This is a genomic window from Candidatus Spechtbacteria bacterium (assembly GCA_016188605.1).
Classification (GTDB): Bacteria; Patescibacteriota; Minisyncoccia; order Spechtbacterales; family JACPHP01; genus JACPHP01.
The window spans coordinates 1-83,630 of the sequence record JACPHP010000015.1; the positions used below are offsets into that span (position 1 = coordinate 1).

An 83,630-nucleotide genomic window follows, 5' to 3' on the forward strand; every position below is an offset into this window, starting at 1 on the left:
CTTGATTCTTCCAAGTGCGCAAACGCCAAGGTGACGGGGAATTTCTTAACGGTTTGCACGTTCCGATTGCTATCGTAACAGGCAAACCTAAAATTCCCGATTAAAGCAAAGCAGTTTGCTTTAATCCTATGCGACCTCTCCAGCTTTAATTTTCAATTATCAATTTACAATTTTCAAACAATGACCTAATGTCCTAATTCTCAAACACACTACTTGTATAAAGACGTTGCGTGCGGTTAAATTCTTTTGGTCAGTTCCTGAAAATATATATCTAATGGTTCTAAATGTTGTATTTCTTCACGAGTAAACCAACGAGCTTCAGTATTCTCCTTACCGTCCACTACAGGCTCGCCTTTTATTTCGCCAACATACGTTAAGCGCACAACATGTTTATCTTGAATACGCAATATATCCTGCGCACCTAACAGCCTTGGCTCGCCTTCATAATCAAGTCCTATTTCTTCCTTGATCTCTCTTTGCAAATTTTCTTTTAGCGTAAATCCTGGCACAATACGCCCACCCACAATATCCCATTTTGCGCCGACTTCAGGGTAAAGATCGGCAGATCTTTTGACTAAAAGATAATGACCAAGGGGATTGCGTAATAAAATTTTAACACCAACTTGTAATTCCATAAAAATTATTTACCGCACCCCACGCAACCGTTTTATACGCTCTTCCACTGGCGGATGGGTCATGAAAAGTTTCGCCATCCAGCTGACTTGCTGCGCGCCTACTTGTGGTGAGCCTGCCGAACCCATCGCATCGGCTTGCCGTGAGCTTGCTTGCCTTGATTTTATCGAAAGGGTCGAATCTGCCTTAAAAGGGTTTTCAAAATAAAGGTGCGCGGTGGCGTCGCTTGCGACCCTTAAACGCTCGGGGCTTGCCGCAATTTTTTCAAGCGCGCGGGCGAGCCCCTCGGGGTAACGCGTGAGAAGCGAACCAGAGGCATCGGCAAGAAATTCCCGCTCGCGCGAAACCGCGAGGCGCATGATCGTTGCCAAAATGGGTGCCAGTATCAAGACCACCACGCCTATAACCATCATAATCGCGCCGCTACTCCCACGCCGATCGTCGTTATGCCCGCCCATACCGCCACCCAACCACATAGAGCGAAAAATCATATCAACGACTATGGTGATAATGCCCGCGAGCACCACCATAACGGTAGATACAAGCATATCGCGGTTGCCTATGTGCGAAAGCTCATGCGCAAGCACGCCTTCCAGCTCCGCTCGTTCCATGCTTTCCAAAAGTCCGCGGGTAACGGCAACCACCGCGTGTTCTGGATCGCGGCCTGTGGCAAAGGCATTCAGCGCGCGTTCTTCCAAAATATAAATCTTTGGCGTGGGCAAACCAGCAGTAATGCAAAGATTCTCCACGATGCGATATGGTTCCGGCGCTTGTCCCTTTGCGATTGGTTTGGCGTGGGTCATGGCAAGCACGAGCTTATCCGACCACCAATAACTCCCGGTGCTTGTCACTATGCTCAATACAACCGCGATCAACAAAATGACGGGACTACCAAAGTACTGGCTCAAAAACCATCCGATCGCGATTATTAATACGAAAAATACCGTGATGAGCAACCACGTTTTATGAATATTAGAATCTTTTTGTGTATAAAGAGTCGCCATGCTAGAACTTCACCTGCGGCACCGCGCGCTCTGCCTCATCCGTAAGCTCAAATAGCTCCTCGTGCTTGAATCCAAGAAGACCTGCAATAATGTTTGTTGGAAACGATTCGGTTTGCGTGTTCATTTCACGAACATTGCCGTTATAGAATCTGCGTGCCGCTTGAATTTTGTCTTCAGTATCGCGAAGCTCGCGCTGAAGCTCGAGAAAATTCGCAGATGCTTGTAATTGCGGATAGTTTTCTGATACCGCGAATAAAGTTTTAAGAGTGCCTGAAAGCATATTTTCCGCTTCTTGTTTCGCATGCGGGTCGCCTGCCTGCATTGCTTTGGTACGCGCTTCTGTTACCGCTTCAAATACTCCTTTTTCATGCGCGGCGTATCCTTTCACTGTTTCCAAAAGATTTGGAATGAGGTCGTAGCGACGCTTGAGCTGAACATCAATGTCCGCCCAAGCTTCTTTCACGCGGTTTCGCAACGTAACCAACCCATTAAACATCATTATTACCCACACCACAGCCGCGACACCGATTGCCGGAATATTGTACTGCCAAGGAATAATATTAAAAAATCCGCTGGCAAGAAGCGCTACAAAAACTACTAAAAACAAAATTGTGTTCATAGAATGTGTCTAGGACTTACGCGCTTGGCGCATTTCGTTGTCGCGGAATGCGTTCCTCGACACCGTATTTCTATATACGGCTTACTCAGGTACGCGTCCGCTCCTAGAACTGCATCCAAGCGCGTAAGTCCTAACGTTAATTATTTACTTTAATCATAGCATATAATGAAATACCTTACCACAGATGCTCTATGCGAAAACCCCGCTTGGGCGGGGTTTTCGCATAGAGTGTTCACTGTTCGTTGCTTATTGCTCACTATTTAGTAATCCATATAGGAAAAGGTTCCGTCACGTCAGCAACAATATATTTCTCCCCGCTAAAGCGGGTTCGATCAAAAAACTGTTGCTGACGATGACTACCCTGGGCGCTTTTGCGCCCGTCAGAAAGCTACATATATTCGCTTTCCGACCCCATCCCCATTCCGCCTGGCATGCCGCCGCCCATGGCCGGCTTCTTTTCTTCCGGTTCTTCTGCTACCACGCACGAGGTTGTAAGCAGCATTCCCGCGGCGGAGGCCGCGTTCTGCAAGGCGCTGCGAGTAACTTTCGCCGGATCTATAACACCTGCCGCGCGCAAATCCTCATATTTCATATTCGCGGCATTAAAACCGTTTGTGCCTTTAGTCTTTTTCACCTCCGATACCACGACCGCGCCATCAACACCAGCGTTACTTGCGATGTTGCGCATCGGCGATTCAAGCGCGCGACGCAAGATATCAACACCCACCATTTCCTCTACGTCTTTCAATTTAAAAATTTCAAGGGCTGAAGAAATGCGCAAAAGCGCGACACCGCCTCCGGGCACGATACCCTCCTCAATTGCCGCGCGAGTTGCCGCTAGCGCGTCCTCTATTTTTTGCTGTTTTTGTTTTTGCTCCACTTCAGTTGCGGCGCCCACGCGAAGCACCGCGACACCGCCGGAAAGCTTTGCCGCGCGCTCCGACAATTTTTCTTTGTCAAATTCCGAAGTGCTTTTTTCAATCTGTGATTTTATCTGGCGCACGCGCTTGTTAATCGCCTCTGCCGTACCCTTGCCACCGACAATAACCGTATTCTCTTTGGTGGAAACAACGCGGCGCGCCTCGCCAAGCATTGTTAAGTCCGCGGCTTCCAACTTAAGGCCGCGCTCTTCGGAAATCACTTCACCGCCAACAACTGCCGCGATATCTTCGAGCATTTCTTTGCGGCGGTCGCCAAATCCAGGCGCTTTAATCGCCAAAGTATGAAATGTGCCGCGCAATTTGTTTACTACGAGTGTGGCAAGCGCTTCGCCATCAACATCTTCCGCGATAATCACGAGCTCCTTTTTGCCCGTTTGCACGAGTTTTTCCAAGAGCGGCAAAATATCGCTCATAGCGGAAATTTTACGGTCAGTGATAAGAATGTACGGATTGTTGAACGCCGACTCCATACGCTCGGTGTTTGTAATCATATATTGTGAAATATATCCGCGGTCAAACTGCATGCCTTCCACAATTTCCTGCGAGAAGCCGAATGTTTGTGACTCCTCTACAGTTACAACGCCGTCCTTACCTACTTTATCAATAGCACTAGCGATAAGCTCACCCATTTCACGGTCTTCCGCGGAAATTGTCGCGACATTCACAATTTCCTCGCGATGACCCGAAACTTTGTCCGCCATTTTGGCTAATTCCTTAACCGCAAACTCCACACCCGCGTCAATTCCCCGCTTTATTGCCAAGGGATTCGCGCCAGCCGCAACGTTTTTCATTCCCTCGTTGATAATTGCCTGAGTTAAAATAGTTGCTGTAGTGGTGCCGTCTCCTGCCACGTCATTTGTACGATTTGCTACCTGCTTTACTAATTCCGCGCCCATGTTTTCTACTTTATCTTTAAGCTCAATTTCTTTTGCGATAGAAACGCCATCGTTCGTTACGCTTGGCGCGCCAAAACCTTTATCCAAAAGCACATTGCGTCCTTTTGGACCAACAGTGATGCGCACCGCGTCCGCAAGCTTGTTTACTCCTCGCAAGAGCGCGCGACGCGCTTGCTCATCAAATAAAATTTGTTTTGACATAATAAATAAATCTTAAATCTTAAATGGCAAATCTCAAATCTGAATCTTAAATGTAAAATCTTTTAAAAGTTTTGCGAGATGATTTTCCGCCAGAGGCACCTGCCCGCCTTTGGCGGGGATCAGCCTTTGGCTGAGAGTTGTAGATTTACGATTTGAGATTTGCGTTTTGAGATAACGCGTTATAACTATTTATCCAATAATAGCTAATATATCTTCTTCTCGCGCCACCAAATATTCTTTTCCGTTGACCTTGATTTCGGTTGGGCCGTATTTTGAGAACAATACTTTGTCCCCTTTCTTTACCTCCATGGGAACGCGCTCGCCGTCATCAAAACGCCCGAGTCCGACTGCCACAACCCTGCCTTGCTCCGGACGCTCTTTTTCCGCTGTGGAGGGAATATAAAGCCCGGAAGCAGTTTTTTCCTCTTGCTTCAGTGGCTCGATAAGCACATGATCGCGCAAAGGCTGGACGCTAACCTTAACGTCGCCTTTTTCTGCCACGGGTTTGGAAACTTTCTTTGCCATAAAATAAAATTAATTACTAATAATAGATACATCTTAATTTTAGCACTCTAACAGTCGGAGTGCTAATTTTTCATACTAGAAAAATACGGGTACGTTGTCAACCCCGTTAGAGATAAAAGTGAAAAATTGGTTGAGGATAAAAATAATAATCAACCAGATTCAACGCTTCATACCATTTGATGCATGAATCTCTAACGGGGTCAACACCCCGTATATAAAAGGCCTGCCAACTTGCGTTGGCAGGCCTCGTTGTCTGCCGAGATACTCCACGTTCAGCGGAACGCTCGGCGGCGCCCCACGGATGAGCTCAACTTTTCTTCCCCCCAACAGAAAACATGCCTATTATAAACAGCAAATATCAGGACGAGCGCTTCCCGTTCGCCTGCGGGAAAATCTTCCCCGTAAAAATCTTGAGCAGGCTCGCGCTTCACATTAAGCGCGCCCACGACAAGCGCGAGAAACTGAATACAGTCATCACTCTCCTGTTGCAGGAACGGGCCGCTTCTATAATCCTCCTCCTTATCTTGGTAGTAGTCCGCGTGGAATACTCCCCCTGTCTGGTGGCTATCGTACCAAAAACGAATAATCACAATTCCTCCTTTTTGGAAGTAAAAATATTTACTTATAAACCAAAATAATAAATTAGTCAACACACCCAATGTGCGTAACTACTCACACCCTGCGTCATTGCTAGTAACAGCTGTGTTTTTTGCCCAAATTTTTGATTAAAAATTTCGTGTGGCATAAAATATTATCTAAAAACCAAGAACTAAAATTTTCATGGTAATCTTAAAAAGCAGTCCCGACACGACCGGGACTGCTGACACTTTATATTTCAATCCAAGAAAGCTATTTCAACTCTCTCATCAAACCAGTTACAAGCATATAAAGCGCCGAAAGTCCTATTAATCCGTACACAGCCTGCGCGAGTACTGACACGCCCAACAAAATTGCGACAAGATCCACGCCCATAAGTCCATAAAGAGCCCAATTAAGGCCTCCGACAACAACTAAAACAAACGCTGCCCAATCTAAAATTGACATTTTTTCCATAGTTTTTTACTAAAATAGAATATATAGGGATTTATTTGTAAATCGACCTATGTCTTTTTTCTACGCAAACATTAACCAACCTGCGAGAAAAAGATCTAAAAATATTATACCACATCACAAGATGCTAAATAAGAAAAGTTATCCACAGGGATATGGTATTTAATATACGATATCCCGTAAAGGTGATTTAATATCCCCGCTGGACTTTACGGGTTTAGTTTTGAAATTAAAAAAGTTGTCTTCATCAGACAACTTTTTACTAAAAATTACACGACTTTAGGGTTAATACCCTTTATTTTACCTCAGCATCGTCCTTTGGTTCCATACGAATATCACTGCTAAGATCGATTTGAACATCAGGCGGAAGTTTAGTGAAGGCAATAATTGCCATAGCATTGCCCCATGCAAGCGGCATGTGTTCATTGGGTACGCCGTTCTTATAGGCCTCGGGTACTTTGCCGTCAACAATATGCTTGCACCCCCCTTCAAACCAATGCCGCGCCTTTTCAGATTCGTGACGTTGAGAATATATAATCGACACTAAAAAGAAAAACATTGGCCACATCGCTGAAACTCCAATAAACTTCCCTTCGGTTGAACGATAATAATCGTCTCCCCAATATCTATTGAAGCCTTGTAGCTGAAGAAGGCGGTGTTTGTCGCCATTTTCCGACGTGTGGCCATTAATAACACGCTCAAGAAGTTCGTCCTGATCTTCTGGCCTTATAACGACGCGAAATGGCCAAATTAAAAATAATTGCGCGGCATCACAGTCGTGGTTGTGATGCGGTCTTCCGCATATATCTCGTGACTCAAAAGGAAAAATTTCGTGCATTGCATTGTACCCAAACTGAATAAGGGGATCTGCAATAATTGCAAGCCGCCGCCGCTGAATATAGCTTAGGCCATCTACAACGGAGCCAATAGATGAACAGTGGCGAATCTTGCATTCTTCCCACATACCAAAGTCTGGCTTTTGCCAATACTCAACGCTGCGAAGATAAAAAATTAAATCTTGAATTACTGCCAAATCGTCTGTATCTCTAATAATCCTAAGATTCTTAAAATCTAGATCAGCTACTATGTGCAAAAAAAGCCCATAAACATCCAGCTGATGATGCCCCCAGCCGTCGTCAGGCGTAATGCGTTCAAAAGTGTCTGGGTGGCGCTTCGCGTGAATAGCGGCCTCTAAAATATCTATTGGCGAGGTTGTTCTCAAAACCAATCTCTTCTTATCTTGCTTGAATATATCAAAAACAATCCATATTCCTTCGCGGCATTTTTCGTACTCTCCAAGATACCAGTATGCGTAAGCGCACCACATCATATCGCGTAGCCACATTGCGTAATAGTCGGTAGAGGGTGCCGCTATGAATGCTCCGTTTGGACGGCGGAGCTTTTCCATCTCCGCAAGCACGGCACTAGGATTAAACCTCGTCACGGCCGCATCTCCCTTCGCTGAGTTGTAAACGAACTGGCTATTTAATTTAGTTTATAGCTCTGCCAATAAATATTGGCAAATGAAAAGCCCCACCGTGGCGGGGCAATATGCTTAGTACAATTTAACGAAATGACGCTTTACTTAGTCTAACCCAGACAAACCATTGGTCATCCTTAATGCTGTATCCTTGTACAAACCAAGACATTAACTTAGTTTCTACTAGCTCTAAAATTAACGCTATATCTAACTTAATTCTCTGAGTCCGTTGGTCTAAATTAGCCGAACGTTTGCGATAAAGATTAGCATCTATAATAATCTCAAGAATATATTTTCCGTGCAAATCATCCGGCCCATATGCATGGAAATTCAATTCAATATCGTCAGGTGTTAACGCGCCATCGGTTTCTGGTATACAAAGATGCTCGGCAACTATATTGGGAAGTCTACTGCGCATCTCGTCTAGAACCGCACGATGAACCTTTTGACGATCATAGCGAATTGTCACATCAGGCATTATGCCACTCCTTCTGTGCCCACTCATTCCAACAAAAAACTCTTTTTCAAAAAAGAGTTTTTTGTTAATTCTACATTATTTATCACAAGTATATTCTATTGTCCAGCCGCGCCATCGCCCTCCTCAAACTTCCCTTCTTGGGTTTTTGGCTCGCCATCATGTATATTATCATCGGTAGGCGGCGTTCCACCGCCCGACTGGTCAGATGTCTGACCAGTCGCTTGCGCCTGCTTATACGCCATCTCGCCTATTTTTTGCGCGCTTTGCGACAATTGCTCCATTGCTTTTTTAATTGCTTCTGTGTCTTCGCCGTCTTTGACTTGTTTCAACGCATCTATTTTTTCCTGCACATTTTTTTTGGTTTCCTCGTCAACTTTCTCGCCAAGCTCGCGCATTGCTTTTTCCGTTGCGTAAATTAGCGTATCCGCCTGATTTTTCATTTCAATCTGCTCGCGCTTCTTTTTATCTTCTTGCGCGTGCACTTCCGCTTCTTTTGTCATGCGCTCAATCTCTTCCTTGGAAAGACCAGACGACGCTTCAATGCGAATTGTTTGCTGCTTTCCTGTTGCTTTATCTTTTGCAGACACATTCAAAATACCATTTGCGTCAATGTCAAACGTAACCTCAATTTGCGGCACGCCTCGCGGTGATGGCGGAATGCCATCAAGAATGAATCTACCGAGAGTCTTATTATCTGCCGCCATTTCGCGCTCGCCTTGTAAAATATGAATTTCTACTGATGGCTGATTATCAGACGCAGTAGAAAATACCTGGGTTTTCGCTGTTGGAATTGTGGTATTTTTTTCAATCAGCTTTGTCATCACAGCGCCCATCGTTTCAATGCCAAGCGACAATGGCGTTACATCAAGTAGAAGAACGTCTTTTACATCGCCTTGCATAATACCGCCCTGAATTGCCGCGCCCACCGCCACAACTTCGTCTGGATTAATGCCGAGATGAGGATCTTTGCCAAAAAGTTTTTTAACAGACTCCTGAATTGCCGGCATGCGTGTTTGCCCACCGACAAGCACTATTTCATCAATGTCCGACATTTGCACTCCTGCATCTTTTACCACTTGTTCGGTTTTGCGAGAGGCGCGCTCAATAAACTCGCTGACAAGATCTTCTAATATTGCTCGCGTCATTTTTAGCGCAAGGTGGCGTGGACCAGACGCGTCAGAAGTAATAAATGGGATATTAATTTCCGATTCCATGGTGCTTGAAAGCTCATGCTTCACGCGCTCTGCCGCTTCTTTTAATCGCTGAAGTGCCAGACGATCCCTAGACAAATCTATACCATCGGTTTTCTTAAACTCCGCGGCAATCCAGTCAATAATTTTTTGGTCAAAGTCATCGCCGCCAAGATGGGTGTCGCCTCCAGTTGATTTTACTTCAACTGTATCATGCGCCACTTCAAGCACGGACACGTCAAAAGTTCCGCCGCCAAAATCGTACACCACTATTTGCTCATCTTTTTTCTTTTCAAGGCCATAGGCAAGCGCCGCCGCTGTTGGCTCGTTAATAATGCGCTTTACGTTAAGCCCCGCGATTGTGCCAGCGTCCTTTGTGGCCTTGCGCTGCGCGTCATCAAAATAGGCGGGAACGGTAATGACAGCGTCGGTTATTGTTTCGCCCAGTCGCTCTTCCGCGTCTTGCTTCAGCTTCTGCAATACCATTGCGGAAATCTCCGCTGGCTTTAGCCATGAGTCGCCAAATTTTATTTCAACGCCGCCGCCCTGCCCTTCGCGTATGTCATAAGGCAAAAGTTTTTTGTCATACTGCACCTCGGGATCAGAAAAGTTGCGGCCGATAAGGCGCTTTGCGGAATAGATCGTGTTCGGCGCGTTAGTAACTGCCTGTCGTTTCGCGGTAACGCCCACGAGCCGCTCGCCTGTTTTTGCAAAAGCGACAACAGACGGCGTTGTGCGCGCGCCTTCTTTATTTTCAATAATTTTTGGCGCTCCACCTTCCACAACCGCCATTGCGGAATTAGTGGTGCCAAGATCAATACCGAGAATTTTTGACATATACGTAAAATTATTTATTACTTTGCAACTTTAACTTTGGATGGGCGAATTACACGCTCGCCAATACGATACCCCTTTTGTATTTCCTCTACAATCATACCGCCTTCTTTGCTTGATTCTTCTTCTGTTATTGCTTCGTGCAGAGATGGGTCAAAACTTTTTCCTTCTACGTCAATTTCCTCTACGTGATATTTATCAAGAATCTGCCGCAACTGTTTTTCAATCCCAACAATTCCTTGAAACCATTGCGATTTCCGTAAATCTTCCGATGCATGCTTTTCCGCAAGGACTATATTATCCAGCACCGCTAGTATCTCGTGAATAACATCCTCTACCGCCATCTCGCGGAACTCGCCCATTCTTTTATCTTGATCTTTGCGGAAATTTGAAAATGACGCGCGCTCTCTCTGCCAACCGTCTAGATATTCCTCTTTCTCTTGCCTCAACCGCTCAATAGTTTTTTTTAACTTTTCTCGCACCTCTCTCTCTCCAAGTCCGTCTTCTTCTAAAATATATGTCGCATCATCTGGCTCAGGAGGGTCGGTCCCTACGCGGAGGGACCGACCCTCCGAATCTTGCGCATTTTTATCTTCATTTTTGTTATTTTCTTCCATAATAAATTATATGAATAACTCTTTGGTATATTGTTGTAAATAGTCCAGTACCGCAATATTCTTACGGTACTGCATGCGCATGGGGCCGACAATTGCAATCGTCCCTTCTGCGTTATCGGGTAATGATACGGAGCACGCCAGCATGCTGAAGTCCTGCGCTTTTGAAATTGGATTTTCGTTACCTATAAATACCCGCACCTTCTCTGTTGGAGCAAGGCGCTGAGGGATTTCATCCTGCGCGTCTTCCATGAAAAGCACCATTTCGCAAAGCGTTTGATGATCGTTAAATTCAGGCTCGTTTAGCAAGTATTTAACGCCATCGCTATAAAAAGCGCGATCAGATGACCACCCCAAAACAAAGTTACGCGTCATGTCCGCTATATATTCGGTTATTTCTGGCATCACTTCACGCTCTGCCTCATCAATGAGCTGCTGAAGTTTTTTGGCTATTTTGTTTTCGTCTGATGCCTCATTGCGTGCTCGGATATCTTCCATGACCACATCGACAAAAAAATGATAGCCTTTGGCTGTGGGAATGCGCCCTGCAGACGTGTGCGGCTGTTCCAAATATCCTGCTTCAGTTAGATCCATCATTTCCTTGCGGATAGTTGCGGGGCTTATGCCAAGGCCGTATTTCTCCGCCAAAAACTGCGACCCAATTGGGATTGCGGAATTGATGTAATCTTCAATAACATAGCGAAGAATTGTTGTTTGCCTATCGTCCATTGTAATGCCAGTATATCAAAATTAGCACTCTAGTCAAGCGAGTGCTAATTTTACTTTTTATATACAAATCGATTATTTACCCGCCCACTTTTTCAGCTCCCCATACGATCCTTCTCCGCAAATATAATTTTTTGTTTCTGTATTGAAGAAAAAGGGCACACCGCCGCACAAACCCGTATCATACTGGCTCATTTTGTCAGCATTTTCCTCATTATGCCAAACTTCGTATTTTTCTAGCTTCACGCCAGTCTCATTTTCTAAACGCTCTACTAGTACGTCCATTACGTGGCAATGAGGGCATTCGCGCCCATAAAATTCTAGAAGCATATTAACTTATTTTATTTCTAATAGCTCCGCTAATTTTATCTTATTGAATCCAACAATAATTGTGCCATCAATATCAATCACGGGGACTCCAAGCTGGTTGGACTTTTGCACCATTGCACGGCGCGCCTCGTCGTCATCAGCTACGTTTCTTTCGCTATAGCTAATATTGTGCTCCTTAAAATAATCTTTTGCCATTTTGCAATATACGCACGATGGGGTTGAATATATTGTTACCTGATGCATGGGTAATAAATTAATTTTCAATAATCAATTTACAATTTTCAATGACGGGTTTGAAAATTTAGGTATTGAAAATTCATTGCGTAGAGCAACGTGGGGCGTAAAACCCTCCGTGGAGGGCCACGCCCTCTTTACGGAGTTGCCACGCAACTCTACGTTGTAAATTGAAAATTGGTGCTTGAAAATTGAGTTACTATATTTTCCAAAAAACCTTGCCTATAATGCTCGCTTTTGTTATTGCGCCGAATGTTCGACTATCCGTACTCGCTACTACATTATCTCCTTCAATAATGTACTCGCTATTATTAAAGGATGCAATTCTTTTGAGAATGAGGTTTCTACGATCTCGCGGATCCTGTGCTATTACTATATCACCTACACTATAATTCTCCCATGGAAATAACTCGCGCGCAAACACGAAATCTCCCTCGCGCGCGTATGGCTCCATGCTTTGGCCCTGAATTCTAAACCAATTTATAACCTTCATAATTCTAAAGCCATTCTTGTCTTTTCGTCACCGCTTTGTCGCCCTCTGCCTTTTTAAACATCTCTGCTATCTCATCCACAGCCGCTCGCAATTCTCGCGCCGCTTTTATATTAACTTCTCGCTTGTTCTGCGAGCAAAGCTTTGCCACTTTCCAAAACTTCTCATGCAGATCGGGAAACATCTCCAAATGCTCTTCCTTAAAATAATCAGTCCATAAAATCAGCAATTCTTGCTTGCAAATCTGCGCCCATTCTTCCTTTATTTGTGTCATGCGTCCATTCGCGTTTTCCCAAATAAGTTTTTCCTCGACAGAGGCATCAACGGAATGATGACCAAGATCAGTCAATTTTTGTACCATCTTCTCAATTGTTTCTGCGGCAATACCTGCTTGATGGGTTGTGTAGATGCCACACGGAATATCGCAATGAGCCCTAATCACAGGCGCTGGATAAATAACATCTATACTCTGTAATATTTTTTTAAAAAATAAATGCATAGAATCTATTAATTATTACTCGGTTACTATAACCGTTCCTAGGTTGCCCGGCTTACGATGGTCGTGATATCCCCATGTGCCTGCTTCATTAAATGTGAATAACCAATAACTTCCTGGAGCAATGAGTTCGCACGCGTCAAATATATTAATTGCATCTGGAGTACCGCACTTACCCGCATCTGTCCCAGGATAGCCAGTATGCGTAGGATGCGAATTTGATGATGGCCTGAAGGATACCGAGGAATTATTGGTAAATGCAACAGTCGTTCCCACATTTACTGTAAAAGATTCGGGTGAAAAGCCTGAATCAGTATAAACTATAGCGTTAATCTCTTCTTCTGATTCTGAAACAGGAGAGATGATTGACGGATTAGGTATTTGTATAGCCGGAGGCGGCGGAATTGTTGGCGGAGTAATGCTGGGAGCGGAAGTAGGCGCCTTATAGAGCGATGTGGGATCAATACGGCTGCCAAAGATACTCCAATATCCTATACCGACTGCGATTGTAACTATAACAACGGCGATTGCCAAAGAAGATTTGGACATAGAAATAAAAAATTCAAATCTCAAAAGTCAAAATTATGGTATCGCTACGAGCGACGTTTGCAGTGCGAATTTTCTAAAAGAAAATTCGCACTGCAATTTTGACTTTTAATTTTTAATTAGTTTTATTGTATCACAAAGTACCTCCACCTTCCAAACTGATCTGTGAAAAATTCGCAACTGCTGTATCCTGCTTGCTTTGCCATCCTTTCTACGCTTCCGCGCTGAGCTGGATCAAATTCGCAATATATTCTACCGCCGGGTTTTAGAAAATTTTTGGCTTGAGCGATAAATGGCCTTATGTATGCTAGTCCATCATCGCCGCCAAATACCGCGCTTTTTGGTTCGTATTGCAATACAGATTTTTGGACTCGTTTAATGCTTTTGATTGCGCAGTAGGGCGGGTTGGCAAAGATATAATCGTATTTACTAACAACTTCTGCAAATATATTGGACTTAATTACATTGTAACGACTCTCCGCTATATTGTTAATCTCGCAATTTTTCTTTATTTGGTCAATGAGTCGGCGATCAATTTCGGCAAAATCAACATGGGCATGCTCTACGTTCTTAAGTAACGCAACTCCAATGCAACCAGAGCCGGCAAAAATATCCAGACATTCCAATTGAAGCTTAACTTCAATTTTTTTGAAGTTAAGCTTCAATTTTCTCACTTCCATTTCCGTGATTGCTTTTTCCACCCAATACTCTGTTTCCGTACGAGGAATAAGCGGCTTTTTAGACAAATCGATTTTACAATCTAAAAACCTTGAAAAGCCGATAACATAATCTATCGGTTCGCCTGCTTTTATTAGCGCAATATCTTTTTCTATGGCCGCGAGCGTACGCCCTTTTGCTTCAGATAAGGATATACCGCCATATTTATCATTCAAAAGCCATGCTATTTCTTGTTCAAATTGATTCTTATTTCGTGACACCATTTGGATTAAAATTTTTACAAACTATATACTCCTCTCTACTATCCCTTTTAACCGCTTCCGGACGATAAGGCTTAACAAGAGAGAAATACTGCTTTGCTTGCTGTTGAAAATCACGAGTGTATTCTCCCTCAAATATCTTAGTGACGAAATGGCCACCCGGAATGAGCACGCCGGTTGCAATTTCAAGCGCCTTGGACGAAAGTTCGTAGGAGATCCCTGTATCGCGAGAATGAATACCAGATGTTAAAGGAGCCATATCAGAAACCACAACATTAAACTTCTCTTCACCAAAATGCTCGGCGCCCAATGTCAAAATATCTAATTTCTCAAATTTCATATTGGTGCCAACCTCCGCCTTCAAATCAGTAATATCAATTCCCCATACCAATCCCCTAGAACCAACCTTCTCTGAAATATACTGCATCCACGACCCGGGCGTTGCGCCAAAATCTATCACTCTATCGCCTTTATGGAAAATCTCGTACTTTTTATCAATCTCTTTCAGCTTATAGATCGATCGAGCAACAAAGCCCTCCTCCTGGGCTTTTGTTGTGTAAAATTCTTTTTTGTTGTCCTTTCTATACATATTCTTAAATCGTCGCGGAGGTCCCATTCTTTTTCCAGTATCTATGTGAAGCCCAGAACGCAATCCCTACCACGCCTATCGTTACGAGAGTAGGTATCCACTCCGCAATATGCACGCCAAATGCTCGCAAAAGCATAGTAATGCCCAGGAACCCTATTGATGTCATAGCACCGTTTTTCAACCATTTATAGCGCCCAACTTTTTCAATTCCGCGCAAGGTAAGATCTCGCACAACGAAAGCTCCGATTCCATTTCCGATGAGAATAAATAGTACGTTCGTCGTAAAGGCAAATGCTCCTATTACACCATCAATGCTAAATGACGCATCCAGCACTTCTAAAAACATAATTTTAGCAAAATCGCTACGTCCTGCTTTTTCCATTGTCGCTTCTTCGCGCTCCGCAACTTCGCGAAATCCATAAAGAATGAAGAATACGGCATTTCCGGTGGCGGCCGCGATCATGGCAAAAGGATTTTCGCGAGACATGTACAATATACCCACCAGCAAAAGCGCGGCAAAAGCAAAAAACCAAATTCCCATGTGCGGCTTAATGAGTTTGTCTGGCACAAAGTACGGATCTTTCTTTTCAAGAAATAGCCAGTGCAGATATAGTAGGAGCATAAACATTCCTCCGCCCATCAAGAGAATGTACGCGCTGGCATCAATTGCTTGACGCGCGGCTTCGTTACTGCCCATCATTGCCTGCAGCGCGCCCCAAAGAGTTGTGCCTGGAGCAGTAAGCCATACGATAACAAGAGGTAATAATCCTCGCACCACGACAACAGCAATGAAGATTCCCCATATCAAAAACCACTGTCGCGCGCGCTGGCTCATGGTTTTTAGCACATGCGCGTTGACAATCGCGTTATCAACACTATTTACGACCTCAAAAACTACGAGGCCGAGAATGACGAGGATGACGGTAAACATTGATTCTATAATAACTCAAATTATTTAATCGGGCGATGGCGCTAAATATTTCTTCCCTTTCAATTTATCCGGCAAGAAACTTTCCTTAGTATACTTCTCATATCCCTTACCGTAGTCCAATTCTTTCATCAGTTTAGTTGGGGCGTTGCGAATTTCAAGCGGAACGGGCAGATTGCCGTGCTTTTTCACGTCCTCTGTCGCCGCCATCAAGCCATTGTAAGAGCTACGATCTTTTTTGCACTCGCAAAGATATGTTACTCCATGAGCTAGGTTGATAGCGCATTCCGGCAGGCCGATTGTTTCAACGGCGCGAAAAACCGCGTTGGCAACCACGAGCGCTGTGGGATGCGCTAGACCAATATCCTCACTGGCAAAAATTACCATGCGCCGCGCGATAAATAGCGGATCTTCGCCCGCGTCAACCATGCGAGCTAAATAATACAACGCGGCGTCCGGCTGGCTCGCACGCATGCTTTTAATAAACGCGCTGATGGTGTTGTAATGCTCTTCGCCCTGTTTGTCGTAGCGCAAAAATTTTGATTGCAGTGTATTTTTTAACGTGTCTACGGTAATTTTTTTGTACAGACGATTGGTATTTTCCATCATGGTAATCGCCTGCCGAGCGTCACCGTTTGCCATGGCAATAAGCCAGTCTTTTGCTTCTGCGTCAATCTTAAAGCCAGTTCTGTCTACAATAATAGCCATCTCATCTGGCGTAAATTCATTCAATACAAACACGCGGCAACGCGACAGAAGCGCGGGGATAACTTCAAAGCTAGGATTCTCCGTAGTAGCGCCGATTAGTGTAATTTCGCCACGCTCAACGTATGGCAATAAAAAATCCTGCTGGGATTTACTAAAACGGTGAATTTCATCAAGAAACAAAACCTTCGGCTGGCCTTCGTTTGCTTCGTCCGCCAAAACTTTGCGGATGTCATCTTTTCCCGCCGACACAGCGGAGAGTTCATATATATGAGCATTTACGCTTTGCGCGTATATTTTTGCCAAAGTAGTTTTCCCTACCCCAGGCGGTCCCCAAAACACAAACGAAAACAAATGCTTTTTTTCAATAGCAACACGAAGCGGCTTATCTAATCCGACAAGATGATTTTGGCCGACAAATTCGTCCAGTGTTTTAGGACGTAATTGTGATGCGAGAGGTTCCATGACAACAACCAATGAGCAATGAACAATGAACAATACTGGAACATTGCGGATATGCTCTGAATTATACCGATATCATAAGATTATCACGACAGTGAAAAACTAAAAGCCCTAAACAAGATTGCTCTTGCTTGGGGCTTGAGCTTGGGGCAAACAGATCTACGCGACATTATGTTTCCTGAAAAGATATTTGTGTGAAAAATATATCATTGCGGATATCAATGCGATAATAATAATGATTCCGATAACTATTTCTTCCATCAAAGTAATCACGCCGCCAGTGCGCGGTAATTCTTGAACTGAAATAGTAATAGGAATTTTTACCCCCGTATTTGCCTGAAACTGAATTTCGGTAAGCGGCCTTGCAATAACTGAAAGGTTTGTCGTCATAACCTGCGGCGTATTTCGGCTTAACAATTGACTAACGCTAATTTGCACAGATTTATTCATACCCGCCTCTAGTGTAAAGCTCTTGGGGTTTATGGAAATAACGTCGGAAAAATTATCCGGATATACCTCAAAAACCTGCACATCTGCCGTAGGATTTGTAACTACAATATTTGCTTTTTCTATTTTTCCCCGCTCAATATCAAAAGTAAGTTTCGATGGGCTGACAGTAATACCTCCCGCCGAAGCGTAGGCAAATGGAATAGATACGAGGATAATAATTAATAACTTTTTCATATGTTCATAGGCGATGAGGATAGCCGGGATACCCTCAGGGTATCCCGGCTATCCTCGTATATCCTCGTATTACTGCGCTGTTGCCCAGAAGATTAGCTGCGCTGTTTTAGTGTTTCCATCTGCTTGATAGTTCTGCGGTACAGCAAGCTGAAGGACAATATCTTTTTTGTCTGCTTTTGCTACGGTTGCTTGAAAGTTATGCCAATAAACATTATTTACATTGAGATTATCTGTAAATAGAGCATCTCCCGATACTGATGTTGTAATTGCTATGGCGTCAGTTCCCCCATTGCTCATTGTAATGGTAGGGCTTGCGGCGATAGAGCCGGGAGCCAGTGTTCCAAAATTCACGCTTGATGGTGTAACTATGAATGATATAGAACTCTCCGGCGTAATTTTTGTCTTACTCACCGTAGCCGACAAACTAACCGATGCGTTGGCAGGCTGGCCAGCTTGAAGTGTCGCCAAATTACTGCGCACGTATCCCTGTTTTGAGGCATAAACTCTATATAAACCATCGCCTGGCGTAATCAGAGCATAACCATTTATATCTGTTAAGGAAGTGCCGTTTCCAAAAAATACCGTTGCGCCACTAAGCGGCGCCCATGCGTTATTAGAATAATATTTTACAATTGCGGTAGTTGACGCGCCGCTTGAGATCTGCGCGGATGACACTTCCAATTTAGTCGAAGGCCAAGTGTAATCGCCGTAATACCAAAGAACCGAATCGTCCTTCTTGAGCACATAATCCCCCGCGCCAACATCTGGCATAATGTTGTTTACCATATACATCCATCCGATCATGCCGGAAGCCGTATCGTTGTTGATTTTATCTAAGTAAGGGCCGTACGCGGTGTTTTGTATATTATATGTATAACCACAGATATCTTTGGCATTTTTCACAACATCGAGCGCGGTTTGCGCGGCAATATCGCCATTGCAGATCTGCGATCCAGATCCTTCAATGCGAAATGAGAACTTTTGACTTGAAGTCGCTGAAAATATATTTAGAGGCAATGTTTTTCCTTGAAGCGCAATAGTCGCGTATGCAGTAGTCGTAGCAGAAAATCCGTCTTCGCTTGAGCCTGGCTGATACTTGAAATATCCTTGACTTGCCTGATTTGCCTCAAGATATGAAATTGGCGTGTTGCTTGATTTAGACAATGTTACCGCGTCTATACGCAAGGCGTTGAAAACCCATACCGCCCATGCCGTTGAAGATGAATCCGAATCCGTGCCGGGCGTGTAAGGAAAACCGCCATCGTTATTTTGCGCGCTCTTAAGATAAGTTAAGGCGCTTTGTATACGAGAATCAGAGTTTGGCGTGCCTGCTGAAAGAAGCGCGAGTATTGCCGCGCTTGTCATATTCGTATCCGAATCAGATACTGTCGCAAACCCCCACCCGCCATCTGTATTCTGACGCGAGATTATGAAGTCTTTGGAATCTGCGATTGCGGAATCACTTACTGAAACGCCTGCGGAAATTAACGCGAGAATACCAAAATAGTCATCATTCAACATCGCGACGTCGCCGATCTGGCCGTTAATGTGATAGCTTTTCAGCCCAGCGACATAATCCGAGGAACCGAACGTGCGAGGATCTTTGCCCATTGCGGTAATAGCAAGAATAGGCGCCTCATAGCTAACAGCGCTTCCGCCGCTTACAGTGGTAAGCGATGGCGCGGAAGATGATGATGGCATTGAATCAAGGGCGACAAGCCCCATCACGCTCCACGGGCTATCGCCATGCGCGGCTAGATATGTTTGCGCGCCGCTAGTGCTGTAAGATGCGCTAACGTAATTAAAAGGAATTACTATAGAAATAACCAGTAAAACTGCGATGAACTTTGAAAAATTATTTTTCATATATTACGTTTAATTATCAAACGAAAACCACGCTCCGAGTGGAAGCGTGGTTTTATAAATAAAGTAAAAACGCGGCTTCCCTTTGGCTCGAAGAGAATGCAAATATTCTTAAGATAGCTAGTTAGCATTCTGACTACTTTGTCCGAGCGCTCGGACAAAGATTACAGTTGCGGCACAGCGCCGGAATTTTCCATTCGCGTAATTGCGAAGTGGAAGCACCGGACTTCCCTAACCGACTCTCGTGCATGGCACAAGAGAACTATCAAACATGTTGGTAAAGTAATTATAAGTTTATAACCTCATAATTTTTCTGTCAAATAGATGTATGCGTCCACAATAGAAAAGCCCCACGTTTGTGGGGCGATTAACAAAGAATACGCTATGCCTGTTTCTGTAGAGTAGCTTCATAGGCCGCTTTTCGGTCGGCGTGGATCTCGGCGCGCTGCTTCTTAATAGTCTCAACGATATCGGCGGTTTGGGCTGCATCTTTTCCGGCGCTAGCATACGCTTGCCTAATTGTCTTAGCCGCACCACCAAAAGTGGCATGGCTAGATATCATAATCTCCGGATCGTCTTCATACTTAACGACGACCCAAAAGAACAAATGCTTAGAAACTATATAAATCCCGTATCTATCGGATATATAGCGCAAAAAACGATCGTGACCCATTCCTCCCACCTTTTCTTTACAATCGTCCTACGCGGCAAAAGCACTATTAAATTGATTCCTGAATTCTACGCCTACCCATACTTTTGTCAAGGGCAATGCCAGTAACCGCTATGATAGATGTCACTCGCCCGTCTAACTATGCTACAATGAAATTAATTAACAAATGAAAAATGAAAAATACTATTGCTTTTATAGTTGTTGGCTTAGCTCTAATTGGCGCGCTGTTTGTTTTCTATTCCAAAGATGCAAGCGCGCCTACTGAAACTCCAAATAGCACTCCGCCACCAGCTCAAGAAGGTCTGCCTGGTATGCAAACGTCAGATGCACCATGGAAGGTAGAACTGGAACACTTGAGAGAACGTCTTGACGCAATTGGCCTGCCTGCTCTAGCCCAAGAAGGCATGGCGCTTCACACTCATCAGCACCTTGATATATATATTAACGGTAATACTTCGATGATAATCCCCGCCGGAATTGGCATGCATCAACTGGAGAACTTCATATCTCCTATTCACGCGCATGCACCAGACAATATTATTCATATTGAATCTCCCGAAATAAAAGATTTCACCTTGGGCCAATTCTTTGATATTTGGGGAGTGCGCTTTACTACTGATTGTATTGGCGGATATTGCGCGAGTGATGACAAGATTTTGCGAGTATTTGTAAATGGTTCTCAAATACAAGGAGATCCGAGGCAAATAAAGCTCGAGGAGCTACAAGAAATCGTTATAACTTACGGCACCGAACAAGAAATGCCAAACCCGATACCGCAAAACTATCCATCTATTCCTGGCGAATAATTCTAACTAAAAAAGCCCCGTGTGAACTGTACCCTCTACAGTAGACACTGAAAAAAAAGCTACTAGGCAGTTTCTAAAAGATGATTCCTGTATTCTACGGGGGTCATCTTTTTTCTTTGAAGCTTTGTTGAAGCCAGGCTTCAACGCGCGCGTGGAAGCCTGGCTTCAACAAACTGGTATAGAACAGAAAAAAGTGGACACTTTTAGTGTCCACTTTTGGGGGTACAGTTCATCGCGGGGCGTTTTTAGTTAGAATCTTACAAAAATGCAAAGAAACCAACGGCTACCGCTGTCATTAATGTAATAATAAAAATACCTAATACATTTGAAGTAGCGGAATTGGTAAACCGCCCCATTATATTTTTATTATTGGAAATAAGTAAAATGAGGACTAATATAGGGGGAGCAATAATAGCATTTAACGCCGCGGAATAAATAAGCATGCGAAAGGGGCTAATTGGCAAGAAGTTTACAAGCAACCCTATAAGCATAGCGGCTATTATAACTCCGTAGAATCCATGCGCCTGTTTAAAATTTCTATAAAGCCCTTCCTTCCAGCCCAAGCTTTCAGACAGCGCGTATGAAGCAGAGCCTGCAAGTACAGGCACGGCAAGCAGGCCAGAACCAATAATGCCTATTGCAAATAGCAAGGATGCAAAATTTCCCGCAATCGGCTTAAGCGCCAAAGCTGCCTGCGCGGGTGTTTCAATGCTCGCGATACTAGATTGCCCCAAGGTGGAAGCTGCCGCTATCATAATAAAGAATACAATAATATTGGAAAAAATCATGCCGATCTTAGTATCAGTATTCATAGCGTTAACATCTCCCATATTGATTTTAGGCGTTCCCCTGCCCATCATGCGCAATTTATTACTCGCGACCTCTTCTTCAACTTCCTCATTTGCCTGCCAAAAAAATAAATAGGGCGACATATTTGTTCCCAAAATAGCAAGTAGTCCCAGTAGAAAAGATTTATTTAATTCGATGTTAGGAATAATCGTTGCGAAAAAAATTTGCGTCCAGTCTTGTTTAACAGCAAATGCCACGCCCGCGTAAGACAATAACAAGATCGCTGAATATTTTAAGAATTGCGCATAAATTCGATAAGAAATAACAACTTCAAGAAATAGTATAAATGATGCTATGCCAAAGAGCAGAAAGGCAAAAGGGATTGGCACGAGCAACTGCATGGATGCCGCCATCACTCCTAAATCAGCTCCGATATTAATGGTATTGGAAACTAAAAGTAGCACTACGATAACGTACAATAAACTCTTAGAGTAGGTTTGCTTGATAACACCAGCTAGCCCCTTGCCAGTGACCAAACCGATACGGCCGCACATCTCCTGAATCGCCACCATAAATGGTAAGGTAAACAGCGCCGTCCACAACATACCATAGCCAAACTGCGCGCCGGACTGCATGTGCGCGGCTACGCCTGTAGGGTCGTCATCCGCGGCGCCGCTAATAAAGCCAGGACCCAATATATTAAATATGTTTTTCTTTTGTTTTTCCGGCATATGGCATTTTATGAAGTCTTTTTAACCACAATCATAACTTTTTCTACTGAAAAAATGATTTCGTGGTTGCCGGTGGGATAATCTTGAAGCGCGTTATATAACACATCTTCTGCGTAACGATATTTTTCGCCGCGTCTTGTTCCCGAGTCATTAGTGATAAATTCTTTAGTTGCCGAGTCGTACCCGCGAATAAGAATATTGTGCTGTATCGGACCGGGAGGCACATAAAAAGGATTGCGCAATTTCCTACCATTAACAGGCACAATTACCATGTTTCCCCTTTCAAGCTCCGCCTTAATATCCGTAGTAGTAATATTCTCCTTAAGTTCCACATTACTATAACCAAAATATCCTTTGAATATTCTATCAATAGTATCTTGCGCCTTCGTGTCGCGGTACTCACCGTACATTTTTTGCTCCCAATCAGAAATGGTGATAATCTGGCTCTCCGCGTCTAAAGGAGCAATTGATTTCTTGCCCCGTACCCACAACATCGCCATAAGGACAGAAGCTTCTTCGCATCCCGCTTCTTGCCGCTGGTCTGCCCAATTGCCTAACGGAGCTTGCGATATAAATGGCACGCTAAGAGAGGTTGCGCTACTTGATATGGCCGTTGGCGTAGATGCTGTTGGTGTTGGAGTTACTGGCGCAGCTACGGGAAGTTTGACCGGAGTATTAATTGGACGCAACGATTGTTTTATGGATGTTGTAGTAGTTGTTATCTGTTTATCAGTGTACATCCCAATAACTACGCCACCTAAAACCAAGGCAAGACAAATCAAAAATCCCCAAAGTATTATTGGGGCGTAACTGGATGATGATTGCGTTTTTTGCACTCCTTTCATTATAAAATTATATTACAACAAAATAACCCTTAGGTCTAAAAATGGCGGGGCAGCAAGCCAGTATTCTGTATTCCGTATTCTTGATTCTATGTTCGTTCTATGCTACTCTGAAAGGAGTTCTATGGGTCTTATACTCAAAATCATTATCACAATTGCAGCCAACAGTCTTGCGGTTTACATCGCCTCGCTTTACATTCCCGGCTTTACATTCACCGGAAATTGGCTTATGCTGGCCACAACAGGATTCTTTCTTGCTGTGGGGCATTCTATCGTCCGGCCGATACTGAAAATTCTCACTTTCCCACTCATAATTATTACATTTGGCCTCTTTAACTTCGTAATCAATATCATTATTATCTGGGGTGTGCATATGCTCGTCCCGGAGCTTGGCATTCAAGGCATATTGCCTCTTATCGAAGCTACGCTACTATTTAGCGTTACTAATGCCATGCTACATTTATTTAGACTATGACTCTTCCCAACATACCAGTTCCATCATTTACTCATTTGCCGTCGTTGCTTCCCTCTAGCGCGGGGTGGATCTCTATTGCGCAGATTGCCATTGCGATTCTTTTGGTTATCGCGATCCTTCTCCAACAGCGCGGCTCAGGCCTTTCAAGCGCTTTCGGCGGACAGGGTGGCGTATATTATCAAAAACGCGGTTTTGAAAAAGTTCTCTATTGGAGCACTATTGTTCTTGGCGCCCTATTTGCCGGAGCGGCGTTCCTGATGCTGCTAGTGTAATCAACGAATAACGAATCCGACACGAATATACGAATACTCTTGGGCAGTAATTCGTTTATTCGTAAAAATTCGTTATTCATTGATTAACTTACCGTTATTCGTTGATAATTTCCATGTTTCGCTTACGACAATTACTGACAAAATTTTCTATTTTATTAAATAACCTTTCATCAACCGAACGATACATAGTCGGCTTTTTATCTGTAGTAGTTCTAGCATCTCTTATTGCATTTGCGGTACAATACTATCTTAGCAATACAAAACTCGCGCCCTCCACGGGAGGAAATTATCGCGAAGCAATGATTGGCCTGCCGCGTTTTATCAATCCGGTGCTTGCGCCCGGCAGTGATATTGATCGTGACATCGCGCGGCTTATTTATCCTTCACTTCTTAAATATGATGCGGAGGGAACCCTTGTGCCCGACCTTGCGGAATCTTATCAAGTCCTCAATAATGGCAAACAATACCGCTTTATAATTAAGGATCGCGCGCAATGGGAAGATAATACGCCAATTACTGCTGCCGATGTTGTTTTTACCATTAGCCTAATTCAAGATCAAAAATACAGCAGCCCCCTACGACAAAATTGGATAGGTGTCGCCGCGAGCCAAGAGGGAGATCGCGTAGTAATTTTCAACCTTGATTCTCCTTACCCGCCTTTTACGGAAAATACAACGGTCGGCATTCTCCCTAAGCATATCTGGGAGAACGTGGCGCCGAATAGTTTTTTGCTTGCAGACGCCAATCTAAAACCAATTGGCGGTGGCCCGTTTAAATTTAATAAATTTCAAAAAGATTCTACGGGATATATTTTTTCATATGATCTTGCGCGCAATGATAAATACTATGCGCAGAAGCCATACTTAGATGGTATTTCGTTTAGATTCTTTGATAGTGAAGATGAAGCGATTAGAGCGTATAATAGAAGGGCAGTGGACGCCGTAAGCACAATTTCCGCTACAGCTCTCGACCAACTCCACTTAACTTCACAAACTACCGTATATTCATTTACCCTACCGCGCTATTTTGCTATTTTCTTTAATCAAAACCAAAACCCAGCCCTGCAAGACAGCTCGGTGCGCCAGGCGTTGCAATTTGCAACTGACAAGGACTCGCTCGTCTCCTCCGCGTTAAACGGAAGGGGAGAAAAAGTTTCCACTCCCATCCTGCCGTTCATGCCGGAATTTAACCAAGCGGCGGGAGCAATATATTCGTTTGATGCTGATAGGGCCCGCGCATTGTTGGATAAAGCCGGCTGGCAAATTAGTGAAAACGATGGCACGCGCGCTAAAAAAAGCGGCGCTATATCTATGGCGCTGGACATTACGCTTGCCACGGTAGCATGGCCAGAGCTTCAAGATATCGCCACGGAATTACAAAAGCAGTGGGCAGCGGTTGGAGTTCGCCTTAAAGTAGAAACATATCAACTGGGAGAACTTCAGCAAAATATAATGGCGCCACGGAATTACAGCATGCTTCTATTTGGGCAGGTGCTTAGCCTTGAGCCCGATCCATTTTCTTTTTGGCATTCATCGCAAAAGAAGGATCCGGGATTAAACTTATCGTTATACGGCAATAATAACGTGGACAAACTTCTTGAAAATGCGCGGCAAGAACAAAATCCAGCAACGCGAAATTCCGACCTTCAGCAATTCCAACAAATCCTGATGAACGACAATCCCGCAATTTTTCTTTACAACCCTTCATATCTTTACCCCGCCAATAACACGATAAAAGGTATTGAAAACGGCACGGTCGCGGATCCGTCATGGCGATTTGCGAATATTACGAATTGGTACGTTAATACGAGGAGAGAAAATAAATAACAAACTAATTTTCAATTTTCAAATCCCAGTTTTCAATGAATTTACAATGAAACAATTTTCAATACGCCGTGTTTTTGACATTGAAAATTAAGATATTCATTGTAAATTGAAAATTGATCATTGAAAATTTACTCTTATGGTCTCACAAGTAGACAAATCAAACATGCGCCAAGTAATATTGGATTTTCCTACCCAGCTTGAGACGGGATTAAAATGCGCGCAGCGCGCTATTCCCATAATTAAAAACCCTGTAACTAAAATTGTCATTGCTGGCATGGGCGGCTCGGCATTGCCGGGTGAGCTGTTGAAGCTTGTTGCGGGCAATGGCTCTATTCTTTCGCGTCCTGCTGAAATACACATCCATCGTAATTACGGACTGCCCTACTACGCGGATGATCAAACGCTTGTCATCTGTATTTCATATTCCGGAGGCACTGAAGAAGCAATCAGCGCATATGATGAAGCTCGCGTAAGAAAATTGCCCGTAGCTGTTATCGCCATGGGTGGAGCCCTGCTTGAAAAAGCTCTTCGCGACGGCGTGGCGGTGGCGCAAATTCCAACAACACATATTCAGCCAAGATCGGCGATTGGATACCAATTTGCTGCTTTGATAAAAATTTTAAGCAACGCCGGAATTATTTCTTTACAAGACGATGCGCTTATCGCCGCCGCCAAATCACTATCGCCCGCTTCGTCAGAAAGACATGGGAAAACTATTGCTGTAAAGCTAGCAAGGCGCACACCGCTTTTCTACGCCTCACAGGCTAACAAGGCGCTTGCGTATATATTGAAAATAAAAATAAATGAAAACGCCAAAACAATGGCTTTCTACAATTATTTTCCTGAGCTTAACCATAATGAAATGGTCGGGTTTACCCAGCCGCAAAACAAATTTTCTATCCTTATGTTGACTGATAGGAGTGATAATCCTCATATTCAGCGCCGCATGGACCTCACCGCTGACATCGCCAAAAAATACCACATTCCCGTACTTCCTATTGACATTACAAATGAGAGGATATATAATAAAGTATTCAATGCCCTATTGCTGGGCGACTGGATCTCTTATTATCTTGCAATTCTCTACAAAACCGACCCAACGCCGGTAAAAATTGTGGAGGAGTTAAAAAAACGATTGGCGAAATAGATTTACGATTTAAGAGATAAGATTTAAGAATTATTGTTTTTAGTTTTGTAATTCTTGTTTTAATTTTCAATCAATTGACAATAACTAAATTTTCTCCGCCTGAGACGCCTGCCCGCCTCTGGCGGGGATCAGCCTTAGCGTAAAATTACATTTTGTTGTAATTTTTGTTAAACGTAGAAATACATTTTGTTGTATTTTTTGTTAAACGTAGAAATACATTTTGTTGTATTTCTTGCTCTGGCTGAAAACATAGTCATTGAGAATTGTGACATTGTAAATTCATTGCGTAGAGCAACGTGGTTGCCACGCAACTCTACGTTGTAAATTGTAAATTGAAAATTCTTTAATCGCGGACGTGGTATCCTGCGCTAAAGCTTCGGAATACCCGATCCCTGTAAGAAAATTATTTTTAGATAAACTGCTTGCAGTTCCGAAGTTTTAACGAAGGACTGCGGACGTGGCGAAACTGGCATACGCGCTAGCTTCAGGTGCTAGTAGCCGCAAGGCTGTGGAGGTTCAACTCCTCTCGTCCGCACCTAGTAATCTCAAAACTCAAAACTAAAATCGCAAATCTGAATTTCAAATTTAAAATCTTCGCTCGTAGTTTTTAGATTTGAGCTGTAGTTTTGAGATTTGCCATTTGAGATTTGAGATATTATGCCTATTTTTACAAATCCAATAACATTTAACATTCTTATCAAATAACTAAAATTAAAATAATTTATGTCCCCAGTAGAACCAAAACAACCAACATCACCGCGGGTTCCTCATAGACCGCGACATCGAGGCCTTGATATATCGAGGCACAATCCTTCAGGGCGTGGCACATCGGGCCAAAAAAGGTCTAGATTCGGCAGCCATGACCGCCAGCGACGCATTCGTGTCGCCCAATCACCGCTCACCGGCGCGCAGCCGGCGGGTTTTAACGTAGCTCCACAGCTTTCAGCAACCCCAGATGACCATGTAAAGATTATTCCAATGGGCGGGCTTGAGGAAGTAGGCCGAAATATGACAATTATTGAGTATCGCGATAAGGTGCTCATAATAGACATGGGCTTACAGTTTCCAGAAGAAGATATGCCGGGCATCGATTACATCATCCCGAATATCTCATATCTTACCGAACCAACGCCTAATGGCCCTGGCCTGAATAAGATTGAAGGCAAAAAGAAAGAAGTGGTGGGCGTGGTAATCACCCACGGCCACATGGATCATGTCGGAGCAATTCCTCTTATTATTCCCAAAATAGATAATCCAACAATTTATGCTTCCGCTCTTTCGCGCGGCATCATCTTGAAGCGCCAGCAAGATTACCCAAATGCGGCTCCGCTAGATATCCGAGAAGTAACCAAAGACACCGTGCTTGAGCTTGGCGCATTCCATATAGAATTTTTCCATGTAAACCACAACATTCCGGGAAGCTTGGGCGTGGTTGTAAAAACACCTATGGGCACAATAATGCACACGGGCGATTTTAAATTTGACCATTCGCCCGTTGGCGACGAGCCAGCTGACTTTGCGCGCATCGTAGCGCTCGGTTCACAAGGGATTGATGTGCTAATGTCCGATTCAACAAATTCAGAAACTCCAGGCTATACAATTTCTGAAACACAAGTACAAAAAAATCTTGAAGATATTGTAAAATCCGCGCCTGGCCGCATTGTGGCGGCAACATTCGGCTCGCTTGTAAGCCGCATCCAACAGCTCGTTATTATCGCGGAAAAATATAACCGCAAAGTAGCGCTTGATGGATATAGCATGAAGGCCGCGTTTGAAATTTCGCGCGAGCTTGGCTTTATCAAAGTTCAACGCGACACTATGATTGATGTAAAAAATATCAACGACTACCCCGCTAACCGCGTTATGCTAATTTGCACGGGCGCGCAAGGCGAGGGCGAGGCGGTGCTGATGCGCATCGCAAACAAAGAGCACCGCTATTTTACTATTCAAAAAAATGACACGGTTATCTTTTCTTCGTCAGTCGTTCCCGGCAACGAGCGCACTGTTCAATCGTTGAAAGATATCTTAATGTATCAAGGCGCGCGAATGTACCATTCGCGATTGATGGATATTCACGCCTCCGGCCACGCCCAAGTGGAAGACCTGAAGCTGATGATTAACTTAGTTAAACCGCGCTATATTATCCCTATTCATGGAAACCACTATATGTTGCGCTTGCACGGTGATATTGCCGAAAGCATTGGCATGATCCCAAACCATGTTCTTGTAGTAGGCAACGGCCATGTTGTTACGATGCGCAACCACGAGCTAACCGTCACCAAAGATCGAGTACAGACAAGCTATGTGATGGTTGACGGACTTGGCATAGGAGACGTCGGCAATGTTGTGTTGCGCGACCGCCAGGCAATGGCGCAAGATGGCATGCTTGTGGTAATCGCAACAGTAGATAGCCAAACCGGTAAAGTTAAGGGTAATCCTGATATTATTTCCCGCGGGTTTATTTACCTGCGCGAATCAAAACCATTGCTCGCTGAAGTGCGCAAACGCACCAAAGAGATCGTGGAGCACGCTTCAGCCCCCGACCGCGACAGCAACTGGGCGTATATAAAAACAGTTCTGCGCGACAAGCTTGGCGATTTCCTATTCCAGCAAACCAAACGCCGCCCGATGGTGCTGCCAGTGGTGATTGAAGTATAATAATAAAATTATCTCAAATCTCAAATGGCAAATCTTAAATCTAAATCGCAAATCTAAAATCTTATCCGTAGTTTTAAGATTTGAGTTATAGTTTTGCGATTTAAGATTTGAGTTTTGAGATATAATATTATTAGCACTTAAAAATTACAACATATTTTCTTAAATCGTAAATTTTATCTCTTAAATCTACTTATGCGTATCTTAAGCGGCATCCAACCTACCGGCCAGCTCCATTTGGGAAACTATCTTGGAGCTTTGCAAAACTTTGTGGCATTGCAGGAAACTAACGACTGCTATTTCATGATAGCGGACTTGCACGCGCTAACAGTGGCGCACGAGCCAAAACAGCTCGCGCAAAACACGCGCGAGCTTATGCGCGCTTTTCTTGCCATTGGTCTTGATCCGAAACGTTCCGTGCTTTTTGTGCAATCGCATATTCCCGCGCACACCGAGCTTGCGTGGATCTTTAACACCATCACTCCGCTTGGCGAGCTTGAGCGCATGACACAATTTAAAGAAAAAACGGAACAGTCGTCATCTATAAATCTAGGGCTTCTTAGCTATCCCGTACTGATGGCGGCGGATATTTTACTGTATAAACCCCACGCAATACCCGTTGGCGAAGATCAGGTGCAACATCTTGAGATGACGCGCAGCATCGCTCGCAAATTCACCAATTTTTACGGAAAACTTTTTGTTGAGCCGGAAGCGATTTTAACAAAAAGCACCTCTCGTGTGATGTCGCTGCAAGACCCGACAAAAAAAATGTCCAAATCTCTTGGGCCGCAAAATTATGTTGGAATTTTTGAAGACGAAGAAATAATAAAGGATAAAATAAAAAAAGCCGTAACTGATTCAGGAAGCGAAGTAAAATATAATCCGAAAGCAAAGCCCGCCATTTCAAATCTTCTTGCAATTTACAGCATGATAAGCGGCATGACTATCCCGCAACTTGAAAAAAGATATGAGGGCCGAGGATACGCTGATTTTAAAAACGAACTTGCAGACGCCGTTATTAAACACCTTAAACCAATCAGAGAAAAATTCCAAAATATTTCAGATGACGAAGCGGCTGAAATATTTGAAAAAGGCGGCCGCAAAGCAAGAACGGAAGCAGATGCGGTAATGAAGGTGGTGCGAAAACGAGTTGGACTGGTTTAGTGAGTCGACTAAGATGTTGAATAGGAAAACGAAATAACGAATCATCCTCATAATCCTCGGCAGACAGGTGAATACAGAATCATGAATAGTGAATAGTGAATACTAGAATACCGTATATCTAAATACAGTATTCATGATTCGTGATTCACTATTCACGATTCTAAGGTCACACGTACCCCAACTTTCCTGTCAATGACGCCACATGCTCGCGATCAAGCTTGTCTTGAATTTCCGGAAATGTCTCTAAAATATCCGCGAAGATATTTTTCATCTCCAGCACCCTCTCATCCGTCAACGCTTCAAAGCGCGCGGTGAGATACGGCGAGGTGTTGGATGCGCGGATCAACCCCCATGACTGCGCGTCAAACATCACGCGCGCGCCGTCAATTGTAATGACGTTGTATTTTTGCGACAACTCCGCGGACACGCGGCTTACTACATCGTGCTTTACGCTATCCTCGCACGGCAATTTAATTTCCGGCGTGCGCACGCGATGCGGAATAATAGAGAACATAGATGAAAATGGCCCGTCGTGCTCCGATAGTAAGCGCAGCATTAACGCCGCGGCATAAAAAGCATCATCAATCTTGTAGTAATCCTCGCAAATATAGATATGGCCGGATTTTTCTCCACCGAGAATAATATCCGGATCATGGCGCAGTGTGTCCTTAATATTAGCGTGCCCCGTGCGGTGCATCAAAGGAATGCCACCCAACTGCGGAATCATTTCTACCAGCACCTGGCTGCACTTAACGTCAAAAAGAATCTTTTTGCCAGGATTTCGCGACAGCGCGTCTTTGGCAAGAAACAGAATAAAATCATCGGCGTTTACGAATGTGCCGTTTTCATCCACAAAACCCACACGATCGCCGTCCGCGTCAAAGCCAATGCCGATATCGGCGCCAAGCTCCTTTACTCTTTTTGAAAGCATCTGCATATTTTGCGGAGCTTCAGGGTCGGGAATATGATTTGGAAAATACGCGTTCGGCTCAAGATACAAACCTTCCATTACATTACAGCCAAGCTTTGTAAAATAATCCATCACATACAATCCGGGCGTACCGTTGCCGCAATCAATTACAATGTTTAATTTCTTTTTTAATTTAATTCGCTCCAGGGCGTAGTCGCGATATTGCTCGTATGCGTTATTAAGCATTTCAATATTGCCCCTACTTTCCGCAACGTCGTAATCGTCATCAAGAACCATCTGGCGCATTCTTTGAAGTTCCTCGCCGTATATCGGAGCAGTGCCTTTTTTCGTCGGCTTAAAACCATTAAAAAAATACACATTGTGGCTACCGGTAATGTTCACCCCCCCGTCCAAACCCAAATAAGACACCAGAAAATAAATCATCGGCGTCATGGTTTTGCCCGCGTCAACAACGTCAATGCCAACGCTAAGAATGCCGCCTACAAAAGCTCCTTTCAATTCCTCGGCATACGGGCGAATCTCGTAGCCGATAATTACTTTCTTTCCGCCGCCACGCTTTATTATGGCGCCATAAGCCATGCCGATTGCTTTTGCGGTTTCTAAATTAATAGTGACGCCCGGAAACTTTCCGTACCATTTTTCATACTCAGCAATTGCTTCGGATGTAAATTCCACCCCAGCGACACCACGTATGTCATACTCACGGAATATATAGGGATCGATGTTCATAAAAATATGAATTTTTAATTTTGAATTTATCACTATTTACTCAATCCCAGTATACTCGCCTACGGGCATCTTCACAAGCTCTAAATACTATGCTAGACTGCCAGACATGGAAACTAAAACTACACCACAATCAAAAGAGGTGCGGACGTACCAGCTGACTTACATTCTTCCTCCCACAATCACCGAGGAAGCTGTGGCGCAGCGAAGAAATGAAATAACACAACAACTCACTGAAAAAGGAGCAAACGTCACTGAGGGTCGCGATGCATCGAAAAAGAAGCTCGCTTATCCTATTGCCGGGCAAACATACGGCTTTATGGGGGAAATACAATTCTGGGCATCTTCGGAGGCTCTCCCCGCAATACAACAAGCCATCAAGCATATTGACGATTTGACGCGTTTTATGATTACTTACGAAAAACCGCGCAAGACGCAACAGCGCGTACGCCCAAGCATCAATAAAACAGCGGGGGCAATAGCAGAAAACCAGGCGAAAACAACTTCGCATGAAATAAAAGAAGCGCCTGCCTTCGCTAAAAGCTACGACGAGGCTAGGGAAGCGCCAAAGCAACCAACCGAAATTACGGCGGAAAAAACGGAAGGATTTGCGCGGGTATTTGACCAGCAAGAACAGCCGAAGAAAGAAACACACTTCAAAGAAAAAATCAGCATTGAAGATATTGATAAGCGATTGGATGAGATAATGAAGAACATATAATTTAATCTCAAAATTCAAATGTCAAATGTCAAAACTACGGTGTGAGTTTTCTTAAAGAAAACTCACTTATATAATCGCCATAGGCGATACCATAGTTTTGCGATTTGCGTTTTGAGATTTAAGATTAATTAAATACTATGAATCTCAACAAAGCATTTGTCCTGGGACGACTAACTCGCGATCCTGAATCGCGCTCTACTCCATCAGGCCAGCAAGTGTGCAACTTCAGTATCGCTACCTCACGCATCTGGTACGATCAAGCGCGTCAAAAACAGGAAAAAACAGAATTTCACAATATAGTCGCCTGGGGACGGCTGGCGGAAATAGCGGGGCAATACCTCACGAAAGGCGCGTTGGTACTTGTTGAGGGACGTATTGAAACGCGGAGCTGGGAAGATCAGACGGGAGTAAAAAAATATCGCACGGAAATAATTGCCGAGAACATGCAAATGGGTCCACGAGCGCAAAACGCGGGTGGTGGAGCGCTGACGCAGAGCCAAGGCGCGTCGTCTTCACCAATGAATAATACCGCGCCAGTTCAATCAGCTCCATCACAAGACATTCCAACAATTGAGTCTGATACTCCCTATTCAAACGCAGATGATGAGATTGACGTAAAAGATATACCTTTTTAGTCTCATTAGCGGCGTCACCGCTAATGAGACTCGCAGAATAACGCAGACTAAACGCAGAAAGACGCAGAAGACCTAAAAATAATTTTTCACTTTCAATTTTTATTTTAGTAAAAATATGATAAAACAATGCTATTATTGCACGCACGCGCAAAAGCCAGTTGACTGGAAAGATATCCAGACACTGCGCAAGTTCACCTCCACGCAAGGTAGAATCCTTGCTCCACGAGTTACAGGCGCGTGCAGCAAGCATCAAAGGAAAATCGCCCGCGCAATAAAGCGCGCTCGCGTCATGAGCTTGATGCCATTCACAATCCAGGCAGTATAATCAAAAACACCACTGCAATTGCAGTGGTGTTTTTGATTTAGACAAAATAGAAGGCTACTTGGTGAAATGGAAAAGGACGGCATACGCTGTCCTTTTCCATTTTTTGTACTACCCATCTTACATATGTCTTACTTACTGTTAGAAATATTGTTCATTTTTTTATCTATTTCCTCGTAAAGCTCTAACCCTGCTTGCTCAAAAACCTTCAATAAATCTTCATAGGTATCACTACCGCCAAGAAAATCCCAGAACTCAACACCTACTAATACCTCATTTTGTAGATCAAAAAGCCCTTGCAGCGTCCAGCGTTCATATGGCCTTGGTTCGTAGGGATTATATGGAATAGCAACAATTGTTTTTACTTTCGCTTTCGGATTTTCGCTTCCACGCATTGCGATCCAATCGAGCATTTGTTTCTTGATTCCGGTAAATTCATTAATATTTGGTTTTGCGCTTTTTACTTCAAAATAATATTCTGTTTCATCTTCCATCTCCACGAAAAGATCGACGCGCTTTTTTAGTTTCTTTCCCATTTCACCTTTACCGGAGACAGACAGCACCTCTTTTGTTTCATTTTCTTTATCCGGTGATCGCGAAGTAGAGCGCAACTCGCGCATTATGCTATCAATTTTCAAAACTGCTTCACTGCTTATATATCCCTCAAACTCTTTATATTGTCCGATTGCGCGTTTGGCTCGTGGTTCGGCAATTATTTTTCCAACCTGTTCAAAAATCGATGTCCCAAGTATTGTATTTACCGATTGAATAAAGGAAAACAGCGCCATTCTATCTTTGCCAAGCAAACGAAAATGAAATGGCATTGAATTTGTCTCGGGATTATACGTTACTAATTTTTGACGAATTCTTCCAACCAAATACTCCTTAATTTGTTTCCTTTGTTGTATTGTAAGTGCCATATTAAATTAATTTCCGTTTTTAAAATGAAAAATTATTTCTGAATATGGATTTCTATCTCGTTCTGTACGATTCAATACGGGGCGCTTAAACTGATTCACGATCTTCATTCCTGATTTTTCAGCAATTGCAGGATAGAGATTATATTTATCATTCGCAACAAGAAATGCATCAAAATCGTCAGTTAAAAATTTTCTACAATTAAGCAAAACTTTTGAGATTCCATCGACATACGATGCGCGTGCTTCTGCGCCCTGTCCTTTATAAAGAGGTCCTATTTCTAAACCATCATTACGCTCAAAGCCAAATAGATCGTATGCATAGGCATGCTGTTCGTGATAATCTATCTGACCTACATACGGTGGTGAAGTAAAGATACCTTGTATTTTTTGTTTTTGTAAAACTTCATAACACTGCTTATTTCGTTTCCTAACCTCTTTAAAAATATCAACTGTCCGCGAATCGGCAGGAATAACCGAGTAATGAGCGCCAGTTTTCAATCCGGAAAATATTTTTAGTCGATAAACTGTATCAGTCGCATAATAATCAAACCATGACTTGATAGAAAAAAGAGGCTTACATATTTTCTTATGCTTCCAGCAATAATAAGTAGTCAGTTGTGGTTCTTTGAGTGTCGCTAGGTCTGAATGAGTAGTGGCGCGACACGATCTAATAGTACGGCTTAAAATTACTGCTAAAGCTTTTTTGTTTTTGATATCCTTAATCTTTTTTACTTGCTCAAAGGCGAAGTCGATTTCTTTTCTAACATTTTTTATATACCACTTATCCAAGAAAGTCTTATCTTCCAATTGTTTTAATTCAATTCCATATTTTTTTACAAGATTCTTATAAATGCTTAAAAACTCCATTTCTTTTTCTGTGGCATATTTCTTTTCGTCATTGATTTGCCCACGCTGAACTTTATATTTAAAGTCTGGGCTTGGAAAATAAGAGTTATTAAACTCCGCCATAGATTCTAACAGCTCATTTTCAAATGCAATCATCTTACCATCTACCTCGTAACCCGTCATGGCTTGCTTAATTTTTTTTACCTCATTTTCAAGAGAGGTAATATCATAATCAAGTAACTTTACATCCGTCATCATGCAGTTGAAATGAGAAATATCGATGCCAATTGAATGCATGCCCATTTCAGTTGCTTGTACAAGTGTTGTGCCAGAGCCGGAAAACGGGTCCAAAATAATATCACCTGACTTGAAATACGCGCTTGTTTTAAAATCGTCGGTGTGGCTATCAATAAAATACTCTACTAATTGCGGAATAAACTTGCCCTTGTAGGGATGAAGCCTGTGGATATGTTTGGTCGTATCTTTCTCACGTAAATTGTCAAAAGATAATGCCCAATTTAAATCATTGCCAAGCTGCTTTTTCCAATTTATCTCTCTCTGCCCTTGATACGAGCCATAGTAATTTTTAAGATCACTAACATCAACAAAAATAGAGTTACCGCCATTGTGCTTTTTCACTTTCCCGTACTGCACCAAATACGAGATATTCGATTCACTAACATCACGCTTGAGAAAATCACTGGCCCACTGGCTAGCTTCTTTAATGGTTAGTAAATTTTTAGTTTGTTGTAAGATATTCATCTTACGCTTCGTGAATGCTCACTTTAATCTTCTTCTCAATTTCCTTGAGCACTGCTGAATTCTCTATCAAAAACTTTCGCGCGCCTTCCATGCCCTGGCCTAATTTGGTATCACCGTAGGCAAACCACGAACCCGCGCGCTCAACCACGTTATACTTTAATCCCACGTTAATTACATCAGCTATATAGGAAATACCTTCGTTGTACAAAATATCAAACTCCGCCGTACGGAAAGGCGCTGCCACTTTATTCTTTACTACTTTGGCATGTACTCTATTACCGATAATTTCTTCGCCTTGCTTAATTTGCGCGGCGCGGCGTACTTCTAGGCGCACTGACGAGTAAAATTTCAGCGCGTTTCCGCCAGTGGTTGTTTCAGGATTCCCATATACAACGCCGATCTTCATGCGGATTTGATTGATGAAAATTACTGTAGTGTTTGTTTTGCTGGTAATTGCCGTGAGCTTGCGCAAAGCCTGCGACATTAGTCGCGCCTGAAGACCCATGTGCGAATCGCCCATCTCGCCCTCAATTTCCGCGCGTGGCGTCAGCGCCGCCACAGAGTCAACGATGATTACATCAACACTACCGGAACGCACGAGCGCTTCCACAATCTCAAGCGCCTGCTCGCCCGTATCTGGCTGCGAAATAAGAAGAGTTTTAATATCTACCCCGATGCGCTTTGCGTATTCCGGATCAAGCGCGTGCTCCGCGTCAACAAATGCCGCGACTCCGCCGAGCTTCTGCGCCTGTGCCGCTATATGTAGCGTGAGTGTGGTTTTGCCTGAACTTTCCGGGCCGTAAATTTCAATGACACGGCCTCGTGGGATCCCTCCCACGCCAAGCGCGATATCCAACGACAAAGAACCGGTAGGAATAATCTCTATGTTTTTGGCCGGCGCATCACCCATTTGCATAATCGCGCCCTCTCCAAAACGCTTGCGAATATCGTTGATTGCCGCGTTCAGCTCTAGGGACTTGCCCTCCTTGCCCTGAGCATTGCCGAAGGGTTTGGCCTGGGATTTTGCTGAAGCCAATTCATCTTTTTCTTCTTTCTGTGGTTTCTTGGACATAAAATTTTTATTAATTATACTTATCTCAAATCTTAAATCGCAAAACTCAAAACTGAATCTAAAATCTCAAAACTTTTTCTGTAGATTTAAGGTTTGAATTGTAATTTTGCGATTTGCAATTTGAGTTTTGAGATTACTCACTCACTCTAATTATTTTTCTCATAACCTCCACCGATTGTCCATTATAACCAGATCCTTTAATGTATATTGTGTTTACGCCGTCGTTCAAAGATATGTCTATGCTGAAATTTCCGTCGCGACCGATATTTGCATTTTTACCTGCGATCGTTAAACGCGCGGCGTACTGCGCGTGACCCGTAATTGTAATCTGCTGATCATGGACTATAATTTCCATCGCCTGCGGAGAAAAGATGTCAATACGAGGCTGTTTAGCCAATATAAAATACTGATAACCAAAAAAAGCTGTAATAATCAATGCGGCGACACCTCCCAAAAAATAAAAGATGGGGCGAGATGTGATAACAAATGAACTTGCGGGCATACCAAGCCTTTTTTCACCTTGCCGCGCGCGCAAAAAGAATTCGTTTATGCGATCAAATTGATCTAGCAACTCCGGTTTGTCCGCATTGCAAGCTTCCGCCCAATGCTTAACAAACCCCCGCACGTACACGGGCGGGGGAAGCGCGTCAAATTCTTCTGCTTCAAGACGCTCCAAATATTTTCTTTGAATTTTTGTTCTTACTGCAAGTTGTTCTACGGAAAAACCAGCGTCCTCGCGTGCTTTCTTCAGCCGCTCACCAAAAGACAATATATTTTGTGTTTTATTCGCTTGGATCATAACTTTGAAAACTCTGGAATACCTCTCTAGGCTTAGCGCCCTCACCCGGCCCAACAACTCCTCTATCCTCCATCATATCTATCAAGCGGGCGGCACGCGCATAGCCGACGCGCAGGCGGCGTTGAAGTAGTGACGCTGAAGCGCGCTGGGCCTCAATCACCACACGCCGCGCTTCTTCATACATTGGGTCATCACCATCTTCCCCCATTTCATCAACTGCGTCAAAGTTTACTTCCTTTTTATGACTATCTACTATATCATCGATACTTTCCTGAGCCACATCCTGGCCAAGGCGCAGACTTTCTTCACGCAAAAAGTCTGCGACACGCTTTACTTCTTTGTCAGAAACAAACGCGCCTTGCACGCGACGAGGCTTGGAATTTTCCGGCGCAAGATACAGCATGTCTCCTGCACCGAGCAATTTTTCCGCGCCAGCCATATCAAGCACTGTACGCGAATCGATCTGCGATGCTACCTGAAACGCCATGCGCGCGGTAATGTTAGCTTTAATAAGTCCAGTGATAACCTCAACCGAAGGCCGCTGTGTTGCAAGCACTAAATGTATACCCACCGCTCGAGACATCTGCGCTAAACGCACAATAAGCGCTTCCGCTTCTTTGCCGCGCGATGTCATAATATCGGCGAGCTCATCGATGACAAGTACGATGTACGGCAATGGCCCGTTTTCCTCCACTACTTTTTTGTTGCTGTTATAGCTTTGAATATCGCGCGCGTGTGCTTTAGACAAAACCTCAAAACGATGTTCCATTTCACCCACTGCCCAGCGCATCGCATTCACCGCTTTTTGATTGTCAACCACAACTGGCGCGAGCAGATGAGGAATGTCGGAATATACCGGAAACTCCACGCGCTTCGGATCAATTAAAATAAGACGCAAAAGTTCAGGCGGATTTTGATAAAGCAAGCTTACAATAAGAGTATTGAGGGCAATGGTTTTACCCGACCCGGTACTGCCTGCGATAAGCAAGTGTGGCATTTTGGCAAGATTAGCATACACCGGCGCGCCTGTAACATCTCGTCCAAGTGCAAGAGTGAGATGGCCGATATGATTACGGAAATCTTCTTGCTCTACAATATTACGCAAACGTACCGTCGTAATACCCTTATTGGGAACCTCAATGCCTATAAGGGCGCGCCCCGGAATAGGAGCTTCAATACGCAGAGGGTGCGCGGCGAGAGCAAGAGAAAGATCGTTGTGCAGTGCCGTAATTCGCGCCAGTTTTATACCCTCTGCCGGTTTTAATGTAAATTGTGTTACGGTTGGGCCAATGTTTACCTCACCCATTTCTACATCAATACCAAAATTCTGCAACGTGCGCTTAATGATATTCGCGCTTGAAACTATATCGCCGCTATGCGGCTTGCCTGTATCCACTTCTAGCAACTCTGGCGGCGGCAAGCGAAAATCAGATGCCAATGCCTTTGGCGGAATTAATTCAAAATCATCTTTTTGCTTCTTTTCCGTTTTCTTTTCTTCTTTTAGTTTTTCTACGGAAGCTAATGTTGCTTTCGCTAACGCGGGATTAAGCTGCTCTATTTTGCTTTGTTCTCCAAACGTTTTTACCTCCACAGATTCTTCTTTCTTAACCACCTCACCATCTTCGCCCAGCAACTCTTCTTTTTTACGTTTAAACCACTTGCCTACCGGCACATTGAAACTAATAAGAATTGATGAAATAAAAGCCGTAACGAGAATAAGCGCCGCTCCCCATACACTAAAAAGCCGCGCGAGTGGCCAATCAATAATGAAACCCCACATACCACCGCGCGCGCCGTCATCGGTTGTAAGCGACAGAGCGCCTAGAATACTAGATAAAAAAAGCACGACGCCAAGAAAAGTTGCGCCATATACAGTCCGCCTCCATGAAGTAAAAAATATGACCGCCATTGCCACGAGCACCAAAGGCAAAATGTACCTTCCTATTCCCAGTAGCCAGTCAGAGAACTCCACAAGCATGCTTCCAGCGATACCGCCCATACCAAAAAAACTCATGGAGAGAAAAATAGAAGAGGCAATAAAAAATATACCCCAAACTCCTTTAAGCACATCGGGGTCAAGGTCAAAAAGCGGCTTTTTTTCCTTCTCGCCGTCTCGTAGTCTTTTAAAATCCTTATCGTTATTCTTACCGTTCTTTTTCTTTGCCATACATAAACATTATATACTAATTCTTCCAAATTTCCAAAATATATCTGGCCTTATGCACAGTAAACCGCTGACCCCGCTCAACGTCGCGCCCTTCGGCTTGTGCGGAGGGGTGTAGGAGAGGTTTTTGTCACCAAGGGTAATTTCTTTTTGCATTTCTGGGCAGATCTTATTTAGCTTCGTTCTGCGCCCGTTCTACCATGAATTTCACGCCATCCTCCATATTCTCTACTTCAAGCTTAATTTGAGGATGACTATGATGAAATACTCGGAAAACTTCGTCAGCAAATGCTTGCCCAACCGTGGGAACTTTATCAAAATCAAAAACGATTGTCTTAAATTTTTCCAGTCCAGCCAATACTCTGCGTGCCTGCGAACGAGAAATATGTACGCCACCAATCGTGTAAAGTTTTACACGTATCTCTGTTTTATCGAAACCATAGTCATTGCCACCGCCTGCCAAGTTAGTATACTTCTTGAAAACCTCATCCAAATGCCTTTCTGATGTTGCGGATATCTTGAAAGTCACTTGCGTCCCCCTCTTTATTTTATTCACGGTTTTGACAAAAATATCTGGCAAGTCGTTATTTACAATAAGCTGAAACCCGAAACTATCAAGAGTAAAATTATCTCCTACTTTTGAAGTAAAGAATATGCCTTCGCCCGAGTGCGACTTGGGCATAGTAGTTGTCTTGCCTTTCAATATATCTTGGATTGCTTCAAGCTCTGAATTAAGACCTCTCTGCTTCATTACGTTGCGAAAAACACCAATACCTGAATCTTTAACTACGAAAGAAAGCATCTTTTTTTGTACAGATACTTCTATGCCGATACGAATAGACTTGGAATGCTCAATTGCGTTATTAAGCATCTCTGAAAAAGCATACGTAAAGATACTACGCACGTTTTCAGGAAGATTTTTTAGCGTCGGAAAAGTCTGCTCAATTTGGTCCAGTACTATATGCTCTTCAAGACCTTTGTTCTTAAATGATTTAGCATAGATTAATGGAAATATTTCTTGGTGGGCTTTAGCGTATTCGTTGGTTACATAAAATGCCTTTTTTGTAGAACCAAGCTTAATAAGCTTGTTTTCCATAACAAGCTTGGATACTAAAAGGATTATATACTGCCGAGAAACTTTAAACTGCTCCACCAGATCCCTGGAATACAGCCTGCCTCGTTCCTCGGCCATTTGTAGTATTTGTTCTTCTGTTATCATAGATTGTAAAGTAATTGTAAACCAATCTATATTCAATTGTCAAGCAATTGACAAGTAACCCCAAAACACCGCCGCAGACCTGTCCAAATGAACCGAAATTCTCATCCGTCGCGCCCTTCGGCTTGTGCGGAGGGTGTAAGTAATAGTATTATCGCTAAGAGTGATTTCCTTTCGCATGTCCGAACAGATTCTTATTTAGCTTCGTTCTGCGCCCGTTCTATTTATTGAAGTTAAGCTTCAATGAGCTCGTTTAAGCTTAACTTCAATAAATAAATTTATCCTCTTCTATAAAGTCTATCGGCTACAATTCTTTTTGAATATCCTCCCAGGTCACACCGCTAATATTTTCTATTTCTTTAAGCACATAATATAACGTGGACTTCTTTAGGTCGTACGGCAGGGTGACAGATTTTTGATTCTTTGGCCATGTAATTTTATAATGGCTGCCATTTCCACCCTTTTCGTCTAAAACAAAACCAAGGCGCGCTAAAGCCTTGGCTAGTTTGTTCCTCTTAATTTCTCCTGGAAGTTGGCTAAGCGAGGGCATAATCCTTTTGCTCTGCTCCAACTTTTACAATATTAGCTTCTTTAGCGTAAGAAGAAGGAATCTCAAATGCAGTCAGAATCGCATCTTTAATATTCTTATCCAGTTCTGCTAAATTTTTGCCGCTGGTAATAATGGAACCGAAACGAAAATTATTAGACACGGCGGTGATAGTTCCATCTTCATTATTATGAAAGTCGAAAGAGATTGGCCGGTAATGCATCATATACTGGCTCAACTCAAAAAGCCCTTTTGGACGAAGATCGCTAGGGGTAAAAACTTTTTTTATAATATAATCATTTATAACTTTGAAAACTCTTGCCATATGCTGTACATTTATTCCTATGATAAATAAATAGTAACTATTGCTAATATGAATGTCTACAGTTTATACCGAATAGTAGACATTGTCAAGAAAAATGTCTACTGTTTTATTATAGCCCAAAAGCAGTAATTTATCCTAACATGCAATATGCATTTTTTACACATTGCTTTTTGTAGATTTGTTGAAGCGATGGGACTGTTGTACTTTTTGCAACAGTCCCATCCCGCCTAGATGGAGTGGTTATGAGGGAGTGTTATTCATGATTCACAATTCTGCATTCATGATTCAACTCAACAACAAAACAGCCCTTTTTTTGGGCTGTTTTGTTGTTGAGTTCTCTTACTGCTTCCCGTATCCTGTCCCTGCTGGGATTAATTTGCCTATGATGACGTTCTCTTTTAGTCCTCTTAGGCGGTCTACTCGGCCTTCTATGGAGGCCTCTATTAGGACTCTGGCTGTTTCCTGGAAGGAGGCGGACGAGAGGAAGCTGGTGGTTGTGAGCGCTACTTTGGTAATACCTAGCAAGAGAAGCGAGACTTTGGCTTCTTTTTTGCCGGCTTGCTTTAGTATGCGGTTTGCTGATAGCGCCTCTGAACGCTCCACCACTTCGCCCGGGCTGAATGTGGAATCTCCTGAATCCTCAATCTGCACGCGAGAGAACATTTGGCGGATAATTACTTCGATGTGCTTGTCGTGAATGGAAGCGCCTTGTGAGGTGTAAATCTTCTGCACTTCATTTACGATGTAGCGCACGGTTGGCTCCATGCCGACGTGCTCAAACAATTCTTTCAAGTCCATATGACCTTCGGAAAGCTGAACGCCAGGGGCGATTAAATCGCCTTTTTCAACAAGAATACCAACGTTTGGCGGAAGCACGTATTCACGAGTATTTTCCTCAACCGTGGTTGCTGATTTTTTCTTTCGCTTTGGCGCGGCTAAAGTTTTTGCGCTCTGCGTGCCGAGTGCAACGCGAATAATACGCTCATTCTCTTTGTAGATAACTTCTTCCACCACACCATCAACATCAGCGACTGTCGCGCGGCCTTTCGGCGCGCGCGCTTCAAAGATTTCCTCAACACGAGGAAGACCTTGCGTGATGTCCGCGCCACCTGCTACCCCTCCCGTATGGAACGTACGCATTGTTAGCTGTGTGCCTGGCTCTCCAATTGCCTGTGCGGCAACCACACCGACTGTCGCGCCAATTTTCACTGGCTTGTTCTGGCCAAGATCCCAGCCATAGCATCTAATACAAACACCGCGCTCTGCTTTACATGTTAGCGGTGAATACACGGCGACTTCAAGAATTGATTCATCACCATCGATGCGACGTGCGATTTGCGCGTCTATCATATCGCCTGCTTTGACAACTACATCTTTACCAATCTTGATGTCGTCTACCACATTGCGGCCGACAATTTTTTCCTCAAGCGGAAGTCCGACTTCGGCTGCCTCACTACGGCGAATGATAAATCCTTCTTTATCTGAGCATTTAGCGTCACCTACAACTACGTCCTGCGAAACGTCTACCAAGCGGCGTGTGAGGTAACCTGCGGTTGCTGTACGAAGAGCCGTGTCCGCGGTTCCCTTTCGAGCGCCGTGCGTGGAAATAAAGTACTCAAGTGCGGTAAAACCTTCCTTGAAACTTGATTCCACTGGCAATTCCATGGTTTGCCCAGCCGGGTTAATAACCAAGCCCTTCATGCCCATCATTTGATTTGGCTGTGACCATGAACCACGGGCGCCGGAGCTAATAATCATCGCGACAGAGCCGTGTGGGTCCAAATATTTTGGCACAAGTGCCGTTACTTCGTTCTTTGCTCCGTGCCACACGTCAATAATCATGTTGCGGCGTTCCTGAACGCTCAACAGACCTTCGGCGAATTGCTCTTTTATTTTATCAACACTTGCGTGCGCGCGATTGATAATTTCTGCTTTTTCTTTTGGCACTTCCAAGTCGCCCATCGCCCAGCTCACGCCGGAAATAGTGGAATAATTAAATCCAATGTCTTTGATGCGATCAAGCACCGCGGCGGCTTCGTCTCTGGTATAACGTTCAATAATGTCGGTCGTGATATTTTTTAGCATTTTGGCGCTGAACTCTTCGTTCACAAAACCAAAATCATCTGGCAAAACGCGGTTGAATATCACGCGGCCGGCGCATGTTTCAATATATTTTTCATCGGCATTGGCGCGAGCACCAACTGGCGCTTCTTTATACCAAGTGCCTTTTGCAATTTTAATTTTTGCTTTAATACCCACAATATCGCAATCGTTTGCAAGCACTGCGTCATCCCCCGTTGCAAACACCATGCCCTCGCCTTTTGCACCTGGCAAAATCTTGCTCATCCAGAAAGCGCCGAGAACAATATCTTTTGTCGGAGTTACAATTGGGGAACCGGTCGCAGGCTTAATAAGGTTGTGCGAAGAAAGCATAAGCTCTCCTGCCTCTTCCTGTGCCTCCACTGCAAGTGGCAAGTGCACGGCCATTTGGTCACCATCAAAATCCGCGTTAAACGCAGTACAAACGAGAGGATGTACTTTAATAGCTTCACCTTCAACAAGAATCGGCTGGAACGCCTGAATACCGAGTCGGTGAAGAGTTGGCGCGCGGTTAAGCAGAACATACTTGCCCTTAATCACCTCTTCCAAAATATCCCATACCTCTGGCGGCGCGGCCTCTATTATTTTACCCGCGGCGCGCACGTTATACGCAAGTTCGCGCTCAATAATTTTTTGTATAACAAATGGGCGAAACAGCTCAAGCGCCATTTTCTTTGGCAAACCGCACTGGTGGAGCTTTAAACTCGGACCAACCACGATAACAGAGCGGCCTGAATAGTCCACGCGCTTACCAAGCAAGTTCTGGCGGAAACGCCCTTGCTTTCCTTTCAACATGTCAGCGAGGGATTTGAGCAAACGCTTGCCGCCGGTTGTGGCGGTAACGGTCTGGCCCTTGCGCGCGGAATTGTCGATAAGCGCGTCGACTGCTTCCTGCAGCATACGCTTTTCGTTGCGGCAGATAATTTCCGGCGCGTTAATTTCCTGTAATTTCTTTAAACGATTGTTCCTATTTATAACGCGGCGATAAAGATCGTTAAGATCTGATGTCGCGTAACGGCCGCCGTCCAACTGCACCATTGGGCGCAAGTCTGGCGGAAGAATCGGCAACATTGTCACAAACATCCACTCTGGACGGATTTTTGCTTCCGACATGCGGCGAATCAGGCTCAGGCGGCGCTGCGCTTTCTTCTGCGCGAGTCCGATGGTGGTTGAGATTTCTTCTATCAATTCTTTGCGGATTTCTTCCAAGTCCATTTTTTCCATTATTTTACGCACGGCTTCAGAACCGGTTGCCGCGGCAAATACCTCGCCATATTTCAAGCTTGTGGTGTGGTACTCGATTTCCGAAAGTATGACTGACGGGCGCAATGCGCACAGACGATCTACTTCTTGATCGCGAGATGCTTTCAAGTTTGCCTGATCTTCTTTGTCTTTGAATTCTTTTATCTTCCGCTTATACTCATCATCAATTTGCTTTAATGCCGTGTCGCGCTTTACTTCATCAACCCAATGCACAATATATGAAGCGTAGTAAACAACCTTTTCAAGCTGCTGGACTGGCACGTCAAGCGCCATTCCCATTCGGGAAGGAATACCGCGCAAAAACCAAATGTGCGCTACAGGCACTGCCAGTTTTATATGCCCCATACGCTCACGGCGCACAGCGGCGCGGGTTACTTCAACTCCGCACTTATCGCAGATAATCCCTTTGTAACGAATGCGGCGATATTTACCGCAGTAACATTCGTAATCTTTTTCCGGACCGAAAATGCGCTCGCAAAACAGACCGTCTTTTTCCGGTTTTTGCGTGCGGTAGTTAATGGTCTCTGGCTTTGTAACCTCACCGTGAGATTCCGCGAGGATTACTTCCGGGCTTGCGAGACGCAGGCGAATGGCGGAAAAATCAGATATTTTTGGCATAGGATGCAATGATAATGTCAAAGCTCAAATTACAAATGTCAAATCAAATCCAAATGACTAAATGTCAAAAGTTTTGGATTTTAGATTTTGACATTGATTTGTAATTTGACATTTGGATTTTGACATTAAGTAATAAATTAAATACTTTATATTTATTTCTCCTCCAGTCCCTGATCTGATTTTTTCGTCTCGACTTCGACCTGCAAGCCAAGAGATTTAAGCTCTGACACAAGAACGTTGAATGATTCCAAAAAATTCGGTCTCTTTAATGCCTCATTTTTGATGATAGATTCGTATGCCGCGGCGCGTCCCATCACGTCATCAGATTTAATAGTGAGCATTTCCTGAAGGGTGTATGCGGATCCATATCCTTCAAGAGCCCACACCTCCATTTCTCCGAAGCGCTGACCGCCAAATTGCGCCTTTCCACCAAGCGGCTGTTGCGTAATTAGCGAGTACGGGCCGATTGATCGCATGTGAATCTTGTCCTCCACCATATGGATAAGCTTCAATATATACATATAGCCGACAGTAACTTTTTGTTCAAAAGGAAGACCCGTGCGACCATCGTAAAGCGTGATGCGTCCATCTTTCGGCAAACCGGCTTTTTCAAGCTCGTTACTGATGTCCTCTTCAATTGCACCAGAAAATACCGGCGTTATTGCTCGGTAATCAAGTTCGTGTGCCGCCCAGCCAAGGTGTGTTTCCAAAATTTGCCCAATATTCATACGTGAAGGCACGCCAAGCGGGTTTAAGATAATATCAACCGGAGTACCGTCTGGAAGGAATGGCATATCCTCTACCGGCAAAACGCGGGAGATAACACCTTTGTTGCCGTGGCGTCCCGCAACTTTGTCGCCCGCGCCAATGTTGCGAAGTTCCGCAATTTCAATTTGAATTGATTTAATAACACCGGCTGAAAGACGATCGCCGTTATCACGCGAGAATATCTTTACGCCGACAACGCGACCGCGCTTGCCGTGCGGCATAGTGAGGGATGTATCTTTTACGTCGCGTGCCTTTTCTCCGAAGATTGCGCGCAACAGCCGTTCCTCTGCCGTGAGATCTGCCTCACCTTTAGGAGAAATTTTTCCTACCAAAATATCGCCGGGCCCAACTTCCGCGCCGATACGCACAATGCCCTCTTCGTCCAGGTCTTTGAGTTTATCTTCGCCGACATTAGGAATGTCGCATGTTGTAACCTCGGGACCAAGTTTTGTTTCACGCACATCAATCATAAAGTCTTCAATATGGATTGAAGAAAAAGTATCGTTACGAACTAGCCGTTCACTGATAAGCACCGCGTCTTCAAAGTTTCCGCCGCGCCAAGGAATGAACGCGACCAGAATATTTTTGCCGAGCGAAAGAACGCCGTCTTTCACGGATGAGGCATCTGCCAAAACCTGACCACTTTTTACTTTATCACCTGGTTTTACAAGCGCTCTCTGATGGATAACCGTGTACTGATTAGAGCGCATGAAAGTATTTAATATATAGGTAAATGTTTTGCCTTTGGACAGGCTGGATGCTGAAGTTTTAAGAACAATCCTTCTGCCATCTGCTTCTTCAATTTCGCCATCGTCATCGGCAAGCACAACAAGACCAGAATCTTGCGCGACACGATCCTCCATACCAGTACCGACTAGCGGCGCTTCTGGCCGAACACACGGCACCGCTTGGCGCTGCATATTCGAACCCATGAGCGCGCGGTTTGCATCATCGTGTTCCAAAAATGGAATAAGTGACGTGGCAACGGAAATTGACTGTGTCGGCGAAACGTCGATGTACTGCACGCTCTTTTTATCAATAGCTACAGGCGTGCCTTTCACGCGCGCGGAAACTTGCGCATCAAAAATTTTGCCATCTTCGCCTACGCGGGTTGCGGAAGACGCGATTGCCGCGCGCTCCTCCTGCAAAGCATTAAGATATTCCATTTCATTTGTAACTCGCCCGTTTTCTACTTTGTAGTACGGCGTTTCAATAAATCCATATTCGTTAAGCCGCGCGTATGAGGCAAGATGGCCTACCAAACCGATATTCGGACCTTCCGGTGTTTGAATAGGACAAATGCGGCCGTAGTGTGACGGCTGAACGTCACGTACATCAAATCCCGCTCGTTCTCTCGTAAGTCCGCCGGGGCCTGTGGCTGACAAACGGCGCTTGTGCTCAAGCTCCGCAAGAGGATTTGGATTATCCATAAACTGCGACAGCTGACCGGTAGTGAAAAATTCTTTTACGATCGCCATGAACGGACGAGGGTTAATAAGCTGCGCTGGGGTCAATGTGTACACATCGAGTGTGGACATGCGGTCGCGGATAATACGCTCCATGCGTGTTAAACCAATGCGCAAACGATTTTGCAAAAGCTCACCTGCCGCGCGAACACGGCGGTTGCCCAGGTGGTCAATGTCGTCTGGATGCGCCTCTGGATCGTTGTTCATGCGAATAATTTCCGCGATAACGCCAATAACATCTTCCATTAACAAAACGCGCTGTTCTTTTGTATATTCTTGTGTTTTTGGCGGTGTAATGCCAAGCATTTCATACGCTCCGGCCAAACGCTGGTCTAGCTTCCAGCGGCCAACGCGTGAAAGGTCGTAGCGATCAAAGTTGAAGAACATGTTTTCAAACAAATTCTTGGCATTATCAATCGTTGCTAGATCCCCGGGGCGCACTCGCTTATAAATTTCAATGATTGCTTCGTCCGCAGTTTTGGCGGTGTCGTGCGCCAACGTCTCTTCTATATATTTTGCAGATGGATTGATATCTACTTTGGCAAACGCGGCGCGAATTTGGTCATCCGTTTCCATTGGCAAAAACGCCTGCTTTTTAGCGCCGTTTTCCTTTCCTTTTTCCTTCTTGCCCGTTTCTCGCGATAAGACTCCGCTCATTGCGCGCAAAAGCATACTGACAGGAACTTTTCGACGCCGATCAATTTTTACCGCCAAGAATCCCGCGGGATCAGTTTCAAACTCAAGCCACGCGCCACGATTTGGAATAATTTTAGAACCAAATAGTTGTATCCCGTGCCAATTTTGCGACGTGAAAAAGGCGCCCGGCGAACGAATAAGCTGAGAAACTATAACACGCTCAACACCATTAACCATGAATGTTCCGCGTGTTGTCATTAGGGGAAATTCACCCAAATACACCTCCTGCTCTTTTATTTCACCTGTTCGCTTGTTGTGAAGTTTCAAACGAACTCGTAGTGGCGCCTCGTATGAAGCATTGTGCTCACGAGCAGTCAGCTCCGTATATTTAAAATCATCTAAATGGTACTCACCAAACCACAATTCCAAATCTTTTTCGCCATAATCACGGATAGGAGAAATCTCATCAAATAGCTCCTGCAAACCCTCTTTCCAAAACCAATCGTATGACTGGCGCTGAATCTCCAGCAAGTTTGGCAGAGGCATTTCGCGATAAGTATGGTGAGAGAAACTTTTCACACGTGTTGCCATAGAAATAATTTAATAATTATTTACAGATATAGAACAATGAAATATCGTGGCTTCATTGTCTCATTGCTTCATTGTTTCATTGTTGGCTTCATTGATAGAAAATAGAAATACAAAAAAGACACCAAAACCCGGCCCTCGTTGGTCGGGTTATTAAATATTCAATTTAAGACTGATACTGGTTCACGTGTAGATAAAAATGTGAACGTTTATTATTCTCGTATCTTACATGAGCTAGAAAAATATGTCAAGACTTCTGATTGTTACTGCGCACACCCTCTCATAACTGGCTTTACGTTGAGGTTAAACCTTACCAGATTACATTGTTCCATTGCTCTATCGTTACATTGTTACATTGTTGCATGGTTTCATGGTTACATAAACAATGAAACAATGGAGCAATGAAGGGGAAATGTAACGGTCGGCAATAACTGCTCATGCGTCTTCAAAAATGGTTTATGTAAGCCAAATCATTATCCGGGGGTGTGAGCAGTTGCTTCGGGCTATGCTTACCGCCTATGTGCTATCGCCGCGCGGGCAGTTGTCGGTAGTCGGCTAGCAAGCAACACATTAAAGCCCCGAAGGGGACTTGCTATCCTCCTGCGAAACAGGCTCTTCGATGCGCTGATCAAGTGGCGGTGTTATCCCGTCTAGGGCTCCTCTGCCCTGTTGCAAGTTATCTACAATTTTTTTGACCTCGCTATTATCCGGGTTAAGTTCTGCCACTTTTTGAAATTGTTCCAGCGCCTTTTGCCCCATGTCCTGTTTATCATATATAACACCAAGAAAATAACGCGCGTTGGAATAGTTGGGTGATAATGTTATCGCCTTTTTAAACTGCTGTTGTGCTTTCGCGATCTGATCGTCAAAATAGTACAGCACGCCTAATTGATATATTACACCAATATCTTGAGGATTTATTTCCTGCGCCTTAATTGTCTTTTCAATAGCAAGCGAACGATTGCCCTGCCTGTCATATATTTGCGCGGCGAGAAAATGCGCGGGCGCGTAATCACTCTTCTTTTCAATGGCTTTATTCACGTAATCAATCGCATTGTTAAGATAGTCTGATTTTTGCTGACGCGCCTTAGCAACATCATCTTGCGAACCCTGTTGCGCTGAAAGCCGTTTTATCACCATTTCAATCTTATCCGCGCTGTTTACATAGGTTTGCGCGACCAATAAATCAGCGGCAGGATTTTTGGGATCAAGCTGTTCTGCCTTTATATAGTTATCAATTGCCAATGATTCCGCGCCTCCAACCGCAAAAAGAACACTGTCGTAGATGGCGCCAAGCTGTTGTAAATTAAGCGAATCGATCGGATTTGCCTGAATAGCAAGCTGCGCGAATTGCGTTGCGGGAGTAAACTTCTGCTCAAAACTCTTCTGAAGATTATTAGAATCGCCGCCAGAATTTTTCTTGAGAACATCAATTGCCTGCAGAGCATATAGCTGAGCCAATGTTCGTAAAAAATTATCGTTAGACGAGTCCAAATTAACTGCCAGTTGAACGCGAGATGTGGCTTTGTTCAAATCCTGATTGCTGTTATATATCTTTACACCAGAAGTATGAATGGCGGCGGCCACATATTTTTGAACATGCCAATATGCAGTCATGATAATGAAAGTTAGGAGCACGATGGTAACAAGCGAAACTCCAAAAATACGCTGCGGCAAGCGCGCAAAATAGAAACTGTACTCGGTAATCGCGTTACCCGCCCGAAGGCTTGCGATAACAAGTCCGGCAAACAAAAAAGTAAATAATAGTGTTGTAAGGTCTGCCGTATAAAAGAATAGTGAGAATGTCAGGAAAACAAATCCCGCGAACGCAACAATAGCCGACTTTTCAAAGGGAGAAGCTTCCTTGTTAAGTGTCGTAATTCCACGCATGCTGACTGCAAGAATATAAGCCAATGTGCCGATAAATAACACTGTTCCGACCACACCTAACGAAACCAAAATTGTTGTAATGTAAGAAAACCCTTGCATAAATCGCAAGCCGAAAAATGCGGTCTGGTTAATTGTGAGTGGACGATATGCCAGATATTGGTACGTGAATGTAGCTGGTCCTGAACCAAGTATTGCTTTTTTCCAACTTGAAGCGAAAGATTCTTTGGCAATTTGTATAGAGGAATTTAAGCTTGGGCTCACCCTTGCCGGCAAGGGTTGTATAAGATTTGCCATCGGAGGCCTCACGAAAAAAAGAACCGCGGAAATAATCATCAAGACAAGAAATACGCTATAACTCGGAAGCGCGTGCTCTTTTTGCTGCGCGGAAACAGGTTGCTTTAAGCTCTGCATAATCTGCCATGAGGCAACTATGGCAAACGCAACCATAAGACCCAGCCAAACAAATGGCGTGTTTATAAGCAGAAGCGTAGCCATTAAAACAAGCGCGAAACATCCAAATAAAATACGCAAATTCAACGAAAGGCGCAAGCTTGCCAAGATTCCAGAGACAACGACTAATCCTAATCCAAGAAAAACTCCAAGATTTGGTATGGAGCCGATAAGATTGAAGGCGTTGCTTCGTGCAAAATCAAGAGGAATAATATATATGCCAAAAAATTGCAACAAAGAATAAACCGCCACAACAACCGCGGACCCGCTGAACGCAAACAGCAAAGTTATTATATTTGCCAAATCCCTCACCCAAATAGGCACAAAGAATAAAGCGCCTAATATAAGGAGTGTGCCTAATAACGTGTCGGGCTGGCTATTATTACCCCAGATACTTACCACGGACGAAGTCGAAAAAATAGTTGAAATGCCAACGAACGCGAAAAATCCCAACGCCGCAAACCAAAGCGATGTCTTGGGAACATCAATACGGCCGACAGCCAGTACCTTAGCCAGCCAAGCCCCTGCCATACATAATATTGCCAAACCCACAAACAATTCTTTTGCGTCTTCAATTGGCTGAGCGGTGAATGGCAGAAACCAAATAGGTATCAGCCCGAAAAGAATATAGGCGCACGCAAGGCCCACCCTATCCCAAATCATACCTTTTATAACTGTGTTCTCAACGACATCCACTTTTGGTTCTATTGTAGTGTTTTTCATATAAATATAATCAACGAATAACGAATCCTACACGAATATACGAATACTGCTTAGCCGATTCGTTTATTCGTAACAAATTCGTTATTCGTTGATGATCTGCTTGATGATATTAATAATAATCATAAAATCTTTAAGTCACTATTCTACAGTATAGCACAAACCCTCCCCTACTCTGCAATAGTCGCGTAAGAGAAAAAACTGTGCGATCTCATAAAAATGCTTTGTAAGAAACCTAACGCTATAAAAGAGCTGACGATACTGCTTCCCCCGTAGCTTACAAATGGCAAGGGAATTCCAGTTATTGGCATAACGCCTACATTCATTCCAATATTTACAAAAGATTGAGAAAACAGCATCATGGCAAAACCCATAGAGGTGAGGCGCGCAAAATTATTCGGAGAATTTTTGGCAAGCTGTATAATCCGCCATATTAGCAAGGCGAAAAGGAAAAGCACAAGGCCGGCACCGATTACGCCAAACTCCTCCGAGATGGCAGCGAAAATAAAATCCGTGTGCATTTCTGGCAAGAATCCGAATTGAGTTTGCGTACCGTGGCCTGCGCCCTGGCCTAGCCACCCGCCGGAGCCAACAGCCGTGATTGACTGGATTGCGTTGTAACCATTACCATGCGGATCTTTAGTTGGGTCGAGGAATGTCAATACGCGCGCCCTCTGATAGTCGTGCAAGCCAAAGCTCCACGCTAAAGAAATAAGCACTATCGCGCTAATAATAAGAATTACGATCTGCTTATAATTTATGCCAGCCACAAGCATGACGCCAATCCAAATGCTAACAATAATAATAAATGAGCCGAGCTCTGGCTGTAATATCACAAGGAAAGATGGGACTGCCGCATACAATCCGGAAACAATAATATGGCGAAAGCGATATATCTCTATATGGCGCATGGCAAAATATTTCGCCAGCAAAAGAACCAATGTAAGCTTTACAAACTCTATCGGAGTAATAACAAGGGGACCAATAACAAGCCAACTTTGCGCGCCTCTGATTGCAGACCCCACAATTAAAACAGTAGTAAGAAGAATGGCTCCAAGGATGTAAATGACTAAAACAGGCAATGAGTAATGACGAAAAATACGATAATCAATCGCGCTTATCGCGACAAATAGCACGATACCAAGCATTATCCATAAAAATTGATGTTCAAAAAAATTATAATCCCCGCGCGCGATATTAAACTGCGAAATTAAACCGAGCGCCGCGAGTGAGATTGCGGCACCGACCATATACCAGTCGTAGCGCTTGAGTAATGATAGAATCATGAATGGTGAATCATGAATTGTGAATCATGAATGGTGGGCCTAGTATTCATTATTCACTATTCATGATTCGCTATTCTAATTGTCAGCCTTTAATTAAATTATCCGCCAAAAAAAGATTAGAATTGACATATATATCATATCGCTGAGCTTGCGCGGAAAATGGCGCCGACCAAAAAACCGTAAACGCTCTTTTCTGGCCGCTTGGAAGTGTCTGCATGTCAGAATGGTTTACGGCTATAGGATTATTTAAAGCATCAAAAACAACCATATCAACATCGATAAAGCGCAGACCATATGGTGAATTATTTGATACCACGCCAGATATTTTTGCAAATATATTAGAATCGCCTAGGGGCATTTCCAGCTTCTTTTGTTCAACAGAAAAACCGGGGTCAGTATATCCATCAATTTTCTTCCAGTCTACGTTAGTAATTTCGAAAGAAACACTGGCTGGATCTTGTGGAATCGCAATAGCCTGCCGCACGACGTATCTTGCGCCGTGAGGGAGTATATATGTTGTTCCTGTTATGGCGCTAATCTCTTTGCCAGAATTATCAAGAATATGAAAAGCATAATCTATCTCCTGCCCGCCGTAAGTGTAGTTGAGATTTTCAATTGAGCTTGCAAGATCATAAATTCCTTGCTTTTGACGAAAGATTTTTGCCCATTTAACATCAATTTTCTGCAAAAGCGTTTCTTCGGGTGTAAGGCAAGCAGAGCAAGCGCCGCCGCAATCCACGCCCGTTTCGTTTTGGTTTTGGATTTTGTCAAAACATGTACCTACATAAACTTGTTTTGGCCAAAAGACAAAAGCTAGCGCGCCCACGGCGAGGAAAAAAATTATATACGTGGCGCCTATAACAATTCTTTTTTCTATGCGGTTTAACATTTGTAATTTCAAAATTATTGAAGTTCAAAATTATTGAAGTTAAACTTCAACTAGCTAGTTGAAGTAGTTGAAGTTTAACTTCAATAATTCTTCCTTGCGCATTGTAATTGTATTTTACATTTACTATAGGAATTTGGATAGATTGACCGTGTTAGAAATTAATGACAAATTTCTAAAATTAAAAATAGGGGGCTCGCTTTGTGCGAGCCCCCTATAAAGTATTGCGATTAAAAAACAAAAGGCGAGAGTAGAAACTCTCGCCTTTTAGTCTCCCGATCGGGAGACCTTGATCACCTCCTTTCTCTAGGCAGAGACGGACTACCACGTCCCTGCCAAATCCCTATCCTCCCACGTCGCCGCCTCAACCCCAGAGGCGTCGGTGGCGACGTGATAGTAGTGGGACTTTGGCCCACCGTACAGCCGCCCGCTGTACGTGGTGCGGAACACCGCGCCGGCGGACATGAGCACGGCGAACTGTTCGCCGCTACCCATATTGCCGGCATCGCCCTGGGCGATCCGGCCGCGGGCCAATATCTGGCCCGGGAACGGCAGGAACGTGGGATTCGCCGGGGTGCTGGGCAACACTCCGGCGTCGGGGTGGGCATACGTCGAGGGCCCACCCCATATAGCCCCCTTAGTGGAGGTCACCAAAGTGACATCCACACCGCAGGCCGCGCAGTCCGCGGCCTCGTCCTCCGTGTAATACCCGTCGGCATCCTTGTGCCGCCGGGTGCCGTAGTTATTGGCAACCTGCCCTCGGCTAGGGCAGGAAACCTCACCGCGATCGCCTGTGTGGCTATTGCCGCCCCGGTACCCAATCGGGGTCGGCAGAACCACGATGACCGCGTCCTCGCTCAGCGAGGCGCGGTCATCGACCGCGATCAGCTTCGGCGCGCCATTGCGCGTCGTGCCGATCCTCGCGGCCATGAGCCGCGAGGCCAGCACAGTCCCGCGATCGGCGGAGTGCGCCACGCGCGTGCCACCATCCGCCCGAGCGGAGGTGACAAACGCTTCCCCACACCGCGGGCACGTGCCCAACGGCGTGGGGATTGCGGTGATACTGCCCCGGTCTGGGCAGGGCCGCATCGGGACGTTCTCCACGGCCAGAAGGCCGAGAGTGCGCCCCCGACCCGCTTCGCCAACGGCCACGACTGGGGGATAGTCGTGCCATTGGCAAGCCGGTGCGCCGTGATGGCGCCGCCGGCCACGACCTTACCGCCCGCGGCGGTAAAAATACGATACATGACTTGCCCCTTTCCTGCGAAGCCCAGCGCTTCTGCCGGCTCCGCCTCCCCCTCGCGTCCCATGACGCTAGTGAAATTTAAATTTAAAAATATATGAATCTAAAAGCCCGACACACCAAGTGTCGGGCTTTGTCTGCATTATCCCGCAAGACAGGGGCTAGGCGTTTATTCAACCCACCGATGACTAAGCCCGTCTGTGGAAAAATACAGTTCTTTACAATCTCGTGAAGCCCACGAGCTATTGTAGCTACTCTGGTAATAGCCAATTTATGCCACAGTCCAGAATGAACCGTTGTCGAGGGGAAATCTATGATCATCCTAGTGGCCATAGAGTTTAACCACTACCACCCTATGGGCATAGTGAGAGAACCCGACTGTTCGTTCTAGATCACACCAACTGTCTGCCTGCGCTGTATGGGTGAGGCCTTAATCCGACTGAAAAAGTCAATAGCAAAAATCCTGCCAGTTAACTGGCAGGATTTTTGCTATTGACCCTATTCTAATCATTCAACGGCGGCTACCTACTTTCCCGGGACGAACCAAGTATCATCGGCCTTGGAGCATTTCACTTCTGTGTTCGGAATGGGAACAGGTGGGACAACTCCAGTATCGCCGCCATTGAATGACTACAATAAAATATTCTTTGACGAAATAAACAATTAAGATTCTTTTATTGAAAAGAGCCTTGTAATTCTGCGGTTGCGCATCATACAAATAAAGTCGGATATACTTAGTACTGCTCGGCTTAATCCCTCTCGGGGCTTACACCTGCAGCCTATCAACCTGATAATCTTTCAGGAATCCTGAGTTCTAATCTTGGGGCGAGTTTCACGCTTATATGCTTTCAGCGTTTATCTCTTACGAACGTAGCTACCCAGCAATGCTCTTGGCAGAACAACTGGTAGACCAGAGGTTCGCTCTCTCCGGTCCTCTCGTCACTTTTCCCCCTATTTCTAGGAGCGCAGACTATATCTTCATCCTCTCTAATTTTAATTAGAGTAGGAGTTGGCGTATTACCCATATGTCAGCGTATTCTTCCTTGTCAGCCTCTGCATGAATTACAAATAAATGTAATTCAACGCTTAGGCTGAGTGGAATACTTGCAGAACATATAAGTCGTTATGTTCGATTAATCTCAAACATAATCAGTCGTTACGGGGTTAAATCTAGAATTTTATACAATTCGCTTTTTGTTTTCTTCCTCTTAGTAACGTAATTTTCTCTTTGGATTACTAAGATAAAGTCAACAAGTTCTGCTAATTGCTTTTTTGTTAGCTGATTAAATTTTGTAGAGGCTAGAATTTCGCATGCTTTAAGTAATGCGGAAGCTTGAAGTTCCTTGAAACGAATATAAGGCAATAAATTTTTAAGAATATCTCTTATTTGCTTATAACCATTTATCCGAAGCTCGGTCATCCCATCATTTCTTTTGGAAATATAACCGATTCTTAGAATTTCTTGTATCCAATACAAAGTTTTTTCATGTCTGGTGTCTTGATAAAAACAAATGACTGGCATAAATCGAATTCCGATTGCGCCATCCTTACGCTTTTTTATTTGAAGCATAAGACTTCCGTCTCCATCAAGGAAACCAGATATGTACGCTAACTCAATTTTAGATCGACTTCCCACGGTATTATCTTATCACATTCTGGTCCTCAAGCAAATTCCGACATATCTAAGGACCGTGTGATATGTTTTCTCATTCGAACCAAAATAATAATTAAGATTTCACCGTTATTAGCCAAATTGTCATCGCAAATTACTTCGCGAAGTAGCAGGGCCTTAAAGGCCTACTAGGAGAGACCCCCCTCAAAACTCGACGCCTGCAACAGATAGAGACCAACCTGTCTCACGACGGTTTGAACCCAGCTCGCGTACCGCTTTAATTGGCGAACAGCCAAACCCTTGGGAGCTTCTCCACCCCCAGGATGCGACGAGCCGACATCGCTGTCGAATTTTTTTGTGATCCATACTTTCATATGGCTTAGACTATATCTTCATCTCGTCTCGGATACCAGTGTTAAATAACACATCATATCTCAATTTTTTTGACGAGAGTCGGCGTGTTGCCTTGCACTAAATGGCAAAGCCTCCCCTTTCGGGTCAGTCGTTACGGGGTTACAACCGGTGCCAATGCACCGGAAATCCCAAATCCCAATTTTCAATTTCCAATCAAATCCCAATTACTTAAATCCCAAAACGTTTTGGTCATTAAATCATTTAGTCATTGATTGGTCATTGGAGTTTGGTCATTGGTCATTCCAGCACTTTGTGCTGGTCGAACTTCCCACGGTGTTGCCGGGCGACATGTCTCTATCATGTCACTGACGGGTTCTCCGTTATAAGCCGAATTTGTTGGTAGAGCATTGCTGCTCTAGCACCCCGATGTTTCAAGGTGCCAAACCGGGCCGTCGATATGGACTCGCGGGCCCGATTAGCCTGTTATCCCCAGGGTAACTTTTGTCTGATGATCTTCTCCTTTTCTATGAAAAAGAGTCGGTTCACTAAGTTCTGCTTTCGCAACTTGCCAATGCTCCGCATTGGCACACTGATATACACAGATACGAACACGGATATACACCGATTTTATCTGTGTTAATCCGTTTTCTTATCCACGTTAATCCGTGTGTCAGTGCGAAGCACTGACATCTTATACTCCCGCTTGATTTTACTCTCGAGGTTTCTAAGAGCGCGGCTTACTTGCCTTGCAGTAAAGCCAGTTTGTGCCTTTACGCGACCACTCCGATTTCCATCCGGAGTTAACTGACCTTAATAAACGCCTCCGCTACAATTTAGGCAATGTGTTCCCTAGCATTCCTAGCTTATACCGCATTGATGGCAAAATATATGGATCTATCAATTCTACAAATTTTTCAACCGTAGAACTGTTTATATACAATTGCCAAAGGTTTCTCTGCGGCCGCAAATGTGTTTGAACACCAAATTTATTTTCCAATATCTTAATTAGTATAAGATTTTCTGCTTTGGAAAAACTTTGCGTATTCAATATCAGCGCGCGATGATGCTTTGATTTTATTGAGCCATCATCCATAAACCAAACTGCTAATACTAATGGCGTGAGCCAACGTTCGATCTGTCTCGGTAAAACTTTATGCTTATCTTTATAAAATTGTTGGGCATAAAATCTAAACGCTCCATGACTGATCGTTGAAAACCAATGTTCACGATATATCCTATCAAATACAACATGTTGTTTTTCTTGAGGCGGGGTTAATACCCATTCTTTGAATTTTTCATATAACCAAAGAGTGTATTTTTCCTGCCAATATGCATGTTCAATCTTCAAACGATAGGTACGTTCGTGATTTTGGGTTTCAAGATGTCCATCACCAAGTAGTACACCAATGAGAATCTCTTTCTGCCCCTCCGATAACCGAAGCGTTTGTTTATACGCCTCAATCTTCTTTGATCTCATAAATGTAGGTGATCCTTACGGATCCTTATGGTCGCCCATAAGTTCAGACTATATCACCCTCATTACTCCATAAAGTAATGAGTTTCAGCGTGTAGTCGTTGAGGGGAATGCAATCTTCAAAAATTATGCATTCTTCCCTGCTGATAAGCCGCATTACGTGATTTTCACCCTTTCGACTAGGTACACGTACATACTGCATCCATTTAAGGAACGGTTTTCCCAGCATATAGCTGATTTTGCAATGCAATCTTACGACTGCATGGCCCCTGTGGCTGTAGCAAGCCACTCTTGAGGCTAGCGCCCCACTAAAACTGCCTACCATCCACTGTTCCCTGTGTTTCGCGCAAGGTTAGTTTTTACATTTTAAAAGATGGGTGTTGCATTGACGGCTCCATCTCGCCCGAAAGCGAAACTTCAAAGCCTACCCACTACGCTACGCAGTCAAAATATAAAAACAATGGAAAGCTGCAGTAAAGCTCCTGGGGTCTTTTCGTCTTGTTGCAGGACAACGGCATCTTTACCGTTACTGCATTTTCACCTAGCTCTTCGTTGAGACAGTTGCCCAGTCATTACACCTTTCGTGCGGGACAGAAGTTACCTGCCACAATTATGTTACTACCCCAAATACAAATTGAGGACGGAAAGAGCGCTTCGGCTCCTTCTCTCTATGTCGCCATAGAGTTCAGACTATATCACATTCTCTGGACGAAATCGTACAGAGAGCTTTGGCATGTAGTCGTTGAGGGTTCGTTGCAATTTATCTAATTTTTTTCTTTGCGTTATATGTCGTAAAGGATACTGATGAAGAAATATATTTGCAAAAGCTATAATCGTACTTTTTGCATTTGTTTCCCAATGACGCAATCCATCCTTTCGCTTTCTCGTATTCCCAAAACCCGTAAAAGCTTTGAGAAGAGAGATAATCTTTTCATCTTTCATTGCGACTGCTATATAAGGCTCAAGACGATCGTTGCTTCTTTTCCAGCCGAATGATCCTTCGCCATCAATCACTCCAGCTAAAAAATATCCTACCGCATCACGAGAACTTTCCAATAAAGAAAAACTCTTTTTAATGCGTCCTTCTTCCTTTACTCTCCTTAACGCTTTTCTATATACGCCCATCACTATTGTCTTGCGGCGATGCTCTGCATGACCTTTATGTTGGTCAAGATATGAAACCGCAGCGCGCATAATTCTAATTCGTTCATTTCCCAAATCGCCACAAATTAGTGGGTACGTGGCAAGAAATGATAAAATTATCTTTACTTTTCTTTTACCTCGAAAAGAAAGATTTAGAGCTCCTTTTACTTTAGAAATAACTCCATCATCCTCTCCAACAATTCTATTTATATCTTCAAGTAATACTCTATCAGAATTAGTTACGGTAATATCTGGCATATAGTAATGCCCAACAGGATGCTTGTTCCGAAACTTAATTACAGAACAAGACATTTCTGCAGCAAAAAATCCAGAATAATAGTGATGCGAAACTTGCAACGTTTCCTGCTGATTGTCTGACGGCCAAAAATTGACCACACCCGCAGCATTTTTACTCATTATATATATTATACACTGAGTAGCTTAGGTTCTCCAGATGTTCCAGCATATAGCCAAATTTTCCAATAAGAGTCACCTCTTATGGTCCCCTGACAGAGGAATTTCGCTACCTTAGGACCGTTCTTTAGTGTTAACTCATAGTCGCCTATGAGATCGGACTATATCATACCCATTGCAAGCTCTTCGGCATTCATTGAGCTTACGGGTTCTTGCGTATAGTCTCTGAGGATTCCCCACCAGAGTGGGGTCTTTCCTGCTGATTGTCCGCGTCACCGAATGGATTATTACTCAAAGAGTACCATCGGATTCATGCGGAGTTTCCAGTCCCGCAAGCCTTCCACCATTCATAATTTACGAACGACGTGACTTACGGTTTCCCGATATTGTTTTTGATCGCCACAGCAATACTGCGGGATCTAGATTTGTAGCTACTAGCTATTATCACAGACAAATCGGGAACATATAGCAAGATTTTTTAGCGTAACTACAACGGTCAATTTATAGTTACGGCCGACATTCACCGGCGCTTACAGCACGAGCCATCCTTCGCTCCTCACTTCGTGCGGAGCTACGGAGTGGCAAGCTGCTTTTACTGAAAGCATGCATCGCTCCGAAGCTCTTTGCGGAGCAAAGAGCGAAGGACGACAAGCGCTGTTTGACGTTCCGGCATTGGTCAGGTGTCACCCCCTATACATCCTCTTACGAGTTAGCAGGGAGCTGTGTTTTTGTTAAACAGTTGCCAGGCAAAATTTAACTGCGCCCATCTTGCGATGGGAAGGCATATTCCGAAGTTACGCCTAGCTTTTTTGCCGAGTTCCTTAACGAAGACTCGCTAGTTCACCTTGGGCTACTCGCCCTGCCTACCTGTTTCGGTTTGTGGTACGGGCCCAACTCATCTGATCGTAGAGAATTTTCTTGGAAGACTGCTCTCTTAAATCGGTCTTGACGTGTCAAAACCTGTTTCCTACTTCATCGGTTTATACCATGCGGATTTACCTACATGGCGACCTCAAAATAGAAACGTAAATCCAATAATACGCTTAAGATACAAATCTCCGTCATCCCATAGAAATGAGTTGAGGGGCTGGAATATTAACCAGCTGTCCATCCCCCAGAGCCTTTCGGCTGAGAGGTTAGGGCCGCCTAACCCTTGGATGATTGCCATTGCCAAGGAAACCTTAGGCTTTCGGTGGGCCGATCTCGCATCGGCCATGCGGTTACTCATGCCAACATTCTCACTTCTCTACGCTCCACCGCCCCTCACGAGACGACTTCACAGCATAGAGAATGCTCTCCTACCACGCCAATGCTCCGCATTGGCACACTGATATACACAGATACGAACACGGATATACACCGATTTTATCTGTGTTAATCCGTTTTCTTATCCACGTTAATCCGTGTGTCAGTGCGAAGCACTGACATCCACGTCTTCGGTAATATATTTGAGCCCCGGTACATTTTCGGCGCAAGAACTCTCGACTAGTAAGCTGTTACGCACTTTTTAAAGGATGGCTGCTTCTAAGCCAACCTCCTAGCTGTCTGAGAATTCTCACCTCCTTTTCCACTTAATATATATTTAGGGACCTTAGACTGTGATCTGGACTGTTTTCCTCACGAGCGCGGAGCTTAGCCCCCGCGTTCTAACTCCCTTCTTATCAATTCAGGAATTTGGAGTTTGATTGATTCGCCTAGGCGAAAGCCACGACAAATCATCCAGTGCTCTACCTCCTAAATGAAACAGAAGAGGCCAGCCCTAGAGCTGTTTCGGAGAGAACCAGCTATTACCAGGCTCGATTAGTTTTTCGCTACTCCCCACAGTTCATCACATAGTTTTGCAAGGCTAACGTGTACGGGCCTCCCTCCAGTTTTATCCGGAGTTCACCCTGACCATGGGTAGCTCGCCTGGCTTCGGGTCTTATGTGTGCCGCCAAGTACGCCCTATTAAGACTTGGTTTCCCTACGCCTTCGTTCCCATCGGAACTTAGACAAGCGACACAGATAAACTCGTTGGCTCATTCTTCAATAGGCACAGCGTCACTCCTCGCTACCGCTCGGAGCTCCGAAATCAAATCTCAAAAATCAAATCTCAAAATTGTGGTATCGCCTTGCGGCGATTATATAGTCTCGCAAAGCGAGACACCTTAGTTTTGAGATTTGAGATTTTAATTTTGAGATTAGAAGCTCGGAGCGATAGCGATAAAGCTCCGCTTCTCTGTAGGCATATGGTTTCAGGTACTATTTCACTGCCCTCACCGGGCTACTTTTCACCTTTCCCTCACGGTACTAGTTCACTATCGATCATCAAAAGTATTTAGCCTTAGCTAATAGTATAGCTAGATTCGCTCGAGGCTTTCGTTCCTCGAGTTACTCAAGAATAGCAACAGGAGATGTGAATTTTTCGTCTACGGGACCATTACCCTCTTTGGTCGCCCTTTCCAGGGACATTCGACTAAATTGCACATTTTGTGACTCCTTTGGATTGCTCCAATGCTGCCATCTTACAACCCCCATCCTTCGCTCTTTACTTCGTAAAGAGCTTCGGAATGGCAAGCCACTATATAAATTTCTGGCATGCTGTTCCGTAGCTCCTTGCGGAGCAAAGAGCGAAGGACGGGTTTGGGCTTTTCCCTGTTCGCTCGCCGCTACTGAGGGAATCATAGTTATTTTCTTTTCCTCCGCTTACTGAGATGTTTCACTTCAGCGGGTGTGGGTTCCAGCTTGCGCTGGAAGAATGCGGTTTTGCCGCACTGAGTTTCCTCATTCGGAAATCCCCGGATCATAGGTTGCTAGGCACCTCCCCGAAGCTTATCGCAGCCATGCTACGTCCTTCATCCCCTTTTGATGTCAAGGCATCCACCATACGCCCTTAAAAATGTTTGCATGATGCAGTTAAATGCTCCTCGCTATGCTCGCTCGTCGCAGACGCGGATTAATGCTGATACTACCGATAAATGCTGATATATAAATATCTGCATAAATCAGCTAAATCCGTATAGATCAGCGTTGTTCCGAGCGCAGTGAGGAACTATAAGAACCGCAGAATTACAAGACTCTATTCAAATCGCCAATGCGAAGCACTGACGATAAAAGACCTTATTGTTTATTTTATGAAATTGACAATGTTCAGTCGTTTCTGAAAAATGTCATCGCTATCGGAGAAAAAATGCCTAACTCGTATTGCGCATCTTTTCTCTAACAACGATGGATGAATGGTGTCCCGCCTTCGTCCGCCCTGGGTGGACTTCGGCGTGGCGAAGCAAAATAAAAACCGCTCTAGGCGGCTACGCAAACCAGCAAGAAAATTCGGTTTAAGCGCCGCTCTTTTTTTGGTTAACAATTGCTTCTTTTTGCATATAAAACAATGGGTGCTTAAAAGGTATAAACCTACTTTTTTTAATTAAAGGTATGATAGCAGAATGCAATAATTACTGTCAAGCGGCATCTTGTACAATACAAGATGAGCTCCAAACTACAACGAAAAACGCTCCGCAAGCCGGAGCGTTTTTTAAATTACAGTAAGAATCTATCCGTTAATATCTTTTTTAATCCCTTCCAAAATTTCGCGGGCTACTCCCTGGCCACCGAGGCCGAAGGCTAATCCGCTCGCCAAGGCAAGCATGGCAACAATGCCCATAAACAACGTGTTGACCATGGCTGTTGCAACGCCAAGCTGGTTTAATGCGGCTAGAATACCAAATGCCCACACAGCCCAACGCGTCACCAAGCCCACAAAACGAGATGAGCCACCAAGTTCAGTTGCCTGTAATGCTGTGCGTGTAGCTTTCTCTAAGAAATCACCGAGAATTGCCGCCACCACAATTACGAGAGCCGCGACTACTATATTAGGAATATAGAGCACTATTTGCTGCAAAAATGTTGCGACAGCAGTTAACCCCATAATCTCTACCGCGGCCATAAAGAACGCGATGACGAAAAACCATTTCACCAGCATGCCGAGTAAAGAACTTATTTCAATCGTCATGCCTGCGCGATGAAGCATTTGCGTTACAGAAAGCTGGCTCATAAATTTATCCAGCTGCGCCATTTGCAAAAGGCGCGTTACAACCATACCAAAAGCGACCGCAATAATCCAACCTACAATAAATACAATGATTGCCCCGAGAAAACTCGGAACGAATTGCATAAAACCTTGCCAAATTTGCTGCAAGGATACAACTACTACTTCACTCCATTGTTGTACTAACATAATGTATATTTTAAAGAGAATAAATCTCAGTTAATTTTATTAATTATTTGAATATCGACGTTAGGTAAAAAGTACAAGACCTTTCTAATAACATTATAGCAGTAATTCAGCAGAATTTAATATAGCTCTGTGGATAACTATGGCAGAGGAGTTGCCGCGCTAGCGCGGCAACTCCTCTGCCATCAATTATTTACGATAATCGTTTAACTGATGTATACTCGAGAACTGATTGCACTAACCACGCAAACGTAATCGCAATTACAATGCTACCGATAATATCAACCCCGTGGTGCACGCCAACGTAAATTCGTGAAAAACCTACTATAATTGTCAACGCCCATAGCGCAATGCTAACTTTTTTATTAAACGGCCAAAGGGCAGCTGCAATCGCAGCGCTAATCAGTGTGTGATCGGAGGGAAAACCATTATCCGCCACATGCGCAATAAGCGGAGTGAAGCCATCAGTTACGAACGGCCGCGGGTAATAAAAGAAAAATCCCAAGATTTTTGCCGCGAGATAGGTCAACGGCAAAGCCAGCACAGCAAAAACAATCATCCGCTTTTGCACGTCACGCTTTTGCAACATAAGATATGCTAACGCGATACCAATAATGGCAATAAAAAGATACTTAGCAGATAAAATAAAGAATAGAGAAGCTATGTCCATAATATTGAAGTTCACGACCCATATTAGCACGCGTTGAAGAAAGAAAAAAGGCCACCTACAAATAGAAAAACTCGCCTATGGCGAGTTTTTCTATTTGTCTGGTCAAGTCTAATACTCAAAAAATTAACTACGCGAGGGAGTATGAAAAATGGTCGTTAAAATAGACAATATTTCGAATACTGCAAGAATCGGACTCCTCTCGCGATAATAAGCGTTAGCATTTATAGCTTTGGTGGACCATGGGAGAATCGAACTCCCATCTCCCGGATGTCCCAGAAAAACAAGGAGCTTTGCGACTATGTTTTTCGCGATACCGGCAAAATAATGAGCGTTAAGTATTTATAGCTTTGGTGGACCATGGGAGAATCGAACTCCCATCTCCCGGATGCAAACCGGGTGCTCTGCCACTAAGCTAATGGCCCAAATTTTGAATATTTTGTTAAATATCCTCACTCCGCTGCGCTGCGCTCGGTGTAATCAAAAGAGGTGCACTGGAAAGTTTTCAGCCTGAGGCTGATCCGCCTCTGGCGGAAAACCGCCTCGCTAAAGCGAGAGGCCAAACCTAAACTTTCCGACGAAAGCCAAGCAGTTGGCTTTCGTCCTCTGCCACTAAGCTAATGGCCCAATGCGCGCAAATTACAAAGCACAGAACACAAAAGCCAAACAAACCACAAAAGCACAAAATTACAAACACGAAACGTTTGGGATTTGTAATTTGTGTTTTGGAATTTACAAACCTAGTGGGCGCGGAAGGAGTCGAACCTTCCGCCTCTTTCTTATCAGGAAAGCGTTCTACCGCTGAACTACGCGCCCGCAATAAAGAATACAGAATCTAGAATACCGAATACAGGGACGGAATAAACTGCGATACTATCTTTTTTACAACAATAACCAATATGGCACAAGTACCACATATTTGTCAGGGTTCTGATATTGACTTATAGTTTAATCGTTTTATAATCACGACACTCTCTTGAACTGCACAGAAATGCAAACGAGAAGCTGTATTTTCACAAATTATAACAATCGAAAGGAGGTATCTGGTGCTAACATCATTAGTTCCAGTCGAGTCATTACTCGACCCCGTTCTTGCTGCCGCAGTATGGCCTGAAAGTATTACAAGCAATGAAGTTTTCAAACAACAGCTTGAACGGCGCAGGGAGCTGATAAAACGCCTCGAAGACGTCATTTGCTCTCTGCCCCGGCCAGATATGCCTATCGGGACAGCTATTGATCTGGGGTATATCACCGAGGAACAAGTTGCGGCACTCTATGAATCTCTAAGCGATTTGCTGCAAGACCCGTACTACAAGCGCATTGTCTTCTATCTTCCATTTGAATTCTTGCCCAACAGAACGTGGGACCATTTCGGGGAAAAACTCCGACAGGTCGCTAGACTATTTAGGCAGGTATACATGGATGCTTGGTGGCATCTGCTTCTAGTGCAAGACGTACGCGCCAATTTCGTAGATGGCGACGTGCTTGAAGTAGGGCAGAGAGTCGGCGACTTGCCGCGAGTAGTGAAGGCGGCTCATCTCATACCCAAGCTCGTTGAAAACGGCTTGCTAGAGATTGAGGACGTCATATCTCTCATGGAAAAAGCCAACGATCAGGTGCTGAAAGATAGCATTGCCGATGCGCTCCCCGTTCTAGCAGATATGGGATTTATTCCAGATACAGAAGCTGACACAGAATCAGCTGAAGCAACACCAAAGCCGATTACGCTTACATATGTTCGCAAAAAATTGGATAAAGCGTTCTCTAGAATAGATACTGAAGATTTCGGCAGTATCACGAAGGGTCGAAAAAATTGGCTTGTACAAAAAAAGAGGCAAGAAGCCATCGATGCCGCTGGAGAAGATATATGCACAGCAATCGTTCGAGGAGAGCTCTCTAATGAAATAACGGCGAGCTTTCTCGCTTACGGAGATTCTGCTATGCAGCGAGTGCTTGTCGAAGGAATTAGAGCGGCCATTGAGTCCGTCGCGCTAACTAACGTTAGCAGGGCGCACGCACTGTACGCTCAGTATAAAGAAACTTTGCTAGCACTTTGGGAGAGCGACGATCCTGATATCGGGGAAGCGCTATCCAAAACTTTCCGCCGGCTCCATTACCTCGGTATTGTTGATGACCAACGGCTGTCGGAGTTAGGAATAGTCATTCCACGTCTCGCAGGACCTTTCTCTAAAAATCTTAGGTCAATGGGAAAGGACTTGCGCGATATAGAAACGATGGCCGCGTCTATCAAATGCAACAGCGAGCTGTCGCGGCTCATATACCCGGGGGTTCTCATGTACGGCTCGCGCATCAAGGGATACGGCGCGCAAAATTCTGATATTGACCTTGCCGTATTTGTGAGGCCGGGAACGCCTTTTGCTGGCAGGTCGGAGCTACAAAAACTACTTGGACAAACTTTCGCGCATAATGCGATTCGCGGCCAAGTTGTTGAATTCTGGCTGGAAGAAAAGGGCGAGATACTTCGAATTCGTGACTTCAATAGTTCTGATGTATATCTGGGAGAAAGCTATTGGACACATGTCCTGTTTGGCGCCGTATGGATGGGCGGCGATGATACAATACGTGAGTTGTATGAAAAACTGCTGACTCCATATATGCGCGATGACGGTAATATAATTTTTGGCCGCGGCGCAATAAGCATCTACTTGGAGGAAACAGAACGAGACACTCTACAGTACAGGTTGATGCATAAAGGATATGAACGATTCTTCCCGCCATGCGGCGGCATACACACACCCCATTCAGATAGAATTAATGATAGTAGCATGTTCTGGGATTCGGGATACAGGCAACTTGCAACAATGCTGTTTGTAAGCAGAGTTTTTCTGCCGAATATCCCAGTTGTATAAAATAAAGCCGTTGGTTTCACCAACGGCTTTTGTAATTGAAGAAGACCACCCCGCAACTGCAAGGTGGCCTCAATTTTATAGATTAAAGAACAAAAAACGAATTAGTTACCGCTACGGCGGTGTTCAGTGCCAATACCGGTAAGCCGTTTACTTGCAGACGCGCTGGCGCTGAGCTGGTCCCAGGGAATCTGGGAGCCAAGCATGTACAGCGCGCCAAAGTACTGCAATTCTTCATTGCCGGCTGGCTGATCCTTGACCCGCATGACCGCCAACACGAATCGAGTCAGGTTGGTCTCCAGCCGCGGATACGTGGCAGAAACCGCTACACCGAGCTGTCGAATCATCTGGTCACGGTTAGCGGCACCGATCAACGCTGGCAGACGGGTATTTTCCAGGGTTTCTTTGATCTTGGATGCGTCATAAGCGAGCGCAGCCGCGATCTGAACTCCCGTTCCCGCAAAAACCTTGTTTACAGAATCGGCCATTGCATCTGCTGCGTCACGCAGCCCGCCTGTATCCGGCGGCTGCATCATGCCCGAAGGCATAGCGCCACCACCGCCGACCATCGCCATCATGGCATTCATCATAAGAGCAGGATTTGCTGCGCCCTGCACCCACGCATCCTGCCAGGATTTAAGCTGTCCATAGAAAGTCGTAATCGCTGGCCAAAGATGCTCATCAATGCGCTGAAAAAGCTGCTTCTTTCGCGCTTCAGTCACATACGAACCATCCAAACCGTCGATCGCCGCAAAGATCTCAGCATAGCTGCGTCGCGTCATTTCCTTTCGAAGCTTAAAAAACTCCGGATCAACCTGCTCTTCGTTCGTATCCGCAAATCTCTCCATCAAGCCAGCGAGCACATCCGGGATACTGAAGAGGCCTGCCCGGTATGCCAGTGCCGCCCGAACTGCCGAAATAACAGTGGATTGATCAACCTTGAGGATTCCACCAGTTCGAAGCGCTTCCAGCCAAGAAGCATCGGTGGGCACTGCGGGAAGCACAGCATCAAAAGAAATGGCTCCCATTGTACTTACTGCGGGCGGCTCAGCCACTGGCTTAGCCGGTGCAAGCGCTTTGAGCAAATTCCTTGCCGGCAATACTTTCATGCCGACTCCGACGAGGTCTTGCTCTGTCAAACCAGCCAGATCTTCCACGGTCGTAGCACCAAGATCAGAAATAATCTTCTCAATCACTTCAGATGCAACGCCCATAGACTCAAGTTTGGCAGTTACTTCAGTGACTTCCATTTTCTTTACCCCTTTCGCGGTTCTACCTGCACATCTTATCCCGCTCGGTACTTCCCAGCGAGATCATTCTAACTTGCACTCCCAGCTTTTCTCCAATTATACTGGCACAAAACGAGTAAAGCTCGCTTGGTGTGGCGGGCGATGGAACTTTCAGGGTCGTAATTTCCGGCTTGCAGCGCGAAAGCTGTTTGCCGAGCGATTCCTGATATTCCAACTGATTGTTATCCGTTCCCACACGGACTTTGATTGCGCCCGTGGGCGTAAAATATGTAGGATCGTCCGCGCCGAGATAACGGTCGCATATACGCCACTCTCCGTTAGCCACAATTTGATCGAACCATGTGACGGCCAGGCCATTGAATGCATTTGGGCCGCCGCAAACTTCTATAGCGTAACGAAGTAAAACGAGATCCAGCGCCCCTACGCGCACTTCTCCCTGATAGCGGTTGCTTTCTTTGTGACTGCCTGGAAGCAATCTTTCTGCCATCTCGGGATTGGCAGTAGGCATCGGACCCGCACCGTGGCGAATTGCGTATGCTCGGAACACTCCGAAATTCACAATCTCTCCGTCGTAGCCAGCATCTATAAGCATCGCTTGCGTAAAGCACGGCAATGTTCGAATGGCGCTTACGTGCGGATAGAAACCGTGAAAGTGATCGGTGATAACTCCGTGCGAGCTTTCAACTACAACCACACCGTCCCGAGCAAGGACTTCTCGCTCAAGATATTCATGGCCGACAATCTTAGCTCGCCGCGATACTTCTTCAAACCGTTCGGCAATATAGTCGAGGAAGCCGTCATCATAAAGAAGAGCAACTTCCTTTTGCATCGCCTCACGGTCGCTAGGCAAGAACTCGCCGCCAATAGTCTCGTTGAGATCGCTGCGTATTTGCTCTCGCACGCAAACAAGCAAATCTTTCAGATCGGGCCGCGACAAATCGCAGGCTCGAATCGTAAGATCCGGATACTGTTGCAAATAGCGATACGCTTCACCAACGCCTGTGCCAATCGTGCCGCGAGGATTATTACCACGTGACATTTCTTTCAGGCGCGACGCAATTCCGTGATAAGGCGTGGCGCACAATGCCATTTCATCTACCGTCAGCAGACCAAACGGATTGTGTATGCCGTGCTGATATCGAAGTGCGTCAGACTCATTAAGTAAACCTTCTGGAGAAACGATAAACCGAGCGGAGATATGCGTGTTAATGCCTTCGAATGTGCCGCATCCCCACTGGCTGAAAGCAAAGCTCTCGCCACGCGAAGTGCGGACACCGTGGCTTCCCTGCGCGCCTCCGACTTTCACGACGGTGTGGGCACGCATCATTGTTGCGATTTTGTGCACCACACCGCCCTTGCCGCCGTCACCAGGACCGAGGTCGGTGACGGTGTAGACTTTCTTGGTCATCGTCGCCACCTTCCTCGGTACGCCGAAGTCTCGCTTGGCGAGACTTCGGCGTACCTTTCAATCTTGATTTGGTAACTGGCTAGAGCCAGTTGGGTCCGTCGTCGGAGTCCTCGTCTTCGGAATCTCCAGAAGTAGCCGAATCAATTTCACTAGGATCGACCGGCCAGAGGTCGGTCTTTTCCCTGAAAAGATCGCCGGCCTTCGGAAGCTTATCGAAGTTCGGAGAAAGCATCTGAGCTCCGAGAGGAATATGCGCAACTGCGTGAATAATCTGACGCGCACTGAATTCTGAAACATTATGCTCCGTAAGAAATTCCAAAGCAGACCCCAGGCTCAGCACGCCCTCCATGAGACCGATGATTATTGCCTTTACACAGTGCAGGTTGTTCGTACCTTCAGGAAGCATAACGAAATGACCAGCTCCATACAAATCGCTCCACTGATCTGCAACATCCCGACGATTTCCAACCTGCAAAAAGAAGGCATGCGCCTTGGTCTGTAGATCCCTGACTACTTGCGCGGTGTTAGGCAGTTTTCCATTACTGAAGTCATAACCATTTTCTTTGGCATGCTCCAGTACGTCATCTCCGTAAATCTTCTTCAGCCAACGCGGATCGATAGTTTCAACGATCGGCTCGTCAGAGATCGTGAAGTGATAGTACTTCAAGCCCCATCGGTTAATCGCTGCATTAGTCAAGTACACAGCGCCGAAAAGACCGAACTGTGGATCTTCCTTGCCGTTACCTTGACCCCTACGGCCAGGCACTAAATGAGTCATCTGGGAAGCAATTTTCTCGTCCATCTCAAATTGAGTACGACATAGCACAGGCACGTCTTCTCCATCTTCAACGTCGTTGAATATGGCAGTTGCAATCTGAACGTCATATCGACCTAAAATAGGACGACTGCCGCTGGTCAGCATCTCGTAAGAACTAGGCAAGACATCAAATGCTGTATCTACGTTGCCCCCCATAGAACCGGTTGTATCTAGCAAATCTTCTTCAGCCATAGGAATACCGCAAGTCAGGACCCATAAGTTACCGCGCTTCTCAAAACGCGGCAGAGATCGACGAATGGGCCCGAGATGAGCAGGTCCTTTCGGATCCACCAGCGGATCTAGACCTTGTCCTTGGTGCATTCGCTCTTCAGCACCGCTGGTAGCTTTCTTGGTTCCATTAGACGTAGCGCTATAACGAACTCCGGTATAACCAGACCTTGAAAATGTATTCTTCCCCATATTATTCGCCCCTTTCTTTGCTATACACGCCTACAATGATTCCGTAGTGAAAGGATGATACTTGCGCTCCCAGAGCAAATCGATTAGTTCATAGAACGCCAAGTGCGCTCTTTCCGCGTTGCTCTCGCTACCGCGGGCTAGACGCCAAAGATAGTCTGTGTACCTACGAAAAGCCTCGTCGCCGTCATTTGGGATTGTACCCGTTTTTAGGTCGCCTCCCAGCGCAACAACAACCGATTGCGCCGCTTGAGAAATCTCTTGGCGCCTAACCTCTACGGGAACTGTGTCGGTATGTATCTGCGCGAATGACCATTCAAAAATCACCACATAGTGTTCCTTCGGCTCAATCACTATATTCTTCCCGCTCAACAAGTTAACCGAGATTCCTTCGTTGTGCAAGAACGCAAGCAACTTGAGAAGTTTGCCCATAATCCATGCGCTAGTGCGCAAATCAACCCGCAGGCGGTCTTTTGCCGTGATGTTAATCAGCGGCACCATATCGCCTACATTCTCTACATTCCTAAACGCAAAAACATTAACTTGACGCCCGCCCTGCTCAGTACAGATGAAGCTATCCATAAGCTCGGGGAAACCAAGCTGGTAGTTAAGAGGTTCATCGGGACGAGCGTACTCCACTTCGAGCTCTTCAGCACGGCGCTGCAGTTCTTTAAGAATATAGGCGGCACGCTGAAGCGCGCCGTTGTCCTTAGTTTCGTTAGCAATCTGCAAAATATATTCGCGCTTTACTCCTTCCTGCGTACATAGGTAAAGCCGATATTTGCCGGCTTCTGCTACCTTTTTGCCGACTTGATAAACGTGATGACCATTGCGTATAGTGATCACCGAATTTCCCTCCTTTCGTACTTGTATTGTAAAGGGACACAATAAACTAGTGCTGATAGTATTGTGTATAACCTGTCTTGTCAAGAGCGGCGTAAGTAACCCCTCACACCCCTCGTGAGTCATTGCGAGCCCCAAGGGGGCGTGGCCCGCCAGCAACGCCTTAAGCGTAGCTTTGGCGGGCTGGCAATCCCGCTCGTATGTGGTAACGAGATTGCTTCACGCTACGCTCGCAATGACGTATAATAAGATTTTGATATAGGGGGTGTGGGGGGTTACCATAGCGACGCATTATATGGCATGATTCCTAATGCTCAATATATTTTAAAAGAACTTTATTTAAGATTAGCAAATGGTGATAATAGTGTCAATAGTACACTATTAACAGGTTAAAATTTTATGAATTATTTATGCGGTTTTGAATTTCACTTATCATACACGGCCGTGTATGATAAGTGAAATTCAAAATGTTAACAAAATAATCCACCTATGATAAAGCAGAGGCAATAAGTATCACAAACAAAACAAACTAGTTCTTCGGGGACGGCAGAAATGCCGTCCCTTTTTCATACAATGCAAAACCCTCTGCCTTAGGCAGAGGGTTTTGCATAACTGACAGAATCATTGCGTAAAGAAAATTTCTTATCCGCCTCAGGCGGAACATTGAACATCTAAGAGTTGCTCCAAATTGGTAACTCTTTTCTTGCGAAAAGAGATTTTAGTCTCAGACATTTGAAGGCTTTGAGACTAACGCCTTGCCTACCTTTAGCTAATCATACAGAAGCTTTTCCGCCAAAGGCGGATCAGCCTCCGGCTGAAGCGAAGGCGGGCAGATATTAAAGCACGAATTCGATGCTTCAATATCGTCGACTCCCGATATTGTATCAAGCAAAAGCTTAATAAAAAATCAAGAAAAAATGATCCATCCACAGCTTCCGCTACGGATGCCTTGTTCATGTTTACCTGTACTTTTCAATACAGCACGGACTATATCTTCATCCTTTTGTTTTGTAACAATCCGCCTGAGGCGGACAAAAAGGAGCCAACGTGTAGTCTCTACGGGGTTAATGTGTGCTAAATGATGGGGGCGAGAGAACGCGCTCTCTCGCCTTGATGAAAGAAATAAAATGCATTCGTGCTCTTTGTGCGGGCGATTTTTCGGCTTGGGTATGCATCCCCGCGCCGATATAACGTGCGCGGCCACGCTCACTAGCACTTTGCGCACAAGTTACACAGAACTACTTCATTCTCCCATCATTCAGCACACATAACTTCCCTCGGTATTGCCTTCATTCCTTTATTATACAACGAATGTCACATAATAAAGAGGAGGGTTTCACCGATACAGTTAGATTTTGCAATTGCCTTGCGGCAAAAGGTCGCAACGACCAGAATGGTCTGACGACTTCGTCCTTGTCACTGATCTTACCGTGGGCCCACTTACGTGAGACTTCGGGTACTACCAGCTTCACTGACGTGACGGGCGGTATCGGGATCAATGAGCATATCATCGTCCCACGCCACCGGACGAACGGTTTTACCGTATCCTGGCGGCTTCCATCGAATGCTTCTTGCCAAGAAAACGCATCTGTTCACGCAATCGCACCATTTCGCTGAAACCCTTATCTGTAAGGTGTTCTTTATTGCGATACATAGTGACAATTCTCTTAAACAGTATGTATGTTTTTGCTTTCTTTGCTTGAAGATGATTTGCATCTAAAAATGGAAAAAGATACGCTACCAAATCTTTTGAACTGGTAATTTTATACTTCGCGTGGGGGTACCATCCGTACCTCTCATACGAGCAATCATATATTTTCCCACAACCAATTGTCACAAGAATTCGTTCGAGGATTTCACGATCATCTGCGCGGAGTTCGATTTCAAACTCGGCACGTATTTCGACAGAGCGAGGATGTTTATAATCTCGTTCTTTTCGTTTTCCAACGCTTACCGCAAACGATCCTTCACCATCAATGAATCCTGCGACATATTGAGGAGGCAATTTTTTTCGATGAATTCGCTCCTTTCCAATCGGACCCTTCAAAGATAAATTTCTTTGGAAAGGTTTACGACTGGTACTACGAGCTCTGCTGACTTCTTGCATGGAATAAATAAAAATTACTTTCTATCCTTCTATAATCCCAAGGTTATTTTACCGTGGAAATTAATACCAAACAAGATCTCCCCCGGTCATCTATAAAACAATTTGAAAACATCTCGATCACCCTATACGTAGCAATAAATATACACAAAGTGACTTCCCCATGTACTCGAAGGGTGGTCTTATTACTACGCCTCAACAGTGATTCAAGCTATCTTCTGCTACCCTCGATTGTAGTTGTAACTATAATCGAGACCAAGTTTAACTTGATTTCGCCCTTCATCCTGGGGGTCACCCCTCGCAGGACTGCGATTTTGCTTCAAAGCGCTTTGTTCGCTTCGGTTGGACTTCTCACCAACAATAAAGTGGAAAGTCACCAACTCGTTCCATAAACTGCAGGGCACCCGAGTACAAGACTCGGGAACGTATTCACCGCGCCATAGCTGATGCGCGATTACTAGCGATTCCGGCTTCATGAGGTCGAGTTGCAGACCTCAATCCGAACTGGGGCTAATTTTGATGGGATTTGCTCCGCCTTACGGCTTGGCGTCCCTCTGTAATTAGCCATTGTATCATGCGTGTTGCCCAGGGCATCAAAGGGTCATGCTGATTTGGCGTCATCCCCACCTTCCTCCCCGTTATGCGGGGCAGTATCGTGTGACACATATAACACACAATAGGGGTTGCGTTTGTTACCGGACTTAACCGAGCGCCTCACGGCACAAACTGACGACAACCATGCAACACCTGCCCAATTGTCCTTGTGAGACATTCTCCCTTTCGGGAGAACTTCAACTGGGTGTCAAGCCCTGGTGAGGTTCCTCGTTTGTCATCGAATTGAACCGCATGATCCACCGCTTGTGCGAGTCCCCGTCTATTCCTTTGAGTTTTAGCCTTGCGGCCGTACTACCCAGGCGGAATACTTAACGCGTTAGCTTCGCCACGTGTAGGGTCGACACTACACACAGCTAGTATTCATCGTTTACAGCGTGGAATACTGGGGTATCTAATCCCATTCTCTCCCCACGCTTTCGTCCCTCAGCGTCAGAGTCATGCCAGCTGATTGCCTTCGCCTTTGGTGTTCCCCATGATATCAACGGATTTCACTCCTACACCATGAGTTCCATCAGCCTCTCATGCTCTCTAGTTTTGACGTTTCCTGCGCAGATTCAAGGTTAAGCCCTGAAATTTAACACTGGACTATCAAAACCGCCTACGGACGCTTTACGCCCAATAATTCCGGATAACGCTCGGGGCCCTCGTATTACCGCCGCTGCTGGCACGAGGTTAGCGGCCCCTTATTCCTGAAGTACAATCAAACCGCTCCTCGCTACGCTCGGAGCACACCGATAAACGCAGATACGAACACGGATATACGCGGATATAATAATCCGTGTAAATCCATTTTCTTATCCGTGTGAATCCGTGTACGTTCCGAACGCAGTGAGGAACGGTCTTTTTCCTTCAGAAAAGCAGTTTACAACCCGAAGGCCTTCATCCTGCACGCGGCGTCGCTCGGTCAGGCTTTCGCCCATTGCCGAAGATTCTCGACTGCAGCCTCCCGTAGGAGTAGGGCCCGTGTCTCAGTGCCCTTGTTGGGGGTCGTGCTCTCACACCCCCTACCCGTCATAGCCTTGGTGGGCCATTACCTCACCAACTAGCTGATAGGCCACAGGCCATTCCAGTACCACCTGAGTTTTACTTGCTCTTGCGAGCAAGACCATCAAGTATTAGCTCCGATTTCTCGGAGTTATTCTTGAGTACTGGGTATGTTCCTATGTATTACTAACCCGTTCGCCACTATCCTACGCTCCGCGCTACGCGCGGAGCTACGGAATAGCAAGCTCTCCCATATTTTGAGCGCCTGCGATTCCGAAGCTCCTCACGCAGTGAGGAGCGAAGGATCGTTCGACTTGCATGCCTTATCCACGCCGCCAGCGTTCATCCTGAGCCAGGATCGAACTCTTAAAATAAACGAAGTTTATTTTAAGCCCATCCGAAGTTCCGACGAAGTCGGAACGCAGGAGGGCCATACAAAACTTCGTTAAATACCAATTTGAAACAACTCTTGAATGTTCAACGTAAAGTTGCAGAGCAACCACGTTGCAAGCAACATAAAGGGCTCTACGCCCCACGTTGCAAGCAATAATTGTTTTTGTTTCTCGCACATTTGTATATTTGAGGGTGTTGCTCCTCGCCTATACGTTGCCCCCTTCGGGGGACTTGGCTCTAAAATGTTACGTAGAAATATAAATAAATATACTTCTACGTTTAATAATAATTACAACGTAAAGTTGCGTGGCAACTCCGTAAAGAGGGCGTGGCCCTCCACGGAGGGTTTTACGCCCCACGTTGCTTTACGCAAGAAAATGTAATTATTATTAAAGCTGATTCTGTTCAGTTGTTAATGTTCATCCGAAATATTTTCTATTAAATACAATACTTTCGGATACGTAGACATATTACACATTCGCTAATATCTTGTCAACAAAAGAATAAAAAAGGCGCGTGCCGAGTGGCAAGCGCCTTTGGTAATGCTTTGGAATTATTGAAGTTCGAGCGGGCTATCTGCCCAAAGATGCTTTATATCCTCTCGAAGCCCAAGATACTTTATTTGTCCAAGCGTAAGGGATGTAGCGTATATATAGTTGCTAGAAAAAAACACATTCGCTATAATGTCCGCTTCGGCAACGATCGCTTTCCTCGACTCGTAATTTCCTACGAGATCCCCCGACACCTCTATCATGCATGGTTAGGCCTAGTATAATCGTATTATCATTGACTTCTGGAAACTCTTCCCGCAAACAAGATTCGCATCTTCTTAACAGCCTATATGGCGTTGATCCTGACAAGCACACTTTGCATTGATAATTAGACATTCAGTACCTCCTTTAGAAAACAGTCCTCCGACAATCCAATCTCTCTTGCTAGAATACGGCCAACTTCTTGGCGACGCTGTTCAGGCCATTTTGGCGTTGCGTCAAAGGAAAGTTGCGCGGCCATTTTTGCCAATGCCACGTGCTCCGGATTAGCGCAGACAGTAAAATTGCTTTCGACCGTAGAATCTTCACCGCAATAACGACATGCCAGATACATGCTCATTGCACATCCTCCTTTTTCTTCCTTCTTCAACCTGTCCCTACATTTTAGAATAGAAGATATGGCCGCACAATATCCATATTATTCTGTGCCCACCACACTCCTCCACCGACACACAGCGCGACAAGAAGACCAATGAATGCATACCCGATTGCGCTATCAACCGGGATTTCAAATGGCTTCTCGATAAGATATAGCACGAAGAATGTACCACCAATCCCGAGCAGCTGCGGCACTCCGAATACAGAACCAACCGCTATCGCCGCAAAGCCCAATAAAATAGTCGTCACCTGCATAATGGGATACGTCCTTGCGTTACCATACCACCTGCTTGAAGCAATCAGAAGCCCCAAGTATCCAACAAAGCTACCCATCCAAAGTGCTCCCTGTTCAAAAACTTGCATGTAAGGAATAGTCGTCCTTAGCACATGGAGCCCCACGAATACGCCTAGCACCATGAATGCGGCAGTAGTCGCCTTTGCAACAGCATCCTCATCTTCAAAGCCAAGTGCATACATGCCCGGCGCTATTAAAACAGAGAAGCCGAGCATTCCCATAAAAGCCGCGACGGCAATAAAGCCTACCACCTCGTTCTGATAATACAGCGCAACTGCGCTCCATACAAGAAAAAGGATTCCGAAAAACCGATCTGGCTTGTTGAATTGCACCGGATGAAGAGCCGCCGTTATGGTAAGCGCCACTCCGAAAAGAAGAGAACCGCCCAAGACCGGCCAGAGCTGATTTATTGCAGAGACCCAGTGTCCAGAGACAACGAGTCCAATGCTTGCGATGTAGAGCAGAACCTCGTATACCTCTTCGGGCACGTGCAAAAATATCTCAATAAGCCATCTGAACCATCGCGAGATCAAGTATCCAAAACAAATAACGGCGAGGGCAATTGCGAAAACCTGAAGGATATTCATCCATGTAACAAATCCCGCTGCTATCTGAAGCCCCGTGAGCTCTACGCAATCAGTACTTGGACCGCCTGCCAATACAGCCGTTGCGGGATAGAATGCTGATAGCCCCACCGCGCTAAGCAAAGTAAGAAGCAAAGAACGAAGCACGACTGCCCTCCTTATTGTTAAATACCAACGCCTACCTTAAGGCGTCTAGTGAACAAAATATACCGTTTACACTAGCTAGTCAAATCAACTGAAATACCTAATAATAATGCGGACGAATTATCGTCCGCATTTTGTGACTTTACGCAAACATCACTCCGCCCATTCCCCAGAAAACTCCTTTTGAGATTTCTTCTTCTCGGACAAGAACCCAGTCTGCTAAAAGCATTTCGTCTGAAATATCTGGCACATCTCTATAAGCCTCAAGGATGATTTTACGTTCATCTTCAGACATGCCCATCAAAGTGAGAGCTTCCTCTGAAAGATGACCCATAGCATTATAGGCATCGCGCTCGTCTTCAAGAAGAAAACCTCTGGCCTCTTCTTCAGAATCAGCAAAAATTATTTTGCAATCTCCTTGCCGATATTGGCCACGTGTTTCGAACAGATATATTTTCACAGCCCACCTCCTGAATAAACATATATCACCTTTTACAGACAGTGTAAATAAAAAGCGCTCGCCGAAACGAGCGCTTTTATATTCTTTCTTCCGCGAAGAATGGAGTTTTGGAAATTGTGTACACCACGCGCTTTATGCCAACGATCTTCAACAACTCCATACAATCTTCGCAGGGCTTGGCTAGGGCAGGCGTGCCGTTTTTGAATTCGCGCCACACCCAAACCGTAGCTCCCTTCATTACGCTCAAATCAGCCTGCTTTATCGCATGCACCTCCGCGTGACGATACCAAACCGACTTACGCCTTCCAGGAACTGAAATCGTTGAGGTCCCCATGCGATTGCAAGCAATACTCAATACGCTATTACCTTTTGTAATGACAGCTCCGACGCGAATACGCCGCGGAAATGAATCCGCATTTCGAGCTTCTGCCCGAGCTAGCTGAAGCGGATAAGCCTGAAGCGAAATCTGCAAAGAGCACCTCCTTCAGCATAGCGAGCTGGCATGTTCACGAAAACTCTTCCACTCATCTTCCAGCGTGCCTACGCGATACTCCAACCCGCCAATTCGGCCGTCCACACCATCAAGACGATTATCCACACCATCAAAGCGCTCGTTCACTTTTTCAAAATCTTTCTGTATTGAACGCGCAAGAGGTTCCATTGCCTCCAACACGGCATCTTTTATATCTTGTTTATTTAGCTCAGCCATAGATGCACTATATCACATTACTGGTAAAAAACATACAAGATTACGAGCTTCGCCGGCGCGCTTCGCGCCAGGCGGCAATTTTTTTATGGTCGCCGGACAAAAGCACTTTCGGTACGCGGTATTTTTTACCTTTGTATTCTAAAATTTCCGGACGAGTATAGTGAGGATATTCAAGCAATTCTTCCTGCTTCGCGTCTTTTTCTTTTTTTAATAAATTATTCCAGTGCGATTCTTCTTCCAGCGATTCCAAACGAATAACTCCAGGGACCAAGCGTGCAACTGCCGAAACGATTGTCATAATAGCCACGTCGCCATCAGTAAGCACATACGGACCAATTGAAACCTCCTCGGCGCGCAATACTTTTTTCACGCGCTCGTCAATCCCCTCGTAGCGGCCGCTGACAAAAACTATGCGGTCGTATTTTTTAGCCCAGCTATATGCCGTTTTCTGGTTGAATGGTTTGCCTTTGGCAGACAGCACCACTACTTTTGTTTTTTTACTCCGCGCGTCACCTACAATACTATCAAATGCCTTTAGTATCGGGTCTGCCAACATCACCATACCAGCGCCTCCGCCGTACGGCTTGTCGTCGGCAGTGCGATGTTTATCCACCGCAAAATCGCGTACGTTATACGTCGCTATTTCTATAATTCCTTTTTCCTGAGCGCGCTTCAAAATAGAAGCGTTGAAATAGCCTCCGAAGATTTCGGGAAATAGGGTTAGGATGTCGAAATGAAGGTGGGGCATGATTACAAAATCTCAAAACTCAAATCGCAAAACTAAAATCTAAATCGTAAATCTCAAATCTTCGCCGTAGTTTTAAGATTTGAGATTCAGTTTTGCGTTTTGCGATTTGATTTTTGAGATAATAATCTTTATAACACAAACGGCACTACAATTGTAGCACCGTTTGTGTTGATTCCGAAAGCCTTCAATTCGATTCAGGCCGAAGAATCTGATTATATATTGAGATCTCCCATCGCATCATCAACATTCGGTGCTGATTCGCGACGGCGAGCCGCTACGTGGGTTGAGCCTTCTGGCTCTTCAATCTTCAAGTTCACACGTGCATTGTTCTTGATGCCGACAATTCGCAAAAGATTGCGGATTGAGCGGGCCGTCGAACCCTGCTGGCCAATCACTTGACCCATATCTTGAGGATGTACGTGGAGTGTCAAAAGAACACCCATTTCGTCAACCTTGCAGTCAACCTTTACATCTTCGGCATGGTCAACTATTGATTTGACCAAATATTCGAGGAACTCCTGATCATTCATTGTTTGTGCCATATCAACCATTCATTAATGATATTTACGCAGGCGACCTATCTGCGCTGTATTGCTAGTATCTTACTCCTTTATTTACATAATGTCAAGTTCGTAAACAATGAAGCAATGGAATAATCAATCGTCATTGATTCATTGCTTCATGGTTCCATTGCTTCATTGTTTCACTGTTTCATTGTTAACTTTTATTTGTTCCTCTTTCTTCTTAGAAACGGCATGCACCGCTCTTTTCTTTGCCTTTATTATTCCTTCTTTTACAAGAAAATTATGGGCGGTGTCGGATGCCAGAGCGCCTTTTGAAATCCAATAGGCAATACGCTCCGCGTGTACTCCTTTTTCTTTGGTTCGTGGGTTGTAGAAACCCAAAATCTCCAGAAACTTTCCATTTTTGGTAGAAGACAATTTTGGAGTCAGCACAAGCCTAAAACTTGCGGCATTCTTTTTTCCTACCCTGGTAAAACGAATTCTTAGCATATTATTATCTTCTTACAGGATTTTATGTTTTAAGTCAAGAAATACCCTCTTTCGACAATTTTGAATTATGAATCATGAATTGAGAATGGCGTTGTTGAGTAAATCCCTCTTACCTACCTTACTCCGCGTTCTTGGTATAATGATGATATGAACAATAAACCATCAAAGCAATCAAGAAAACAGAGTAAAGGAGGTAAGAAGAAATACAAGGTAAGAAATTGGAA

72 protein-coding genes, 3 tRNA genes, 2 rRNA genes, 1 riboswitch and 3 other annotated features are annotated in these 83,630 nt (G+C 44.7%); of the genes, 12 read left to right on the top strand and 65 right to left on the bottom strand.

Annotated elements, in window-relative coordinates:
• Positions 1–236 precede the first annotated feature (236 nt).
• From HYV65_03005 to HYV65_03120, 24 genes are all read right to left on the bottom strand, one after another.
• On the bottom strand, positions 237–635 hold the full coding sequence (locus HYV65_03005; GenBank protein MBI2463175.1) for an NUDIX hydrolase: 399 nt from the start codon (positions 633–635) through the stop codon (positions 237–239).
• A 9-nt stretch (positions 636–644) separates the two neighbouring features.
• Complete coding sequence (locus HYV65_03010; protein MBI2463176.1) at positions 645–1,637, bottom strand: M48 family metallopeptidase; 993 nt, start codon at positions 1,635–1,637, stop codon at positions 645–647.
• A 1-nt stretch (position 1,638) separates the two neighbouring features.
• Positions 1,639–2,256, bottom strand: a complete 618-nt coding sequence (locus HYV65_03015) for a LemA family protein (GenBank protein MBI2463177.1) — start codon at positions 2,254–2,256, stop codon at positions 1,639–1,641.
• A gap of 388 nt (positions 2,257–2,644) precedes the next feature.
• Positions 2,645–4,294 carry a chaperonin GroEL gene (gene groL / locus HYV65_03020; protein ID MBI2463178.1) on the bottom strand — a complete coding sequence of 550 codons (1,650 nt, stop codon included), beginning with the start codon at positions 4,292–4,294 and terminating at the stop codon, positions 2,645–2,647.
• Between the two features lie 189 nt (positions 4,295–4,483).
• Positions 4,484–4,819, bottom strand: coding sequence for a co-chaperone GroES (locus HYV65_03025; protein MBI2463179.1), 336 nt, complete (start codon positions 4,817–4,819; stop codon positions 4,484–4,486).
• A gap of 272 nt (positions 4,820–5,091) precedes the next feature.
• A complete protein-coding gene (locus HYV65_03030; protein MBI2463180.1) occupies positions 5,092–5,409 on the bottom strand; it encodes a hypothetical protein in 318 nt (105 codons plus the stop codon).
• A gap of 259 nt (positions 5,410–5,668) precedes the next feature.
• Positions 5,669–5,872: a DUF378 domain-containing protein gene (locus HYV65_03035; GenBank protein ID MBI2463181.1), complete on the bottom strand. Its 204-nt coding sequence runs from the start codon at positions 5,870–5,872 to the stop codon at positions 5,669–5,671.
• Positions 5,873–6,164: 292 nt separating this feature from the next.
• Positions 6,165–7,313 carry a hypothetical protein gene (locus HYV65_03040; GenBank protein MBI2463182.1) on the bottom strand — a complete coding sequence of 383 codons (1,149 nt, stop codon included), beginning with the start codon at positions 7,311–7,313 and terminating at the stop codon, positions 6,165–6,167.
• 121 nt (positions 7,314–7,434) lie between these two features.
• The gene (locus HYV65_03045; GenBank protein ID MBI2463183.1) at positions 7,435–7,827 is read right to left on the bottom strand and encodes a hypothetical protein; all 393 of its coding nucleotides are present in this window, start codon (positions 7,825–7,827) and stop codon (positions 7,435–7,437) included.
• Between the two features lie 95 nt (positions 7,828–7,922).
• Positions 7,923–9,854, bottom strand: a complete 1,932-nt coding sequence (dnaK, locus tag HYV65_03050; GenBank protein ID MBI2463184.1) for a molecular chaperone DnaK — start codon at positions 9,852–9,854, stop codon at positions 7,923–7,925.
• A gap of 17 nt (positions 9,855–9,871) precedes the next feature.
• The gene (locus HYV65_03055; protein ID MBI2463185.1) at positions 9,872–10,468 is read right to left on the bottom strand and encodes a nucleotide exchange factor GrpE; all 597 of its coding nucleotides are present in this window, start codon (positions 10,466–10,468) and stop codon (positions 9,872–9,874) included.
• Positions 10,469–10,474: 6 nt separating this feature from the next.
• On the bottom strand, positions 10,475–11,194 hold the full coding sequence (locus HYV65_03060) for a hypothetical protein (GenBank protein MBI2463186.1): 720 nt from the start codon (positions 11,192–11,194) through the stop codon (positions 10,475–10,477).
• Positions 11,195–11,266: 72 nt separating this feature from the next.
• Complete coding sequence (locus HYV65_03065) at positions 11,267–11,521, bottom strand: hypothetical protein (GenBank protein ID MBI2463187.1); 255 nt, start codon at positions 11,519–11,521, stop codon at positions 11,267–11,269.
• Between the two features lie 6 nt (positions 11,522–11,527).
• The gene (locus tag HYV65_03070) at positions 11,528–11,764 is read right to left on the bottom strand and encodes a glutaredoxin family protein (GenBank protein ID MBI2463188.1); all 237 of its coding nucleotides are present in this window, start codon (positions 11,762–11,764) and stop codon (positions 11,528–11,530) included.
• 190 nt (positions 11,765–11,954) lie between these two features.
• Positions 11,955–12,248, bottom strand: coding sequence for a nickel-type superoxide dismutase maturation protease (gene sodX, locus HYV65_03075; GenBank protein MBI2463189.1), 294 nt, complete (start codon positions 12,246–12,248; stop codon positions 11,955–11,957).
• A 4-nt stretch (positions 12,249–12,252) separates the two neighbouring features.
• On the bottom strand, positions 12,253–12,744 hold the full coding sequence (gene sodN, locus HYV65_03080; GenBank protein MBI2463190.1) for a superoxide dismutase, Ni: 492 nt from the start codon (positions 12,742–12,744) through the stop codon (positions 12,253–12,255).
• Positions 12,745–12,759: 15 nt separating this feature from the next.
• Entirely contained in the window at positions 12,760–13,290 is a 531-nt protein-coding gene (locus HYV65_03085) for a hypothetical protein (protein ID MBI2463191.1), read from the bottom strand.
• 122 nt (positions 13,291–13,412) lie between these two features.
• Entirely contained in the window at positions 13,413–14,228 is an 816-nt protein-coding gene (locus HYV65_03090) for a HemK family protein methyltransferase (GenBank protein MBI2463192.1), read from the bottom strand.
• The gene (locus tag HYV65_03095) at positions 14,212–14,814 is read right to left on the bottom strand and encodes an RlmE family RNA methyltransferase (protein MBI2463193.1); all 603 of its coding nucleotides are present in this window, start codon (positions 14,812–14,814) and stop codon (positions 14,212–14,214) included. Before HYV65_03095 ends, HYV65_03090 begins: the two co-directional genes overlap by 17 nt.
• Before the next feature lie 4 nt (positions 14,815–14,818).
• Entirely contained in the window at positions 14,819–15,745 is a 927-nt protein-coding gene (locus HYV65_03100; protein MBI2463194.1) for a DUF475 domain-containing protein, read from the bottom strand.
• A gap of 24 nt (positions 15,746–15,769) precedes the next feature.
• On the bottom strand, positions 15,770–16,912 hold the full coding sequence (locus HYV65_03105) for a replication-associated recombination protein A (protein ID MBI2463195.1): 1,143 nt from the start codon (positions 16,910–16,912) through the stop codon (positions 15,770–15,772).
• Between the two features lie 156 nt (positions 16,913–17,068).
• The gene (locus HYV65_03110; protein ID MBI2463196.1) at positions 17,069–17,593 is read right to left on the bottom strand and encodes a hypothetical protein; all 525 of its coding nucleotides are present in this window, start codon (positions 17,591–17,593) and stop codon (positions 17,069–17,071) included.
• A gap of 69 nt (positions 17,594–17,662) precedes the next feature.
• Positions 17,663–19,459 (bottom strand): DUF4430 domain-containing protein, encoded by a 1,797-nt coding sequence (locus tag HYV65_03115; GenBank protein MBI2463197.1) that lies wholly within the window; start codon positions 19,457–19,459, stop codon positions 17,663–17,665.
• A gap of 101 nt (positions 19,460–19,560) precedes the next feature.
• Positions 19,561–19,738, bottom strand: a riboswitch (cobalamin riboswitch).
• Positions 19,739–19,838: 100 nt separating this feature from the next.
• Positions 19,839–20,129 (bottom strand): hypothetical protein, encoded by a 291-nt coding sequence (locus HYV65_03120; protein ID MBI2463198.1) that lies wholly within the window; start codon positions 20,127–20,129, stop codon positions 19,839–19,841.
• A 170-nt stretch (positions 20,130–20,299) separates the two neighbouring features.
• Between HYV65_03120 and HYV65_03125 the strand changes: the two genes are divergently transcribed.
• On the top strand, positions 20,300–20,932 hold the full coding sequence (locus tag HYV65_03125) for a hypothetical protein (protein ID MBI2463199.1): 633 nt from the start codon (positions 20,300–20,302) through the stop codon (positions 20,930–20,932).
• 257 nt (positions 20,933–21,189) lie between these two features.
• Here HYV65_03125 and HYV65_03130 read toward each other — a convergent pair whose 3' ends face one another.
• Together HYV65_03130 and HYV65_03135 are read right to left on the bottom strand one after the other, a co-directional pair.
• Positions 21,190–22,452, bottom strand: a complete 1,263-nt coding sequence (locus HYV65_03130; GenBank protein MBI2463200.1) for an Nramp family divalent metal transporter — start codon at positions 22,450–22,452, stop codon at positions 21,190–21,192.
• A gap of 8 nt (positions 22,453–22,460) precedes the next feature.
• The gene (locus tag HYV65_03135; GenBank protein MBI2463201.1) at positions 22,461–23,192 is read right to left on the bottom strand and encodes a C39 family peptidase; all 732 of its coding nucleotides are present in this window, start codon (positions 23,190–23,192) and stop codon (positions 22,461–22,463) included.
• A gap of 226 nt (positions 23,193–23,418) precedes the next feature.
• Here HYV65_03135 and HYV65_03140 point away from each other — a divergent pair, with 226 nt between their 5' ends.
• From HYV65_03140 to trpS, 7 genes are all read left to right on the top strand, one after another.
• Positions 23,419–23,769, top strand: coding sequence for a phage holin family protein (locus tag HYV65_03140; GenBank protein ID MBI2463202.1), 351 nt, complete (start codon positions 23,419–23,421; stop codon positions 23,767–23,769).
• Positions 23,766–24,041: a preprotein translocase subunit SecG gene (gene secG / locus HYV65_03145; protein ID MBI2463203.1), complete on the top strand. Its 276-nt coding sequence runs from the start codon at positions 23,766–23,768 to the stop codon at positions 24,039–24,041. Before HYV65_03140 ends, secG begins: the two co-directional genes overlap by 4 nt.
• Before the next feature lie 113 nt (positions 24,042–24,154).
• A complete protein-coding gene (locus HYV65_03150) occupies positions 24,155–25,867 on the top strand; it encodes a hypothetical protein (protein MBI2463204.1) in 1,713 nt (570 codons plus the stop codon).
• A 136-nt stretch (positions 25,868–26,003) separates the two neighbouring features.
• On the top strand, positions 26,004–27,014 hold the full coding sequence (locus HYV65_03155) for a bifunctional phosphoglucose/phosphomannose isomerase (protein MBI2463205.1): 1,011 nt from the start codon (positions 26,004–26,006) through the stop codon (positions 27,012–27,014).
• 451 nt (positions 27,015–27,465) lie between these two features.
• Positions 27,466–27,549, top strand: a tRNA-Leu gene (locus HYV65_03160).
• Between the two features lie 188 nt (positions 27,550–27,737).
• On the top strand, positions 27,738–29,672 hold the full coding sequence (locus HYV65_03165) for a ribonuclease J (GenBank protein MBI2463206.1): 1,935 nt from the start codon (positions 27,738–27,740) through the stop codon (positions 29,670–29,672).
• Between the two features lie 192 nt (positions 29,673–29,864).
• The gene (gene trpS / locus HYV65_03170; protein ID MBI2463207.1) at positions 29,865–30,833 is read left to right on the top strand and encodes a tryptophan--tRNA ligase; all 969 of its coding nucleotides are present in this window, start codon (positions 29,865–29,867) and stop codon (positions 30,831–30,833) included.
• A gap of 166 nt (positions 30,834–30,999) precedes the next feature.
• Here trpS and HYV65_03175 read toward each other — a convergent pair whose 3' ends face one another.
• Entirely contained in the window at positions 31,000–32,493 is a 1,494-nt protein-coding gene (locus HYV65_03175) for a phosphomannomutase/phosphoglucomutase (GenBank protein ID MBI2463208.1), read from the bottom strand.
• 106 nt (positions 32,494–32,599) lie between these two features.
• On the opposite strand from HYV65_03175, the gene HYV65_03180 reads away from it, so the two are divergent.
• From HYV65_03180 to HYV65_03190, 3 genes are all read left to right on the top strand, one after another.
• Positions 32,600–33,211: a 30S ribosomal protein S6 gene (locus HYV65_03180; GenBank protein ID MBI2463209.1), complete on the top strand. Its 612-nt coding sequence runs from the start codon at positions 32,600–32,602 to the stop codon at positions 33,209–33,211.
• Between the two features lie 137 nt (positions 33,212–33,348).
• Positions 33,349–33,846: a single-stranded DNA-binding protein gene (locus tag HYV65_03185; GenBank protein ID MBI2463210.1), complete on the top strand. Its 498-nt coding sequence runs from the start codon at positions 33,349–33,351 to the stop codon at positions 33,844–33,846.
• Between the two features lie 115 nt (positions 33,847–33,961).
• The gene (locus HYV65_03190; protein ID MBI2463211.1) at positions 33,962–34,171 is read left to right on the top strand and encodes a 30S ribosomal protein S18; all 210 of its coding nucleotides are present in this window, start codon (positions 33,962–33,964) and stop codon (positions 34,169–34,171) included.
• 128 nt (positions 34,172–34,299) lie between these two features.
• On the opposite strand, the gene HYV65_03195 is transcribed toward HYV65_03190, so the two are convergent.
• From HYV65_03195 to HYV65_03310, 24 genes are all read right to left on the bottom strand, one after another.
• On the bottom strand, positions 34,300–35,088 hold the full coding sequence (locus tag HYV65_03195; GenBank protein ID MBI2463212.1) for a TdeIII family type II restriction endonuclease: 789 nt from the start codon (positions 35,086–35,088) through the stop codon (positions 34,300–34,302).
• 6 nt (positions 35,089–35,094) lie between these two features.
• A complete protein-coding gene (locus HYV65_03200; GenBank protein MBI2463213.1) occupies positions 35,095–36,696 on the bottom strand; it encodes a site-specific DNA-methyltransferase in 1,602 nt (533 codons plus the stop codon).
• Position 36,697: 1 nt separating this feature from the next.
• A complete protein-coding gene (recA, locus tag HYV65_03205; protein ID MBI2463214.1) occupies positions 36,698–37,768 on the bottom strand; it encodes a recombinase RecA in 1,071 nt (356 codons plus the stop codon).
• Between the two features lie 133 nt (positions 37,769–37,901).
• Positions 37,902–38,567: a helix-turn-helix domain-containing protein gene (locus HYV65_03210; GenBank protein ID MBI2463215.1), complete on the bottom strand. Its 666-nt coding sequence runs from the start codon at positions 38,565–38,567 to the stop codon at positions 37,902–37,904.
• Positions 38,551–40,734 carry a DUF87 domain-containing protein gene (locus tag HYV65_03215; protein MBI2463216.1) on the bottom strand — a complete coding sequence of 728 codons (2,184 nt, stop codon included), beginning with the start codon at positions 40,732–40,734 and terminating at the stop codon, positions 38,551–38,553. The genes HYV65_03210 and HYV65_03215 overlap by 17 nt, the downstream gene beginning before the upstream one ends.
• Positions 40,735–40,900: 166 nt before the next feature.
• A complete protein-coding gene (locus HYV65_03220) occupies positions 40,901–41,950 on the bottom strand; it encodes a DUF4325 domain-containing protein (protein MBI2463217.1) in 1,050 nt (349 codons plus the stop codon).
• A 301-nt stretch (positions 41,951–42,251) separates the two neighbouring features.
• Positions 42,252–42,497 carry a type II toxin-antitoxin system HicA family toxin gene (locus HYV65_03225; GenBank protein MBI2463218.1) on the bottom strand — a complete coding sequence of 82 codons (246 nt, stop codon included), beginning with the start codon at positions 42,495–42,497 and terminating at the stop codon, positions 42,252–42,254.
• Positions 42,484–42,819, bottom strand: coding sequence for a hypothetical protein (locus tag HYV65_03230; protein MBI2463219.1), 336 nt, complete (start codon positions 42,817–42,819; stop codon positions 42,484–42,486). Before HYV65_03230 ends, HYV65_03225 begins: the two co-directional genes overlap by 14 nt.
• 339 nt (positions 42,820–43,158) lie before the next feature.
• Entirely contained in the window at positions 43,159–46,800 is a 3,642-nt protein-coding gene (rpoC, locus tag HYV65_03235) for a DNA-directed RNA polymerase subunit beta' (GenBank protein MBI2463220.1), read from the bottom strand.
• Positions 46,801–46,952: 152 nt separating this feature from the next.
• Complete coding sequence (locus HYV65_03240) at positions 46,953–50,261, bottom strand: DNA-directed RNA polymerase subunit beta (protein MBI2463221.1); 3,309 nt, start codon at positions 50,259–50,261, stop codon at positions 46,953–46,955.
• Positions 50,262–50,828: 567 nt separating this feature from the next.
• Complete coding sequence (locus HYV65_03245) at positions 50,829–53,321, bottom strand: tetratricopeptide repeat protein (GenBank protein ID MBI2463222.1); 2,493 nt, start codon at positions 53,319–53,321, stop codon at positions 50,829–50,831.
• 167 nt (positions 53,322–53,488) lie between these two features.
• A complete protein-coding gene (gene rodA, locus HYV65_03250) occupies positions 53,489–54,604 on the bottom strand; it encodes a rod shape-determining protein RodA (protein ID MBI2463223.1) in 1,116 nt (371 codons plus the stop codon).
• Positions 54,605–54,686: 82 nt separating this feature from the next.
• Positions 54,687–55,493, bottom strand: a complete 807-nt coding sequence (locus HYV65_03255; GenBank protein MBI2463224.1) for a hypothetical protein — start codon at positions 55,491–55,493, stop codon at positions 54,687–54,689.
• 318 nt (positions 55,494–55,811) lie between these two features.
• On the bottom strand, positions 55,812–56,420 hold the full coding sequence (locus HYV65_03260) for a hypothetical protein (GenBank protein MBI2463225.1): 609 nt from the start codon (positions 56,418–56,420) through the stop codon (positions 55,812–55,814).
• 825 nt (positions 56,421–57,245) lie between these two features.
• Positions 57,246–57,357, bottom strand: a 5S ribosomal RNA gene (gene rrf, locus HYV65_03265).
• A gap of 92 nt (positions 57,358–57,449) precedes the next feature.
• Positions 57,450–60,780: a sequence feature (possible 23S ribosomal RNA but does not have good blast hits on one or both of the ends), on the bottom strand.
• Positions 57,890–58,303: a hypothetical protein gene (locus tag HYV65_03270; protein ID MBI2463226.1), complete on the bottom strand. Its 414-nt coding sequence runs from the start codon at positions 58,301–58,303 to the stop codon at positions 57,890–57,892. It overlaps the preceding feature by 414 nt.
• Entirely contained in the window at positions 59,526–60,176 is a 651-nt protein-coding gene (locus HYV65_03275; protein MBI2463227.1) for a hypothetical protein, read from the bottom strand.
• On the bottom strand, positions 60,220–60,402 hold the full coding sequence (locus tag HYV65_03280; GenBank protein MBI2463228.1) for a hypothetical protein: 183 nt from the start codon (positions 60,400–60,402) through the stop codon (positions 60,220–60,222).
• Before the next feature lie 83 nt (positions 60,781–60,863).
• Positions 60,864–61,733 carry a hypothetical protein gene (locus HYV65_03285; GenBank protein MBI2463229.1) on the bottom strand — a complete coding sequence of 290 codons (870 nt, stop codon included), beginning with the start codon at positions 61,731–61,733 and terminating at the stop codon, positions 60,864–60,866.
• 211 nt (positions 61,734–61,944) lie between these two features.
• Positions 61,945–62,273 (bottom strand) — a sequence feature (possible 23S ribosomal RNA but 16S or 23S rRNA prediction is too short).
• Positions 62,274–62,386: 113 nt separating this feature from the next.
• Positions 62,387–64,610: a sequence feature (possible 23S ribosomal RNA but does not have good blast hits on one or both of the ends), on the bottom strand.
• Positions 64,101–64,394 (bottom strand): hypothetical protein, encoded by a 294-nt coding sequence (locus HYV65_03290; GenBank protein ID MBI2463230.1) that lies wholly within the window; start codon positions 64,392–64,394, stop codon positions 64,101–64,103. Its footprint overlaps the feature before it by 294 nt.
• 649 nt (positions 64,611–65,259) lie before the next feature.
• A complete protein-coding gene (locus tag HYV65_03295; protein ID MBI2463231.1) occupies positions 65,260–65,943 on the bottom strand; it encodes a hypothetical protein in 684 nt (227 codons plus the stop codon).
• Between the two features lie 190 nt (positions 65,944–66,133).
• Entirely contained in the window at positions 66,134–66,610 is a 477-nt protein-coding gene (locus HYV65_03300) for a phosphatase PAP2 family protein (GenBank protein MBI2463232.1), read from the bottom strand.
• 348 nt (positions 66,611–66,958) lie between these two features.
• Positions 66,959–67,032 (bottom strand) — tRNA-Ala (locus HYV65_03305).
• Positions 67,033–67,351: 319 nt separating this feature from the next.
• Positions 67,352–67,423 (bottom strand) — tRNA-Ile (locus tag HYV65_03310).
• 230 nt (positions 67,424–67,653) lie between these two features.
• Here HYV65_03310 and HYV65_03315 point away from each other — a divergent pair.
• Entirely contained in the window at positions 67,654–69,477 is a 1,824-nt protein-coding gene (locus tag HYV65_03315; GenBank protein MBI2463233.1) for a hypothetical protein, read from the top strand.
• A 101-nt stretch (positions 69,478–69,578) separates the two neighbouring features.
• Here the strand turns inward: HYV65_03315 and HYV65_03320 are convergent, their stop codons facing one another.
• The 14 genes from HYV65_03320 to rpsP form a co-directional block, all read right to left on the bottom strand.
• The gene (locus HYV65_03320; GenBank protein MBI2463234.1) at positions 69,579–70,724 is read right to left on the bottom strand and encodes a hypothetical protein; all 1,146 of its coding nucleotides are present in this window, start codon (positions 70,722–70,724) and stop codon (positions 69,579–69,581) included.
• A 22-nt stretch (positions 70,725–70,746) separates the two neighbouring features.
• On the bottom strand, positions 70,747–72,132 hold the full coding sequence (locus HYV65_03325; GenBank protein MBI2463235.1) for an adenylosuccinate synthetase: 1,386 nt from the start codon (positions 72,130–72,132) through the stop codon (positions 70,747–70,749).
• Positions 72,133–72,211: 79 nt separating this feature from the next.
• On the bottom strand, positions 72,212–73,369 hold the full coding sequence (locus tag HYV65_03330) for a hypothetical protein (protein MBI2463236.1): 1,158 nt from the start codon (positions 73,367–73,369) through the stop codon (positions 72,212–72,214).
• Between the two features lie 30 nt (positions 73,370–73,399).
• Positions 73,400–74,212, bottom strand: coding sequence for a hypothetical protein (locus tag HYV65_03335; GenBank protein MBI2463237.1), 813 nt, complete (start codon positions 74,210–74,212; stop codon positions 73,400–73,402).
• A gap of 1,534 nt (positions 74,213–75,746) precedes the next feature.
• Complete coding sequence (locus HYV65_03340) at positions 75,747–76,316, bottom strand: LAGLIDADG family homing endonuclease (protein MBI2463238.1); 570 nt, start codon at positions 76,314–76,316, stop codon at positions 75,747–75,749.
• A gap of 402 nt (positions 76,317–76,718) precedes the next feature.
• A 16S ribosomal RNA gene (locus HYV65_03345) occupies positions 76,719–78,283 on the bottom strand.
• 901 nt (positions 78,284–79,184) lie between these two features.
• On the bottom strand, positions 79,185–79,415 hold the full coding sequence (locus tag HYV65_03350) for a hypothetical protein (protein ID MBI2463239.1): 231 nt from the start codon (positions 79,413–79,415) through the stop codon (positions 79,185–79,187).
• A gap of 44 nt (positions 79,416–79,459) precedes the next feature.
• Positions 79,460–80,479: a hypothetical protein gene (locus HYV65_03355; GenBank protein MBI2463240.1), complete on the bottom strand. Its 1,020-nt coding sequence runs from the start codon at positions 80,477–80,479 to the stop codon at positions 79,460–79,462.
• A 139-nt stretch (positions 80,480–80,618) separates the two neighbouring features.
• Positions 80,619–80,936 carry a hypothetical protein gene (locus HYV65_03360; GenBank protein ID MBI2463241.1) on the bottom strand — a complete coding sequence of 106 codons (318 nt, stop codon included), beginning with the start codon at positions 80,934–80,936 and terminating at the stop codon, positions 80,619–80,621.
• Between the two features lie 76 nt (positions 80,937–81,012).
• Entirely contained in the window at positions 81,013–81,408 is a 396-nt protein-coding gene (locus HYV65_03365; protein MBI2463242.1) for a hypothetical protein, read from the bottom strand.
• Between the two features lie 12 nt (positions 81,409–81,420).
• Positions 81,421–81,645: a hypothetical protein gene (locus tag HYV65_03370; GenBank protein MBI2463243.1), complete on the bottom strand. Its 225-nt coding sequence runs from the start codon at positions 81,643–81,645 to the stop codon at positions 81,421–81,423.
• 40 nt (positions 81,646–81,685) lie between these two features.
• Positions 81,686–82,393 carry a tRNA (guanosine(37)-N1)-methyltransferase TrmD gene (gene trmD / locus HYV65_03375; GenBank protein MBI2463244.1) on the bottom strand — a complete coding sequence of 236 codons (708 nt, stop codon included), beginning with the start codon at positions 82,391–82,393 and terminating at the stop codon, positions 81,686–81,688.
• A gap of 212 nt (positions 82,394–82,605) precedes the next feature.
• A complete protein-coding gene (locus HYV65_03380) occupies positions 82,606–82,935 on the bottom strand; it encodes a KH domain-containing protein (protein MBI2463245.1) in 330 nt (109 codons plus the stop codon).
• Between the two features lie 153 nt (positions 82,936–83,088).
• On the bottom strand, positions 83,089–83,406 hold the full coding sequence (gene rpsP / locus HYV65_03385; GenBank protein ID MBI2463246.1) for a 30S ribosomal protein S16: 318 nt from the start codon (positions 83,404–83,406) through the stop codon (positions 83,089–83,091).
• Between the last annotated feature and the right edge of the window lie 224 nt (positions 83,407–83,630).

Coding starts and splice junctions, on each gene's coding strand:
- HYV65_03175 (MBI2463208.1), bottom strand. CDS start 32,493: ATGAACATCGATCCCTATATATTCCGTGAGTATGACATACGTGGTGTC.
- HYV65_03190 (MBI2463211.1), top strand. CDS start 33,962: ATGATAAAACAATGCTATTATTGCACGCACGCGCAAAAGCCAGTTGAC.
- HYV65_03140 (MBI2463202.1), top strand. CDS start 23,419: ATGGGTCTTATACTCAAAATCATTATCACAATTGCAGCCAACAGTCTT.
- trpS (MBI2463207.1), top strand. CDS start 29,865: ATGCGTATCTTAAGCGGCATCCAACCTACCGGCCAGCTCCATTTGGGA.
- HYV65_03320 (MBI2463234.1), bottom strand. CDS start 70,724: ATGGAAGTCACTGAAGTAACTGCCAAACTTGAGTCTATGGGCGTTGCA.
- HYV65_03220 (MBI2463217.1), bottom strand. CDS start 41,950: ATGATAACAGAAGAACAAATACTACAAATGGCCGAGGAACGAGGCAGG.
- HYV65_03240 (MBI2463221.1), bottom strand. CDS start 50,261: ATGGCAACACGTGTGAAAAGTTTCTCTCACCATACTTATCGCGAAATG.
- HYV65_03225 (MBI2463218.1), bottom strand. CDS start 42,497: ATGCCCTCGCTTAGCCAACTTCCAGGAGAAATTAAGAGGAACAAACTA.
- HYV65_03165 (MBI2463206.1), top strand. CDS start 27,738: ATGTCCCCAGTAGAACCAAAACAACCAACATCACCGCGGGTTCCTCAT.
- secG (MBI2463203.1), top strand. CDS start 23,766: ATGACTCTTCCCAACATACCAGTTCCATCATTTACTCATTTGCCGTCG.
- HYV65_03095 (MBI2463193.1), bottom strand. CDS start 14,814: ATGTATAGAAAGGACAACAAAAAAGAATTTTACACAACAAAAGCCCAG.
- HYV65_03230 (MBI2463219.1), bottom strand. CDS start 42,819: ATGGCAAGAGTTTTCAAAGTTATAAATGATTATATTATAAAAAAAGTT.
- HYV65_03185 (MBI2463210.1), top strand. CDS start 33,349: ATGAATCTCAACAAAGCATTTGTCCTGGGACGACTAACTCGCGATCCT.
- HYV65_03125 (MBI2463199.1), top strand. CDS start 20,300: ATGAAAAATACTATTGCTTTTATAGTTGTTGGCTTAGCTCTAATTGGC.
- HYV65_03045 (MBI2463183.1), bottom strand. CDS start 7,827: ATGCCTGATGTGACAATTCGCTATGATCGTCAAAAGGTTCATCGTGCG.
- HYV65_03325 (MBI2463235.1), bottom strand. CDS start 72,132: ATGACCAAGAAAGTCTACACCGTCACCGACCTCGGTCCTGGTGACGGC.
- HYV65_03285 (MBI2463229.1), bottom strand. CDS start 61,733: ATGAGTAAAAATGCTGCGGGTGTGGTCAATTTTTGGCCGTCAGACAAT.
- HYV65_03035 (MBI2463181.1), bottom strand. CDS start 5,872: ATGGAAAAAATGTCAATTTTAGATTGGGCAGCGTTTGTTTTAGTTGTT.
- HYV65_03275 (MBI2463227.1), bottom strand. CDS start 60,176: ATGAGATCAAAGAAGATTGAGGCGTATAAACAAACGCTTCGGTTATCG.
- HYV65_03115 (MBI2463197.1), bottom strand. CDS start 19,459: ATGAAAAATAATTTTTCAAAGTTCATCGCAGTTTTACTGGTTATTTCT.
- HYV65_03300 (MBI2463232.1), bottom strand. CDS start 66,610: ATGGACATAGCTTCTCTATTCTTTATTTTATCTGCTAAGTATCTTTTT.
- HYV65_03110 (MBI2463196.1), bottom strand. CDS start 17,593: ATGAAAAAGTTATTAATTATTATCCTCGTATCTATTCCATTTGCCTAC.
- HYV65_03260 (MBI2463225.1), bottom strand. CDS start 56,420: ATGGCCGCGAGGATCGGCACGACGCGCAATGGCGCGCCGAAGCTGATC.
- dnaK (MBI2463184.1), bottom strand. CDS start 9,854: ATGTCAAAAATTCTCGGTATTGATCTTGGCACCACTAATTCCGCAATG.
- trmD (MBI2463244.1), bottom strand. CDS start 82,393: ATGCCCCACCTTCATTTCGACATCCTAACCCTATTTCCCGAAATCTTC.
- HYV65_03105 (MBI2463195.1), bottom strand. CDS start 16,912: ATGGAACCTCTCGCATCACAATTACGTCCTAAAACACTGGACGAATTT.
- HYV65_03010 (MBI2463176.1), bottom strand. CDS start 1,637: ATGGCGACTCTTTATACACAAAAAGATTCTAATATTCATAAAACGTGG.
- HYV65_03135 (MBI2463201.1), bottom strand. CDS start 23,192: ATGTACACTGATAAACAGATAACAACTACTACAACATCCATAAAACAA.
- HYV65_03290 (MBI2463230.1), bottom strand. CDS start 64,394: ATGATTCCCTCAGTAGCGGCGAGCGAACAGGGAAAAGCCCAAACCCGT.
- HYV65_03070 (MBI2463188.1), bottom strand. CDS start 11,764: ATGCATCAGGTAACAATATATTCAACCCCATCGTGCGTATATTGCAAA.
- HYV65_03215 (MBI2463216.1), bottom strand. CDS start 40,734: ATGGCAAAGAAAAAGAACGGTAAGAATAACGATAAGGATTTTAAAAGA.
- HYV65_03025 (MBI2463179.1), bottom strand. CDS start 4,819: ATGGCAAAGAAAGTTTCCAAACCCGTGGCAGAAAAAGGCGACGTTAAG.
- HYV65_03130 (MBI2463200.1), bottom strand. CDS start 22,452: ATGCCGGAAAAACAAAAGAAAAACATATTTAATATATTGGGTCCTGGC.
- HYV65_03210 (MBI2463215.1), bottom strand. CDS start 38,567: ATGATCCAAGCGAATAAAACACAAAATATATTGTCTTTTGGTGAGCGG.
- rpsP (MBI2463246.1), bottom strand. CDS start 83,406: ATGCTAAGAATTCGTTTTACCAGGGTAGGAAAAAAGAATGCCGCAAGT.
- HYV65_03295 (MBI2463231.1), bottom strand. CDS start 65,943: ATGTTAGTACAACAATGGAGTGAAGTAGTAGTTGTATCCTTGCAGCAA.
- HYV65_03060 (MBI2463186.1), bottom strand. CDS start 11,194: ATGGACGATAGGCAAACAACAATTCTTCGCTATGTTATTGAAGATTAC.
- HYV65_03255 (MBI2463224.1), bottom strand. CDS start 55,493: ATGTTAAACCGCATAGAAAAAAGAATTGTTATAGGCGCCACGTATATA.
- HYV65_03005 (MBI2463175.1), bottom strand. CDS start 635: ATGGAATTACAAGTTGGTGTTAAAATTTTATTACGCAATCCCCTTGGT.
- sodX (MBI2463189.1), bottom strand. CDS start 12,248: ATGAAGGTTATAAATTGGTTTAGAATTCAGGGCCAAAGCATGGAGCCA.
- HYV65_03195 (MBI2463212.1), bottom strand. CDS start 35,088: ATGGCACTTACAATACAACAAAGGAAACAAATTAAGGAGTATTTGGTT.
- groL (MBI2463178.1), bottom strand. CDS start 4,294: ATGTCAAAACAAATTTTATTTGATGAGCAAGCGCGTCGCGCGCTCTTG.
- HYV65_03055 (MBI2463185.1), bottom strand. CDS start 10,468: ATGGAAGAAAATAACAAAAATGAAGATAAAAATGCGCAAGATTCGGAG.
- HYV65_03280 (MBI2463228.1), bottom strand. CDS start 60,402: ATGCTGGGAAAACCGTTCCTTAAATGGATGCAGTATGTACGTGTACCT.
- HYV65_03245 (MBI2463222.1), bottom strand. CDS start 53,321: ATGAAAAACACTACAATAGAACCAAAAGTGGATGTCGTTGAGAACACA.
- rpoC (MBI2463220.1), bottom strand. CDS start 46,800: ATGCCAAAAATATCTGATTTTTCCGCCATTCGCCTGCGTCTCGCAAGC.
- HYV65_03370 (MBI2463243.1), bottom strand. CDS start 81,645: ATGGCTGAGCTAAATAAACAAGATATAAAAGATGCCGTGTTGGAGGCA.
- recA (MBI2463214.1), bottom strand. CDS start 37,768: ATGTCCAAGAAACCACAGAAAGAAGAAAAAGATGAATTGGCTTCAGCA.
- HYV65_03015 (MBI2463177.1), bottom strand. CDS start 2,256: ATGAACACAATTTTGTTTTTAGTAGTTTTTGTAGCGCTTCTTGCCAGC.
- HYV65_03065 (MBI2463187.1), bottom strand. CDS start 11,521: ATGCTTCTAGAATTTTATGGGCGCGAATGCCCTCATTGCCACGTAATG.
- rodA (MBI2463223.1), bottom strand. CDS start 54,604: ATGATTCTATCATTACTCAAGCGCTACGACTGGTATATGGTCGGTGCC.
- HYV65_03150 (MBI2463204.1), top strand. CDS start 24,155: ATGTTTCGCTTACGACAATTACTGACAAAATTTTCTATTTTATTAAAT.
- HYV65_03100 (MBI2463194.1), bottom strand. CDS start 15,745: ATGTTTACCGTCATCCTCGTCATTCTCGGCCTCGTAGTTTTTGAGGTC.
- HYV65_03155 (MBI2463205.1), top strand. CDS start 26,004: ATGGTCTCACAAGTAGACAAATCAAACATGCGCCAAGTAATATTGGAT.
- HYV65_03180 (MBI2463209.1), top strand. CDS start 32,600: ATGGAAACTAAAACTACACCACAATCAAAAGAGGTGCGGACGTACCAG.
- HYV65_03330 (MBI2463236.1), bottom strand. CDS start 73,369: ATGGGGAAGAATACATTTTCAAGGTCTGGTTATACCGGAGTTCGTTAT.
- HYV65_03270 (MBI2463226.1), bottom strand. CDS start 58,303: ATGCTTCAAATAAAAAAGCGTAAGGATGGCGCAATCGGAATTCGATTT.
- HYV65_03120 (MBI2463198.1), bottom strand. CDS start 20,129: ATGGGTCACGATCGTTTTTTGCGCTATATATCCGATAGATACGGGATT.
- HYV65_03340 (MBI2463238.1), bottom strand. CDS start 76,316: ATGCAAGAAGTCAGCAGAGCTCGTAGTACCAGTCGTAAACCTTTCCAA.
- HYV65_03350 (MBI2463239.1), bottom strand. CDS start 79,415: ATGAGCATGTATCTGGCATGTCGTTATTGCGGTGAAGATTCTACGGTC.
- sodN (MBI2463190.1), bottom strand. CDS start 12,744: ATGCATTTATTTTTTAAAAAAATATTACAGAGTATAGATGTTATTTAT.
- HYV65_03085 (MBI2463191.1), bottom strand. CDS start 13,290: ATGTCCAAATCTTCTTTGGCAATCGCCGTTGTTATAGTTACAATCGCA.
- HYV65_03090 (MBI2463192.1), bottom strand. CDS start 14,228: ATGGTGTCACGAAATAAGAATCAATTTGAACAAGAAATAGCATGGCTT.
- HYV65_03200 (MBI2463213.1), bottom strand. CDS start 36,696: ATGAATATCTTACAACAAACTAAAAATTTACTAACCATTAAAGAAGCT.
- HYV65_03380 (MBI2463245.1), bottom strand. CDS start 82,935: ATGGCACAAACAATGAATGATCAGGAGTTCCTCGAATATTTGGTCAAA.